The sequence below is a fragment of the Herbaspirillum sp. genome, assembly GCF_035644555.1.
Taxonomy (GTDB): Bacteria; Pseudomonadota; Gammaproteobacteria; order Burkholderiales; family Burkholderiaceae_D; genus Herbaspirillum.
This window is the reverse complement of record NZ_DASQOH010000045.1, coordinates 1-99,918: the sequence shown is the minus strand read 5'-3', so window position 1 is coordinate 99,918 and position 99,918 is coordinate 1. Positions and strand designations below refer to the sequence as shown.

The 99,918-nt window shown below is 62.7% G+C and carries 102 protein-coding genes and 1 pseudogene; 74 read left to right on the top strand and 29 right to left on the bottom strand.

The window, feature by feature from the left end; all coding sequences use genetic code 11:
* Positions 1-26: 26 nt before the first annotated feature.
* Positions 27-356 carry a helix-turn-helix domain-containing protein gene (locus VE092_RS12090; RefSeq protein WP_324877034.1) on the bottom strand — a complete coding sequence of 110 codons (330 nt, stop codon included), beginning with the start codon at positions 354-356 and terminating at the stop codon, positions 27-29.
* 125 nt (positions 357-481) lie between these two features.
* Between VE092_RS12090 and gstA the strand changes: the two genes are divergently transcribed.
* Complete coding sequence (gene gstA, locus VE092_RS12085; RefSeq protein WP_324877032.1) at positions 482-1,111, top strand: glutathione transferase GstA; 630 nt, start codon at positions 482-484, stop codon at positions 1,109-1,111.
* A 140-nt stretch (positions 1,112-1,251) separates the two neighbouring features.
* Here gstA and VE092_RS12080 read toward each other — a convergent pair whose 3' ends face one another.
* The 3 genes from VE092_RS12080 to VE092_RS12070 all read right to left on the bottom strand — a co-directional run bounded on the left by VE092_RS12080 (position 1,252) and on the right by VE092_RS12070 (position 2,833).
* On the bottom strand, positions 1,252-1,830 hold the full coding sequence (locus VE092_RS12080) for a class I SAM-dependent methyltransferase (protein ID WP_324877030.1): 579 nt from the start codon (positions 1,828-1,830) through the stop codon (positions 1,252-1,254).
* A 148-nt stretch (positions 1,831-1,978) separates the two neighbouring features.
* The gene (locus VE092_RS12075; RefSeq protein ID WP_324877028.1) at positions 1,979-2,227 is read right to left on the bottom strand and encodes a DUF1272 domain-containing protein; all 249 of its coding nucleotides are present in this window, start codon (positions 2,225-2,227) and stop codon (positions 1,979-1,981) included.
* A 135-nt stretch (positions 2,228-2,362) separates the two neighbouring features.
* Positions 2,363-2,833 carry an Lrp/AsnC family transcriptional regulator gene (locus VE092_RS12070; protein ID WP_324877026.1) on the bottom strand — a complete coding sequence of 157 codons (471 nt, stop codon included), beginning with the start codon at positions 2,831-2,833 and terminating at the stop codon, positions 2,363-2,365.
* 93 nt (positions 2,834-2,926) lie between these two features.
* Here VE092_RS12070 and VE092_RS12065 point away from each other — a divergent pair, with 93 nt between their 5' ends.
* Positions 2,927-3,502, top strand: coding sequence for an alpha/beta hydrolase (locus VE092_RS12065; protein WP_324877024.1), 576 nt, complete (start codon positions 2,927-2,929; stop codon positions 3,500-3,502).
* 51 nt (positions 3,503-3,553) lie between these two features.
* Here VE092_RS12065 and VE092_RS12060 read toward each other — a convergent pair whose 3' ends face one another.
* Positions 3,554-4,054: a cupin domain-containing protein gene (locus VE092_RS12060; protein ID WP_324877044.1), complete on the bottom strand. Its 501-nt coding sequence runs from the start codon at positions 4,052-4,054 to the stop codon at positions 3,554-3,556.
* 411 nt (positions 4,055-4,465) lie between these two features.
* Between VE092_RS12060 and VE092_RS12055 the strand changes: the two genes are divergently transcribed.
* The 7 genes from VE092_RS12055 to VE092_RS12025 all read left to right on the top strand — a co-directional run bounded on the left by VE092_RS12055 (position 4,466) and on the right by VE092_RS12025 (position 10,728).
* Positions 4,466-5,347, top strand: a complete 882-nt coding sequence (locus VE092_RS12055; RefSeq protein WP_180669953.1) for a MurR/RpiR family transcriptional regulator — start codon at positions 4,466-4,468, stop codon at positions 5,345-5,347.
* Between the two features lie 314 nt (positions 5,348-5,661).
* The gene (locus tag VE092_RS12050; RefSeq protein WP_324877020.1) at positions 5,662-6,984 is read left to right on the top strand and encodes an aspartate aminotransferase family protein; all 1,323 of its coding nucleotides are present in this window, start codon (positions 5,662-5,664) and stop codon (positions 6,982-6,984) included.
* A 39-nt stretch (positions 6,985-7,023) separates the two neighbouring features.
* Positions 7,024-7,941, top strand: a complete 918-nt coding sequence (locus VE092_RS12045; protein WP_414653474.1) for a transporter substrate-binding domain-containing protein — start codon at positions 7,024-7,026, stop codon at positions 7,939-7,941.
* A 44-nt stretch (positions 7,942-7,985) separates the two neighbouring features.
* The gene (locus tag VE092_RS12040) at positions 7,986-8,555 is read left to right on the top strand and encodes a carboxymuconolactone decarboxylase family protein (protein WP_414653477.1); all 570 of its coding nucleotides are present in this window, start codon (positions 7,986-7,988) and stop codon (positions 8,553-8,555) included.
* 21 nt (positions 8,556-8,576) lie between these two features.
* Positions 8,577-9,302 carry an amino acid ABC transporter permease gene (locus VE092_RS12035; RefSeq protein WP_324877016.1) on the top strand — a complete coding sequence of 242 codons (726 nt, stop codon included), beginning with the start codon at positions 8,577-8,579 and terminating at the stop codon, positions 9,300-9,302.
* A gap of 11 nt (positions 9,303-9,313) precedes the next feature.
* On the top strand, positions 9,314-9,997 hold the full coding sequence (gene gltK, locus VE092_RS12030; protein ID WP_324877014.1) for a glutamate/aspartate ABC transporter permease GltK: 684 nt from the start codon (positions 9,314-9,316) through the stop codon (positions 9,995-9,997).
* Positions 9,994-10,728: an amino acid ABC transporter ATP-binding protein gene (locus VE092_RS12025; RefSeq protein WP_324877011.1), complete on the top strand. Its 735-nt coding sequence runs from the start codon at positions 9,994-9,996 to the stop codon at positions 10,726-10,728. Before gltK ends, VE092_RS12025 begins: the two co-directional genes overlap by 4 nt.
* A gap of 577 nt (positions 10,729-11,305) precedes the next feature.
* Here VE092_RS12025 and VE092_RS12020 read toward each other — a convergent pair.
* On the bottom strand, positions 11,306-12,046 hold the full coding sequence (locus VE092_RS12020) for an SDR family oxidoreductase (RefSeq protein ID WP_324877009.1): 741 nt from the start codon (positions 12,044-12,046) through the stop codon (positions 11,306-11,308).
* Between the two features lie 343 nt (positions 12,047-12,389).
* Between VE092_RS12020 and VE092_RS12015 the strand changes: the two genes are divergently transcribed.
* Complete coding sequence (locus tag VE092_RS12015; protein WP_324877007.1) at positions 12,390-15,140, top strand: AAA domain-containing protein; 2,751 nt, start codon at positions 12,390-12,392, stop codon at positions 15,138-15,140.
* Here the strand turns inward: VE092_RS12015 and VE092_RS12010 are convergent.
* Positions 15,103-16,497: a PLP-dependent aminotransferase family protein gene (locus VE092_RS12010; RefSeq protein ID WP_324877004.1), complete on the bottom strand. Its 1,395-nt coding sequence runs from the start codon at positions 16,495-16,497 to the stop codon at positions 15,103-15,105. The genes VE092_RS12015 and VE092_RS12010 overlap by 38 nt on opposite strands.
* Positions 16,498-16,945: 448 nt before the next feature.
* Between VE092_RS12010 and VE092_RS12005 the strand changes: the two genes are divergently transcribed.
* From VE092_RS12005 to VE092_RS11960, 10 genes are all read left to right on the top strand, one after another.
* Positions 16,946-17,428, top strand: coding sequence for an MSMEG_0572/Sll0783 family nitrogen starvation response protein (locus tag VE092_RS12005; protein WP_006463016.1), 483 nt, complete (start codon positions 16,946-16,948; stop codon positions 17,426-17,428).
* 15 nt (positions 17,429-17,443) lie between these two features.
* The gene (locus tag VE092_RS12000; RefSeq protein WP_324877001.1) at positions 17,444-18,526 is read left to right on the top strand and encodes a Nit6803 family nitrilase; all 1,083 of its coding nucleotides are present in this window, start codon (positions 17,444-17,446) and stop codon (positions 18,524-18,526) included.
* Positions 18,483-19,565 (top strand): MSMEG_0568 family radical SAM protein, encoded by a 1,083-nt coding sequence (locus tag VE092_RS11995; protein ID WP_324877040.1) that lies wholly within the window; start codon positions 18,483-18,485, stop codon positions 19,563-19,565. Before VE092_RS12000 ends, VE092_RS11995 begins: the two co-directional genes overlap by 44 nt.
* A gap of 2 nt (positions 19,566-19,567) precedes the next feature.
* Positions 19,568-20,140: an MSMEG_0567/Sll0786 family nitrogen starvation N-acetyltransferase gene (locus tag VE092_RS11990; protein WP_324876999.1), complete on the top strand. Its 573-nt coding sequence runs from the start codon at positions 19,568-19,570 to the stop codon at positions 20,138-20,140.
* A complete protein-coding gene (locus VE092_RS11985; protein WP_324876997.1) occupies positions 20,137-21,150 on the top strand; it encodes a sll0787 family AIR synthase-like protein in 1,014 nt (337 codons plus the stop codon). Before VE092_RS11990 ends, VE092_RS11985 begins: the two co-directional genes overlap by 4 nt.
* A complete protein-coding gene (locus tag VE092_RS11980) occupies positions 21,150-22,370 on the top strand; it encodes an MSMEG_0565 family glycosyltransferase (RefSeq protein WP_324876995.1) in 1,221 nt (406 codons plus the stop codon). The genes VE092_RS11985 and VE092_RS11980 overlap by 1 nt, the downstream gene beginning before the upstream one ends.
* Positions 22,363-22,650, top strand: coding sequence for an MSMEG_0570 family nitrogen starvation response protein (locus VE092_RS11975; protein ID WP_006463022.1), 288 nt, complete (start codon positions 22,363-22,365; stop codon positions 22,648-22,650). Before VE092_RS11980 ends, VE092_RS11975 begins: the two co-directional genes overlap by 8 nt.
* Positions 22,651-22,689: 39 nt before the next feature.
* Positions 22,690-23,991 (top strand): MSMEG_0569 family flavin-dependent oxidoreductase, encoded by a 1,302-nt coding sequence (locus tag VE092_RS11970; protein ID WP_324876993.1) that lies wholly within the window; start codon positions 22,690-22,692, stop codon positions 23,989-23,991.
* A gap of 17 nt (positions 23,992-24,008) precedes the next feature.
* Positions 24,009-25,994 carry an AMP-binding protein gene (locus VE092_RS11965; protein ID WP_324876991.1) on the top strand — a complete coding sequence of 662 codons (1,986 nt, stop codon included), beginning with the start codon at positions 24,009-24,011 and terminating at the stop codon, positions 25,992-25,994.
* 70 nt (positions 25,995-26,064) lie between these two features.
* Positions 26,065-27,006, top strand: a complete 942-nt coding sequence (locus VE092_RS11960; protein ID WP_324876989.1) for a GlxA family transcriptional regulator — start codon at positions 26,065-26,067, stop codon at positions 27,004-27,006.
* Between the two features lie 22 nt (positions 27,007-27,028).
* On the opposite strand, the gene VE092_RS11955 is transcribed toward VE092_RS11960, so the two are convergent.
* Entirely contained in the window at positions 27,029-27,973 is a 945-nt protein-coding gene (locus VE092_RS11955) for a GlxA family transcriptional regulator (protein ID WP_324876987.1), read from the bottom strand.
* Positions 27,974-28,503: 530 nt separating this feature from the next.
* Here VE092_RS11955 and VE092_RS11950 point away from each other — a divergent pair.
* The 6 genes from VE092_RS11950 to VE092_RS11925 all read left to right on the top strand — a co-directional run bounded on the left by VE092_RS11950 (position 28,504) and on the right by VE092_RS11925 (position 35,107).
* Positions 28,504-30,687, top strand: coding sequence for a xanthine dehydrogenase family protein molybdopterin-binding subunit (locus VE092_RS11950; RefSeq protein WP_414653473.1), 2,184 nt, complete (start codon positions 28,504-28,506; stop codon positions 30,685-30,687).
* Between the two features lie 11 nt (positions 30,688-30,698).
* A complete protein-coding gene (locus tag VE092_RS11945; RefSeq protein ID WP_324876983.1) occupies positions 30,699-31,154 on the top strand; it encodes a (2Fe-2S)-binding protein in 456 nt (151 codons plus the stop codon).
* A complete protein-coding gene (locus VE092_RS11940) occupies positions 31,151-31,705 on the top strand; it encodes a hypothetical protein (RefSeq protein WP_324876981.1) in 555 nt (184 codons plus the stop codon). The genes VE092_RS11945 and VE092_RS11940 overlap by 4 nt, the downstream gene beginning before the upstream one ends.
* Positions 31,706-31,715: 10 nt before the next feature.
* Positions 31,716-32,681 (top strand): XdhC family protein, encoded by a 966-nt coding sequence (locus tag VE092_RS11935; protein ID WP_324876979.1) that lies wholly within the window; start codon positions 31,716-31,718, stop codon positions 32,679-32,681.
* Positions 32,682-32,785: 104 nt separating this feature from the next.
* Positions 32,786-33,973 carry an FAD binding domain-containing protein gene (locus VE092_RS11930; RefSeq protein ID WP_324876977.1) on the top strand — a complete coding sequence of 396 codons (1,188 nt, stop codon included), beginning with the start codon at positions 32,786-32,788 and terminating at the stop codon, positions 33,971-33,973.
* Positions 33,974-34,138: 165 nt separating this feature from the next.
* Complete coding sequence (locus VE092_RS11925; RefSeq protein ID WP_324876975.1) at positions 34,139-35,107, top strand: LysR family transcriptional regulator; 969 nt, start codon at positions 34,139-34,141, stop codon at positions 35,105-35,107.
* Positions 35,108-35,136: 29 nt separating this feature from the next.
* Here the strand turns inward: VE092_RS11925 and VE092_RS11920 are convergent, their stop codons facing one another.
* From VE092_RS11920 to VE092_RS11910, 3 genes are all read right to left on the bottom strand, one after another.
* Entirely contained in the window at positions 35,137-36,801 is a 1,665-nt protein-coding gene (locus VE092_RS11920) for a methyl-accepting chemotaxis protein (protein ID WP_324876973.1), read from the bottom strand.
* A 106-nt stretch (positions 36,802-36,907) separates the two neighbouring features.
* Positions 36,908-39,478 carry a putative bifunctional diguanylate cyclase/phosphodiesterase gene (locus tag VE092_RS11915; RefSeq protein WP_324876971.1) on the bottom strand — a complete coding sequence of 857 codons (2,571 nt, stop codon included), beginning with the start codon at positions 39,476-39,478 and terminating at the stop codon, positions 36,908-36,910.
* Positions 39,479-39,563: 85 nt separating this feature from the next.
* Positions 39,564-40,682 (bottom strand): alkene reductase, encoded by a 1,119-nt coding sequence (locus tag VE092_RS11910; protein WP_241811725.1) that lies wholly within the window; start codon positions 40,680-40,682, stop codon positions 39,564-39,566.
* A gap of 112 nt (positions 40,683-40,794) precedes the next feature.
* Between VE092_RS11910 and VE092_RS11905 the strand changes: the two genes are divergently transcribed.
* Positions 40,795-41,727 carry a LysR family transcriptional regulator gene (locus tag VE092_RS11905; protein ID WP_324876968.1) on the top strand — a complete coding sequence of 311 codons (933 nt, stop codon included), beginning with the start codon at positions 40,795-40,797 and terminating at the stop codon, positions 41,725-41,727.
* A 3-nt stretch (positions 41,728-41,730) separates the two neighbouring features.
* Here the strand turns inward: VE092_RS11905 and VE092_RS11900 are convergent, their stop codons facing one another.
* Entirely contained in the window at positions 41,731-42,135 is a 405-nt protein-coding gene (locus tag VE092_RS11900) for a response regulator (RefSeq protein WP_324876966.1), read from the bottom strand.
* Positions 42,136-42,536: 401 nt separating this feature from the next.
* Here VE092_RS11900 and VE092_RS11895 point away from each other — a divergent pair, with 401 nt between their 5' ends.
* Positions 42,537-43,070, top strand: a complete 534-nt coding sequence (locus tag VE092_RS11895; protein WP_324876965.1) for a hypothetical protein — start codon at positions 42,537-42,539, stop codon at positions 43,068-43,070.
* Between the two features lie 31 nt (positions 43,071-43,101).
* Here VE092_RS11895 and VE092_RS11890 read toward each other — a convergent pair whose 3' ends face one another.
* The 3 genes from VE092_RS11890 to VE092_RS11880 form a co-directional block, all read right to left on the bottom strand.
* A complete protein-coding gene (locus VE092_RS11890; protein WP_324876964.1) occupies positions 43,102-44,082 on the bottom strand; it encodes an NAD(P)H-quinone oxidoreductase in 981 nt (326 codons plus the stop codon).
* A 77-nt stretch (positions 44,083-44,159) separates the two neighbouring features.
* On the bottom strand, positions 44,160-44,498 hold the full coding sequence (locus tag VE092_RS11885) for a carboxymuconolactone decarboxylase family protein (RefSeq protein WP_324876962.1): 339 nt from the start codon (positions 44,496-44,498) through the stop codon (positions 44,160-44,162).
* Positions 44,499-44,564: 66 nt separating this feature from the next.
* Positions 44,565-46,004: an NAD-dependent succinate-semialdehyde dehydrogenase gene (locus VE092_RS11880; protein ID WP_324876960.1), complete on the bottom strand. Its 1,440-nt coding sequence runs from the start codon at positions 46,002-46,004 to the stop codon at positions 44,565-44,567.
* 120 nt (positions 46,005-46,124) lie between these two features.
* Between VE092_RS11880 and VE092_RS11875 the strand changes: the two genes are divergently transcribed.
* Positions 46,125-47,075 (top strand): LysR family transcriptional regulator, encoded by a 951-nt coding sequence (locus VE092_RS11875; RefSeq protein WP_324876958.1) that lies wholly within the window; start codon positions 46,125-46,127, stop codon positions 47,073-47,075.
* 263 nt (positions 47,076-47,338) lie between these two features.
* Here the strand turns inward: VE092_RS11875 and VE092_RS11870 are convergent, their stop codons facing one another.
* Both VE092_RS11870 and VE092_RS11865 read right to left on the bottom strand, forming a co-directional pair.
* Positions 47,339-47,971, bottom strand: a complete 633-nt coding sequence (locus VE092_RS11870; RefSeq protein ID WP_324876956.1) for a helix-turn-helix domain-containing protein — start codon at positions 47,969-47,971, stop codon at positions 47,339-47,341.
* Positions 47,964-48,596: a DJ-1/PfpI family protein gene (locus tag VE092_RS11865; protein ID WP_324876954.1), complete on the bottom strand. Its 633-nt coding sequence runs from the start codon at positions 48,594-48,596 to the stop codon at positions 47,964-47,966. Before VE092_RS11865 ends, VE092_RS11870 begins: the two co-directional genes overlap by 8 nt.
* A 263-nt stretch (positions 48,597-48,859) precedes the next feature.
* Here VE092_RS11865 and VE092_RS11860 point away from each other — a divergent pair, with 263 nt between their 5' ends.
* Genes VE092_RS11860 through VE092_RS11845 form a run of 4 tightly spaced genes read left to right on the top strand, consistent with a single transcriptional unit; the run spans position 48,860 to position 52,008 of the window.
* Positions 48,860-50,176, top strand: a complete 1,317-nt coding sequence (locus VE092_RS11860; RefSeq protein ID WP_324876952.1) for an MFS transporter — start codon at positions 48,860-48,862, stop codon at positions 50,174-50,176.
* Positions 50,177-50,189: 13 nt separating this feature from the next.
* Positions 50,190-50,651 (top strand): RidA family protein, encoded by a 462-nt coding sequence (locus tag VE092_RS11855; protein WP_324876950.1) that lies wholly within the window; start codon positions 50,190-50,192, stop codon positions 50,649-50,651.
* A 29-nt stretch (positions 50,652-50,680) separates the two neighbouring features.
* A complete protein-coding gene (locus VE092_RS11850; RefSeq protein ID WP_324876948.1) occupies positions 50,681-51,529 on the top strand; it encodes an MBL fold metallo-hydrolase in 849 nt (282 codons plus the stop codon).
* Positions 51,530-51,558: 29 nt separating this feature from the next.
* Positions 51,559-52,008 (top strand): cupin domain-containing protein, encoded by a 450-nt coding sequence (locus VE092_RS11845; RefSeq protein ID WP_324876946.1) that lies wholly within the window; start codon positions 51,559-51,561, stop codon positions 52,006-52,008.
* A gap of 53 nt (positions 52,009-52,061) precedes the next feature.
* Here the strand turns inward: VE092_RS11845 and VE092_RS11840 are convergent, their stop codons facing one another.
* Positions 52,062-52,775, bottom strand: coding sequence for a FadR/GntR family transcriptional regulator (locus VE092_RS11840; RefSeq protein ID WP_324876944.1), 714 nt, complete (start codon positions 52,773-52,775; stop codon positions 52,062-52,064).
* A 19-nt stretch (positions 52,776-52,794) separates the two neighbouring features.
* Entirely contained in the window at positions 52,795-53,538 is a 744-nt protein-coding gene (locus tag VE092_RS11835; RefSeq protein WP_324876941.1) for an SDR family NAD(P)-dependent oxidoreductase, read from the bottom strand.
* Positions 53,539-53,821: 283 nt separating this feature from the next.
* Here VE092_RS11835 and VE092_RS11830 point away from each other — a divergent pair, with 283 nt between their 5' ends.
* The 12 genes from VE092_RS11830 to gabD all read left to right on the top strand — a co-directional run bounded on the left by VE092_RS11830 (position 53,822) and on the right by gabD (position 67,743).
* Complete coding sequence (locus VE092_RS11830; RefSeq protein ID WP_324876940.1) at positions 53,822-54,670, top strand: shikimate dehydrogenase; 849 nt, start codon at positions 53,822-53,824, stop codon at positions 54,668-54,670.
* A 110-nt stretch (positions 54,671-54,780) separates the two neighbouring features.
* On the top strand, positions 54,781-56,025 hold the full coding sequence (locus VE092_RS11825; protein ID WP_324876938.1) for a branched-chain amino acid ABC transporter substrate-binding protein: 1,245 nt from the start codon (positions 54,781-54,783) through the stop codon (positions 56,023-56,025).
* Between the two features lie 105 nt (positions 56,026-56,130).
* Positions 56,131-57,072 (top strand): branched-chain amino acid ABC transporter permease, encoded by a 942-nt coding sequence (locus VE092_RS11820; protein WP_324876936.1) that lies wholly within the window; start codon positions 56,131-56,133, stop codon positions 57,070-57,072.
* 94 nt (positions 57,073-57,166) lie between these two features.
* Positions 57,167-58,393: a branched-chain amino acid ABC transporter permease gene (locus VE092_RS11815; protein ID WP_324877038.1), complete on the top strand. Its 1,227-nt coding sequence runs from the start codon at positions 57,167-57,169 to the stop codon at positions 58,391-58,393.
* Positions 58,390-59,166: an ABC transporter ATP-binding protein gene (locus VE092_RS11810; protein ID WP_324876934.1), complete on the top strand. Its 777-nt coding sequence runs from the start codon at positions 58,390-58,392 to the stop codon at positions 59,164-59,166. Before VE092_RS11815 ends, VE092_RS11810 begins: the two co-directional genes overlap by 4 nt.
* On the top strand, positions 59,163-59,897 hold the full coding sequence (locus tag VE092_RS11805) for an ABC transporter ATP-binding protein (RefSeq protein WP_324876932.1): 735 nt from the start codon (positions 59,163-59,165) through the stop codon (positions 59,895-59,897). Before VE092_RS11810 ends, VE092_RS11805 begins: the two co-directional genes overlap by 4 nt.
* 39 nt (positions 59,898-59,936) lie before the next feature.
* Positions 59,937-60,764, top strand: coding sequence for an SDR family oxidoreductase (locus VE092_RS11800; protein WP_324876930.1), 828 nt, complete (start codon positions 59,937-59,939; stop codon positions 60,762-60,764).
* Positions 60,765-60,834: 70 nt separating this feature from the next.
* The gene (locus tag VE092_RS11795; protein ID WP_324876929.1) at positions 60,835-63,033 is read left to right on the top strand and encodes an alpha-ketoacid dehydrogenase subunit alpha/beta; all 2,199 of its coding nucleotides are present in this window, start codon (positions 60,835-60,837) and stop codon (positions 63,031-63,033) included.
* Positions 63,034-63,062: 29 nt separating this feature from the next.
* Positions 63,063-63,548, top strand: a complete 486-nt coding sequence (locus tag VE092_RS11790) for a VOC family protein (RefSeq protein ID WP_324876926.1) — start codon at positions 63,063-63,065, stop codon at positions 63,546-63,548.
* Between the two features lies 1 nt (position 63,549).
* A complete protein-coding gene (locus VE092_RS11785) occupies positions 63,550-64,824 on the top strand; it encodes a pyruvate dehydrogenase complex dihydrolipoamide acetyltransferase (RefSeq protein ID WP_324876924.1) in 1,275 nt (424 codons plus the stop codon).
* 4 nt (positions 64,825-64,828) lie between these two features.
* Positions 64,829-66,244 (top strand): dihydrolipoyl dehydrogenase, encoded by a 1,416-nt coding sequence (gene lpdA / locus VE092_RS11780; protein ID WP_414653472.1) that lies wholly within the window; start codon positions 64,829-64,831, stop codon positions 66,242-66,244.
* Between the two features lie 44 nt (positions 66,245-66,288).
* The gene (gene gabD / locus VE092_RS11775) at positions 66,289-67,743 is read left to right on the top strand and encodes an NADP-dependent succinate-semialdehyde dehydrogenase (protein WP_324876920.1); all 1,455 of its coding nucleotides are present in this window, start codon (positions 66,289-66,291) and stop codon (positions 67,741-67,743) included.
* Positions 67,744-68,112: 369 nt separating this feature from the next.
* Here the strand turns inward: gabD and VE092_RS23170 are convergent, their stop codons facing one another.
* Both VE092_RS23170 and VE092_RS11770 read right to left on the bottom strand, forming a co-directional pair.
* Entirely contained in the window at positions 68,113-68,394 is a 282-nt protein-coding gene (locus tag VE092_RS23170) for a helix-turn-helix domain-containing protein (protein ID WP_414653471.1), read from the bottom strand.
* A 242-nt stretch (positions 68,395-68,636) separates the two neighbouring features.
* The gene (locus VE092_RS11770) at positions 68,637-68,882 is read right to left on the bottom strand and encodes a hypothetical protein (RefSeq protein ID WP_324877046.1); all 246 of its coding nucleotides are present in this window, start codon (positions 68,880-68,882) and stop codon (positions 68,637-68,639) included.
* On the opposite strand from VE092_RS11770, the gene VE092_RS11765 reads away from it, so the two are divergent.
* Together VE092_RS11765 and VE092_RS11760 are read left to right on the top strand one after the other, a co-directional pair.
* Positions 68,836-70,539, top strand: coding sequence for a methyl-accepting chemotaxis protein (locus VE092_RS11765; RefSeq protein ID WP_414653470.1), 1,704 nt, complete (start codon positions 68,836-68,838; stop codon positions 70,537-70,539). The two genes, VE092_RS11770 and VE092_RS11765, sit on opposite strands and share 47 nt — an antisense overlap.
* Before the next feature lie 179 nt (positions 70,540-70,718).
* Positions 70,719-72,263, top strand: coding sequence for an EAL domain-containing protein (locus VE092_RS11760; RefSeq protein WP_324876916.1), 1,545 nt, complete (start codon positions 70,719-70,721; stop codon positions 72,261-72,263).
* Between the two features lie 254 nt (positions 72,264-72,517).
* Here the strand turns inward: VE092_RS11760 and VE092_RS11755 are convergent, their stop codons facing one another.
* The 3 genes from VE092_RS11755 to VE092_RS11745 all read right to left on the bottom strand — a co-directional run bounded on the left by VE092_RS11755 (position 72,518) and on the right by VE092_RS11745 (position 75,374).
* Entirely contained in the window at positions 72,518-73,327 is an 810-nt protein-coding gene (locus VE092_RS11755) for a TOBE domain-containing protein (RefSeq protein WP_324876914.1), read from the bottom strand.
* Positions 73,324-74,325, bottom strand: coding sequence for an LLM class flavin-dependent oxidoreductase (locus tag VE092_RS11750; protein ID WP_324877036.1), 1,002 nt, complete (start codon positions 74,323-74,325; stop codon positions 73,324-73,326). Before VE092_RS11750 ends, VE092_RS11755 begins: the two co-directional genes overlap by 4 nt.
* Before the next feature lie 89 nt (positions 74,326-74,414).
* A complete protein-coding gene (locus tag VE092_RS11745) occupies positions 74,415-75,374 on the bottom strand; it encodes a hypothetical protein (protein ID WP_324876912.1) in 960 nt (319 codons plus the stop codon).
* Between the two features lie 154 nt (positions 75,375-75,528).
* Between VE092_RS11745 and nifA the strand changes: the two genes are divergently transcribed.
* The 14 genes from nifA (at position 75,529) to VE092_RS11675 (ending at position 85,577) form a co-directional block, all read left to right on the top strand.
* Entirely contained in the window at positions 75,529-77,157 is a 1,629-nt protein-coding gene (nifA, locus tag VE092_RS11740) for a nif-specific transcriptional activator NifA (protein ID WP_324876910.1), read from the top strand.
* 392 nt (positions 77,158-77,549) lie between these two features.
* A complete protein-coding gene (gene nifB / locus VE092_RS11735) occupies positions 77,550-79,127 on the top strand; it encodes a nitrogenase cofactor biosynthesis protein NifB (RefSeq protein ID WP_324876907.1) in 1,578 nt (525 codons plus the stop codon).
* 33 nt (positions 79,128-79,160) lie between these two features.
* Positions 79,161-79,379, top strand: coding sequence for a 4Fe-4S binding protein (locus VE092_RS11730; RefSeq protein ID WP_013234835.1), 219 nt, complete (start codon positions 79,161-79,163; stop codon positions 79,377-79,379).
* 8 nt (positions 79,380-79,387) lie between these two features.
* Positions 79,388-79,762 (top strand): HesB/IscA family protein, encoded by a 375-nt coding sequence (locus VE092_RS11725; protein WP_324876904.1) that lies wholly within the window; start codon positions 79,388-79,390, stop codon positions 79,760-79,762.
* 4 nt (positions 79,763-79,766) lie between these two features.
* Positions 79,767-80,525: a 4Fe4S-binding leucine-rich repeat protein gene (locus VE092_RS11720; protein WP_324876902.1), complete on the top strand. Its 759-nt coding sequence runs from the start codon at positions 79,767-79,769 to the stop codon at positions 80,523-80,525.
* A gap of 17 nt (positions 80,526-80,542) precedes the next feature.
* Positions 80,543-80,839, top strand: coding sequence for a nitrogen fixation protein NifZ (locus VE092_RS11715; RefSeq protein ID WP_324876900.1), 297 nt, complete (start codon positions 80,543-80,545; stop codon positions 80,837-80,839).
* A gap of 17 nt (positions 80,840-80,856) precedes the next feature.
* Positions 80,857-81,105, top strand: a complete 249-nt coding sequence (locus VE092_RS11710; protein ID WP_324876898.1) for a nitrogen fixation protein NifZ — start codon at positions 80,857-80,859, stop codon at positions 81,103-81,105.
* The gene (locus VE092_RS11705) at positions 81,102-81,476 is read left to right on the top strand and encodes a DUF3024 domain-containing protein (RefSeq protein ID WP_324876896.1); all 375 of its coding nucleotides are present in this window, start codon (positions 81,102-81,104) and stop codon (positions 81,474-81,476) included. The genes VE092_RS11710 and VE092_RS11705 overlap by 4 nt, the downstream gene beginning before the upstream one ends.
* Before the next feature lie 11 nt (positions 81,477-81,487).
* A complete protein-coding gene (locus tag VE092_RS11700) occupies positions 81,488-82,627 on the top strand; it encodes a cysteine desulfurase family protein (RefSeq protein ID WP_324876894.1) in 1,140 nt (379 codons plus the stop codon).
* A 44-nt stretch (positions 82,628-82,671) separates the two neighbouring features.
* The gene (gene nifT / locus VE092_RS11695; RefSeq protein WP_414653476.1) at positions 82,672-82,872 is read left to right on the top strand and encodes a putative nitrogen fixation protein NifT; all 201 of its coding nucleotides are present in this window, start codon (positions 82,672-82,674) and stop codon (positions 82,870-82,872) included.
* A 12-nt stretch (positions 82,873-82,884) separates the two neighbouring features.
* Positions 82,885-83,145 (top strand): HCV capsid domain containing protein, encoded by a 261-nt coding sequence (locus VE092_RS11690; RefSeq protein WP_324876890.1) that lies wholly within the window; start codon positions 82,885-82,887, stop codon positions 83,143-83,145.
* A gap of 30 nt (positions 83,146-83,175) precedes the next feature.
* Complete coding sequence (locus VE092_RS11685; protein ID WP_324876888.1) at positions 83,176-84,324, top strand: DegT/DnrJ/EryC1/StrS family aminotransferase; 1,149 nt, start codon at positions 83,176-83,178, stop codon at positions 84,322-84,324.
* A gap of 60 nt (positions 84,325-84,384) precedes the next feature.
* Positions 84,385-84,690: a 2Fe-2S iron-sulfur cluster-binding protein gene (locus VE092_RS11680; RefSeq protein ID WP_324876886.1), complete on the top strand. Its 306-nt coding sequence runs from the start codon at positions 84,385-84,387 to the stop codon at positions 84,688-84,690.
* Positions 84,691-84,725: 35 nt separating this feature from the next.
* Positions 84,726-85,577 (top strand): SIR2 family protein, encoded by an 852-nt coding sequence (locus VE092_RS11675; RefSeq protein ID WP_324876884.1) that lies wholly within the window; start codon positions 84,726-84,728, stop codon positions 85,575-85,577.
* A 4-nt stretch (positions 85,578-85,581) separates the two neighbouring features.
* Here the strand turns inward: VE092_RS11675 and VE092_RS11670 are convergent, their stop codons facing one another.
* The 4 genes from VE092_RS11670 to VE092_RS11655 all read right to left on the bottom strand — a co-directional run bounded on the left by VE092_RS11670 (position 85,582) and on the right by VE092_RS11655 (position 87,387).
* Positions 85,582-85,818 carry a zinc ribbon domain-containing protein gene (locus VE092_RS11670; protein ID WP_324876882.1) on the bottom strand — a complete coding sequence of 79 codons (237 nt, stop codon included), beginning with the start codon at positions 85,816-85,818 and terminating at the stop codon, positions 85,582-85,584.
* An 83-nt stretch (positions 85,819-85,901) separates the two neighbouring features.
* Positions 85,902-86,489, bottom strand: a complete 588-nt coding sequence (locus tag VE092_RS11665; RefSeq protein WP_324876880.1) for a hypothetical protein — start codon at positions 86,487-86,489, stop codon at positions 85,902-85,904.
* A gap of 9 nt (positions 86,490-86,498) precedes the next feature.
* A complete protein-coding gene (locus VE092_RS11660; RefSeq protein WP_324876878.1) occupies positions 86,499-86,903 on the bottom strand; it encodes a group II truncated hemoglobin in 405 nt (134 codons plus the stop codon).
* Between the two features lie 52 nt (positions 86,904-86,955).
* Positions 86,956-87,387 carry a response regulator gene (locus VE092_RS11655; RefSeq protein ID WP_324876876.1) on the bottom strand — a complete coding sequence of 144 codons (432 nt, stop codon included), beginning with the start codon at positions 87,385-87,387 and terminating at the stop codon, positions 86,956-86,958.
* 525 nt (positions 87,388-87,912) lie between these two features.
* On the opposite strand from VE092_RS11655, the gene nifH reads away from it, so the two are divergent.
* From nifH to modC, 13 genes are all read left to right on the top strand, one after another.
* A complete protein-coding gene (gene nifH, locus VE092_RS11650; RefSeq protein ID WP_013234820.1) occupies positions 87,913-88,791 on the top strand; it encodes a nitrogenase iron protein in 879 nt (292 codons plus the stop codon).
* Positions 88,792-88,959: 168 nt separating this feature from the next.
* Entirely contained in the window at positions 88,960-90,414 is a 1,455-nt protein-coding gene (gene nifD, locus VE092_RS11645; protein ID WP_171938389.1) for a nitrogenase molybdenum-iron protein alpha chain, read from the top strand.
* 105 nt (positions 90,415-90,519) lie between these two features.
* Complete coding sequence (nifK, locus tag VE092_RS11640; protein WP_324876872.1) at positions 90,520-92,079, top strand: nitrogenase molybdenum-iron protein subunit beta; 1,560 nt, start codon at positions 90,520-90,522, stop codon at positions 92,077-92,079.
* A gap of 101 nt (positions 92,080-92,180) precedes the next feature.
* Positions 92,181-93,560 carry a nitrogenase iron-molybdenum cofactor biosynthesis protein NifE gene (gene nifE, locus VE092_RS11635; RefSeq protein WP_324876870.1) on the top strand — a complete coding sequence of 460 codons (1,380 nt, stop codon included), beginning with the start codon at positions 92,181-92,183 and terminating at the stop codon, positions 93,558-93,560.
* Between the two features lie 4 nt (positions 93,561-93,564).
* The gene (gene nifN, locus VE092_RS11630) at positions 93,565-94,953 is read left to right on the top strand and encodes a nitrogenase iron-molybdenum cofactor biosynthesis protein NifN (protein WP_324876868.1); all 1,389 of its coding nucleotides are present in this window, start codon (positions 93,565-93,567) and stop codon (positions 94,951-94,953) included.
* Positions 94,950-95,351 carry a nitrogen fixation protein NifX gene (gene nifX / locus VE092_RS11625; protein WP_324876866.1) on the top strand — a complete coding sequence of 134 codons (402 nt, stop codon included), beginning with the start codon at positions 94,950-94,952 and terminating at the stop codon, positions 95,349-95,351. Before nifN ends, nifX begins: the two co-directional genes overlap by 4 nt.
* A gap of 3 nt (positions 95,352-95,354) precedes the next feature.
* Positions 95,355-95,825: a NifX-associated nitrogen fixation protein gene (locus tag VE092_RS11620; protein WP_324876863.1), complete on the top strand. Its 471-nt coding sequence runs from the start codon at positions 95,355-95,357 to the stop codon at positions 95,823-95,825.
* Positions 95,826-95,851: 26 nt separating this feature from the next.
* A complete protein-coding gene (locus tag VE092_RS11615) occupies positions 95,852-96,058 on the top strand; it encodes a CCE_0567 family metalloprotein (protein WP_013234814.1) in 207 nt (68 codons plus the stop codon).
* Positions 96,055-96,360, top strand: coding sequence for a ferredoxin III, nif-specific (fdxB, locus tag VE092_RS11610; RefSeq protein WP_324876859.1), 306 nt, complete (start codon positions 96,055-96,057; stop codon positions 96,358-96,360). The genes VE092_RS11615 and fdxB overlap by 4 nt, the downstream gene beginning before the upstream one ends.
* A 58-nt stretch (positions 96,361-96,418) precedes the next feature.
* Positions 96,419-97,018 (top strand): nitrogen fixation protein NifQ, encoded by a 600-nt coding sequence (locus VE092_RS11605; protein WP_324876857.1) that lies wholly within the window; start codon positions 96,419-96,421, stop codon positions 97,016-97,018.
* A 47-nt stretch (positions 97,019-97,065) separates the two neighbouring features.
* Positions 97,066-97,821: a molybdate ABC transporter substrate-binding protein gene (gene modA, locus VE092_RS11600; RefSeq protein WP_324876855.1), complete on the top strand. Its 756-nt coding sequence runs from the start codon at positions 97,066-97,068 to the stop codon at positions 97,819-97,821.
* A 7-nt stretch (positions 97,822-97,828) separates the two neighbouring features.
* Positions 97,829-98,581: a molybdate ABC transporter permease subunit gene (gene modB, locus VE092_RS11595; RefSeq protein ID WP_324876853.1), complete on the top strand. Its 753-nt coding sequence runs from the start codon at positions 97,829-97,831 to the stop codon at positions 98,579-98,581.
* A complete protein-coding gene (gene modC, locus VE092_RS11590; protein WP_324876851.1) occupies positions 98,578-99,696 on the top strand; it encodes a molybdenum ABC transporter ATP-binding protein in 1,119 nt (372 codons plus the stop codon). The genes modB and modC overlap by 4 nt, the downstream gene beginning before the upstream one ends.
* 81 nt (positions 99,697-99,777) lie before the next feature.
* Here the strand turns inward: modC and VE092_RS11585 are convergent.
* Positions 99,778-99,918: pseudogene (locus VE092_RS11585) on the bottom strand (ferredoxin family protein); the annotation flags it as partial.

Genomic DNA, 99,918 nt, shown 5'->3' with positions numbered 1-99,918 from the left:
TGGCCGATTGCGGACATCTGACGTCGCTATTGGCTTCCAGCCTTTTTTTCTTTGAGCCAGAGCCCGAATTCTTTCATCACATTCACAACAGGAATCAACCTCTGGCCTTCGGCCGTTAGCTCATATTCGACTTTCACCGGGACAGAGGGATAAACGGTCCGCGTTATAAGCTCCGCCTCTTCCAGTGCCCTGAGGTCCAGGGTAAGCATCCTTTGCGAGATATTCGGAATATCCCGGCGCAACTCATTGAAGCGCTTGGGGCCATCCAACAGATAAGACACCAGCAGAAGCCGCCATCTTCCTCCCAGGAGCTGCATCGCCTCTTCCACTGAACAACCCGTAACGGTTTTCTTCATGTTTGTGTTAGTAAGTATATTTAATGTACCTATATAACATTATAGTGCCTTCTATCATTTTTATACCTACTTCCTATAATAGATGCCGAAGCACGCTCAGTCTGGGCGGCATTAAAGGAGTGTTTATGAATCTGTACTACATCCCGGCGAGTTGCTCCTTGTGTCCACATATCGTCATCAATGAACTGGGGCTCGAAGTCGAGCTGATCAAGGTCGACTACACCACGCATAAAACGGAGAGCGACGCCAACTACTTTGACGTAAACAGCTTCGGTTACGTCCCGGCTCTTGAGATCGAGAAAGGAAAGGTATTACGCGAGGGACCGGCGATTGTCCAATATCTTGCGGACCTGAAACCCGAGCGCAAGCTGGTCCCCGCTAACGGAACATTCGAGCGGTATCAGTTGCAAGAGTGGCTAAGCTTTCTCACTTCAGAAATTCATAAGGGATACATCCCACTGTTGTACGCCCGCCTGGCTGGCAAGTATCTCGAGACAGCAAAACCAAAACTGGAAAGACGTTACGAATGGATAAACGAGCAGCTTGCCGATCGGCTCTATTTGATGGGTGATTCGTTCAGCGTGGCGGATGCTTATTTGTTTGCGCTCACCGGCTGGGGACAGGCATCGTGGCTGAAATCCTATTACCAGGCGGATATCCATTTCGACAATCTGGACAACTTACGCGCCTGGTATGAGCGAGTGCGTGAACGGCCCGCCGTTCAGAAAGCGTTAGAAGCAGAGAATTTAATTTAGCGGCTGCCCGGCCGGGGCGTCATGGTGAGGCAACTGCTTACCAGATCTTTGCGTTGTCCATTGATGATTTCCCTGGTTTGACATGCGCGCACATAACGGCGGTTGCTGGCCGAAAGCGGAAAATCTTGAGCAGCTCATTTTTAGCTACGCGTCAAGACGACGGCGTCAAAATAGTGGTTACCGCCCTTGTCGACATACACATTCCTAAGAAGCATACCTGCGGTATTCAGCATGTGCCTGTACTCCACTTCTCCTAGTGATAACGATAGCTGCCCTGTTTGAATGTCTCTCCACTCGCATTGGGTGCGTGGGGCGCTAAATAAGAAGCGCCCACCTGGTCGAAGAGCTTGTCCGACCTTGTCAATCATCCGTCGTTGATCACTCGCAGAAAGAAGGAAAAGAAGTCCGACGGCGACTACGGCGTCAAACTTTCGGTCAAAAAGTGTGCTGCTCTGAACCGTTTCACACCGGGCACGCGCTTGGGGAAATCGTTGGCAAAACATCGCTAAAAGTGTCGGGGAGGCATCGATCCCAAAGACAATAAAGCCGGCATTGATTAACGCTTGAGAAATTGGCACACCTGATCCGCAACCGATATCCACCACCTCACTGCCCGGCCTAAGGCCGCTTGCCCACTGCCGCACGATCTCACTCCCAACACAGGATCGAGCGGCGGCAAATTCTAAAGCAACTGCTTCCCAGGTCTTTGCATTGTCCATTTACGATTTCGCTGGATTGACATACACACATAACGGCGTCTTCTGGCCGAATTCGGCCGTTGGGCTCAGCAGAGCAGGCTGCCGCGCTGAAAAGTCAAGAACGATCACGACCGTCCAAAACCTTCCGACAGCAGCCTGACGCATACCTCTAAGCTGCCGCTTTGCAACCGCTTTGTCTGAATACTCTCTTGGTCGTTGCAGGACTGTTCGCGAGCTTTTCCAAGGGTCTTCGAGGGCATGCGACGAGTTCCCCGCCACAATTAGGGAATTTGCTTTTCAGTATGTCCGCCGCGCATTTGGCACAGAAGCTGCACTCGCAGGAATAAATCCTTGCCTCAGTTGATTCTGGAGGCAGGTCCTTATCGCAGCATTCACAGCTGGGGCGTAACTCAAGCATTTTTTCTCCGAGGTGGATCGACTGGCTTCGGTGGAAAACAGCTTCTATCCAAGGATTAGATATATTGAAAGCGTGGACGACGATCTACTGATGACCAGGATCGTAGTCACAACAGACCTTCATCGAAGAGGTGATTCAAGCCCTTGGAACGATCGCCTTCGACGGGTAACTCGCCAGAATTACTGAAGTGGTAACTGGCCCAAATCGTGCCAGCGCATCGATAGCAGCTTCCAGCTGCGCCATCTCCTCGACGACGACACGCACAATGAAGCAATCTTCCCCAGTTATGCGGTGTGCTTCAATAATCTCTGGCATCGCTTCGAAGGCCAACAAGCAGCGCTTGATCTCCGCGTGGGTGGTACGAATCCGCACCATTGCGGAGATATTGTGGCCCACCAGGCCGGGATTTATTCTTGCCGTGTAGCCTTCAATTACACCTCGGTCTTCCAATTTCCTGATGCGGGCGGTGATGGCTGGTTGAGATAGACCAATCTGCTTTCCCAGCTCCGTATTGCTCATGCGCGCATCGTGTTGAAGGGCCTCCAATATGCGCCAGTCCAGGCGGTCTAATGCCTCCGCTTTAATTTCATTTGTCGAGTCCATCATCTTCCGTCAATTCATCGGTTCAACGCCGTCAATTCATTCGAATGCCGATGTTGCCTTAGTTCCGGTCTCAATACAATGAGCACTGTTTCATCAATGGAGATTTCGCAAATGCATCATTCCGTCCTTGTGGTTCCCGGCATCGGCAACTCTGGCCCCTCTCACTGGCAGAGCTTATGGCAGTCTTCGTATCCGAATTGGCGGCGGCTCATCGTCGAGAATTGGGACGAAGTGGAATGCGACGACTGGGTATCTGCCCTGGAGCGACAACTTGTCGATGCCCCTGCAAACACCCTGCTGGTGGCACATAGCCTTGGATGCCTAGCGGTGGCACATTGGGCTGCACATTCGGAAAAGAAGATTGGTGGCGCCTTGCTGGTCGCAGTTCCCGATCCAGCGGCACCTTCATTTCCGCGTACCGCTGCGCATGGATTCGCACCTATACCTCTGGTGCCATTAAGGTTTCCGACGGTCGTCGTCTGTAGCACGGACGATCCCTACGGCAGCGTGGACCACGGCCGAGAATGCGCCAATGCCTGGGGCAGCGAGTTCGTCGAGGTTGGAGCGAAGGGGCACATCAATGCGGAAAGCAAGCTAGGTGCCTGGCCGGAAGGGCTAGATTTGCTCGCAAGAATGTCCATGTCCACCGATCGCGGCCGAGAGACCCTATAGTCAATATGCGCATCGTGGAAAGAAGATTCCCATCGCATTGCCAAGCGACCGTCACTTCCGTGCTAACCGTCTGATCAGTTCCTGGTGCAGCGGCCAATCTTCCAGCAGCAACTCTGCCCGGGCGATTTCAAACGCATCAAATTCGAAGCCTGGCGCCACCGTGCAGCCCACCAGACTGTGACCGTCTTGAACCGTACACTCCGCCGCAAACCAGGCGCCTGCCGGGACCAGCGCCTGGAAATCGGCACCGTCATGCTCCAGCGGATTACCCAGGCGGAAAGTCTGAAGCGCCCCGTGCGGCTGCAGGACGTGGACGTGCAGAGGGTCACCTCCATAGAAGTGCCACATCTCTTCTGAATCGATCCGGTGCCAGGTTGACCTATCCTCGCCACCGAGAAGGTAATAGATTGCGGTCGCCGCCGAGCGCGGCGAACCGCCCGCCGAGCGTTCCACACGCTCCTGGCTGCGATGGGTCTCGCGATAGAAACCTCCCTCCGGATGCGGTTGAAGGTTCAGATGGGAAATCAATTCTTCGAAGCGGTGTCGAGACATTTTCAGGGTGATAGAAAGGTTAAAGGGGATCCGCTCGATGGATGGCGTCGAAGTGTTTCGCCACGATCTGGAGTGTGCTCTCGCCAGACATCCTTCGGAATGATCCAAAGCAGACCTGCGCAGCCGTCGGCGGATATCACCAGCATATTACGATCATCGCCTCACAGGGCAAGCTTCCGTTTCCTGCGTGCACATACTTGTCTGCGGGTTCAGCGGTATTCTGGCGGTCCCCATCCTTCCGCCACCACTTGACGTTGGCTGCGAAAGCCGCAGACCACGTCACGCCTGCGGGCCGACCGGCCTGATGTCACCCGAAATGCAGCCCGAACCCGTGTTGATGCAACAGATGTTGCACGGGGACACGCGATCTTTGCTACCATCGACCGGATTCGAATGTACCAACGCACATCCATGAGCCAAGTCGCACATCCTCCCCGCAGTTTCAGTGAACTGGAAGCCTTGATCCGGGAACGCTTCAACGATTTGCGGCCACAGTTTCAAGCCGGCGCGGCCTTCCTGCTGGACAATCCCGGCGAAGTGGCGGTCTCGACCATGCGTGCCCTGTCGCACAAGGCCCAGGTGCAGCCGTCCACGTTTGTGCGCCTCGCGCAGCATCTGGGTTTTGCCGGCTGGGCGGAGTTGCGTGCGCTGTTTGTCGAGCGGCTGGCCGGTGAACCCAAGGCCTATGCGTTCAAGGCCAAGAACATAGTCCGTCGCAGCAACAGCGACAAGCTGGTGGCAGAACTGTTTACCGCGCAGCGCGCCAACCTCGATGCCTCGGAGCCCAAGAGCGCCGACCGCATGCTGGGCGCCGCTCGGGCACTGTTGAAGGCACATCACGTCCACATCGCCGGCTTTCGCGCCGCGTTTTCCATTTCCTTCCTGTTGCATTACCTGTATCGCCTGTTCCGGACGTCGGTATCGCTGGTGCGGGGCAGCGAAGGCTCGATCGAGTTGGAATTGCGCGCCATCGCGGCACATGATGCGGTAATAGTCGTCAGTTTCGCCCCATACTCGACCGAGGCGGTGCGCGTGGCCGAAGCCGCCAAACAGGCCGGCGCCAAGCTCATCGCATTGACTGACAGCGCGGTCGCACCGATCGCGCTCAAAGCCGACCATTGCATCTTGTTTTCTCACGAAAGCCCCTCCTTCTTCCCCTCCATGGCGGCTGCCACGGCCATTGCAGAAAGCCTGATAGAGCTGGTGATTTCGATTGACGATGAGCACGCCGTCACCCGGCTGGAACTGGCCGAAAGCGACTTGCACAGTACCGGCGCCTATATAGCCCGTTAAACATCCTTCCTCTTCTTGTCAGGCGCTTCGTGCGCCTGCACCTCTGCATTTCCCCTTCTTGCTTTTGACCGCATGTTGCGCGGCGGCATCGCTGCAAGTGCGCCATTGGTGTGCTTCGCGCCGATTTCACGCACCAACAGCATGCTGCTTGCGCACCAAAATAATCAAATAAAAATAGTTATGCAACATATGTTGCATAACTATTTTTGTTCATTTATATTGCGCCTCAGATCGTTTGTGCAACGAATGTTGAATTTCTGGTTTTCCTGTCACCGAATGTTGTTGCACATGAAGAGGATAAAAGGACTGTCACCATGACCCATGTTTTCCATCGCAATCCCCGTAGCAAACTTCCCGTGGCCGTCGCCGGCGAAGGGATGGCGCTGATCGACCAGGATGGCAGGCGCTATCTCGATGCTTCCGGTGGTGCTGCGGTGTCCTGTCTTGGACACGGTCACCCCCGCGTGATCGAGGCCATTCGCGCTCAGGTGGCTGAATTGGCATATGCCCACACCTCATTTTTCACGACGGCGCCGGCAGAAGAGCTGGCCGCGATGCTGGCCGATGCTGCGCCCGGCCCCCTCAATCATGTCTATTTCGTGTCGGGCGGGTCTGAAGCGGTCGAGGCCGCGTTGAAGCTGGCGCGCCAGTACTACGTCGAAATCGGGCAGCCACAACGCCGGCATATCATCGCGCGCCGGCAGAGCTATCACGGCAACACGTTGGGTGCGCTGGCCATCGGTGGTAACGCATGGCGTCGCGACATGTTCATGCCCTTGCTGATCGATGCACATCACATTTCCCCGTGCTACGCCTATCGCGACCGTGCCGACGGCGAAAGCGATGCGCAGTATGTGCAACGCCTGGCCGATGAGCTGGAACAGAAGATTCTCTCGCTCGGCGCCGACCAGGTGATCGCGTTCGTGGCCGAAACGGTGGTCGGCGCAACGGCCGGTGCGGTGCCGCCGGTGGGCGACTACTTCCGCAAGATGCGTGAGGTCTGCGACCGATATGGCGTCTTGCTGATTCTGGATGAAGTCATGTCCGGCATGGGGCGTACCGGCTATCTCTTCGCTTGCGAAGAGGATGGTGTCGAACCGGATATCGTCGTGATTGCCAAGGGTCTGGGTGCCGGCTACCAGCCGATCGGCGCCATGATCTGCAGCGATCGCATCTACGATGCGGTGTTGCGCGGCTCCGGATTCTTCCAGCACGGCCATACCTACATCGGTCATGCAACGGCATGCGCCGGGGCCCTGGCTGTACAGAAAACGATCCGGGAAGAGCGCCTGCTGGACAACGTCCGCCAGCGCGGAGAGCAGTTGCGTAGCGAATTGCGTCAGGTGTTTGATGACCAGCCGCATGTGGGCGATGTCCGTGGCCGTGGTCTGTTCGTTGGCGTGGAGCTGGTGGCCGATCGCCGCAGCAAGCTGCCGCTGGATCCGAGCTTGCGCACCCACGCCCGCGTCAAGGCCGAAGCCATGAAGCGCGGTCTGCTGGTGTACCCGATGGGCGGCACCATCGATGGCCGCAACGGCGACCACATCCTGCTGGCACCACCGTTCATCGCCACGCCAAACGATATCAGCGAGATCGTGCAACGGCTCTCCGAGTCGGTCACTGCGTCGCTCGGCTGAGTCCGGTCAGATCCACATTTTCCACGAGGAGGGGTAACGATGAAACACCTAGTCAGTCTGGCCGCACCGGCCGCAATGCTGTCCATGCTGTTGGTGGTACTGCCACAGCAAGCCCGTGCGGCAGATACCGCATTGGGTCCCACCCTGCAAAAGATCAAGGATGCCAACCTGATCGCCATCGGCCATCGCACCAGCTCCATTCCGTTTTCCTATTACGACGAAAATCAGCAGGTGATCGGCTATTCGCAAGACCTGTGCAACAAGGTCATCGATGCGGTCAAGGCCAGGATCGGCGCGACTAGGCTGGATGTGCGCATGGTGCCGGTAACCTCGCAGAATCGTACACCCCTGCTGCAGAACGGCACCATCGATCTCGAATGCGGCGTGACCAGCAATCTGAAGAATCGCTGGCAACAGGTTTCCTTCGCGACCAACTTCTTCGTGGCGAGCAGCCGCATCCTGACCAAGCGCGACAGCGGCATCAAGGACTTTCCCGACCTGGCCGGCAAGGCGGTGGTGACCAATGCCGGGACCACATCCGAGCAACTGCTGCGCAACCTCAATGAGCACCGCAAGATGGGCATGCAGATCCAGAGCGCCAAGGACTACGGCGAGGCCTTCCTGATCCTGCAGTCGGGGCGCGTGGCCGCCTATGTGATGGACGATGTACTGCTGGCCGGCGCCCGTACCACTGCTCAAAGGCCCAATGACTGGGTGTTGACCGGCAATCCCTTCGGTGCGGAACCGTATGCCTTCATGGTTCGCCGTGATGATCCGCAATTCAAGCAGCTGGTGGATGACACCTTGTCTGGCCTGATGAAGAGCGGCGAGATCAAGAAGATGTACGCCAAGTGGTTCACCTTCCCGATTCCACCAAAGAACGTCAGCTTCAACTTCCCGATGTCGGACACCGTCACGAAGTTGTATGCGACGCCCAGCGACAAGCCGATGGATTGAGGCAGGCCATTACCACATCCATGCTTCAGGAGAACCGTATGACCATGCCCAGCCGCCTGCCACCCATTGTCCATGAACAGATGACGCCGGAGCAGACCGCCATGCTCGAGGCCATTCTTGCCGGACCGCGCAAGAACCTCAACGGTCCTTTTGTGGCCTGGATCCATAGTCCGGCACTGGGCGAACTGGCACAGCGGCTGGGCGCGTTCTGTCGCTATCAGACTGGCCTGCCGCTGCGATTGTCGGAACTGGCCATTCTGGTGACGGCAGCCGCATGGCGATCGCAGGCGGAATGGCATATCCACCTGCCGATCGCCCTGGAAGCCGGTCTTGCACCGGAGATTGCAGAACAGATCCGTGAGGGTGCGACGCCGGATTTCCGCCAGGATGATGAACGGGCAATCTGGTCCTTCGCCAATGAGCTATACCGCGACAAGCGTGTTTCCGAGCCGACCTATGCCACCGCCGTTGCGATGTTCGGCTTGCCGGTCGTGGTCAATCTGGTGGGATTGCTGGGCTATTACGCCCTGGTGGCGATGACCTTGAACACGTTCGACATGCGTGCCGAAGGGCAGGGCGAGGCAGACTTGCCCTTCGCTGAAGCGGCGTCCTGAGCGCCGGAAAAGGAAGTAACGATGGCATATCAATGGCAATGGTCAGTATTCCTTCAGGCGCCCAGCGCCGGGCAGACCTATCTGGACTGGCTTCTTTCGGGCCTCGGGGTAACGGTCGCGCTTGGCCTGTCTGCCTGGGGTTTGGCGCTGGCCCTGGGCACCTTCCTCGGCATCCTGCGCACATTGCCCAACCGTGCCTTATCCTGCTTTGCCGCCTGCTATGTGGAGCTGTTTCGCAATGTGCCGTTGCTGGTGCAGATCTTCATCTGGTATTTCGCCATGCCGGAACTGCTGCCCTGGGGCGATGCAGTCAAGGCGCTGCCGCCGATGACGCAACAGTTCTTGATGGCGATGCTGTGCCTTGGCATGTTCACGGCAGCCCGGGTCTGCGAACAGGTGCGCTCGGGCATCGAATCCTTGCCGCGCGGCCAGAAAGGCGCTGGTCTGGCGCTCGGCCTGACACTGGGGCAAACCTACCGGTTCGTGCTGTTGCCGATGGCCATGCGCATCGTACTGCCACCGCTGACGTCAGAATTCCTCAACATCTTCAAGAATTCCGCCGTGGCGTCGACCATTGGCCTGCTGGAGCTTGCCGCGCAAGGGCGCCAACTGGTGGACTACACCGCCCAGCCTTATGAGGCATTCATCGCGGTCACGCTGGCCTATATGCTGATCAATATTAGTGTCATGTCGCTGATGCGGATACTGGAGCGCAAGACCAGCCTGCCGGGCATGGCCGGAAAGTAGAGGAGACAGGCATGGCATACGAATTCGATTTCAGCGCAGTGACACCGGCGGCACTCAAGGTGCTCGGCGATGGCATGCTGGTCTCGCTCAAGATCACCCTGGTCGCCATTGTGTTCGGCATGGTCTGGGGGACGCTGCTGGCGATGATGCGGCTGTCCAGGCATGGTCCCTTGCAATGGTTCGCCGTCGGCTACGTGAATCTGTTCCGCTCCATCCCGCTGGTGATGGTGTTGTTGTGGTTCTTCCTGATCGTGCCGCAGTTGCTGCAGAAGCTGTTCGGTCTGTCGCCGGCCAACGATCTGCGCATGACCTCGGCCCTGGTGGCGTTTGCGCTGTTCGAAGCGGCGTATTACGCCGAGATCATCCGGGCCGGCATCAATAGCGTGTCGCGGGGACAGATGGCGGCCGCCTATGCCTTGGGCCTGACCTATCCGCAGGCCATGGGCATGGTGATCCTGCCCCAGGCCTTCCGCAACATGGTGCCGCTTCTGCTGACGCAAGGTATCGTCCTGTTCCAGGATACGTCACTGGTGTATGTGAGTGCGCTGGCCGATTTCTTCGGCCGCGCCTACAGCATCGGCGAGCGCAATGGCCGCATCATCGAAATGCTGTTTGTCGCAGGTGCGGTGTATTTCATCATCTGCTTTTCCATGTCCTTGATGGTCAAGCGTTACAGGAAGAAAGTCGCAACATGATCACGCTGCAAGATGTATCGAAGTACTACGGTGACTTCAAGGTGCTCTCCGGCTGCAGCGCCACGATTGCCAAAGGAGAAGTGGTGGTGGTCTGCGGACCTTCGGGTTCTGGCAAGTCGACACTGATCAAGACCATCAATGCGCTGGAACCGATTCAGGAAGGCAGCGTTACGGTCGACGGCATCAAGGTCAACGACCGCAGCACGAACCTGCCCGGATTACGCTCGCGGGTAGGCATGGTGTTTCAGCATTTCGAGTTGTTTCCCCATCTGACGATCGCCGATAACCTGACCTTGGCGCAGGTGAAGGTACTGCGCCGAAAGAAGGACGAGGCCCATCAGCACGCCATGAGATATCTCGAGCGCGTTGGCCTGAAAGCACATGCGGGGAAATATCCGGGTCAGTTGTCCGGAGGGCAGCAGCAGCGCGTCGCGATCGCCCGCGCACTGGCGATGGATCCGATTTGCATGCTGTTCGACGAACCCACCTCGGCACTCGATCCCGAAATGGTCAACGAGGTCCTGGATGTCATGGTGGAGCTCGCGCAGGAAGGCATGACCATGGTCTGCGTTACCCATGAAATGGGATTTGCCCGCAAGGTGGCGCATCGTGTGATCTTCATGGACCAGGGAAGCATTGTCGAAGACCGCAGCAAGGATGATTTCTTTGGTGGCGACAACGGTCATTCAGTGCGTAGCAGACAGTTTCTTTCCAAGATTCTTTCACACTGATGCCTGGTATGGCGACTCATCTCCCTATCCCTGCCGACGCGTTTTCAAATGGGTCATCAACAGCCAGTCGATGATCGGTATGGTCACCTGGCCGCGGCATCTCTGCCAACGGGGGCCTTGCTTGCGCGTGAACGCTGCTGGTCGAGGGAGACCGGAAAAACGAACGTCAAACAGTGCAATCAAGAAGGGGGCCCCGTAACAGGCTGATGCATGAGAAAGAGGGCGGATGCCAGCCGGCAGAGCCATCGGTACACATCCGATGTTCCGTGCCAATGCTTTCAATTTTTCCAGCAAGGCTTCCTCCGGTTCAATTCCGACAGAGCACCCTGGGAGGCCTGAAAGGGCTACATCTGGATCGGTAAACATTTGCAGAGGATGAAATCCTCCAATGAAAGCGCCCAGTTCTTTTGCAGATAACAGCGCTGAGCGCTGCATGCGCTTCTACCGGGCATGTGACGATTGTTGTTTTTGCAGAGCGCATGCGCAGGATCAGAAATCTGAGCCTGGCCGATTGCTATCGTTGAATAAGCGGACAGTCAACTGAACTTGACGCCGCAGACCACTCTTGATGAGCACACTAGGTAAGATTCAATCCACCATCGGATAGCAGGATTTCTCCGGTGAGATAGTCCGATGCGACCAACATCGCAACGGCTTGGGCGATGTCCTCCGGACTGGCAGATCGGCGCATCGGCGAGCGCTCCTTCCAGATTTGCTGCGCCTGGGTCCAGTCTGCGGTCAGTGGCGTATCGACCAATCCAGGGGCGACAGCATTTACTCGGATGTCGGGCGCCAGTGAAACAGCGAGTAGCCGGGTCATATGATTCAAGGCTGCTTTCGTCGCTGAATAGGGAATCGATGCGCCCTTCGGGCGGACGCCAGCATGTGAGCTGATGTTGACTATGCAGCCGGGTCGACCGAAGCGTTTCGAATCACGCAATGCTGATTCAGCCTCAGCGATCAAACGAAAAGGAGCAACCACGTTCACTTCATAGAGCTCATGCCACACATCGGGCGTTGCGGCCGCCAAATCCTGGTGCGAAATAACACGGCTGATTCCTGCGTTATTAACCAGAACATCCAGCCGTCCCCATGACGCTATCGCTTCGCGGATCAGTCGCACCCTGTCGTCATCATTAGCCAGATCAGCTTGCACATAGATGGCCGATCCGAGTTCGAGTGCCAGTCGTTGTCCGGCCTCTACCGAATTACGCGAGTGCAATACGATTGAATATCCTTCTTTTGCGAGCCGGCGGGCAATTGCCACACCGATGCCAGAAGTTGAGCCTGTGATAAGTGCGACGGGAGCCTGTGACATCTTGGAAGCCTATTCGGTTGGGTGCATAACAAGTTGATAAACGTTCGTCTCACTTTGATGAAGGCAGCGATTGCGGTCCTCATGAATGGGCGCTTCAGCCCTCCGCTGCCCCTCTGCCGCCCGCTGCAACACCAGCGGTGACGGCAGCGGTGACGGCAGCGGCGCCTCCTTGGGCTTAGCGCCGATCATCCTGCAGCCGCAGGCCTGGCTGACAAGCCGGCACGCTGGTGGCATGATAACGCCTCTAATTTGCCGCAAGGCAAACATATCAATGACCTGCTGCCCGACATTGTCCTCCGATGGCGATGGCGTTGGTGGCAGCGGGCAAGCGCAGGGGGCGGCGATGTCAGCGGTAACCATCCATCTTCGGGGCGAAGACCGGACTGCACAAATCCATGACTGGAAGATCTACTGGAGCGACAAGCATCAGGCCTGGTTCCTGACCTGTTACTTCCACAGCACCAAATCCTTCAGCCTGCCGCTGGCCGAATGCCGCATCTCTCCGACCCGCGAGCTGGGCGGCGCCTTGCTCAACAAGGGCAAGGGAGGGGCGGCCAAGCGGGTGGAGCAGGCTACGCTCTATGGAAACAAGTATGTGATCGTCAGCTATGCCGGTAACCGCAAGGGCTATCTGCATCGCCTGGATGACGTCAGCGTGGTGGCCGAGACCAAGCTCAAGCAGTCGCCGGTCTTCCGCTATTTCCTGGCCGTTGCGCAGGCCCGGGGCGGGCAGGGCGGTGAGGCCTCGCCGGATCAGGACCGCATCGCCGATAACGTACTGCGCCAGCTCAACAAGCTGCCAGCCCATCCGGACAGCGCCCTGCAGGCCTATTGCAGTGGCGCGAATCGCAGCCGCGAACTCTCCCGTCCATTGATCTTCCCCTTCGGCGTCAATGCCAGCCAGATTGAGGCGGTGGAGCAAGCCTTCCGTGCGCAGATCAGCGTGATCGAAGGTCCTCCCGGTACCGGCAAGACCCAGACCATCCTCAATATCGTTGCCAACATCCTGTTGCGGGACGAAACGGTCGCCATCCTCTCCAACAACAATTCGGCCGTGGATAACGTGGTCGAGAAGCTGCAGAAATCTGACCTGGATTATCTGGTGGCCAAACTCGGCAGCAAGGCAAAGCGCTCCGCATTCTTTGAATCCCCGCCTGCGGTGCCGTCGGAACCCCCATTGCCCGCACCTGCGCTGGAAGAAATTGACGCCGCCGTCATCCGCCTCAAGCAGTACCTGCATGCCCACAACCGCGCAGCCCAGCTCAAGGCCGAGATCCAGGAGTTGCAGGTCGAGCAGCGCTATCTGCAGCAGTGGCATGATGAAAACGACGTGCCAGTGGGGCCGGCACTGGAACGATACCGATTGACGCCCGCCCGCGCGGCCGATCTCATGGCCTATCTGTCGCATCTGGGGCAGCGGCCGATCGGACTGCGCGAACGGTTCAGCCTGCTGTTGCGCTTCGGCGTCCTCCGCGCCGCTCCCTTCGCTGCCGGCGCCCAGCGAGTACGCAGCTTCCATGCCCTGCAGGCCCACTTCTACCAGCGCCAGCTGCAAGAGAAGGAGAACGAGCTGGCGGCCTGCCTGGCGACCTTGAAAGAGGGGAGCTTCGATGCCTCGCTGGAGCAGGTGCGGCAGGATTCCATGCTCTGCCTGAAACAACATCTGCACGGTCGCCAGCCCGATGCACGCGCCTTCGGGATCGATACCTATCAGACTGACTTCGGCGATTTTCTGGCACGCTATCCGATCATCGCCAGCAGTACCCATTCCATCATCAATTCGCTGGCCGAAGGTGCCATGCTGGACTACGTCATCATCGACGAGGCGTCCCAGCAGGACATCCTGCCCGGCATCCTGGGCCTGGGCTGTGCGCGCAACCTGATCGTCGTCGGTGACCGCCGCCAGTTGCCGCATATTCCGGTGGCGCTGGGCATGCCGGCGCCATCGCCGGCCTACGATTGCGAGCGCTTGAGTCTGCTCGATTCAGTGATGGCGGTGTTTGGCGATGCGCTGCCGCGGACCCTGCTCAAGGAACATTATCGCTGCCATCCGCGCATCATCCAGTTCTGCAACCAGCAGTTCTATGACAATGCCCTGATCCCGATGACGCCCGACGATGGCACCGCACCGCTGCGCCTGATCGTCACGGCCAAGGGCAATCACATGCGTACGACGACCAATCTGAGGGAAATCGAATCCCTGCTGGCGGTGCTGGATGAGGCCGGTGAGCGCAGCGGTGTGGATGCCCAGGGCCGTGGCTTCATCGCGCCTTTCCGGGCGCAGGTGAAGCTGGCCGGCGCGCAACTGCCGTCGGATTTCGTCAGCGATACCGTGCACAAATTCCAGGGCCGGGAATGCGAGGAAATGGTCTTTTCTACCGTGCTGGACAAGAAGCGCAGCAGCCAGTCGATGTCCGGCTTCGTCGATGCGGCGCAGATGGTCAATGTCGCCGTATCACGGGCCAAGCGGAGATTCACTCTGGTGACCGGCGATGAGGTCTTCGCCCAGCGCAATGGCCCGGTGGCCGCACTGATCCGCTATATCGAATACTACGCAGACCAGGCGCAAGTGCGGCGCGCGCCGGTGGTGTCGGCCTTCGACCTGCTGTACCAGGAATACGACCGCTCACTGGCCAGGCTGGCCGCCAGCCTGCGCAGCGGCGATTCGCACTTCCGGTCGGAGCAGATCGTGACGCAGCTGTTGCGAGAACTGCTGGCAAGCACGCGCTTTGCCGGCTTGCGCTTCCATTGCCAGGTCCGTCTGCAGCAGCTGGCGTCTGCCCGCAATCCGGCCATGACACCGCGTGAACTTGAATTCATGGCACAACAGGCCAGTTGTGACTTCGTGATCTATTTCAAGGTCGGCAAGCAGCCGCTGGGGGTGATCGAAGTGGACGGCGGCTTGCACCACGGCCAGCAACAGAGCGAACGCGATGCGCTCAAGAACAGCATCCTGCACAAGAGCGGTATTGATCTGCTGCGCCTGCAGACCATCGATAGTGATATCGAGGCCAGGCTGGGCAGGTTCCTCGCGCAATGGGTGGATGCCGGCGAAACTACACCACCGCCGGCCGTGCCAGCGGCGCTTCATTGAGCGCATCGCGGATGACTTCCAGCGCGTGCTGGATATCGTGGCGGCTGGCCACGCCGCCGATGCAGACCCTTACCGCCTGCTCCGGGGCGGCCCCTACGGCGAAGGCGTCGCTGGCCACCACGCCGATGCCGGAGGAGCGCATCTGGGCAGCGAAGCTGGCGGCCTGCCAGCCCCCACGCAACTTGATCCAGAGATGAAAGGCCTCGGCTTCGGAGGCGTAGCTGTGCGGGGGCAGGATGCGGGCGGCGATCTTCTGGCGGGCCATGGATTCCTTGCGGATGTTGGCCAGCGCCAGGTCGGCCACGCCATCGCGTATCCAGTGCGTGGCCAGGGTCGAGGTGATGGGCGAGGCCATCACCGTGGTGGCCCGTAGCGAGGCCGTCAGGCGCGCCGCCGAGTGGGTGTCCGGCGCCACCATGTAGGCGATGCGCAAGCCGGCGCCCACGCTCTTGGCCAGGCCGGTGACGTAGAAGGTCAGTTCACTGCCCAGGCTGGCAATGGCCGGCGGGGTCGAGCGTGGCAGGAAGCCATAGGCGTCGTCCTCGATGATGGCGACTTCGTAGTGGCGGGCGATGTCCACCAGCGCCTGGCGTCGTGACAGCGAGGTGGTGCAGGTGGTGGGGTTCAGCAGCGTCGGGTTGCAGTACAGGGCCTTGGGCGCGTATTGCGCGCAGGCGCCGGCAAAGGCGACGGCGTCGATGCCTTCGTTGTCCATCGGCAAGCCGACCAGCTTGATCCCCAGTTGCCCGGCCAGGGCGCGCAGGCCAGGGTAGGTCACGTCTTCACAGCACAGCACGCCACCGGGGCCGACCAGCATGGTCAGGATCGCCAGCAACGCGCATTGCGCGCCAGGGGTGACCAGCACCCGTTCCGGTTCCACCACCAGCCCGCGCCGACGCAGCCACAGGGCACCGGCCTCGCGGTCTTCGGGCGAGCCGCCGAAGTCCTGGTAACGCATCAGGTCGCGCAGCCTGCCGTTGACCTTGCTCCATCCTGCCTGCATCAGTTCCAACAGTTCCGGCGACTCCGGCTCGGGCGGCATGTTCATGGACATGTCCACGTTGGGCCGTCCCTCGGTCACGCGGGGGATGCGCGGGCGCCGCTTGCCGCAGACGAAGGTGCCGCGTCCCACCACCGAATCGACCAGCCCGCGCCGATGCGCTTCTGTATACGCCCGGGCCACGGTGGTGAAGTCCAGGTCCAGCGCTTCGGCCAGCTTGCGCTGCGGCGGCAGGCGCTGCTCAGCCTGCAGCTGCCCGGTGGCGACATCCTCGGCGATGGCATTGGCGATGGCCAGGTAGAGCGGGCCGCTGCCCTTCTTCAGTTTGGGGACCCACATGGTGCTGTTCTTCGGCATGACGATTCCTTGGTCGGCTTGACGGATCTTGCGCGGATTCAATATTGACTGCATCGGTCTTGTCAATTGAATGCAATTTATATTCCATCCAATACAGCCTGGAAGCGGTTCTCCCTGCACCGACTTGCATCATTGATGGCGGGGCGCATGCACCAAGGTAAAACACGCCGCTACTCCAGAGTGCATGCGGGTTTGCGCGATTGTATGGAGCGATTGAATGGATTGCTGCGCGGGTGCTGAAAAGCCCGTCGGGAAGGTCCGCTCGGGAAGCCGCAAGTGTGCTGGAAGCTGGATCGGTGATCAGCGATTGACGGGATTTTCTTGCAGTCAATTCACGCATTGACGGGGCATTGTTGGCACGCGTGATGCATTCAATGCCAGCGTCGCGGCAACATCGCCGGACCACTTCCACAAGTGACCACCCACAGCAATCAAGAGGAGTCTCACCATGCCCGCAGTCACCAAAGCAGCCCACGCCCCCGGCGATTTCCTGGTGGATTATGAAGAGAAGGTATTCGAAGACGTCAAAGCCCAGCCGGGTGAAAAAGCGCTGGTGACCTTCCATACCGTGGCCTTCGAAGGCTCGATCGGTTTCGTCAACCTGTTGCAGGCCACGCGTCTGAAGCGCAAGGGCTTCGAAACCTCCATCCTGCTGTACGGTCCGGGCGTGACGCTGGGCGTGCAGCGTGGCTTCCCCACCCTGGGCGATGAAGCCTTCCCCGGCCACCAGAACTTCAACAAGCAGATCGTCAAGTTCATGGAAGAGGGCGGCAAGGTCTATGCCTGCCGCTTCGCCCTGCAGGCGCTGTACGGTCATGGTGAGCCCTCGCTGATCCCGGGCATCCGTCCGATCAACCCGCTGGATGTGCTGGACCTGGTGTTGCTGCATCGTCGCGACAACGCCTTCATCCTCGACACCTGGACCCTGTAAGCGGAAGGGCGGCCCATGAGCATCAACAAGAGAACGGTACGGGCGGCGGCGGTGCAGATCGCGCCCGACCTCGATAGTGCCGACGGCACCGTGGCCAAGGTCTGCCAGGCCATTGCCGACGCCGCTGCGCAAGGCGCGCAGCTGGTGGTGTTTCCGGAGACCTTCGTTCCCTACTATCCGTACTTTTCGTTCGTGCGGCCGCCCTTTGCGTCCGGGCCCGAGCACCTGCTGCTCTACGAACGCGCCGTCGAGGTGCCGGGTCCGGTCACCCAGGCCGTGTCGGCGGCGGCACGCCAGCATGGCACGGTGGTCGTGCTGGGTGTCAATGAACGCGACCACGGCACGCTCTACAACACGCAACTGGTGTTCGATGCCGATGGCGAGCTGGTCCTGAAGCGCCGCAAGATCACGCCGACCTATCACGAGCGCATGATCTGGGGCCAGGGCGACGCCAGCGGTCTGAAGGTGGTGCACACTGCCGTGGGGCGCCTGGGTGCGCTGGCCTGTTGGGAACACTACAACCCGCTGGCACGCTACAGCCTGATGGCGCAGCACGAGGAAATCCACTGCGCGCAATTCCCCGGCTCGATGGTCGGCCAGATCTTTGCCGACCAGATGGAGGTCACCATCCGCCATCACGCCCTGGAAGCGGGCTGCTTCGTCATCAATGCCACCGGCTGGCTGACCGATGAGCAGATCGCCGCCATCGAACCCGATCCCAAGGCGCAGAAGGCGCTGCGCGGCGGCTGCTGTACCGCCATCGTCTCGCCGGAGGGCAAGCTGCTGGCCGAGCCCCTGCGCAGCGGCGAAGGCATTCTGGTGGCCGATCTCGACATGGAACTGGTCACCAAGCGCAAGCGCATGATGGATTCGGTGGGTCACTACGCACGCCCGGAACTATTGCATCTGGTGATCGATGATCGCCGTACTTCCCCCATGTCTTCCCTGTTCCCGGCGGAACAGTCTTCTCCTGTCATCCCATCTTCCGCGAGGCCCCATCATGCAGACAGCCGTCATCCAGTTGCATCCCCAGCGTTCGAGCCGCAAGGCACCCATGGAGCTGATCTCGGAGCTGCAATCCTTAGGGCTGCGTCTTGACGATCCCACCGCCGGCGCACAAAGCCGGCGCGGCGGGGCGGGGCCGTCCGACCACAAGGCGGTGACGGTCGACGGTCATACCGTGATGATCCCGGTGCATACGGCCGGCTCCTGGTCCTCGCCCTATGTGGCCACGCAACCGGGCGCGGATGGCGCCTCGCGCATCCTGCGCGACGGCGTCGAGGTGGGGGTGGTGTCCTTCCCGCGCCAGCCGCGCTTCTACAAGATGCAGACCTTCGATGGCATCCCCTACGGCAAGATCGCCACGCTGCACGGTGCCGACGTGCTGGCCACCACCATCCTGCAGAGCTGCATCCGCTACGAAAGCCGGCGCAAGTCCTGCCAGTTCTGCGCCATCGGCCAGTCGCTGGCGGCCGGCCGCACCATCCTGCGCAAGACCCCCGAGCAACTGGGCGAGGTGGCGCGGGCCGCGGTGCTGCTGGATGGCGTCAAGCACATGGTGATGACCACCGGTACGCCCAACGCCACCGACCGTGGCGCGCAGATCCTGTGCGAGAGCGCTTTCGGCGTGAAGTCGGCGGTGAACCTGCCGATCCAGGGGCAGTGCGAGCCGCCCGATGACGATGCCTGGTTCCGCCGCATGCACGACGCCGGCATCGATACCCTGGGCATGCATCTGGAAGCGGTCACCCCCGAGGTGCGCAAGCGCATCATGCCGGGCAAGGCCAGCGTGCCGGTGGAGCGCTATATGGATGCCTTCGCGGCTGCAGTCGATGTTTTCGGTCGCGGCCAGGTCAGCACCTACATCCTGGCCGGGCTGGGCGACAGCGACGAGGCCATCCTCGGCATGAGCGAGCGCCTGATTGCGCTGGGTGTCTATCCCTTCGTGGTGCCCTTCGTGCCGATCTCTGGCACGCCACTGGAAGACCATCCCTCGCCCGACGCGGCTGCCATGCGGCGCCTGTTGAGCCTGCTGGCCGGCATGCTGGAAGCGGCCGGCATGCGCTCCGGCGACGCCAGGGCCGGTTGCGGCAAGTGCGGCGCCTGCTCCTCCCTGTCTTCGTTCGAAAGGAAGTGATCATGAGCGATGTGGTCGAGAAAGCTGTTGCCGCCGTCACTGCGCTGGCGCCGTCGGCCCCGGTAGTGCGCATCAAGCTGGCGCTGGACAAATGGGAGCGCGAGCAGGCGCGACAGCTGCGACGCGACGTGTTCTGCGCCGAGCAGGGCGTGTTCCAGGACGACGATACCGACGCCATCGACGCCATCGCCATGCCCATCGTGGCCGTGATGGAGGCGCCCGATGGCAGTCGCAGCGTGGTCGGTACCGTGCGCATCCATGAATCCGTACCCGGCGTGTGGCACGGCTCGCGCCTGGCGGTGGCGCAGCATGCGCGGCGCATCGGCTCGGTCGGTAGTGGCCTGATCCGGCTGGCCGTCTGCACCGCTCATGCCCATGGCTGCCATACCTTCCTGGCCCAGGTGCAGAGCCAGAACGCGCCGCTGTTCCGACGCCTGCACTGGCAGACCCTGGCCGAGATCGAGGTACACGGCCTGCCGCATCACCAGATGCAGGCCGACCTGGCCTTCTATCCGCCCATCAGCGACGGCGAGCGGGGTTTCCTGGCCGGCCAGCGCGAGGAGCGTGCAGCATGAATGCGCGAGACAGCGCGCCCACGCTGGCGCAGATCGTGACGACCCTGCGCGCCGCCCGTGGCATCGCGCACAAGCGCGATATCGATGCGGTGGTCCAGGTGCTGGACCCGGCGCCAGCGGTGCGGCATCAGGGCCACACCCTGGCCGTGGGCGACGACTGTGCCGCCATTCCCGATGGCGATGGCTATCTGCTGTTTGCCATCGAGGGTTTCATCAATGAATTCGTCGAACAGCAACCGTGGTTTGCCGGCTATTGCGGCGTGATGGTCAACGTCAGCGACATCTATGCCATGGGCGGGCGCCCGGTGGCGGTGGTCGATGCCCTGTGGAGCCGCGATGGCGATGCCGCGCGGCCGGTGCTGGAAGGACTGGCCGAGGGAGCGCGCGTGTATGGCGTGCCACTGGTGGGCGGGCATAGCAACCGGCGCAATGACCGCGAGCAGTTGTCGGTATCCATCATCGGTCGCGCCCGGCGTCTGCTGACCAGCTTTGATGCCCGCAGCGGTGATCATCTGGTGGCCGTGATCGACCTGCGCGGCCGCTTCCAGGAACCCTATGCCTACTGGAACGCCAGTTCCGGTGCGCCTGCCGAACGCCTGCGCGCCGATCTGGAATTGCTGCCGATCATTGCCGAGGATGGACTGGCCAGTGCCGCCAAGGACATCAGCATGGCCGGTGTGATCGGTACCGCGCTGATGCTGCTGGAGTGCTCCGGCAAGGGCGCGCTGATCGACCTGGAGGCCATTCCCTGCCCACCGGGTGTGGATTTCCAGCGCTGGCTGACGGCCTTCCCCAGTTATGGATTTTTGCTCAGCGTGTCGGCGCCGGACCTGGAACAGGTACTGGACCGCTTCGCTGCCCGTGGCCTGTCGGCAGCGTCCATCGGCAGCATCGATGACAGCCGCACACTGCGCCTGTCCATGCAGGGCCAGACGGAGACCTTCTGGGACCTGGCCGAAGAAGCCCTGATCGGCTGCGGCCCGGTGCGTGCCGGGCAGGGTGGTGTGTGATGACGCGACCAGTCTCGGCCCTGATGCGGCCCCTGCGGATCGCCATGCTGACCCACTCGGTAAATCCCCGGGGCGGCGTGGTGCATGCCCTGCAACTGGCCGAGAGCCTGCAGGCCCTGGGACAGGAGACCACGCTGTTCGCGCCCGATGCCCGTGGCCGCGGTCTGTTCCGCGAGGCTGCCTGTGGTTTTCATCCCGTGCCGGGGTCGGTGCACTGCGCCGACGTGGTGGACATGGTGCGCCAGCGTATCGACGACTATCTGCGCTGCTTCGAACAGCCGGGCATGGACCGCTTCGATCTCTACCACGCCCAGGATTCGATCAGTGCCAATGCCCTGGCCACGCTGGTTGCCCGTGGCGTGATCCCGGGCTATGTGCGCACCGTGCATCACCTGGACCAGTTCGATGACCTGCGGCTGCATTCCTGGCAGGAACGCGGCTATCGCGCCGCCGACCGTCTGCTGTGCGTGAGCCGCACCTGGCAGGACATCCTGGCCCGCGAGCACGGCGTGCGGGCCGAGCTGGTCTCCAATGGCGTCGACCTGCAGCGCTACAACGCCACACCTGCGGCGCAGGCAGCCCGGCGCGACCCGCTGCTGCGCCAGGAACTGGGGCTGGATGGCGCACCGATGCTCCTGGCGGTGGGCGGGGTGGAGCCACGCAAGAACACCTTGGGCATCCTGCGTGCCTTCCTGCGGCTGCGGCGCGTCTATCCGCAGGCGCAACTGGTGATTGCCGGTGGCGCCAGCGTGCTGGACCACGCCGACTACCAGCGCAGCTTCCAGGATGAACTGCAGGCTGCCGATCTGCCGCCGGGCGCGCTGCGCATCCTCGGCCAGGTGCCGGACGCCGACATGCCGGCCCTGTTTCGCTGTGCCGACGCGCTGGTGTTTCCCTCGCTCAAGGAAGGCTTTGGCCTGGTGGTGCTGGAAGCCATGGCCAGCGGCGTGCCGGCAGTGGTCTCGCGCATCGCCCCCTTTACCGAATATCTGGACGGCGGCTGCTGCGCCTGGGTCGATCCCCATGACCCGGCCTCGATTGCCGCCGGCATTGCGCATGCGCTCGATCCGGCCGGCCGCGCCTCCATGGTGGCTGCCGGCCAGGCGATCTGTGCGCGATTTTCCTGGTCGCGCTCGGCGCGACGCCATCTTGAGCTTTATCACGATTACCTGGGCCAGCGCGCCCCATCTGCAACACCCCAAGAGGAACACCATGCCTGAAATGCACTTTCGCGTCCGCTGGCCGGACGACACCGTCAGCGACTGCTATTCGCCCTCGCTGGTGGTCAAGGAACACCTGCAAGCCGGTAGCCGTTATCGGCTGGCCGATTTCGTCGAACGCAGTGCCACTGCGCTCAACATCGGCAGCGAGCGCGTGCGCGAGAAATACGGCTTCGCCTGCTCATCGGCCATGGACCAGCTGCGCCGCATCGAAGAGACCGCCGCCCGTTTCGAGGGCCAGGCCGACGCCGAGGTGGTGGTCGAAGCCTTCCTGCCCTGATCTGTTCATCCAACCCGACAACATCCCATGAGGAACATCATGTCCATTGCAAGCCAAGGCGCAGTGCGCCATCACAGTGTCATCATCATCGGCGGCGGCCAGGCCGGGCTGTCCATCAGCTGGTACCTCAAGCAGGCCGGAGTCGATCATCTGGTGCTGGAAAAGCACCAGGTCGGCCACGCCTGGCGCAACGAGCGCTGGGATACCTTCTGCCTGGTCACGCCCAACTGGCAATGCAACCTGCCGGGCTACCCGTATCGCGGCAACGATCCCTTCGGCTTCATGAAGAAGGATGAGATCGTCGAGTACCTGGATGGCTTCGTCGCCAGCTTCCAGCCGCCGGTGCGTGAGGGCGTGAGCGTGAACAAGCTGTGGCGCGAGGACGGGCTGTGGCGCATCACCGCCAGCGATGGCGCCTATTCGGCCGACCAGGTGGTGGTGGCGGTAGGTGGCTATCACATCCCGGTGGTGCCGCGTGCGGCCGAGCGCCTGCCGGCCGATATCGTGCAGATCCACTCCAGCCAGTATCTCAATCCGCAATCACTGCCGGAGGGCGAGGTGCTGGTGGTGGGCACCGGCCAGTCCGGCTGCCAGATCGCCGAAGACCTGCACCTGGCCGGCCGTCGCGTACACCTGGGCGTGGGTGACGCGCCCCGTGTGGCGCGCACCTACCGGGGCAAGGATGTTGTTGAGTGGCTGGACAAGATGAAGTATTACGACCTGCCGGTGGACAAGCATCCGCTGGGCACGGGCGTACGCGAAAAAACCAACCACTACGTCACCGGCCGCGATGGCGGTCGCGATATCGACCTGCGCAAGTTCGCCCTGGAAGGCATGCAGCTCTATGGCAAGTTCGAAAGCCTGGAGGGCGAGGTGGCGCACTTCGGCGGCGGCGTGAAGGGTTACCTGGACGAGGCCGACGCCGTCTCCGAAAGCATCAAGGACAGCATCGACCGCTTCATCGACGCCAACGGCATCGAGGCGCCGACCGAGGCCCGCTATGTGCCGGTGTGGCAGCCGCCTTCGGATGCGGCGCGGGCGCTGGACCTGCGCGCCGCGGGCATTTCGGCGGTGGTCTGGTGCATCGGCTTCCGTACCGATTTCAGCTGGATCAACGAACCCATCTTCGACGGCCGTGGCTATCCCGGTCACGAGCGTGGTGTGACGGTGGCTCCCGGCCTGTACTTCCTGGGCCTGCCGTGGCAATACACCTGGGGCTCGGGCCGCTTCTCCGGCATCGACCGCGATGCGCGCTACCTGTTCGACCACATCAGCGCCTTGCGTGCCGGGGCGACGTCGTCCACTGAATCGACACCATCGGCGCTGTCACAGGCCGCCTGAGCCCGAGGGAGTTTCCCATGCCGCAGCAAGCCGTACTTTCGCCCGTGGACGCCGCCAGTTCCGCCTATGGCCGCCTGATGAAGCGCTCGCAGCAGGACCCCGAGGGTTTCTGGCGCGAGCAGGCCGGCCGCATCAGCTGGCAGCGCGATTTCGATCAGGTCCTCGACGACAGTCGGGCGCCGTTTGCACGCTGGTTCGTCGGCGGCCATACCAACCTCTGTCACAACGCCGTCGATCGCCACCTCTCGGCGCGGGCTGAGCAGGCGGCGCTGATCTGCATCTCGCAGGAAACCGGGCAGGAGCGGGTGCTGAGCTACGGCCGGCTGCATCGTGAAGTCAATGCGATGGCCGCCATCCTGCTGGAACGTGGGGTGCGCCGTGGCGACCGGGTACTGGTGTATCTGCCCATGATGGCCGAGGCTGCCATCACCATGCTGGCCTGTGCGCGCATTGGCGCGGTGCATGCGGTGGTGTTCGGCGGCTTCGCGCCGGCCAGCCTGGCAACCCGCATTGTCGATGCGCGGCCGGCGCTGGTGGTGTGCGCCGATGCCGGTTTCCAGAACGGCGTGGCGGCGGGTTACAAGGCCTGGGTTGATGAGGCGATGGAGATCGCCGGTCATGCCTGCCCGGTGCTGGTGGTGGATCGTGGCATCTTGCCGTGGACGCCGGTGGCCGGGCGCGACCACGACTACGCGGCCCTGCGCGAGCGCCATCTGCAGGCCGAAGTGCCCTGTGTCTGGCTGGAGTCGAACGAACCAAGCTACCTCCTCTACACCTCCGGTACCACCGGCCAGCCCAAGGGCGTGCAACGCGATACCGGTGGTCATGCGGTGGCGCTGGCCACCTCCATGGCATTGCTGTTCCAGGCGCAGCCGGGACAGACCATGTTCACCACTTCCGACTTGGGGTGGGTGGTCGGTCATAGCTATGGCCTGTATGGTCCGCTGATGCTGGGCATGCGCAGCGTGCTCTACGAAGGCTCGCCGCTGCGACCCGATGCCGGTGCCTGGTGGCATCTGGTGGAGCGGCATGGCGTGAACCTGATGCTGTCCTCGGCCACCGCGATGCGGCTGCTCAAACGCGGCGGGCGGCGCGCCTTCCGCGCGGCCGAGCTGTCGTCGCTGCGCTGCCTGTTCCTGGCCGGCGAACCGCTGGATGAACCTACTGCGCAATGGCTGGAAGAAGCGCTGGGCAAGCCGGTGATCGATCACTACTGGCAGACCGAGACCGGTTCGCCCATGATCGGCCTGCCGCTGACCGACCTTGATGGCTGCACTCCGTTACGACGCCAACGGGGTTCGCCGGGACTGCCGGCGGCCGGCTACCGGCTGGCGGTGCTGGACGAGCAAAGCGGCCAACCCTGCGCCATCGGCGAGAAGGGCTTGCTGGTGGCTGGCGGCGTCTTGCCGCCCGGTTGCCTGAGCACGCTCTGGCAACGTGACGAACAGTTCCTGAGTACCTACTGGCGGCGCGAGCAGGGCCAGTGGCGCTATGCCACCTTCGACGTGGCGGTGGCCGGCCCGAACGGTCATCTGCGCGTACTGGGCCGGGCCGACGACGTCATCAATGTGGCCGGCAAACGCCTGGGCACGCGCGAGGTGGAGGAAGTCCTGCTGGCCGACGATGCCGTGGCCGAGGTGGCCGTGATCGGCATGCCGCATCGCCTGCGCGGGCAGGTGCCGATGGCGGTGGTGGTGCCGCGTGCCGGTATCCAATACCTGCCCAGCCTGCTGGAACACCGGCTGGGGGAAGTCGTGGTGTCGGCCATCGGTGCCTGGGCGCGGCCGCGTCGCATCGTGCTGGTGGAGAGCTTGCCGCGCACACGCTCGGGCAAGGTCCTGCGCCGTCTGATGCGCGAGATGGTCAACGGCGAACTGCCGGACGCCGCCTGCCCGCCGGAGCTGGCGGCCTTGCACACGCTGCTGGCCGGCGCGCCGCAGAAGTTGCCCGAAGCCGGCCTGCACCTCTCTGCGGGGGCAGAGGCAATGCCGCTCCCAGCCTGAGCGCTTGCGCGAACGCAGGCGGGCGGCTATCGTGCTGGCTTGCACAACGGGGAAACGGGAAGGAATCAGCATGCATCACATCGGCTACTTGCTCACCGACGGCTTCCAGGTCATGGGGCTGGCGACGCAGACCGTCTTCGAGTACGCCAACAAGGTGGCCGGCGAGGACTTCTATGCCCTGCGCAACTTCTCGGTAGGTGGTGGCGATGTGCGCTCCTCGCTGGGCATGTCCATTGCGACGCTCCCGGTGGAGCAGGCCGAGCACATCGACAGCTGGATGGTCTGCGGCGTGGGCAATCCGCTGGAGTCGCCCTCCAGCCAGGAGGAACGCAGTTTCCTGCAGACCACCGGCCAGCGTGCCCGACGCATTGCGGCCATCTGCACCGGTGGTTTCGTGCTGGCCGAATCGGGCCTGTTGTCCAAGCGCCGTGCCACCACCCACTGGTTTTTCGCTCGCGACATGCAGGCGCGCTTCCCGGACATTCAGGTGGAGGACGACCGCATCTATATCGTCGACGGCGCCATCTGGACCTCGGCCGGCATGACCGCCGGGCTGGACATGGCGCTGGCCATGGTCGGCAAGGACCTGGGTGAGGACGTGGCACGGGGCGTGGCGCACAACCTGGTGATGCACCAGCATCGCACCGGTGGTCAGACCCAGCATTCTGAAATGCTCTCCCTGGCCCCCAAGACCGACCGCATCCAGAATGCCCTCAACTACGCCCGCAAGAACCTGATGCGACCGCTCACGGTGGAAGAACTGGCCGAGGAGGCCAATCTCAGCCCGCGCCAGTTCAGCCGCGTCTTCACCGCCGAGACCGGCTTGTCGCCCTCCAAGGCGATCGAAGGCCTGCGTCTGGAAGCGGCGCGCCTGATGATCGAGCAGAGCCGCCATCCGCTGGAAGTGATCGCCCGCGAAACGGGTTTCCGCGACCGTCGTCACATGCGCGAGGTCTTCATGCGTGGTTATGGCGTGCCGCCGCAATCGATGCGGCGCGAAGTGCGGGCCTGAGGCCGGTCCTATGCCGGCCGGCTCAGGCCTGCTTGCGGGTGCGGATGTCGCGCAGGATCTTTTGCGGCGATTCGCCCAGCACGCGGGCAAAGGCGCGCCGCATCCGCTCGTCATCGCCAAAGCCGGTCTGCACGGCAATGCGGGAGGGGGTGGAGTGACCGCTTTCCATCAGTGACTGCGCAGCCTGCACGCGCAGTTTTTCGATGGCCTTGGCGGGGGACAGGCCAGTCTCGGCCTGGAAGGTACGGCTGAAATGGCGCGCACTCCAGTTGACGTGGTCGGCCAGTTGCTGGATGGTCAGCGGTTCGCGCAGGTTTTCCCGGATGAAGCTGAGCACACGCTGGATGCGTTCCTGCTTGGGATCGATCTCGGCCAGTACCGAGAACTGGCTGGTGCCTCCGGGACGGCGATGACTGAGCACCATGGTCTTGCAGATGGCGCGCGTGACCTCGTGGCCGAGATCGGACTCCACCAGACCCAGCACCATATCGATGCCGGCCGTCATGCCGGCCGAACTCCAGAACTTGCCGTCGCGCACGTAGATCTGGTCCGGCTGCACCCGCAGCTGCGGGAACCGGGTCGCCAGCGTGTCAGCGAAACTCCAGTGGGTGGTCACGGCGCGGCCGTCGAGCAGGCCGGCTTCGGCCAGCAGGAAGGCGGCGGTACAGATGCCGGCGATGCGACGACTATCGCGGTCGGCCTGGCGCAGGCGATCCAGCAGGCCGGGGCAGGGCGTGGGTACGGCCGGTGTGCTGGCTACCAGCAGGGTGTCGTAGGGGGTGTCGTCAATGGCCTGGGTGCCGATAGGGACCCCGGAGCGGGTCTCGATGTTGCCGCCCCGCATGGAGACGATGTCCACGGCATAGCTGCCGGGCGCAAAGTGGTTGGCGATTCCCAGGATGGTGAGAACGGAGAGATCCAGGATATGGAATCCGGGATAGACAAGCAATGCGACACGGGCAACCACGGGACCTCACGAACGTAGAAAACAGGTCCCGCCAGCATACAAGCGCACTCTCTTCACAACAAGACCTCATCCATGCGGCGGCCGCCCCCGGTGGTGGGAGCAGCCATGGCAGCGAGGCCGGCCAGGTGATTCTTTCGCTACGGCAAGCAACAGTAACGCCGTCTGTCCAGACGCCGTGCGCGTGCAGGTACAGCCGAGCGGGACGGCCGACTATAGCAGCGCCGGCGCTGGCGGGGAGGACAGGAAATGCGGCAATTCCTGCCATCCGCAGGCGCCCTCCGGGCAGGGGTGCAAGCCGCTCGGCCAGCTGGTGGGACATCCATTCGGCATGGCTGTATTTGCACGATTTCATGGCCGCTGCCAGCCGCTCCTCCCCGTATAATCTGGCCGGGGGGAGCAGCATGCAGCAAGGTCGCGGCCTTGCCCGGCCATCCCACATCCGCCATCGCCGTCCGGCGCGGTCTCGACCGCGCGGAGGGGAGGCGGGATTCTTTTCCAACCTGCCTTGAGGTGGTCACTCCCGCAATGGGATGGGACGCCGCATGGACACGCCAGGATCATCCATGACCGACCGTCGACTTTTTCTCAAAACCCTGGCTGCCGGCGGCGGCGGCCTGATGCTCGGCGTATTGCTGCCGCCGGCCGGCGCACGTGGCATCGCCGGTACTGCCGCCGCTCCCGGCACCAGCTGGGAACCCAGCGCCGTGCTGCGCATCGGCAGCGACGGCAAGGTCACCATGACCATGCCCTACGTGGAAATGGGACAGGGCACCTACACTTCGGTGCCCATGCTGATTGCCGAAGAACTCGAAGTGGACCTGCACGATGTGGTGCTGGAACATGCCGGAGCCGATGACAAACGCTACATGAATCCGGCCCTGGGCTTCCAGGTCACGGGCGGTTCCACCACCATGCGCGCCGCCTGGATGCCGATGCGCCAGGCCGGGGCCGCAGCCCGCATGCTGTTGGTGCAGGCGGCTGCGCAACGCTGGCAGGTCGATCCCGCCAGCTGCCTGGCCCGGAGCGGCGCCGTGCTGCATCCCGCCAGTGGTCGCAAGCTGGGCTATGGCGCGCTGGTCGATGCCGCTGCGGCCTTGCCCTTGCCCGCGCCGGCCAGCATCGTGCTCAAACCACCCGCCGAGTTCCGCCTGATCGGCAAGCCCGCGCGGCGCCTGGATACCGCCGGCAAGCTGGACGGCTCGGCCCGTTACGGCATGGACGTACAGTTGCCCGGGATGAAGGTGGCGGCCCTGGCCATCACCCCCACCCTCGGCGGTCGCCTGGACAGCATCGATGAAGCGGCCGCGCTGCGTGTGCGCGGCGTACGCCAGGTGGTGCGCCTGGAGGACTGCGTAGCCGTGGTCGCCGACCATTACGGCGCCGCCCAGAAAGGTCTGCTGGCGGCCAAACCGACCTGGCACGAGGGGCCGCACGCCAGGCTGTCGACCGCCGACATCGTCGCCGACATGCAGCGCGCCAGCGCCAGCGCGGCCGCCCGCGTGCGCAGCGAGGGCGATCCCGAGACGCGCATCGCCAGCGCCGTCAGGGTGCTGGAAGCGACCTATGAACTGCCCTTCCTGGCGCATGCCGCCATGGAGCCGATGAACTGCACGGTGCACGTCACGCCCACCCATTGCGAGGTGTGGACCGGGACCCAGGTGATGACGCTGGCGCGCGCCGTGGCGGCCAAGGTCACCGGACTGCCCCAGGACCAGGTGACGGTACACAACTTCCTGCTGGGGGGCGGCTTCGGTCGTCGCCTGGAAATCGACGGCGTCGAACGTGCCGTGCGCATCGCCACCCAGGTCAGGCACCCGGTCAAGGTGATCTACAGCCGCCAGGACGATATCCGCCATGACATGTACCGCCCCTACTGGTTCGATCGCCTGCGCGCCGGCATCGATGCCCAGGGCATGCCGGTGGCCTGGTTCCATCACCTGACCGGTTCGTCGGTGCTGGGCCGTTTCCTGCCGCCGGCCTTCAAGAATGGCTACGACGAAGAAAGCCTGGACGGCGCCGAGCGCCCGCCGTATGCCTTCCCGGCCATCCGGGTCGACTACACCCGCCATGAACCGCAGTTGCCCACGGCCTTCTGGCGTGGGGTGGGTCCCACCCACAACGTCTTCGTGGTGGAGAGCTTCATCGACGAACTGGCCTTTGCCGCCAACATCGATCCGCTGCAATACCGGCTTTCCCTGCTGCAGCACAATCCGCGTGCCCGCCAGGTACTGGAAGTGGCGGCCCGCGAGGCCGGCTGGCATGGCCCGCGCGAGGGCAGGACCGGGCGCGGCCTGTCGGTGCAATTTGCCTTCGGCACCTATATGGCCATGGTGGCCGATGTGGAGGTGGAGCAGGGCGAGGTCAAGGTACGGCGCGTGGTCTGTGCGCTGGACTGCGGCATGGTGGTCAATCCCGATACCGTGCAGGCCCAGGTCGAAGGCGCCGTGATCTTCGGGATTTCCGGGGCGCTGTGGGGCAACATCACGCTGCGCAACGGTCGGGTGGAGCAGGGCAACTTCGACGATTACCGCGTCATGCGCATGTCCGAAACGCCGCGCATCGACACCCACATCGTGGCCAGCCACGAGGCGCCCGGCGGCATGGGCGAGCCCGGCACGTCCGGCATCATGCCGGCGCTGGCCAATGCGGTCCATGCGGCCACCGGAACACGAATCCGCAAGCTGCCCATCGTGGCCGCCTTGCAAGCAAGCTGACAGGAGCACACATGATTTCTCTGAACCTCAACGGCAAGATGGTCAAGGTCGAGGCCGAGCCGGATACGCCCCTGCTGTGGGTATTGCGCGACGAGCTGCAGATGAGCGGCACCAAGTACGGCTGCGGTGCCGCCCTGTGCGGTGCCTGCACCGTGCACGTCGACGGCCAGCCCACTCGTGCTTGCGTGCTGCCGGTGTCGGCGGCGGCAGGCAAGAAACTCACTACCATCGAAGCCATCGGCGCCACGCCGGTGGGACAGCGGGTGCAGGAGGCCTGGGCCGCAATCGACGTGCCGCAATGCGGCTACTGCCAGTCGGGCCAGATCATGGCAGCGGTGGCCTTGCTGCGCGCCATTCCCAGACCCAGCGATGAGGACATCGACCAGGCCATGTCGGGCAACATCTGCCGATGCGGCACTTATCCGCGCATCCGTGCGGCGATCCACAAAGCGGCGGAGCAGTCATGATGCGCGCGCTGATGGTGATGCTGCTGGCCTTGTGTTCGCTCACCCAGGCGCAGGCGCAAGGCAAGGGCAAGCCGGCGCGGGACGATGGGGCGCTCTTCGAACCGATCGCCAGCGTGGTGATGTCGCCGCGCTGCCTGAATTGTCACCAGGCCGAAGCACCGCACCAGAAGGACATGGGCGTACTGCATGCCCAGCAGGTGGTGCGCGGCAAGGATGGCCACGGCTCGGCCGTGCTGCAGTGCGCGGCCTGCCACCAGGCCACCAATACCGCGCAGGGCAAGGTACCCGGCGCGCCCAACTGGCACCTGGCGCCGCTGTCCATGCGCTGGCAGGGACTGGACAAGAAGGGGGTGTGCGAACAGATGCGTGACCCGGCCCGCAACGGCAACCGCAAGACCGGCGCGCAGGTCATCGAGCACATGAAGACCGATCCGCTGGTGCTATGGGCCTGGTCGCCCGGTGCCGACCGCACCATCCCGCCGATGTCGCACGAACAGTTCGTACAGATGCTGGAAATGTGGGCGGCCGCCGGCATGCCTTGCCCGGGTTGAGTTGGGTACCATGGACAGCCTCGATTTTCAGGTCTTGCAGGCCTGCGTGCAATGGATGCAGCAAGGCCATGCCTGCGAATATGTCACGGTGGTGCGCACCTGGGGCTCCAGCCCGCGACCACCCGGTTCCACCATGGTCATCCGTGATGACGGCGTGGTGGTCGGCTCGGTCTCGGGCGGCTGCATCGAGGATGATCTGATCGCCCACGCGCGCGCTGACGGACTGACGCGGCGCACACCACAGCGGCTCAGCTACGGCATCTCCGCCGACGAAGCGCATCGCTTCGGCCTGCCTTGCGGTGGCACGGTGGAACTGCTGGTCGAACCGCTGGCCGCGCATAGCAAGATGGCCGAACTGCTGGCGCGCCTGCAAGGCCGTCTGCTGACCCGGCGGCGGCTGGACCTGGGCAGCGGCGTGGTCACGCTGGAAGACGCCGGCCAGGACCAGTCCTTGCACCTGGACCAGCATACCCTGACGACATTCCACGGCCCGCGCCTGCGGCTGCTGATCATTGGTGCCGGCCAGCTCTCGCAGTTCCTGGCCCAGATCGCCACTGCCCTCGATTACCAGGTCACCGTCTGCGATCCGCGTGAAGAACACCGGCTGGCGTGGTCATTGCCGGGCGTGTCGGTGGTGCATGCCATGCCCGATGATCTGGTGCTGGAGATGCGGCTGGACCGCCGCAGCGCCGTGGTGGCCCTGACCCACGATCCACGCCTGGACGACATGGCCCTGATGGAAGCGCTCAAGACCGACGCCTTCTACATCGGCGCCATCGGCTCGCGGCTGAACCAGTCACGGCGCCGTGAACGCCTGCTGCAGCTGGACCTCGATGCCGATCAGATCGCCAAGCTGCATGGTCCGGTGGGGCTGGACATCGGCAGCCGCACGCCGCACGAGATTGCCATCTCCATCATGGCGCAGATGATTCAGGTACGTGGCGGAACCAGGGAAGCGGCCGCGCCGGCCTACTGATCCTGTCCATTGCGCCCAGCGCAAAAGGCCTTGCGGTCCGGGAAGCATTCCCACCCGTGGGCACTCAGGGCATAGTGGGGACAGTCCAATATCGGGGTCAGATCGTGTCCACTTCCTTGCCTTCTTCTTCCGCTGTTTCCTCCCCATCGCCATCCCGCCCGCGACACGCCATCATCATCGGTGGCTCGCTCGGCGGTCTGTTTGCCGGCACCATGCTGCGCCAGATCGGCTGGGACGTTGATATCTACGAGCGCTCGGCCAGCGATCTCGACAGCCGGGGCGGTGGCATTGTGTTGCAACCGGAGGTGCTGGAGGTGTTCCGCCGCATTGGCGTCGATATCCGCCGCCAGGCACTGGGCGTGCCCTCGATCAACCGCGTCGTTCTCGACAAGGATGGCAGCGTGCGGGTACGGCGACCGGCGCCGCAGACCCAGACTTCCTGGTCCCTGATCTATAGCACGCTGAAGTCGGTCTTCGGCAGCGAGCACTATCATCAGGGCCGGGTGCTGTCGCATGTGGAGCAGGAGCCGGACAGCGCCCGCGTGACGGCCTGCTTCGAGGATGGCAGCCGCGCCAGCGGCGACCTGCTGATCGGCGCCGACGGCGGGGATTCGCGCGTGCGCAGGCAGTTCTGGCCGGCGCAGCTGCCCGGCTATGCCGGCTACTTGGCCTGGCGTGGGCTGCTGCCCGAGGCCGATATGCCGGCCACCACCCGCGCTGTGCTGCATGGCGACTTCGGCTTTGCCAACCATACCGGCTCGCACATCCTGGGTTACCTGGTACCAGGGGAGGGCAACAGCATCTGGCCCGAGCAGCGTCTCTACAACTGGGTCTGGTACCGCGTGGCCAGTGAGGCCATGCTGGAAGAGGTGATGCTGGATCGCGATGGCCGCCAGCGCGCCTATTCGTTGCCGGAAGGCCTGCTGGCCCCACGCTGGCGCCAGCACCTGCGCGAGGAAGCGCCGCAGCTGTTGCCGCCGCCCTTCCGTGATGCAGTGCTGGCCACCGATGCCCCCTTCGTCCAGGCCATCCGCGACCTGGCGGTGGAACAGATGGTCAGCGGTCGGGTGCTGATTCTGGGCGATGCGGCCTCCATTCCACGCCCGCATACCGCAGCCAGTACCCTGAAGGCTGCCGCCAATGCGCTGAGCCTGGCCGATGCATTGCAGGCCAGCCCGGACGACATCGACGCTGCCCTGGCGCGCTGGGAACCACGCCAGGTGGCCCTGGGCCAGCAGTTGCTGCGCCAGGGTGTGGAAGCGGGCCAGTTGCTGCTGTTCCATCATCCCTGATGGGCCGAGTCCCGCGTGGCGGGACTTTCCCGGTCGCTATCGATCTCCCGCTGTTGCCGATCCTCCGGGTCGGTACAATGTGGCTCCACAACAGGCGCCATGCCAGCGGGGGGCGCGCCTGATCCGCATCGCAGCGGGTTTTTCAACGAACATGGCGCAACGATCATGGACCGGTTTTCAGAGCTCAAGGCATTCTCGGTAGTGGCCAGCACCGGCGGCTTTTCGGCCGCCGCACGCAACCTGGGCATTGCGCCTTCATCGGTGGTGCGTCTCATCGATGCGCTGGAGCGGCGCGTCGGCGCCAGGCTGCTCAATCGCTCCACCCGCACGGTGACGCTCACCGACAGCGGGCGCCTGTACTACGAGAGCGTGCTGGTCATCCTGGAACAGATCGAGGAAGCCGAGAACCTGGCTTCCCAGGAAGGCGTGCCGCAGGGGCGGCTGAAGATTTCGGCACCGGTCACCTTCAGCACGCTCTACCTGGCACCGGCCCTGTGCCAGTTGCAGCAGACCTATCCCAAGCTGGCCGTGCATCTCGATCTGAGTGACGGCATCAGCGATCTGGCCGAAGATTCGGTGGATGTCGCCATCCGCATCGGCAAGCCGGTGCCGCAAGCCGAGCTTCATACGCGCTGGCTGGCCGACCAGCGGCGCATCATCTGCGCCAGTCCCGAGTATTTCAAGGTGGTCGGCATGCCGCTGGTTCCGGCCGACCTGCGCCAGCACGATTGCCTCAGCTTTTCCTATGCCAGCCAGTCACGCCAGTGGCGCTTTCGTCCGCTGGCGGCACCCGCTGGGCCGGCCGCGCCAGTCGAGCCCATCCAGACGGTGGAGGTGAGCGGCTCGCTGTCGGTGAATAATTCCGAGATGCTGCGCCAGGCCTGCCTGGGCGGGTATGGCGTGGCCATGCTGCCGGTGTGGCTGGTGATGGATGACATCCAGGCCGGGCGGCTGGTGTGTGCGCTGCCCGCCTACGAAGCCAACCCCGGTGCCATGGACGTCGGTATCTATGCCGTCTATCCCTCCAACCGCGAGACCGCCCTGAAGGTAAAGGTCTTCATCGACGTGCTGGAACAGCACCTGGCCACAGCGCTGCCGGTATTGCCGCAGCCGGCGGCGCCGGTTCAGGACTAAGCCTCAGGACCAGACCTCAGGACTGGCCCTCAGGCCTGACCCAGTGCCAGGCGCCGGCCTCGGGTAGTGGCGTGGCGGGTTTCTGCGGTGGTGCTGATGGTGGTCGACGGCGCGGCAACGGCATCATCCTTGGCCAGCTTCATCTCACCCAACTGGAAGTGACTGACCATCTCGGCCAGTGCGGCGGCCTGGTCGCGCAGGCTGGCGGCCGAGGCGGCGGCTTCTTCCACCAGGGCAGCGTTCTGCTGGGTGACGCCGTCCATTTCCGTGATGGCCACGTTGACATGGCCAATACCGGTGCGCTGTTCGCTTGAGGAGGCGGTGATGGCCGAGATCATGGAGGCCACTTCATTGACGCTCTGTACCACCTCGCTGATGGTGCCGCCGGCTTCGCTGACAATGCCGGCGCCGGTAGCAATGCTGGTGGAGGACGCATCGATCAGGCTCTTGATTTCCTTGGCAGCGGCCGCGCTGCGCTGGGCCAGTACCCGTACCTCCGAGGCCACCACGGCGAAGCCGCGCCCCTGTTCGCCGGCGCGGGCCGCTTCCACGGCCGCATTGAGCGCCAGGATATTGGTCTGGAAGGCGATGCCGTCGATGGCGGAAATGATGGCCTCGATACGGCCTGCGCTGCTGCTGATGGCGTCCATGGTCTGGCTCACCTTCTGCATGGCGGCGCCCCCTCGTTGTGCCAGCTCGGAAGTGGCCAGCGCGAGGTGATTGGCCTGCAGCGCATGCTGGGCATTGGAGGCCACGGTCTGGGTCAGCTGTTCCATGGAGGCGGCCGTCTCTTCCAGCGAGCCGGCCTGGCTTTCGGTACGGGCCGACAGATCCAGGTTGCCGCTGGCGATCTGCGAGGAGGCTGCGGCAATGGTTTCGGCACTGCTGCGGATGGCGGCGATCATGGCTGCCAGCCTGGCCTGCATCAGCGCCATGGCGGCCAACAGGCTGCTGTTGTCGCCCGCGCGCAGTTGCACCGGCTGGCTCAGGTCCTGTTCGGCGATCTGCATGGCAACCGCCACCGCGTACTCGGGGCTGCCGCCCAGGGTGCGGTTGAGGCTGCGGTTGATCACGACCACGATGCCGGCCAATAGCAGGCTCACCAGCGCCAGGATGGCCCCGCTCTTCCTGAGCGATGCGTAGAAGGCATCTTCGATGTCATCCACATACACCCCGGCCACCAGAGCCCAGCCCCAGGGCTTGTAGCTGACGATGCGCGCCAGCTTGGTGGACGGCACCTGGGTGCCGGGACGCAGCCAGAGGTAGCGCATGAAGCCTTCGCCAGCCGGCGAGGCGGCCAGCCGTGCTACCTCCAGGAAGACCGGAAAGCCGGCCGGGTCCTTGAAGGCGCTCATGTCCTTGCCATCGTTTTCCGGTCGTCCCGGGTTCTGGATGGCGGTGGCGTCCATGCCCAGGATGGCGATGTAGCCGTCCTCGCCATAGCGGATGGTCTTGAGCACGGCCTTGGCCTGGCGCTTGGCTTCCTCGCTGTCGAGGGTGCCGGCGCGCACCTGGTCGGCGAAGCCCTCGACGATCTTCAGCGCCGCCTTGTCCAGGTTGGCCAGGTCAGTCTGGCGCTCCTCGTAGCGCTGGTGGCGTGCTTCCACGATGTGCAGCAGGGACACTGCGCACAGGCAGCCGAGACTGGCAATGAGGGGCAGCCAGAGTTTTTTCTGAAAGGACAGCAGGGCCATTATTTACTCCCATTGTGAGATGAAAGGGTGGATGCGGCAGGCCGTTCTGTCAGCCTGCAAGGGGCAGGGACGGACGGGGGGAAGCGACAAGCGGGTGCTGGTCCGGTCAGGCCACGCGCACGCTATGCAGCGGCAACTCTTGGCGCGACAGCAGGGCGGCGGCTTCCTCGTGTGCGATGCCTTTGCCGAAGAAGTAGCCCTGGGCCTGGTCGCAGCCGTGGTCGCGCAGGAAATCCAGCTGCACGCTGTCTTCCACGCCTTCGGCCACGATGTTGCGGTTCATGGCATGGGCCAGGGCGATGACGGCCTTGACGATCTCGGCATCGTTGCCGTCGATGGAGATATCGCGGATGAAGCTGCGGTCGATCTTCAGGGTATGGATGGGGAAGCGCTTCAGGTAGCTGAGGCTGGAATAGCCGGTACCGAAATCGTCGATCGCCAGCTGCACGCCGAAGGCGCTCAGGGCATTGAGGATCTGCACCGTCGATTCGGGCGAATCCATGATGACGCTCTCGGTGATTTCCAGCACCAGGCAGTGTGGCGGGCACTGGGTGGCGGCCAGGACGCGCTGTACCGTCGCGACCATGTCGTCCTGCCGGAACTGGGTGGCCGAGAGATTGACCGACATCTTGATGTCCTGCGGGCAAAGCCCGGCGCGTTGCCACGCGACCAGCTGGCGACAGGCGGTTTCCAGCACCCATTCACCGATCTGCACGATGAGTCCGGTCTCTTCGGCCAGACCGATGAACTGGTCCGGGGCAATCACCGCCTCGCCCGGCGGCTGCCAGCGCAGCAGGGCCTCGAAGCCGATGATGCGACCGCTGGCGATGCTCACCTGCGGCTGGTACACCAGATGGAATTCCCGGCGCTCCAGCGCGCGCCGCAGGGCGGCATCCATGCGCAGGAACTGCAGGGCGTCCTTGCTCATTTCGTTGGCGTAGAAGACATAGCGGCGCTTGCCGCCCTGCTTGGCCTGATACATCGCGGTGTCGGCATTCTTGAGCAGCGTGGCGCTATCGCTGCCATCGCGGTCATACAGGCTGATGCCGATGCTGCCGCCGAGGAACAGATCATGGCCGTTCAGCAGCATGGGCTGGCAGATGGCTTCGAGGATGCGGTCGGCGACGGCAGCGATGTGCCGCTGCTGGCCGGCGTTGGCCAGCACCACCACGAATTCGTCGCCGCCCAGGCGCGCCACCGTGTCGCCGGGGCGCACGCAGGCCAGCAGCCGGTGCGCCACTTCGACGATGACCTGGTCGCCGATGTCGTGGCCGAGGCTGTCGTTGATGGTCTTGAAGCGGTCCAGGTCGATGAACAGCACCGCCAGCGTGTGCCGGGGTGAGGAGGAGGGCGAGGACGAGAGCGGCGCAGAGGCCAGACGGGCCTGGGCGATGGCCAGGTCCAGGCGGTCCATCATCAGGCTGCGGTTGGGCAGGCCGGTGAGGTGGTCGTGGTTGGCCAGATGACGCATGCGGTACTCGGTGGCCTTGCGCTCGGTGATGTCTTCGATGGCGGCGATGAAGTGGACTTCGCCATTGCTCTCGCGCATGGACGATACCGTCACCTGGCCCCAGATCGACTGTCCATCCTTGCGCACGTAGCGCTTTTCGCTGACGTAATCCTGGATTTCACCGTTGAGGATGCGTTGCGTCATGTGGTCGTGGTCACACTCCTCATCCGGGTCGGCCAGGTCGCACAGGTTCAGGCGCTGCATCTCGTTGGCATCGTAGCCCAGCACCTGCTGCAGCTTGCGGTTGCTGCGCAGGATGCGGCCGGCGGCATCGAAGTGGACCAATCCCACGGCCGCCTGGTGGAAGGACAGGCGAAAGCGTTCTTCGCTGTCGGCCAGGGCGGCCTTGGCTTCCAGCACGCGGGCGATGTCATGGGCCACCAGCAGCAGGAGTGCTTCATCGCCATCGTCGAAGCGCGAGAGTCCGAACTGATAGTGGCCGCAGCGTTCATGGCCCTCGTCGTCGATCAGGTTGATACCCTGGTGTGGCACGCCGCTGGCAAGCACTTCGCCGGCTGCGGCGTACAGCGCCGGCACCTTGAACACGGCCGGCAAGGCCATGCCGTCGACCGGCACATCGGCCCCCAGGCCGAGAATGCGCCGCATCACCGGATTGGCGGTGCGGATGCGGCATTGTCCATCCATCACCAACAGGCCATTGGGCGTGTAGTTGAAGATATGCTCGGCATAGTTACGGTAACGGTCCAACAGGCGGCGGTCGGCCGCGATGCTGGCGTCGATGATGCTGGCCACGTCGTGCAGGGCCTGGGTCAGGATGGTGTTGAGGAATTCGATGGTCTTGCCCTGATGGCGCACCCTCAGCTGCTGCAGGGTCGGCATCAGCTCACGCAGGTAGCCCCGGCAATCTTCCACGTGCGCCAGCGCCAGATGCGGTTGCGCCGTGTCGGCCTGCTGCAGGGACAGTCGCAGCCGCGCCAGCGCGCCATGGTCGCCATCCTCAGTCACGCCCGAGCTCGTACCTGATGCAATCCCCAGCCTGGCGGCGCGCACATTGCGGCTGATCTTCTTGAGCCAGGGGCGCCCCCTGGGTTTGCGCAGCTTGCCGCCCGCACCGGCGGGGGCCGCTTGCTCGGCGTGGGTGGCGGTGGCGCCGATGGTGTGGGCAATCGGGGCGCTCTGCATGCGCCAGCGGGCGTTGCGGTTCATTGGGGCATCTCCGACGAGGATGGAAGGGGCGACGCTGGACGCAGGCGGCGGGAAGACCGGCGCCTGCCAGCTACAGCGGCGCGGATCAGCTCAGGGCGGGGTAATCGGTGTAGCCGATGTCGTCGCCACCATAGAAGGTGAAGGGGTCTGGCTCGTTGAACGGCCCGCCCTGCGCAATGCGTGCGGCCAGATCGGGATTGGCGATGTACTGGCGGCCGAAGGCCACCATGTCGGCCTGGCCGGCGACCACCAGCTGCTCGGCTTGCTCGAAGGACAGGCCACCGTTGGCGATCAGCACACCCTTGAAATGCGGACGCAGGATCTCCAGTATCCGCGGCATGTCCTTGTTGCCGCTCCAGGCGTTGGTATCGGCCGCATGCAGATAGCCGATGCCGTAGCCATTGAGCATTTGCGCGACGTAGGCATAGGTGGCGCGGGTATCGCTGTCGCCAGGGCCATCCGCGCCGGCATCGATGGCGTTGTTGTACAACGCGAAGGGCGAGAGCCTTACCCCGACCTGCGCGGCCGGCATTTCCTGCAGCACGGCTTCGATGATCAGGCGCAGGAAGCGCGCACGGTTTTCGATGCTGCCGCCGAACTGGTCTTGCCGTCGATTGACGTGGGAGGACAGGAACTGCTGCGGCAGGTAGCCATTGGCGGCATGGATTTCCACGCCGTCGATGCCGGCCAGTACCGCATGTCGCGCAGCGGTGCGGAATTCCTGCACGGTGGCGTGGATTTCCTCGACGCTCATGGCCCGCGAAGGAGAGGCTGCGATGCGGGTGTAGTAGCCGTTGCGCAGGGCGCCGTAGACCTGCAGCAGGCCAAGGTCGTCGTTCATCCCTGACGGCGAGAGTGGTGCGGCGCCATCGAGCAGGGCATAGGTGCTGATGCGGCCGCCATGCCACAACTGGACGAAGAGTTTGCCACCGGCTTCGTGCACCGCACTGGCCACGTCCTTCCAGCCGGCCACCTGGTCGGGATGATGGATGCCTGGCGCGTCTTCGAAGGCGGCCGACATCGGCGAGACATTGGTGGCTTCGGCGATGATCAGGCCGGCCGAGGCGCGCTGGCGGTAGTAGTGCGCATTGAGCGCGGTGGGCACGCCATTGGCACCAGCCCTGGCGCGCGTGACCGGGGCCATGGCGATACGGTTGGACAGGTGCAGCGGGCCGATGCTGAGTGGCTGGAGAAGTGCGTTCATGGTGAGCCCCGATGGGATTGCAATGTAAGGAGCGCCCACTGTAGCGTTGTGGCCCGGCGCTGATAATATGCCGTGATTAGCGAAGGCTCTTGCGCAAAACGCAAAGGTGCTCATGAACAAATTTTCCGAAATGCAAGCATTTGTGGCGGTGGCCGACACTTCCGGGTTTTCTGCGGCTGCACGGCAGTTGGACCTGGCGCCGTCGTCCGTGCTCAGGCTGGTCGATGCGTTGGAAGAGCGGCTGGGGGTCAAGCTGCTCCAGCGCAGCACCCGCAGTGTGACCCTGACCGAAGGCGGCCGCGACTTCTATGAACGGGTGGTGGATATCCTGCAGCGCCTGGAATCGGCCGACCTCGCCGCGGCCGCCCTGGAGCAGGAGCCGCAGGGCGTATTGAAGGTCACCGCGCCGGTCACCTTCAGCACGCTCTACCTGGCGCCGGTCTGCCGCGAGCTGCATCGCCGCTACCCGCTGCTGCAGCTGGAGCTGCAATTGAGCGATGGCGTGAGCAACATGATCGACGAGTCCATCGATGTGGCCGTGCGCATCGGTGCGGTGGGCGACCAGCCCAACGTGATCGCGCGCCGCCTGGCCACGCACGCGCGCGTGATCTGCGCCAGTCCGCAGTATCTGGGCCAGCATGGCCCGGTACTGCGCCCGGTCGACCTGCTGGCGCATACCTGTCTGCAGTTCAGTTACGACGGGCCACGCCGGGGCTGGCGCTTTCGTCGCCGTGGCGACGCCGACGGCAACATCGAGGAAATCAACGTGCAGGGCAATTTCTTCGCCAACAATGCCGAGATGCTGCGGCAGGCGGCCTTGAGCGGCCGTGGAGTGGTCATGCTGGCGCGTTGGCTGGTGGGCGAGGATATCCGGGCCGGTCGTCTGGTTCCCCTGCTGGAGGACTACGAAGCCAACCCCGGTGCCATGGAGGTCGGCATCCATGCCATGTATCCGGCCAACCGCCGCGGGTCGGTCAAGGTCAAGGCTTTCATCGACCTGCTGATGGAGCAGTTGTCGGCCCACCCGGGGGTGGTGGAAGCTTAGGGCTCAGGCCGCCATCTGTGCGCGCCGGGCCACGATCTTCTGGATTTTCTCATTGAGCGTGGCGGCATTGAAGGGCTTGATGATGTAGCCATCGGCACCGGCCTCTGCCGCGCTGACCACGCTCTCCTTCCTGGCTTCGGAAGTGATCATCAGCACCGGCAGCTTGGCCAGCTTGGGCTCTTCGCGGATCTTGCGCAGCAGGGCCAGGCCATCCATGGTCGGCATGTTCCAGTCGGTGATCACGAAGGAGACGGGCACCTGCCCGGCTTCCAGGATCTTCCACGCCGAACTGCCATCGTCGGCATCGCTCATCCTGGTGTATTCGAGTTCCTTCAGTATCCCCATGACCATGCGTCGTATCGTGGACAGATCATCGACGACCAGGAAATGCTGTTCCGTCTTTTCCATTGCCAGGCTCCTCCATCGGGAAAGGTCGACCGCGGCGGTACCGTCGTGCGATACCTGCGGCATGCAAGGACGCAGAAAACGAGACCATCCGCTCTCCGCACCGATGGCATCGCAGCGTAGCAATGAAGCGCACCGGCGTTAATCATACGAAGGTGTTAAGACCGGCATACCGCCAGGACGCCGTAGCCCTGTACGCAGGCACAATGGCCGCAGGGACGTGGGGTAGCACTTTCCCATACCATGGTGCTACATCGCGCAGCGGAGCGGGACGCCATAATGTGCGGGAACAAGCCGGTGTCCTGACACCGGGCCCGGATGGTACGACAGGTTGAACCACGGGTCGCAAGGCTTGGCAGGGAGTTCACGGAATGCTCGCCGGCGCAAGATCGCCAGGCGATGGCGTGAAACAGAAAAACAAGACGCATTCTTCCGAACGGAGCAATATGCACCTCCACACCATGGCAGGATGGGCGGCAGCCATTTTCACGATCGCACTGCTGCTCAAGCTGGCCGGCCATTGGCGCCGGCGCCACCCGGTAGAGGCCGCGCTGAGCGACTCTTCCACGTCCATGCTGGGCAACAGGATCTATCTGCGCAACCGCACCGGACGTCCGCTGCACATCCTCCGCTGGCGGCTCTATGTGGCTGATGGACTGCTGCAGACACAGGCGCTGCGGGAGATCAGCTGCTTCGACGGCAGCCGCAGCGGCATCCTCATCGCGCCGCATGCGTCCCATCTCCTGTTCTTCTCCGACGAGGGACTGTTCAACCGCAGCGCGGCTCCGGGCGAGGGCCAGCGGCTCTACATCGGCATCGAGACTGCGGGCGGCCAGATCGCCACGCGCTGTCTCTACCCGGGCAATCATCCCGTGCCGGCCTTGCGCGCCGCGCTGGCGGCGTGGCGGCTCCGGCAGAAGCGCCTGGCACGGGAGTAGGGCCACGTGGCTGGCGGCAGCGGTACGCAACCTACATGGTCAGCACGATCTTGCCTACGTTCAGGCCATCTTCCATGCGCTGCTGGGCGGCGCCCGCCTGAGCCAGCGGGTACACGCTGTCGATCACCGGATTGAGTCCATCCTTGCCGAACTGCGACAGCCAGCGCTCCTTGAAGCGGCGCGACATGGCGTGCTTGACCTCCTGCGAGCGCGACTTCATGACCGTGCCGATGATCTGCAGGTGACGATAGAGCAGGCGATCCAGCGGAATGCGGGCGTTCTCGATGCCGCCCATGATGCCGATCTGCACCAGGCGTCCGCCAAAGTCCAGGGAGTTCACGTTGCGCTCGAAATAGGGCGCGCCGATGAAATCGAGGATCAGGTTCACGCCGCGCTTGTCGGTCAGCCTGGCCACGGCCTGGGCGAAGTCTTCGGTCTGGTAATCGATGGCGTGGTCCGCGCCCATTCTGCGCACCAGTGCATGGGCGCTGGCCTGCGCGGTGGTGATGACGGTGGCGCCCACGGCCCGGGCCAGCTGTACTGCGGCGCCGCCCACGCCGCCTGCGCCGGCATGCACCAGTACGGTTTCGCCCGGCTCCAGCTTGCCCAGGTGGATGAGCGCTTCATGCGCCGTGACGAAGACTTCGGTGATGGCCGCCGCCTGGACATAGTCCAGGCCCTCGGGGATGGGCATGGCCATGCGGTAATCGATGCGCGCCATCTCGGCATAGGCACCACCGCCGACGATGCCCATGACGCGGTCGCCCATCTGGTAGCCCGTCACTTCACTCCCCACGGCGACGACTTCGCCGGCGATTTCCAGGCCCATGATGGTGGAGTCGCCGAAGTCGGGCCAGCCATAGCCACCGCGACGGTGGGTCAGGTCGGCGCGATTGACGCCGGCCGCATGGGTGCGCACCAGCAGGTCGGTTGGGCGCAGAACGGGGTCGGGGGCGTCGCCGATTTTCAGGACGTCGGCAGCGCCGAATTGTTCAAAGAGGATGGCTTTCATGGTGTTGGTTCTTTCTATGTTCAGGAGTGGAAAGGTGGCCAGTGGCGCCGTGAATCCGTCACGGCGCATCATCCGGTTCAGGTGCGTGCGTCGTCCTGCCCGGACAGGGCCGCATTGGCATAGGCCGATGCCGTGATGGCTGCCGGGAAGCCGGCGTAGAAGGCCAGATGCGTGATGGCGGCGCTCAGCTCGGTCCGGGTCAGGCCGTTCTGGATGCCCCGATGCAGGTGGGCGGGTAATTCGTTGGCGTGGTTCATCGCGATCAGGCAGGCGATGGTGATGAGACTGCGGTCGCGCGGGGCGAGGTCGCTGTCATTCCAGACCTCGGCGTAGAGTGGTGCCTCGACCAGATCCGACAGCTTCGGCGTGAAGGCCCGGGCTGCGGCGCGGGGGCTGGTGAAATCGATGGGGGTCATGATGCTTCCTTGGTCGTATTGATCCGCTGATCCGCTGATCCGCTGATCCGCGAATCCGTTGTGGTTTCAGGCCTGGCTGATGAACTTGTTGGTCAGGTAATGGTTGATGCCCTCGATGCCCCCTTCGGAGCCGTGGCCGCTTTCCTTCATGCCGCCGAAGGGCAGTTCGGTGGCGATGATGCGGTACTGGTTGATGCCGATCATGCCGGCCTCCAGGCCATCGCCGACGTCCAGCACGGTGCGGGCGTCGCGGGTAAAGGCATAGGCCGAGAGCGCATAGGGCAGACGGTTCGCTTCGGCCAGGGCGTCCTCCAGCTGCTCGAAGGGGCGCAGCACGGCGATCGGGCCGAAGGGCTCTTCGTGCATGACGCGGGCGCTCATCGGCACCTCGGCCAGGACCGTGGGTTCAAAGAAATAGCCAGGGCGGTCGATGCGCTTGCCGCCGGTCAAGACCTCGGCGCCCTGTGCCACGGCATCGGCGACCAGGGCTTCCATCTTTTCCAGCTGGCGCGGATTGGCCAGAGGGCCGACCTGGGTGGCCGGATCCATGCCGTCGCCCACCACCAGCTTGCGGGTGGCCGCCACGAATTGCTCGGCAAAGCGTGCGTAGACGCTGCGCTGGACCAGGAAGCGGGTCGAGGAGATGCAGATCTGGCCGGTCCCGCGGAAGCGGTTGGCGGCACCGCCTGCGGCGGCGGCATCGATGTCGGCGTCTTCGAACACCAGCACCGGACCATGACCACCCAGTTCCAGGGTGATGGGCTTGACGCCGGCGGCGGCTCGTTGCGAGAGCAGGCGCCCCACCGGGACCGAGCCGGTGAAGGCCACCTTGCGGATGACCGGGGAGGCAATCAGATGCGCCGACACCTGGTCCGGCACGCCGAACACGATCTGCAGCACGCCCTTGGGCAGACCGGCGTCGTCCAGGCAGCGCGCCAGGGCCAGTGCGGTGGCCGGGCTTTCCTCGCCGGGCTTGAGGATCACGCTGCAGCCGGCCGCCAGCGCGGCCGACAGCTTGCGGGCCGGAGTGATGGCGGGGAAATTCCAGGGAGTGAAGGCTGCCACCGGGCCGATGGCCTGGCGCTTGACCAGCTGCTGCACGCCCGGGCGATTGGCCGGTACTACCCGGCCATCGATGCGACGCGCCTCTTCGGCGAACCATTCGAAGTAGTCGGCCGCGCGCAGGACCTCGTCGCGGCTTTCGGTGAGGGCCTTGCCTTCTTCCAGTGTCATCAGGGTGGCGATGTGCTCGCTGCGTTCGCGCATCAGCGCTGCGGCATCCTTGAGTACCCGGGCGCGCTGCTCGGGAGCAGTGTGGCGCCAGACGTCGAAGGCCGGAGTGGCGGCGGCCAGTGCCAGGTCGAGGTCGGCGGCGCCGGCCATGGGCAGGCGGCCCAGCGCGGTCCCGGTGGCGGGATTGATGACGGGCACGGTATCGCGCTGGCCGGCTTCCAGCCAGTTGCCGTTGATGAAGAGGTAGAGCGGGTCGTAACTAAACTTTTGCATGATGTTCTTCCTGAAGGGGATTCGGTAGCATGTGGACTTGCTGCAGGAAGAAGATTAAAACCGGGGCCTGTGCTTGATAAGACCGAGCCGGCCCACAATGGCTATGCAAGGAACGCACAAATGCAGTCAGAAAAATTCGCCGAGTTTCTCGGCGTCTTCGCCGATGTGGCAAGGGAGGGCAGCTTCTCCGGCGCCGGTCGTCGTCGTGGCCGCACGCCATCTGCCATCGGACGCCAGATCGATACCCTGGAAGCCTATCTCGACACGCCCCTGTTCCTGCGCTCGACCCGCCTGCTCACGCTCACCGATGCCGGCGAGGCCCTGCTGGTGCGGGCCAGGCAGATCCTCGATTCGCTGGAGGATGCCCAGCAGGAGCTGGCCTCCATGAAGGGCGCGGTGACCGGAACCTTGCGCGTGGCCTGTTTCCCGACCTTCGGCAAGCGCTATGTATTGCCGGTCATGGGGGTGATGGCGCGCCAGTATCCCGATCTGCGCCTTGAGCTGGACTTGACCGAACGCCTGGCCGACCCGGTGGCGGAACGACTGGACCTGGTCATCCGCATCGGCGACATGGCCGACAGCACCCTGATCGGCACCCGCATCGCCACCCAGACCCGCATCCTCTGCGCCAGCCCGCACTACCTGGCTCGTGCCGGCACGCCGGCCTCCATCACCGATCTGGCCTGCCATCGGCTGGTCGACAAGATGCATGGCGCCGATCTGCTGGGCTGGGCCGATGTGCTCGGCCAGCCGGCCCGGGCGGCGAGCGCCCAGCCGGTGTTCGCCTGCGACGACTTCGAAGCAATGCGCCTGGCGGTGGGTGAGGGAATGGGAATCGGCTATTTGCCGGACTGGGTGGTGGGCTCCGACATCAAGGCCGGGCTGCTGGTGCAACTGTTCCCGGAGTGGTCGTCGCAAGCCTGCGCGCAGACCGGCATCCACGCCCTGCGCGCACTGCGGCAACCGCCGGCGCGGGTGACGGTGCTGCTCGATACGCTGCGCGCCCATATCGGATTGCCGCCAGCCTGGGCGCTGAACGCCGGCCTGGCCGACGAGCACGGGGCCGCTTGAGGTCAGCCGGTTGAGGTGGTATGAGGCGACCCATCCTTTGGTATAGCTAGACGCCTGGGGCGGAGATTTGCAACACTGATGCCTGTCCGAGATGAAGTCTCCGGTCTCCGACATTCCCTGTTGTTGTTGACTCCCGCCAGTACTCCCTCTGGCGTTCAGCCGCCCGTCGTGATTTCCGACGGGCGGTCTTTTTTTGTGCAGCGGGGGCAGATCTTCAGGTCAATGAACACTCGCTGATCGTCGGATGAGCGAGGTATTTTGTCCTAGGGGATGATCCTGCTTTGTGAGCGATAGATGACGACCAGAGCACGTGCCTCGCCGTTCAGGCTGCGCCCACGATGAGGAATGCGTGAGTCGAAGTAGATGCTGTCGCCAGGGGAGAGTAGCCAGGTTTTATTGCGGCTATCGATGGTGGCTTCGAATTCGACTTCTCCTTCCAGAATGAACATGAATTCTTCACCTTCGTGTTCAAAGCGGATATCGCGGTCCACCTTGGATGGAAACACCATGATGAAGGGTTCCATCTGCTTGTGGTGTCGCTTGTGGGCCAGGGCGGTGTAATCGTAGCCGAATGAGCTGCCACCTTTGATGACGGACTCCCGCTGCCAGGAGCGAACCACGCAAAGTGCGTCGCTTTGATCGTCAACTTCTTCTGGCTCCAGCAGATCAGCCACGTCCGTTTCCAGGACCTGGGCAATCTTGATCAGGGTGCCGATGGGAGGGATGACCTTGGAGTTCTCTATTTTCGAGAGATATCCCTTTGTGAAGCCGGTGGCCGCCGCCAGCTGATCCTGCGTGAACCCCCTGGCCGCACGCAGTTTTGAAATGCGCTTGCCGAGCTGCAGCTCGATGGCCGTGGGGCTTTCTTCTTTGACTGGATATTCTTCGCTATTCATTTGCCGCATTGTTGATAATGGGGGCCGCCGCCAGATTGGCCGCACGCGCATGGGTGTACTCCATGATGCGGGCGGTCTGGTCCGCTACGTCACTTCCCAAGTATTTTTCCAGCAAGTAGAGGGTGGCGTCGATGCATCTGGACACGCCACCGCCCGTAATGATACTGCCATTATCAGTTAGCAAGGCTGCCTTGGCGTCAATCCCCGGGTATTGCGATCTCATGATCTCCAATGGGACCTGTTCACCGGTTGCGACCTCCACCTTCGTTGTCGCGACCTGATCTTCCAGCAGGCCCGCAGCAGCCAGGATCATGGCACCGGTGCAAACGGATGCCACCGTGGCGCGTCCGGCCATCTTCTGCAAGAACGTCAGCGCAGCCTGGTCTGCGCAGCATTTCTGCCATCCCGGGCCGCCCGTGACGATCAGCGTATTGATGGGCGGCAATTCATCAAATCCGTAGTCGGCGATCACCGTCAAGCCATTGGCAAGCCGAACCGGCCCCGCCGCTGCCGCTACGGTCCAAAAGCTGATCTCAGGCGCGATGCGACGCGCCATGGACAGCACGCCGATGGTGGCCAGGTCAATTGGCTCGACCCCTTCATAGATAAACACGCCAAATTTCATGATTTCCTCTTCGTGATGAATGTGGGGGGGGGTATGGTCATTATATGAAACTTTTAAGATAAATGTTTCATGGCATGAAATGTGCAAGGCTTGACTTCAGCTGGCCTGAATCGCATATTTATGCATGATATTGAGGATTTAGTGGGTTTCATGCTTGTGCGGGACGTTCCAAAATGGTGAGCAATGTTTCCTGATGTGATCATTTTTGGCGGGCGGCGGTTTCCCGGAAGTTCAACGAACATCGTTTTCGAAAGGACATCAGCATGACAACCAGTTACGACCTGCACGCCCGTGTGCACGATGCAGGCAGTCAGCGCAGCCTGCGTTCCGTGGTTTTCGCCAGCACGATCGGCACCATCATCGAGTGGTACGACTTTCTGATCTACGGTATGGCCGCCGCACTCGTGTTCAACAAACTGTTCTTCCCAAGCATCGATCCTTTGCTGGGGACCTTGGCCGCGTTAGGAAGCTATGCGGTCGGTTTTCTGGCCAGGCCATTAGGTGGTGCGATTTTTGGATATTTCGGCGATCGGCTGGGAAGAAAATCCATCCTCATGCTCACGCTGGTCATGATGGGCTTGGGCACCTTCCTGATCGGTGTGCTGCCGACCTACGCCCAGATCGGTATCTGGGCGCCCATCTTGCTGATCTCCCTGCGCTTCATTCAAGGCATTGGCCTGGGAGGAGAATGGGGCGGGGCCTCGGTCATGGTGCTGGAGCACGCGCCAAAAGCGCATCGAGGGCTTTATGGCAGCCTGGTGCAAGTGGGCTTCCCCATCGGTCTGGTGGTGGCAACACTGGTCTTCGGCTTGATCGCAAAATTGCCGGAGGCTGACATCCTGGCCTGGGGATGGCGGGTTCCCTTCCTGATCAGCGCAGTATTGATCCTGTTGGGCATGTTCATCCGCAGTAACGTGAGTGAGTCGCCTGTGTTTGAGGAAATGAAGGCACGTCGGGAGATTGTGAGCAATCCCGTGAAAGAGGCCATCTTCAAGCATCCCAGGAGCTTTCTGGTCGCTGTCGGCTTGAAGATATCGGAAGTCTCCTGGGTCTACATGTTGACGGTCTTTGTCGTGGTCTACGCGACAGGCACGCTGAAGCTCCCCAAATCCATGATTCTGGACGCCATCCTCGTGGCGGCGGCGGTCGAGCTCATCACCATTCCTCTGTTTGGATTTCTGTCAGACCGGATTGGCCGTCGTCCACTGTATTTCATTGGCGCGATCTTTACCCTGGCCTTCGCATTTCCTCTGTTCTGGCTATTGGAAATGAAAACGCCTGAGATCGTCATGCTCACCATTGTTGTTGCAATGAGTCTGGGGCATGGCCTGATGTTTGCCCCCGAATCGACCTATTTCCCGGAGCTGTTCGGGGCCAATGTGCGCTACAGCGGCGCATCGTTCGGATTCCAGGTGGCGGCAGCCCTGGGCGGTGGGTTTGCACCGGTGCTGGCAACGGCCTTGGCCGGCTATATGGGAGGAACGGCCGGTGTGTCGGTGATGCTCATCGTGCTGGCGCTCATTACCTTGGTTGCAGCAATGTTTGCGCGTGAGACCAAGAACGAAGCACTTCTTAAATAACGAAAGGACGGACATGTTGGAAAGCAGGCTCGCGGAGATGAATTTGGCACTACCGGAATTGGGCGCGGCGGCAGGAAGTTTTGTCGGCTACAAGAAGAGCGGGAATCTCCTGTTCATCTCTGGTCAGTTGCCATTGAAGGATGGCCGGCCCACCTTGGTCGGCCGACTGGGTGAGGACGTGACCGTGGAGCAGGCTTACGAGGCTGCACAACAATGCGCACTCAATGTGCTGGCGCAGATCAAGGCCGCGCTCGATGGCCGCTGGGACCACGTTGCACAGGTAGTCCGCCTTGGTGGCTTCGTACGTTGTACCCCCGACTTCGCTGACGCACCCAAGGTCGTCAACGGTGCATCTGACCTGTTCGTGCGCTTGTTCGGCGCCACTGGCGCCCATGCCAGAGCTGCGGTTGGCGTCAGTTCGCTGCCCATGAATGTTGCGGTTGAGATCGAAGCGGTTGTCGAAATTATTGCCTGAAATTATTGCCTGAACCAAAGAGGAAAATCATGAATGTAGCAGCCAAGCTGAAGTATTACGGGTGGTCCAGTATTGCTCTGGAGACGTCGCACGGAGCGCTGTTCTTTGACCCTTTCTATCGTCCCTATTGCGGCGCCGAGTGGTTCCATCTGGACGATTTCATGCATGCCAAGTACATCTGCGTGACGCATGGCCACGAAGAGCATTTTCTGGATGTGCCGGAAGTGGCAAAGGCCACGGGTGCCTGCGTGATCGGCGCGCCGTCGCTGACCCGCTTCATGCAGCGGCGTCACAAATTTACGCCCGCGCAGCTACGTGCCATCGAGCCGGCTTGCTTCGATAGCGTCTCCGTGCCGGGATTCAAGATCACGGCCCTGCCCTGGCAGCATCGCGACATCAATTTGTACAAGGCGCTGACCAAGGCAGTCTTCAAGGGAAACACCACGCAACTGGCCTGGGCGTGGAGCAGTGCCACGAATGCCCCGTTCTATTCTCCCTACACCGGATTTCACGTCGAGCTGCCGGACGGCACCACGATCCTGAATTACAACGAAGGCTTCAACAGCAAGATGACGGATGCTGAAATTGAAGCACTGGGCCGTCGTTTCAAGACCGACATCCTGCTGGCCGGCATGCAGCTGGATTTCATTCAGGATGTCGTCCGTGGGGTGGCGGCGCTCAAGCCTCAGGTGGTGGTCTTGTATCCGCCTCATGAGAAGTTCCACGAAATGATGGAGGTAAGCTCCCGCCCCTGGAGTGAATTCGCTGACGCGGTCAGAAGTCGTTTCCCGCATATTCAGGTCCACGTGGCCGAGCCGGGCTTTGAACTGGAAGTGCCCCAGAACCTGGTGACCTCGGTTCTGGATCAGGCTGCCTAATGTCGAGAGGAGATAAAAAAATGGGTGCAATGGACAAGAGCTTCGAAGATCGCCTGAGTGGTGAGCTTGAGCCGACCCCGGGTGGTTCGGTATATATGAAACCCGAGGAAATGGACTGGAAGCCCTCGCAATTTGAGGGCGTAGAGATCAAGGTGCTCTACGAGAACAAGGAAATCGGCGAGATGACCTGCCTGCTGCGATGGCAGCCAGGTACCACCTTGCCGTTTCACAAGCATCCCGAGATCGAGCAAAGCTATGTCATCGAAGGCTCATTCTCGGACCACGATGGCATTTGCCGCGCAGGCGAATTCGTCTGGCGCAAGCCCGGGTCCTTGCATGAAACGCATAGCGCAGAAGGCTGCACGATTCTGGCGATCTACCGGAAACCGAATATCTTCCGCAATAGTGCCGGGTTTGATGCTGCCGCCAAACAACGTATTGCAACGGATCACGCACCACGTACGCATCAGGTGCGATGACGCAATGTCGGCGGTGAAGCGCGCCGGGCAATGCCTCAGACTGTCCAGCCGGTTCAGCTCAGGTACTTGTTCAGCCGCTTTGCCGCATTGCGCAGATGTGTTTCTGCAGCAATGGCCGCGGCGACCGGGTCCTTGTCTTCGATGGCCTGGAGGATGGCCTTGTGCTCGTCCTGGACCGCCTGGATCAGATTGTTGTAGTTCGTCGCGGTGTTGCTGCGGGCCTGGCGGATCAGTCTTCTGACGTGCTGTTCCAGATATTCGTTGAGCATGCAGAAGTGCGGATTCTTGGTCGAGTCGACGATGGCCTGGTGGAACGCAAAATCCTCCTCGTCCCCCAGCTTGTCATTGATGATGGCGTACTCCATCCCGACCAGGGCCTTCTTGATCTTCTTGAGGTCTTCCGGCGTGCGACGGATGGCCGCATAGCGGGCAGCCGCGGTTTCCAGCGTCACCAGCAGTTCGATGACGTGTTCCAGTCCCTCGGCATCGTTGAGGGCGGCCGCCTCGAAACGGAAGGCCTGGCGTGAGCCGCGCTCGTTGACGAAGGCGCCGCGTCCCTGCTGGGCATTGACGATGCCTTCCGATTTCAGCTGGGACAGGGCTTCGCGCACGACCGAGCGGCTCACCGAGAATTGCTCGCCCAGCTGTTTTTCGCTGGGCAGCTTGTCACCCGGTTTGAGCCGCTGCTCGCGGATTTCTTCATTAATCCATTCGACAATCTCTTCGGTGAGCGATTGTGCGGGCAGGCGCTGTGTTGCGGTTTTCATGGGTCGGATCGCAGCTGGATTAATTGATGTACAGGCCGCCGTTGACCTGCAGTGTTTCTCCGGTGATGAATGCGGCCAGGGGAGAGCACAGGAAGGCAATCGAGCCGGCGACTTCTTCCGCCGTCCCCAGGCGGCCCAGGGGCGTGCTCTGCAGCAGCGCGGGCCCCTTGCTGGCCAGTAGTTCCCGGGTCATCGGAGTGGCAATGATACCCGGAGATACCGCGTTGACCCGGGTTTTGGGAGCCAGTTCCAGCGCCAGGCTGCGCGAGAAGCTGATCACTGCGCCCTTGGCGGCGGCATAGTGCGCGTGCGCATAGCTGCCACGCTGGGCGGCCAGCGAGGCCAGGTTCACGATCGAGCTGCCCTCGCGCAGATGGGCAATGACCGCCTGGCAGATGTGGAAGGTGCCATCCAGATTGATGGCCATGAGCGTGCGCCATTGCGCTTCCGTCATGTCGGCCACGCGCTTCTCCGGATAGATGCCGGCCGAATGGACCAGATGGTCGATGCTGCCATGGAACTCGACACAGGCCGCCACCGATGCGCGGCAGGCCTGCGCATCGGAGACGTCCAGCCGGTGCAGGCTGACCTGCGCCGACGGTGTGTCTTGCAGGATTTCTTGCCTGAGGGTTTCCAGCGCTTCCAGGGCGATGTCGGCCAGCGCCAACCGGGCGCCATGGCGGGCTACCAGCAGGGCGGTGGCGCGGGCGATGCCACCGCCGGCGCCGGTGATGAAAAATGTCTTGTCGGCGAAATTGATCATGGGGTCTCCTTTTTTCTTCGATCTGTGACGCTCCCCTGCAAGCCTTTCCAGAGGCGGCTTTGCGGGGCGGGAGCAGGTCCGGTCAGCAGGTTGGCGTCTGGCAGGGCGGGTTGTTGACATCACAAAATCCGCTCTGTAGAATCGCTGCTCAACTTGTCTGACAGGATTAAAAGTTTATCAGACAAGTTAAGAAAAACCTATTGGATCACGGCAAAAAAATGCCGGATGACCGACAACAAGAGCGCTGCAGGCGCCACTGACGCCCAGCGGCGAAGGAGACAGCGTGAATCGCTCAGCAAGCGAGGAAGGCCAGGTGCCACCAATGGCCAGCCCCCTCATCGATGGTCACACCCGGGTGGTCGGCATCCTGGCCGACCCGATCGGCCATGTGCGTACGCCACGCGCGTTCAATGCATTGATGGCGGCCGAAGCCATCAATGCGGTGCTGGTCCCCCTGCATGTGGGGCCGCAGGATTTCGCCGTCGTCGTGACGGCACTCGCGAAGATCCATAGCATGGCGGGACTGATCGTCACCATCCCCTACAAGGAAAGCATGCTGGCCCTGTGCGATGAGCTGACCGATGCCGCAAGGCAGGTCGGCGCGGTCAATATCCTGCGCTTCGAGGCAGGCAGCGCCGGTACGCGCATGGTCGGCGGCAATCTGGATGGTGCCGGTTTCGTCGATGGTCTGCTCGCCCAGGGCCATGCGGTCCGTGACCGCCGTGCCTATCTGGCCGGCGCCGGTGGCGCCGGCAAGGCGATCGCCCACGCGCTGGCCGCGCATGGAGTGGCCGCCATCGGCATCCACAACCGCAACGCCGCGCGCGGCGAACAGCTGGTGGCGGAGTTGCGACGCTATTACCCGCAACTGGATGCGCATGTGGCCCCGGCCGCTCCCGTCAATTACGACATGGCCATCAATTCCACCTCGCTGGGACTGGACCCGCGCGATGTCCTGCCCTTCAGTGTGGCCGGCCTGCCGTCGCATGCCCTGGTGGCGGAGGCGGTCATGAAGGTGGAACTGACCCCGTTGCTGGCAGCCGCGCAGGCGCACGGGCTGCAGGTCCATTTCGGCCGTCACATGATGCAGGCCCAGATCGTGGGCATGAAACAGTTCCTCGGACTGCGCTGAGGCGCACACCCCCGCAGCAGCAAGGGAGCCGCACCGGCGCGGCTCTCGTTCGGAGCCCGGGCGCCGGAAGCGCAAGGCCTGGAATCCTACAAATATAACGGAGATGATGTATGACCAAGAAACACCTCGGTTTGTCCCTGACGGCGCTGGCCTTGGCCGCCGCCACCTGCACCGCCCAGGCCGCCGCGCCGCTGAAGATCGCGCTGGTGGAAACCCTCTCCGGGCCGCAGGCCTCGACCGGCCTGCTGTACCGCGCCGCCGTCAAGTACGAGATGGATCGCATCAATGCTGCAGGCGGCTGGAACGGGCAGCCGATCCAGCTGGCCGAATACGATAACCAGGGTGGTCCTGCCGGTGCCTCGGACAAGGTCAAGGCGGCCATTGCCGCAGGCGCACAGATCATCATCCAGGGTTCTTCCTCGGCGGTCTCGGGCCAGATCACCGAAGACGTGCGCAAGCACAACCTGCGCAACGCCGGCAAGGAAGTCCTGTTCATGAACATGGGAGGGGAGGCGCTGGAGCTGACCGGCGATAAATGCCACTTCTACCATTTCCGCTTCACCACCAATGCCGTCATCCGCGTCAAGACCCTGGTGCCGGCCATGAAGGAAGCCAAGGAACTGGGCACCAAGGTCTATGCCATGAACCAGAACTATTCCTGGGGCATCGACATGGACAAGGCCATCAAGGACTATGCCGCACCGGGCGGCTATACCGTGGTCGAGAGCACGCTGCACGACGTCAACAAGATTCAGGATTTCTCGCCCTACGTGGCCAAGATCAAGGCCAGCGGCGCCGATACCGTCCTCACCGGCAACTGGTCCAATGATCTGCTGTTGCTGATGAAGGCCACGCGTGCGGCCGGTCTGAAGCTGCGTTTCGGTACCGTGTTCCTGGACCAGCCGGGCAACATCGGCAACGCCGGAGATACCGCCCTGGGCCACTTCATCTCGCATGCCTTCAACATCGAGACCAACAAGGCCACCGAGGAATTCGGCAACGACTACAAGGCCCGGACCGGCCACTACCCCACTTTCATCGAACCGCAGACGGTGTTCGGCATGCAGATGCTGGGTGAGGCCCTCAAGCAGGTCAAGCCCAGCGGCGACAAGCTCAATGTCACCGAACTGGCCAAGGCGCTGGAAAAGGTGAAGATCGAGACGCCCATGGGCGAAACCTCGATCCGCGCGGCCGACCATCAGGTGGTGTTGCCCATCGTGGTCTCGCGGGTGGAAAAGAACGTCAAGTACAAGGTCGACGATACCGACATGGGTTTCAAGGTCATCAAGAAATTCAGCGGTGAAGAGGCCGTCAATCCGGTCCAGGCCAGCTGCAAGATGCAGCGCCCCTCCTGATCGACTAGCCATGCGGGTGCCGCGATCTCGCGCGGCACCACGACGACACCGGGCGGCAGTGCCGTCCGGTGGGGGGACGGTCGTCCCGCTTTCTTGGAAAACGCTATGGAATTCTTTACCGTATCGCTGATCAACGGCACCATCTACGGCCTGTTGCTGTTCATGGTCTCGGCCGGTCTGACGCTCATCTTCGGCATGATGGGGGTACTCAACTTCGCCCACACATCGTTCTACATGGTGGGCGCCTACCTGGCCTATACCCTGCAGAAGTTCCTCGGCTTCTGGCCGGCCGTGATCATTGCGCCGCTCATCGTCGGCCTGCTCGGCGTGGTGGTGGAGCGCTGGTTCCTGCGGCGCGTGCACAAGTACGGCCATGCCCATGAGTTGCTGCTGACCTTCGGCCTGTCCTTCATCATCGCCGAGATCATCAAGCTGTTCTTCGGCAACTACCCCGTCAACTATCAGGTGCCGGCCGCGCTGTCCTTCGCCGCGTTCCGCCTGTTCGGTACCGACTATCCCTTCTACCGGCTGATGATGGGACTGGTCTCGCTGTTCATGTTCGCACTGATCTACCTGTTGCTGGCACGTACCCGCATCGGCATCGTGGTGCGCTCGGCGATCTATCGTCCGGCCATGGCCGAGACGCTGGGCCACAACGTGCCGCTGGTCTTCATGGGGGTCTTCGGTGTCGGCGCCGCGCTGGCCGGTCTGGCCGGCGCCATCGCCGGTGCCTTCTACACCACCAATCCCAACATGGCCCTGGAGCTGGGCGTGCTGGTGTTCGTGGTGGTGGTCATCGGTGGCCTGGGTTCGCTGGAGGGCGCCATGCTGTCCTCGCTGCTGATCGGGCTGATCTCGTCGTTCGCCGTCGGGGTGGATATCAGTCTGGCCGATGCGCTGCAGTACGTGGGCGCCGGCGACTGGGCGCGTCAGGTGGGCGGGCTGTTGACGCTGAAGGTCTCGTCGCTGGCCGCCACCATCCCGTTTGCGCTGATGTTGCTGGTATTGCTGGTCCGCCCGTCGGGGCTGATGGGTGAAAAGGAGTGAGGAAGTGAGCCACATGAATGAGTCCACGAACAAGGTCTTGCCGGGCCTGAGCGGCGCCGTGCCGGCGGGCAGCGCGCGTAGCGGCGCCGGTGCCATGCTGCTGTCGCGCCTGTTGCTGGTGGCGGTCCTGCTGTTGCTGGTGCTGGCGCCGCTGGTGTTGCCGCAGGCGCTGGTCAATGCCGCCATCCAGATGCTGATCGCCGCGCTTTTTGCCACCGCCTTCAATGTGCTGGCCGGGCAGGGCGGCATGCTCTCCTTCGGTCATGCCGCCTATTTCGGCATCGGTGCCTTCTCGACCTTGCATGCCATGAATGCGCTGGGCGGCGCCGGCCTGTTGCCCACGCCGCTGCTGCCGCTCTTCGGTGCCCTGGGCGGCGCCGCGCTGGGGCTGGTGGCGGGGTGGTTTTCGACCCAGCGCAGTGGTGTCTATTTCTCCATGATCACGCTGGCACTGGCCGAACTGCTGCACGCGCTGGCGCCGCACCTGACCGGTGTGTTCGGCGGCGAGGCAGGGGTCTCGTCCATGCGCATGCCGGCCTGGGGGGTGTCCTTCGGCGAGCCGATCCATGTCTATTACCTGAGCCTGGCCTGGGTGCTGGCTTCGCTGGGTGCGCTGTTCTTCTTCACGCGCACTCCGCTGGGCCGGCTCACCCTGGGTCTGCGCGAAAACGCGATGCGCCTGAAGTTCCTCGGCTACAACGTGCATGCGGCGCGGGTGATGGTGTTCATGATCTCGGCAAGCTTTGCCGGGGTGGCCGGTGGCCTGCTGGCCATGAACAACGAAGCCGGAAACTACGTGCTGTTCGACATGCGCTTGTCCTCAGAAGTGGTACTCAATGCCTACATTGGCGGTACCGGGGTGTTCTTCGGACCGGCACTGGGCGCGGCGGTCATGACCTTCTTCGGCTATGCGGTCTCGGACCTGACCCGTTCCTGGCTGCTGTACCAGGGCCTGATCTTCGTGGTGGTGATGATGTTCATGCCCAACGGTCTGTCGGGCGTGGTGTTGTGGTGGCAGCGCAGCCAGCATGGCGGCGCGCTGCTGGCCCGCTATACGCTGGGCTGGGTGCTGGGCGGTCTGCTGTGCGCGGCGGCGGTGGTGTTTGCGGTGGAGCTGCTGCAGCGCGCCCTGGGCACCGATTACCAGTCGCTGCTGGTGGAGGGCCAGTCGTGGCCGGCGATCCCCCTGTTTGGCCACGCCTGGCTGCCCGGTGCCGTGATGACCTGGTTGCTGCCCCTGTTGCTGGCGGTGGCCGGCGGCCTGGTGCTGCGCGGCGTGTCGCGCGCCTGGCATGAACTCAACGACAAGGAGGGCGCATGACCGCCACCATCTCAACCTCGACGTTGCCGGCGCTGACCCTGCGCAACGTCAACAAGTCCTTCGGCGAGGCGCACATCATCCGCGGTGTCGATCTGGAGCTGGCCAGCGGCGAACGCCATGCCTTCATCGGCCCCAATGGCGCCGGCAAGTCGACGCTGTTCCATCTGGTCTCGGGCAATTTCAAGCCGAGTTCGGGCGAGATCCTGCTGGGCGACGTCCCCATCAGCGGGCTCAGTCCGGAACGCATCAACCGCATGGGGCTGGCGCGTTCCTTCCAGATCACCAATATCTTCCCCCGGCTGTCGGTCTTCGAAAACCTGCGGCTGGGTGTGATGCAGCGCTTCGGTATGCAATACACGCTGTGGTTCCCGATTTCCCGCTACCGCAAGGTGACCGCGCTGGCCGAACAGCTGATGGAGCAGGTACGGCTGGCGCGCCAGCGCGACACGCTGGGCGGGGAGCTGTCCTATTCCGAACAGCGGTCGCTGGAGATCGGTATGACATTGGCGTCCGATCCCAAGGTGTTGCTGCTGGATGAACCCATGGCCGGCATGTCGCGCGAAGAGACCGACTATACCGCCGAGTTGCTGCGCGAATTGTCGGTGGGACGCAGCCTGATGATCGTCGAGCACGACATGGACGTGGTGTTTTCGCTGTGCGACCGCATCAGCGTCCTGGTCTATGGCCAGGTGGTCGCCACCGGCACCCCGGAACAGATCCGCAACAATACCCAGGTCCAGGAAGCCTACCTGGGCAAGGAGGTCGCAGCATGAATACCGCTTCCACCACCGCGCAGGCGCCGCTGTTGCAGGTCAGGAACCTGCATGCGCACTACGGCAAGAGCCATATCCTGCAGGGCGTCGATTTCGAGGTCGGCCACAATGCCGTGATCAGCCTGCTGGGCCGCAACGGCTCGGGACGCTCGACCACCGCACGCGCCATCATGGGGCTGGTGCCGCCCACTGCCGGGCAGGTGCTGCTGGATGGGCGTGACCTGGCCGGCCAGCGCCCGTTCGCCGTCTCGCGTGCCGGCATCGCCTTCGTTCCCGAGGAACGCGAGGTCTTCGGCAATCTGACGGTGGACGAGAACCTGCAGATGGGCATGCAACGGGCACGCCACGACGCCCCGCAATGGAGCGTCGAGCAGATGTTCGATTTCTTCCCGCGTCTCAAGGAACGGCGCAATACCCGTGCCGGCAACCTGTCCGGCGGCGAACAGCAGATGCTCACCATCTGCCGCTCGCTGCTGGGAAATCCGCGCCTGATCCTGATCGACGAGCCCACCGAAGGTCTGGCGCCCAAGATCGTGACCGTGGTCGGCGAGGCGATCCAGGAGATCCATCGTCGCGGCGTGTCGGTGGTGCTCATCGAGCAGAAGCTGACCATCGCCCTGAAGATCTCCACCGGCGTCTGCCTGCTGGGGCATGGCCACATCGTCTTCAGCGGCAGCCCCGAGGAGCTGACCGGCAATCCCCAGCTGCTCAAGGACTGGCTGGCGGTGTGAGCCGGCCGCCCGTCCTTTGATCCAACCCTGAAAGAAACCATGAGCGAGCACATCATCGATGCGCATGCCCTGCATGCCACCGCCCAATACAAGCAGTTTTCCGATCTTGCCGACAAGGTCGTTTTCATCACCGGCGCCGGCAGCGGGATAGGGCGCGCCATGGCCGATGCCTTCGCCGCCAACGGCGCCCACCTGGCCCTGCTGGACATCAACGCCGAAGCGCTGGAGCGCGCCCGGGCCGAACTGCACCTGACTTTTCCGCAGATCGAGGTCGACTGCCATGTCGCTTCCATCGTCGACCAGGTCGCCGTGGAAGCGGCCACGGCCGCCGTGCACGCGCACTTCGGTCGTATCGACGTGCTGCTCAACAATGCCGGCATCTCGGCCAACCGGCCCACCCTGGAGCTGCCCGCCGAGCAATGGCGGCGCGCCATCGACGTCAATCTCAACGGCGTCTTCTATTGCGCGCAGGCCGTGGCCAGCCGCATGGTCGCGCAGGGCAGCGGCGTGATCCTCAACACGGCCTCGATGTATGGCACGGTAGCCGCGCCCGAGCGGGCGGCCTATTGCGCCAGCAAGGCGGCGGTGGTGATGCTGACCAAAGTGTTGGCCATCGAGTGGGCGCCGCAGGGCCTGCGCGTGAATGCGCTGGCGCCGGGCTATGTCCGTACCGCCCTGGTGGAAGAACTGGTGCGGGCCGGACGCATGGATCTGGAGGCCCTGCAGCGGCGGACCCCGGCGCGCCGCCTGGGCGAGCCGCACGAGATCGCCACCCTGGCCTTGTTCCTGGCCTCGGAGCATGCCGCCTTCATCAATGGTCAGGCCGTGGTCGCCGATGGCGGCTGGTCGGCCTACAGCTATATCTGATTCTTTCTCCGGCCGCTCTGCTGACGCGGCCGTGATCACCGAACCCGTTTCTTCTTTGGAGATTAAGCCCATGTCTGACCACCTTGCACTCGCCCCGGCCGCGCCCTGGGTCGAACTGCGCACCACCGATGCCGACTGGAGCGCCGCCGATCCGGCGCTGCTGGGGACCTTGCTTGCGCACATGCACATCATCCGCGCCTTCGAAGAAGCGGTGCTGGAGCTGGCCATGGACGGCCTGGTGCACGGTCCGGCGCACTCCAGTGTCGGCCAGGAGGGCGGCGCCGCCGGTTCCATCGTGCCGCTGCTGGCTGCCGACCAGGTCAATGGCTCGCACCGCGGCCACCATCATTTCCTGGCCAAGGCGCTGGCCTACCTGATGCCCGAGGGCATTTCGCCGGCGGCCGAATTGACGCCGCAGGTGGAGCAGCTGCTGCAGCGTACGCTAGCCGAGATCCTCGGATTGGCACAGGGTTTTTGCCAGGGACGCGGCGGCTCCATGCACCTGCGCTGGGCCGAGGCCGGTGTGCTGGGGACCAATGCCATCGTCGGTGGCGGTGTGCCGCTGGCGGCCGGCGCGGCCTGGGCGCACAAACACGCGGGTACGCAGAACGTCGCGGTGACCTACTTCGGTGACGGCGCCGTCAATATCGGCTCGGTGCTGGAAACCATGAACATCGCCGCGGCCTGGAAGCTGCCGCTGTGCTTCTTCATCGAGAACAACGGCTACGCCGTCTCCACCACGGTCGAGGAGGCCACGGCCGAGCCGCGCCTGTCGGCGCGCGGGGCGGCCTTCAATATTCCCAGCTGGAAGGTCAACGGCATGGACCCGCTGGCGGTACACCTGGCCATGAGCGAGGCCCTCGAACACATGCGTGCCGGCAAGGGGCCGACCATCATCGAGGCCGATGTCTATCGCTTCTTCCATCAGAACGGCGGCTTCCCCGGCAGCGCCTTCGGCTATCGCAGCAAGGAGGAGGAATCCAGCTGGCGCCAGCGCGATCCGCTGGATCTGCTGGGGCAGCGGATGCAGGCGCGTGGGCTGATCGACGAGCCCGCCATCGCAGCCTTGCGCAATCGCATCAAGGCCGCCATGACGCGGGCGGTGGCGGCGCTGACCGAAGACGATCCAGCGCGCGCCGGCAAGAAGCGCATCCGCCCTGAGCTGTGGCCCAGTCCGGACTTCCGCGATGTCGGCATCCGCGGCGATCTTTCCGAACTGGCCGGGGCGCGCACCGAGGAAGAGGCCTCGTTCGCAGGTCAGCTGGCCACCCGCAAGTTCATCGATGTGGTGGCTGACGTCATGGACCGCCGCATGGCAGTGGACCCGCGGGTGGTGGTCATGGGCGAGGACGTGCACCGGCTCAAGGGCGGCACCAATGGCGCCACCCGTGGCCTGAAGGACAAGTATCCCGAGCGCACCCTGGGCACGCCCATCAGCGAGAATGCCTTCTGCGGCCTGGGCGGCGGCATCGCGATGGATGGCCGCTTCCGTCCGGTGGTGGAGTTCATGTATCCCGACTTCATGTGGGTCGCAGCCGACCAGGTATTCAACCAGATCGGCAAGGCGCGCCACATGTTCGGCGGGGATATCGAAGTGCCTTTCGTATTGCGTACCAAGGTCGCGATGGGAACCGGCTATGGTTCGCAGCATTCGATGGACCCGGCCGGCATCTTCGCCACCAGTCCGGGCTGGCGCATCGTGGCACCGTCTACCCCGTTCGACTACGTCGGCCTGATGAACGCTGCGCTGGCATTGCAGGACCCGGTGCTGGTCATTGAGCACGTGGACCTGTACAACAGCAGCGGCCCGGCGCCGGTGGACGACTTCGACTACCAGATCCCATTCGGTCGCGCCGCCATACGTCGTGCTGGCCAGGAAATGACGGTGCTGACCTACCTGTCGATGGTGGCGCATGCGCTGGAGGCCGTGCAGCAGACCGGCATCGATGCCGAAGTGATCGACCTGCGCTGGCTGGACCGCGCCAGCCTCGACTGGGAAACCGTCGGCCAGAGCATCCGCAAAACCAACAATGTGCTGATCGTGGAGCAGGGCGCGCAGGGCACTTCCTACGGCGCCTGGCTGGCCGACGAAATCCAGCGCCGCTTCTTCGACTGGCTGGACCAGCCGGTGCAGCGGGTGGTCGGCGGCGAGGCCTCGCCCAGCATTTCGAAGGTGCTGGAGCGTGCCGCCGCGGCGCGGACAGAAGAGACCGTGGCCGGATTGCAGCAGGTCATGCGCGAGAAGGGCGTGCGCCCCGGCCTGGCCTGAAGAGAGCCTGATTACTGAAAGGATTTGCCATGAGCATCGACATGATCGTCCCCCTGGAAGTAGGTATTGCCTGCCGCGACCTGCCGGCGCAGCGCCGCTTCTATGAAGACACGATGGGTTTCCGCTTCATCAGCGAAATCGTCGTCCCCGCCGAGAAATCGGCGCCCTCCGGCCTGTGCGCCGACGGCTATACCGTGGTGCGTTTGCAGACACCCTACGGCGAACGCATCAAACTGCTGGCCCCCACCCATCCACCCGCAGCCGAAGTGGCCCCGGCCTACATCCTGGAGCGGCCTAATGCCTGCTATCTGACCTTCATCGTGGCCGATATCCAGGCGGCCATCGACGCACTGCGTGGTGCCGGCCTCCACTTCATGACCGGTGCGCAGCGCGTGGAAGCGCGGCCTGGCGTGTACCTGGCTTTCTGCCGCGATCCGGAAGGCAATGTGCTGGAACTGGTCGAGTACTCCGACATCACCGCTTATCGACCCGATCTCGGAAAGGCGGGGGACTGACATGGCAAAACTGATCAAGATGCCCGAGATCGCCGCCAATGCCACCTCGGCGGTGATCGTCCAGTGGTCCAAGAAGGAGGGCGACGTGATCCGCGCCGGCGAATGCCTGGCCGAGATCGAGACCGACAAGGCCGTCATCGAATACGATGCCGATAGCAGCGGCGTACTGGGCAAGATACTGGTCGCGACCGGCACCGACGTGGAGGTCGGCGCACCCATCGCAGTGCTGTTGGACGAGGGCGAAAAGGACGCCGACATCGCCGCGCTGCTGAGCGCCGCCGGTGTGGCACCGGCGCAGGCTGGGCGCGAGGAGCCGGCCGCACCGACCGCCTCATCCACGGCGGCCCCGGCCGTTGCCGCCACGATCCGGCACGCGGAGCATGATCGGGCAGAGGCCGGCGCGCGCATCTTTGCCAGTCCGCTGGCACGCCGCCTGGCGCGGGAACGCGGGCTGTCCCTGGACGGCTTGCGCGGCAGCGGTCCGCATGGCCGCATCGTCCGACGCGATGTGGATGCCGCCAACCAGCGGCCGGTCGCCGGAGTCGCTATTGGCCAAGCCCTTGCCCCGACCGCGCCCACCGGCGTGGCTGCGACGCCCACCTTTACCGAGGTCGCGCACAGTGGCATGCGACGCACCATCGCCCGTCGTCTCAGCGAGAGCAAGGCCAGCATCCCCCATTTCTATGTCAGTGCCGACTGCCGCATGGACCGGCTGCTGGCCTTGCGCGCCGAGATCAATGCCGCCGGTCACCGCAAGCTCTCGGTCAACGATTTCATCGTCAAGGCGGTGGCCGTGGCATTGCAGGCCGTGCCCGAGATGAACGTGAGCTGGACCGATACGGCCCTGCGCAGGTATGCGAAGGCCGATATCTCGGTGGCGGTCTCCACCGATGGCGGCCTGATCACCCCGGTTGTGCGCGATGCAGGAAGCAAGACACTATCGGCCATCAGCCGCGAGATCGCCGACCTGGCCACGCGGGCGCGCGCCGGATCGCTGGCTCCGGATGAATACCAGGGCGGCAGTTTCACCGTCAGCAACCTGGGCATGTTCGGTGTGCGCGAATTCGCCGCCATCATCAACCCGCCGCAGGCGGCCATCCTGGCCGTGGGTGCCACCCTGGAACAGCCGGTGGTGGTGGATGGCCAGCTGGCGGTGGCGCGCGTCATGAAGGTCACGCTCTCGGTGGATCACCGAGCCGTCGATGGTGCCCTGGCGGCGCAATGGCTGGCAGCGTTCCAGCGCTGCATCGAGAACCCGCTGAGTGCATTGATCTGAGGGGATGATGATGACGACAACGCAAGCGGATTACGATCTGGCCGTGGTGGGCGGAGGCCCGGGCGGCTATGTGGCAGCCATTCGCGCCGCCCAGCTCGGCATGAAGACGGTACTGGTGGAAAAGGCCCAGCTGGGTGGCGTCTGCCTCAACTGGGGCTGCATTCCCACCAAGGCACTGCTGCGGTCGGCCGACGTCTTGCGCCTGGTGCGCGAGGCCTCCCGCTTCGGTGTGCAGGTGGGCCAGCCCACCGCCGATCTTCAGGCGATGGTGGCCCGCTCGCGCGCGGTGGCGGCGCAACTGAACAAGGGTGTGGACTACCTGATGAAGAAAAACAAGATCACCGTCCTCCACGGCACCGCCCGCCTCGACGGCCCGGGCCACCTGGCGGTGCAGGGCGCACAGGGGGCAAGCCGGCTCGCGGCGCGTCACATCATCCTGGCCACCGGTGCGCGCGCGCGCCAGCTGCCGGGCCTGCAGCCCGATGGCGAGAGCGTGTGGTCATACCGCGAAGCGCTGGTACCCGTGCGCGTGCCGCGTCGGCTGCTGGTGATCGGCGCCGGCGCCATCGGGATCGAGTTCGCCAGCTTCTATCGCGCCCTCGGCGCCGAGGTCAGCGTAGTGGAGATGGCCGACCGCATCCTGCCGGTGGAGGATGAGGATGTCAGCGCCCACGTGGCCGAATCGCTGCGCAAGGAGGGCATGCGGCTCTATACCGGTGCACGTATCGCCGCCACCAGCCGGCGTGGTGCCGGCGCGCAGACCGAGTGGCAGGTAAGTCTCGAAGGCCGGCATCAGGACAGCCTGGTGGCCGATGTAGTACTGGTGGCAGCCGGTATCGTGGGCAATGTCGAAGACCTGGGTCTGGAAGGCAGCGCGGTGCGGGTCGAGCGCAGCCACATCGTGACCGATGCCTTCGGCGCCACCGGCGAACCTGGCGTGTATGCCATCGGTGACGTCGCCGGCCCGCCGTGGCTGGCGCACAAGGCTAGCCACGAGGGGGTGGCCTGCGTAGAAAAGATCGCCGGGCTGAACCCGCATGCGCTGGATCCCAACAACATCGCTGCCTGCACCTACAGCCACCCGCAGGTGGCCAGTGTCGGCATGACCGAGGCCGCAGCGCGTCAGGCCGGCCGGTCGATCCGGGTCGGCAAGTTCCCGTTTTCGGTCAATGGCAAGGCCATCGCGCTGGGCGCCACGGGCGGCTTTGCCAAGGTCGTGTTCGATGCCGCCAGCGGCGAGCTGCTGGGTGCGCACATGGTCGGCGAAGAGGTCACGGAAATGATCCAGGGCTATGCGGTTGCACGCGAACTGGAGAGTACCGAGGCCGAGTTGATGTCTACCATCTTCCCTCATCCGACCCAGTCCGAAGTCATGCACGAAGCCGTACTGGCCGCCTATCAACGCGCTCTGCATATCTGAGCGCGGCGGCAGGCCTCTTTCACTTTATTCATGGAAATCCGATCATGCTCGAACTAGCCCACGCTGAGCTGTTCCGTCAGCAATGTTTCATCGACGGCGAATGGACCGACGCCCTGGACGGCGCCACGGTCGCCGTCACCAATCCCGCCACTGGCGCAATCCTGGGCACGGTCCCCCGAATGGGTCAACGCGAGACCGCCCGTGCCATCGATGCGGCCAATGCCGCCTGGCCGGCCTGGCGCCGCAAGACCGCCAAGGAACGCGCTATCGTCCTGCGCCGCTGGTACGAGCTGATGATCGCTCATACCGACGACCTGGCCAGGATCATGACGGCCGAGCAGGGCAAGCCGCTGGCCGAAGCGCGCGGCGAGATTGCCTATGCCGCCGCCTACCTGGAGTGGTTCGGCGAAGAGGCCAAGCGCATCTATGGCGACACCATCCCCGGCCCGGCCCCGGATCGTCGCATCGTCGTCATCCGCGAACCGATCGGCGTGTGTGCCGCCATCACCCCATGGAACTTCCCGGCTGCCATGATCACCCGCAAGGTCGGCGCGGCGCTGGCAGCGGGTTGTCCCATCGTGGTCAAGCCGGCCACGCAGACGCCGTACTCGGCCCTGGCACTGGCCGAACTGGCGCAGCAGGCGGGCGTTCCCGCCGGGGTCTTTTCGGTGCTGACCGGCTCGGCCAGCGCCATCGGCGGCGAGATGACCGGCAATCCCCTGGTGCGCAAGCTCAGCTTTACCGGCTCCACCGAGGTCGGGCGCGTACTGATGCAGCAGTGCGCACCGACGGTCAAGAAGCTGTCCCTGGAACTGGGCGGTAACGCCCCCTTCATCATCTTTGACGACGCCGACCTGGACGCCGCGGTCGAAGGCGTGCTGGCCAGCAAGTTCCGCAATACCGGCCAGACCTGCGTCTGCGCCAACCGCATCTATGTGCAAGACCGGGTCCATGACGACTTCGCAGCCCGGCTGTCCATCGCCGTGGCCAAACTCAAGGTCGGCAACGGCATGGACCCGGGCGTGACCCAGGGGCCCTTGATCGACGAAGCGGCCGTTGCCAAGATGGAAGAGCACATCGCCGATGCCCGATCCAAGGGAGGAAAGGTCGTTGCCGGTGGTGGTCGTCATGCGCTGGGACATACCTTTTTTGAACCGACCATCCTGGTCGGCGCCCACCGTGACATGCTGGTCGCCCGCGAGGAGACCTTCGGTCCGCTGGCGCCGCTGTTCCGCTTCCAGAGCGATGACGAAGTCGTGGGCCTGGCCAACGATACCGAATTCGGGCTGGCCAGCTATTTCTTTGCCCGCGACATCGGCCGGGTGTGGCGCGTGGCCGAGGGCCTGGAATACGGGATCGTGGGCATCAACACCGGCATCGTCTCCAACGAGATGGCACCCTTTGGCGGCGTGAAACAGTCCGGCCTGGGGCGGGAAGGGTCCAAGTACGGCCTGGACGACTACCTCGTCACCAAGTATCTGTGCATGGGCGGGATCTGAGCTGGGTGGGGCAGGGGCAGGGAGATGCGGGGACGCGTTTGCCTGTCCGTGAAGGAGGACGGGGATCGTGGCTCCCCGTGCTCAAGGGGCATGACCCGTGCGATGCCCGCTCGCTCGCAGGAGATTTCTCCATCCTGTACCAAAAGCTGGACCACTCGACCACGAGGCGTGACGAACAAAGTGTGGTCCAGTCACGAAATCTGCGGGCGCACTACAAATGCCGGCGCAGAAAGTTTCGCAACGCCTGCGGCTGGCCTGTGAAAGCCTAACCCACAGTACGCCGATCTCATGGTGTATTGACAACTTCTTTTCCCACCGGAAGTTATCCGCAAGGATCTCTTTCAAGCATTTTCCGCTGATCGCCATGCTTCACGTCTTGGGCGAGGGTCGCCCGCGTCGCCGCGGAGGCTCATTGGTCGGAGAGCGGAGTTCTTCCTCGTAGATCTGAAACAGATCTGCCATCGAGGTATTCAGGGCGGTCGCGATCTTCTGAATCGTGCTGAAAGAGGGATCCTTGCTTGCCAGTTCAACGGAACTTACGTAACTGCGTTCCAATCCGGCCTCAAATCCCAGCCCTTCCTGCGTGATCCCGGCCTGGATCCGCAGACGTCTGATCGCTCTCCCTAGCGCTTTCCGATATTTCAGTTCCACTTCGCGCCTTTATGTCCATCGAGGGTTAAAGGTTTGCGGTTATAATCGAATTTGTATTCGTACTATAGAAGTCATAAAATTACTGTCCATAGCGCCTAGACGATGGTATGAGGCCATGGTCGTTGACGGCATCTGGTTTCTGGGGAGTTTCCGGCAGCTTCGATTGGCGACCAAGGCTAGGCTTGCATTTGATGACGGCAGGCCTGCAGTACGTTGGCTCATCCCTGTTTCTTTTACGTAATTCAGATGCGACCGCGCAGGTTCGCCCGCGCCAGTGTCGGTGCCGGATGCAAATCGTCGTCCGGCTTTCTTGAAAATAAGCAGAGTTCTAAAGAATCAATCGGCGTAGTTCCAAGGATCGCCAGTCCAAATGGCAGTGCACCGGACGCCGGGTGGCGCCGATGCCGTTTATTTACTTCGGGGATGAAAATGCTTAAGAATATGAAAGTAGGGGTACGGCTGCTGGCGGGTTTTCTGTTGATTTCCATCTTGGGGGCCTTGGTCGGTGGAATCGGCATCCGTAACATGAGCGTGATCAACGATAAGGCGTCCGATCTCTATCAGACTGAATTGCTGGGCATATCCTATGTGAAGGAGGCCAACCTCAACCTGATCTACATCGGACGCGCGATAAGTAACGCCTTGCTCGCTTCCACGGCAGAAGAAAAGAACCGGTTCCTCGACAGGGTGGACACATCCAGAAAGAACCTGAAGGCGAATCTTGAAAAAGCGCGTCCGCTCTTTTATTCGGAGGAGGGCAAGAAATTGCTGTCCGATTTCGATCGCCGCTACGCTGAATATGAGACCTTGCTGGTAGGACTGGTTGGTAAGGTGAAGGTGGAACCGTTGAACGAAGACAGTCCGGTGATCAAGGAATTCTTCGGTGAGTTCCGGAGCAAGGCCAATACGATCGACGACCTGATGACGGCGCTCAGCCAGGTCAAGGAGCGCAATGGTGCAGCGGCGGATCAGCTGACGACGGACCTGTACCAGTCCAGCCGCCTCTTCATGATCCTCCTGGTGGCCGGGGGCGCCTGCGCAGGGCTGCTCCTGGGCGTGTTCATCACCCGCTCGATAACGCGCCCGTTGAACCGGGCGGTGCAGGTGGCGCAGACCGTGGCTGCAGGCGACCTCACCAGTGAAATCAAGGTGGAGTCCCGGGATGAAACGGGCCTATTGTTGCAGGCGCTGAAGGACATGAACGCCAGCTTGACAAAGATTGTTGCCGAGGTCCGCAGCGGTACGGACACGATAGCGACCGCGTCGAGCGAGATCGCTACCGGCAATCTCGACCTTTCCGCGAGAACGGAGGAACAGGCAAGCTCTCTGGAAGAAACCGCCTCTTCCATGGAGGAGCTGACCTCGACGGTCAAGCAAAATGCCGATAACGCAAAACAGGCCAATCAATTTGCCGTCTCGGCGTCGGAAGTCGCGGAAAAAGGCGGCGCTGTAGTCTCTCAGGTGGTTGAGACCATGGCTTCGATCACTGAATCTTCCAAGAAGATCGTCGACATCATCGCGGTCATCGACGGCATCGCCTTCCAAACCAATATTCTGGCCCTGAATGCCGCCGTCGAAGCGGCACGCGCCGGCGAACAAGGGCGTGGCTTCGCCGTCGTGGCAAGCGAAGTGCGTAGCCTCGCCCAGCGCTCGGCGACGGCTGCCAAGGAGATCAAGGGATTGATCGACAATTCGGTGGAGAAGGTGGACGCCGGTAGTACGCTGGTGACCGAAGCGGGCGCTACGATGCAGGATATCGTCGAGAGTGTGCGGCGCGTTACCGATATCATCGGCGAGATCACCTCGGCGAGCCAGGAGCAGACCACCGGCATCGAGCAGATCAATGAAGCCATCACGCAAATGGATGACGTGACACAAAAAAATGCGGCCCTGGTGGAGGAAGCCGCCGCGGCATCCCAATCCTTGCAAGACCAGGCCAGCATCCTGATGCAGACAGTCAGCGTCTTCAAGCTCACCGTCGGTACAACTCTGCCAACCAGGGCCACAGCGCCCTCCGCGACCGCCGTATCGCCGGTGCCACGGCGCAGCCCTGTCCGCAGTGCATCCACGCTACAACAACCGATGCGGCCAGCGCTGATGGCCGCAGGCGCTGCCGGCAACGGGACGGATTGGGAAACCTTCTGATCCATTCCCGGATGCAGGAGAGGGGTGCGGGGCGCCTGCCTTCTTGGCAGGCATAGCCTACGCTCCGGGCTTCGCAGCGATGCACGAAGAGAGAATCGGCCAGCTGTAGTCTTTCATGCAGGCAGGCGCTGGCGAGGCCCTGCGATGGTGAACCATCCTGATATCTGAACGTACGCGACATGGCTATCAAAGTCAGGTTCAAGAAGCTGGTTCTATGGGGCTGCGCTTGCTCGGCAGTGCTCGGATTTCTGGGCCAGTGCGCGTTCATCTGGGCCGGGGTGTCGCATATTCGCGCAGCGTCGCTGCAGGCGCTGCAGCGCGCCGAAGATGCCGCCCGCGATACCAATCAAGCGCTCAGGCTTGCCGAGGCCGGGTCTTTCGAGATGTGCTCGGACGATGACCTCGTACTGCTCAAACAGATTACCTATGTCAACATCTATATCTCGGACATCGGACGTATCCATGACGGCCGTATCGTTTGTACGGGGTTATGGGGGCGTAACTTCGCAGGGCACCGACTGGACCCGCCGATGCGTACGCTGGGCGGCTACGGCATATGGACCAACCTGCAGATTCCTGCATCCAGGCGCCGTAGCAATCTCATCTCTTTTGGAAACAGCGTGGCCATCGCTTCGCCGGCCACCTTTGATCTCAGCGAAACCTATCGTGACGTCGACTTGCGCGTGACCGATGGGAGCGGACGCTATCTCTATGCGGCGGTGAGCGCCAGACGCGCCAGTCACGCGGAGACGCCGGCGCTGTCCGGCTTGGCCCTGAGGGAGTGCAGTCCATCGATGGATCTGTGCGTGCAGGCGTCTTCCGAACTGCACTGGTATCCATTGCTGCGGCCGGTCGAACTGCTCCCATTATTGGCCGCGGGTTTGCTGTGCGCCGCAGGCATTCTGGTCGTTCGTCAATGGGGACAGCGCAGGGATAACGTCGTGGATAAGCTGCGCGAAGGGATCCGCGACGGCGAAATCGCTACGCTATACCAGCCGATCGTCTGCGTACGCGATCTCCGGCTCAAGGGGTACGAAGTATTGGCGAGATGGCGTCCGGGCAGCGGCGCGGAAATTGCTCCGGACGTCTTCGTTCCGCTTGCGCTTCAGCACCAGCTCAGTACCGCGCTGGTGAAGGCCGTTGTGGGGCAGGCGCTGGAACAGATGCGTGAGATCCTGAGCGCGGACCCCGCTCTGGTGTTGGCCATCAATACCGAAGTTGTGGATATAGAAGAGGATGCTTTCATCCTCTTTATTCTGGAAAAGACCTCCGCCTCGCCGGAATTGCGCCAGCAGATGCATCTGGAAGTCACCGAGCGCGCCGATATCTGTACACCGAGATTCAGCCGGAACGTCGAGATCTTGAGACGGGCGGGATTCTCCATATGGATCGACGATTTCGGCACCGGCAGCGCCAATCTTTCCCATCTTTCCTACACCCAGTTCGATGGTTTGAAAATTGACAAACTATTCACCAGTACCTTGAACACCGCCTCGCCGTTGAAGTCGGTCACGCACAACTTGTTGCGCATGGCAAGGGAACTGGATTTGCAGGTCGTGATAGAGGGAATTGAAACGGAGGAGCAGCTTGAGGCCGTGAGGAAAATTGCCCCCGATATCTATGCGCAGGGCTGGCTATTTGGCCGGCCTGCGGAGATATCGGAAATCTGGAAGAGGCATCCCGAGCCGCTTGCCGGACCTGCTCTGGCCCGGGATTGGGTCTGAGGTAGTGGCGCAGATGGCCTCTGCGCCACTGCGGACCGCATACAACAAGCGTGTCCGTAACTGACAATACACCTCACGGGTTTATTGATTTCCTCAACGAGAAGCCCGGGGCAGGGAAGATAAGATAGCAAGCAGTAGTCAGCAAGGCGGCTGACATTGCGTAAATGGCAGCATTGTATGGTGATCGTGTCCAGGACTTGACCCTGGACCACAGGTGTCAGCAACCCGGAATGAAGGATGGTCGCAGTATGTAATCAATCCTGCTGCACGGCTACCATCACTGAATACGCTTTGAAGACGGCGGTAGCGGTCTGCCCCACCGTCAGCGACAGCGCATCGATGGCGTCATTGGTCAGGCTGGCGGTCATAGAGGCGCCGCCAGGCAAGGTCAACACCACAAGCGACGATACCGCGCCACGCTCCAGGCGTGAGACTGTGCCTTCGAACTGATTGCGTGCCGAGAGGGCAAAGCCGGCAAAATCGGTGACCAGCACCACTGCCGAGGACTTGATCAGGGCAATCGCATTGCCGCCGATCCTGAGCTTGAGCCGGTTGGCGGCGGTCGTAGTCATGGTGGCGACCATCTCTTGTGCGCCGGCGATGGTGACGGTGACTTGCGTAGTGACAGGGCCGGTATCGATCGCACTGATGACGCCGGCGAATTGATTACGTGCGCTGGTTTTCATTGACATTCTCCTGAGCAGGCCAGCCAAGGCTGGTAGTTGATTAAGCCATGTCTCCTGCCGATGCAGGAATTCGAGATTGCGCCGTTGCAGCTCGCGCCACACGGCCAGCAGTTCCACCGCTGCTGGGGTGAGCCGGGTGCCGCCGCCGCCTTTGCCGCCGGTGGCGGTTTCAATCAAAGCTCCATTGACCAGGTTGCTGGCTGACTCTAGCAGCATCCATGCGCCCTTGTAGCTGTAGCCCGCCGTACTGGCCGCGCGATTGATCGAGCCGGTTTGCGCGATCGCGTCGAGCAGGGCAAAGAAGCGCTGGTCCAGGCGATGCACCAGTTTCAGTTCGCTGCTCAACAAGGTGGTGTCGGTGGCAGGTAAGGTGCTCATGTGCTTGCCGATGGCTGCAGTCCCAGCGCGCCCGCCAGCAAGCTCAGGGCTGCGCGCGCTTGCTGGGGATCATGGCTGGCAGGTTTGAGCAGCAGGCGATGCGGCCCCAGTTTTTCTTGCAGTTGGCCAATGCGTGCCACACATTGCGCCGGGTCGCCGATGATGGCGTTGGCCAGGATGACCTGGTCGGAGGCATCGGCCTGGAACATGGGCGGGGTGCCGCCGGGTGCGAATTGCACCTGCATCATGCGCGGATACGCGCGCACGCCCGCGAGGCCGTGCGCCAGCGCCTTGTGTGCCTCTGGTTCGCAATGGAAAAAACGGGCGACGGCGAACGGGAAGAGGCCGCGCTGCGCGCGCTGTGCAGCCACGCGCGTGACCACCTGCCCGAGGTCGGCGGAGGGTGTGGCCATCAATCCATAACCACGGCGCGCGGCCAGATCAAGCGCATCCTCGCTCATGCTGGCCAGCCATACCGGGATGGGCCGTTGCAGCGGCTGCGGTTGCAACTGCACTCTATCGTAGTGAAAAAAACGTCCCTCAATACTGAATGGCACGCCTTGCCATGCACCCAGGATCACGTCCAACGCCTCAATCATGCGCGCGCGCGCCAGGTCGGCACTGCTCAAGCCGGCATGACGATATTGCTCGGGAAATGGCCCGCCGCGTGCCACGCCGAATTCCATCCGGCCGTTGCTGAGCAGGTCCAGCGTGGCCACATCCTCGGCGACCCGCAAGGGGTCATTGAGTGCCAGCAACGACGCGCCTGTGCCCAGGCGGATGCGCGAGGTACGTGCGGCAATCTGCGCCAGCAGCACCATCAGGGCGCTGCCGATGGCGAAGCTGCTGTAATGGTGCTCGGCGACCCAGACATCGTGATAGCCCAGGGCCTCTGCCACGATGGCATGATCGACGGTTTGCAACAAGGCATCGCGCGCATTGCCGTGGGGATTTTCGACGTTGAGGAAGACTCCGTAGCGTTGCTGACAGTCCGGCATGGCGGGTTCGCAGGAAAAAGAGTTGGGCATCGCTCAGGCCGGCCGTATTAAGAAGCCGCTGCAGGGTATGCCATGGCTGATGGAGCAGTTCATGGTTCGGACCTGCCCGAGGGCCAGATCGGCCCGTCTATCGGCGGCAGCATATCGGTGACCGGCGCGTGGAACCAGCTACGCACCACGTCATAAGGGTAGCGCCGTGGCGGTCCGATACGGGCATGACGTACCAGCAGATGAATCGACAAGGGTTCGGCCCAGGCCCAGAAGTCGGCACGCAGTGCGGGCGGAAAGCCGATATCGTCAAAGGTATGCCAAAGCTGTACCAGCCAGAGTTCGCGGCCCGCTTCATCCAATAGCAACGGCAGGCCGGCACCTGCTTGCAGATGGGCATGGCGTTGGCTGTAGTAGAGCGGACCGCCGCATGACTCCACCACGAAGTCGGCGATCCGCGAGGTGACGCAATCAAAGCAGTTGTGCGAGCGTGCGAACAAAGGAGAGTGGCGCAGGCGCCGCATGTGATGCAGCACCAGTTTGCGCAAGCCTGATTCATCGCACAGTGCCAGCAGTCGGTGCGCTGGTTGCGGCAACGCTGGCGGTTCGCAGATCGCCTGCTGCGGGCCACGCGGCATGGCCGCACCAGCGACCGGCCAGTTCAAGGTCAGATAGCATGCCTGAGAGCAGGGCGCCCAGCACGCGCTTGGTGCACCAGACTCGGAGAGCGGCGGCAGATTCATGTTCGGCGATGGTGAATGATTGAGGTTTGTATAGCTCGCTACATAACGCTGGCGGGATTGCCGGCTTGCTCTGCTCCGCCCTTCATGTCGACCGGCGATGCGCATGACCTGCATCGATAGCCAAAACCGTGCCATTCTCGAATTCCTTTTTAAATCAACGGGATAAGGGCGATACGCAGGCGCTGATCCGGTGCCGGTGCTTGTCGCAAAACCGACAAAGGCGACACGATTGTCGTCAAGCCGCCAAAACACCATGCCGCTGAAGAGGGCCGTGTGCGGCATGTCTGGCAAGCCCGATTCGGCTCTCCGCTTGGGCATGAAGTTTGCTTGCTGGGCAAGGTAACTATTAGGTAATTACACGGCGCTTTGTCTGTCGATTTTTCTGGATCTCAATTTCACGGCAGAGTCCGCAGTCGGTTTGAGCGCTCCCAGGCAGCGCATTGGGTTCCAGCATTCACCTATGGAGAGTCCGATGGCCACTATTCTTGACGACCGCAGTGTGAATTTGGAACTCGTCACGATCTACGAGATCAGCAAAATTTTGGGTTCGTCGCTGGATCTGTCAAAGACCTTGCGCGAAGTCCTCAACGTCCTGTCTGCCCACCTGGAAACCCGACGGGTCTTGCTGAGCCTGATGCAGGATACCGGCGAGCTGCAACTGGTCAGCGCCATCGGCTTGAGCTACGAAGAATTCCAGAGCGGGCGCTACCGCGTCGGCGAGGGCATCACCGGCAAGATCTTCCAGACGGAAACCCCCATTGTCGTGCGCGATCTCGCCCAGGAGCCCTTGTTCCTGGCCCGTACAAGCCCGCGCGAATCGCAAGACGGCGGCGTCGTTTCCTTCGTTGGCGTACCGATCAAGGCCGCCCGCGAAATACTGGGTGTGCTGTGTGTGTTCCGGGAGGGCTTGTCGCCCTCGCGCAGCGTCGATCACGAGGTACGGCTGCTGACCATGGTGGCCAACCTGATCGGACAAACCGTGCGGCTGTATCGCAATGTGGCCGCCGAGCGCCAGCAACTGCAGGAAGAAAAGCGCCAGCTGTCCCGGCAACTGCAGGGCAAGTACAAGCTTGATAACGTGATCGGCATTTCCAAGGCGATGCAGGAAGTGTTCGCCCAGGTACACCAGTCTGCACCCTCGCGCTCGACTATGCTGCTGCGCGGCGAGAGCGGCACCGGCAAGGAAGTCATTGCGCGTGCCATCCACTATCTCAGTCCGCGCAAGGACGGCCCCTTCATCAAGGTCAACTGTGCGGCCTTGTCGGAAACCTTGCTCGAATCCGAATTGTTCGGCCACGAGAAGGGCGCCTTCACCGGGGCCCAGGGTGAGCGTAAGGGGCGTTTCGAACTCGCCCATGGCGGCACCTTGTTCCTCGACGAGATCGGCGAGATATCGCCGGCCTTCCAGGCCAAGCTGCTGCGGGTATTGCAGGAGCGCGAATTTGAACGGGTCGGCGGGTCACGTTCGATCAAGGTGGACGTGCGTCTGGTCACCGCCACCAACCGCGATCTGGAGAAAGCCGTGGCCAAGGGCGAGTTCCGGGCCGACCTGTATTACCGCATCAATGTGGTCAGCATCTTCATTCCGCCGTTGCGCGAGCGGCGCGAGGATATCCCCTACCTGGTGGAACACTTCCTGGAAAAATTCCGGGTCGAGAACCAGCGTACCATGGTGGCCATGTCACCGCAGGCCATGAAGGTCATGATGAATTGCTACTGGCCGGGCAATGTACGGGAACTGGAAAATTGTGTCGAGCGCACTGCCACCATGATGCGTGGCGATCTGATCACCGAGGTGCATTTCTCCTGTCAGCAGAACAAATGCCTGACCAAGGTCTTGCATGAACCCGGCCAGCAGCAACCGGTCGTGGTCGTACCGCTGGAGCGTATATCGGCGCATACGGTGCCATCTTCGCCGAGCGGGATGTCCAAGGACAAGCCACTGGCGGCGGCGCCCCCGACTTCCGAGCGCGAACGTCTTATCTGGGCCATGGAGCAATGTGGCTGGGTGCAGGCCAAGGCAGCCCGCGCGCTCAACATTTCGCCGCGCCAGATGGGCTATGCGCTGCAGAAATTCAATATCGAGGTCAAGAAGTTCTGAAACTTATCTGCGAGCGTGACATAATACGCTGCCAGATCGAACGTCTTTTTCTCGTTGCGGTCCTCGCCCCGCGTGCGAGGTCTCCTCGGCGTCGCGCCAGCTGGTAGTGTTGATGGATTACCCGGCTGGCACGTCCTCTCATTGTCCTTCTCCCACCTCCACAGTGTCAGACTCATTGCGGCTCGGTCAATTGCAGGCGCCGGCCTGCGCTGCATTGTCGTGTTCATGACAAGCGCCGCCCACAATGTATCGCCGATTGTCGCTATCCTCACATCGCCGCGCGATGCGTTTTAATGCTATGTCGTTGAATTGATTGATTATTTTCTCTGGCACGATTTTGGCTATGTCCTCAGGAGAAGGCCCAGGCCTCACTTTCCTGAAAGGGACTATCCATGCAGCCCACACAGTACGTCGGTATCCAGGACATCAAATCGCTAGGCACCTTGCTGGACAAAGTGGCCGAACACAAAGGCTGTGGCACCAGCAGTGAAGGCGGCAAGGCCAGTTGCGGTTCATCCGATGGTCCCGCCGACATGGCCCCCGAGGTTTGGGAGAAGGTCAAGAACCATCCGTGCTACAGCGAAGAGGCCCATCACCACTATGCGCGTATGCACGTGGCCGTGGCGCCGGCGTGCAACATCCAGTGCAACTACTGCAATCGGAAATACGATTGCGCCAACGAGTCGCGTCCAGGCGTGGTCAGCGAAAAGCTCACGCCCGAGCAGGCGGCCAAGAAGGTCTTTGCGGTGGCATCGACCATTCCCCAGATGACGGTGCTGGGCATTGCCGGCCCTGGCGACCCGCTGGCCAATCCGGCCAAGACCTTCAAGACCTTCGAGCTGATCTCGCAGACCGCGCCCGATATCAAGCTGTGCCTGTCGACCAATGGCCTGGCCTTGCCTGAGCACATCGACACCATTGCAGCCTTCAACGTCGACCACGTCACCATCACCATCAACATGGTCGATCCAGAGATCGGGCAGCACATCTATCCCTGGATCTATTACCAGAACAAGCGCTGGACCGGTATCGATGCTGCCCGCATCCTGCACGAACGGCAGATGCTGGGACTGGAGATGCTCACTGCACGCGGCATCCTGTGCAAGGTCAACTCGGTGATGATCCCGGGCATCAATGACCAGCATCTGGTGGAAGTCAATCGTGCGGTCAAGTCACGCGGTGCCTTCCTGCATAACATCATGCCGCTCATTTCGGCACCCGAGCATGGCACCGTGTTTGGCCTGAATGGCCAGCGCGGCCCCAGCGCCCAGGAGCTCAAGGCCTTGCAGGATGCCTGTGAAGGCGAGATGAACATGATGCGCCACTGCCGTCAGTGCCGCGCCGATGCGGTCGGCCTGCTGGGTGAAGACCGCAGCGCCGAATTCACCACCGAGAAGATCGAAGCGATGGAAGTGGCCTATGACGGCGCTACCCGCAAGGCCTACCAGGAGCTGGTGGAACAGGAGCGTCAAGCGAAATCGGCCGCCAAGGCCGCCGAGCAGCAGGAGTTGGCGCAGATGGCAGACCAGAGCGGTCTGTCCTTGCTGGTGGCGGTGGCGACCAAGGGGCAGGGACGCGTCAACGAACACTTCGGACACGTCAGCGAATTCCAGATCTATGAAGTCAGCAGCGCCGGCAGCAAGTTCGTCGGACACCGGCGCGTGGACCAGTACTGCCAGGGCGGCTATGGCGAGGAGGATGCGCTGGAGACCGTCATCCGTGCCATCAACGACTGCCATGCGGTGCTGGTGGCCAAGATCGGCGGCTGTCCCAAGGATGATCTGCAAAAGGTGGGTATCGAGCCGGTGGACCGGTATGCCCATGAATTCATCGAGCAATCCGTCATCGCCTACTTCATGGATTACCTGGAGCGCGTACGCAGCGGACAGATCGAGCATCGGCCACGGGGCGACGCCGATATCCGTCAGGGGGCTTATACCTCCGTGCAGTCGGCGTCCGTCGCAGCGTAAGCAGCCAATCAGTTTCACGCAAGGAGAAAAAGCATGGCCTACAAGATCGTCGCCTCGCAATGCACAGGGTGTTCCGCCTGCGAGCCCGAATGCCCGAACGTGGCGATTCGCGAAAAGAACGGGATCTTCGTGATCGATCCCAAGAAATGTACCGAATGCATGGGACATTTCGATGAGCCGCAATGCGTGGCCGTGTGCCCGGTCGATGGCACCTGCGTCATCGACAATGCCCAGCCGCGTTATCAGGCGTAGGAGGAACGATGAACATCACCATCACGCCCGCTGCCGAGAAATTCATGCGCCGCATGGTGCGCTTCAATGGCGGTTCGGTCCAATCCGGGTTCCGTCTGAAGGTGAGTGCGGGCGGTTGTTCCGGGCTGAGTTCGGAGTTCTCGGTCCAGGCGCAGCCCACGCCAGGCGACGTCAGCCTCGACTGCAATGGCCTGGCGGTCTTCCTGCCTGCCGAAAGCCGGCTGCTGCTGGAGGGCGTGACCATCGATTTTGCCGACACTCTCAGCGAATCCGGGCTGACCTTTCGCAACCCGAATGCACCGGCTGCGAGTTGCGGGACGCATGGCTCTGCGCCGCCGGCCACGGCTGCAGTGTCGATTTCCAGCATCCGGCGCAAGGCTTGAGCAATTGGATACGGAGCCCTTTGCGGCGACCGATTGGCAGGGACAGGCCTTGGCGTGTGCCGATTGCGCGCAGATGGGCCGCTCCTCCACGCGGTGCGAACTGGCCAAGGCTTGTGTGCATGATCGTTATGCACGGCGCATCGACCGCTTCTTTGCATGGAATCCGGCCCTGGCCAAGGAGTTCCTTGCTCATCCCTATTTCGAGGTGAGAGCGGTAGCGGCCAAGCACGTGGAAGTGTTTTATCTGCCGCGCATGATCGATGACCCGGATGCCACGGTGCGCTGGAGTGTGGCGCAGCGCCTGCCGCAGCGCCAGCTGCTGATGTTGCGGCAGGATCCGGATCGCGAGGTCCGTATCCAGGTGGCGCGGCGGCTGCACGTGGAGCAACTGCACCAGATGATGGGCGATGGCGATTATGGCGTGCGTCTGATCGTGGCGCAGCGTATCGAACCGCAATGGCTGGTGCGCATGCTGCACGATGAAGACCGCGAGGTGCGTCGGGTAGTGGCGGCAAGGGTGGGGTCGGCGCTGTTGGGCGCGATGGCCAAGGATGAAGATGCCGCGGTGCGTATAGTGGTGGCGCAGCGTCTGGCACCGGCGCAGTTGGTGGCCTTGTGCCATGACCCGGACTGGCGCGTGCGCTATCACGTGGCCGAGCGCATCGACGCAGCGCATCTGGGTTTGCTGGCGGACGATGAAGACGATGCCGTGCGCACCATGGCACTCCAGCGCAGCGGCTTGGCCGGAACCACGATGACATAGCAACAGGAGCTGGGACCATGAAGATCAACCGTGATGATGGCCGGGTCGAACTGGACGGGCCGCCGCAATTCAGTTATGGCGAGAAGGTCCGGAGTACCAAGACCATCCGCAACGACGGTACCTTTGCAGGCCGGGAAATCGGCGACATCCTGGTCAAGAAAGGCGACATCGGCTATGTGACCAGTATCGGCACCTTCTTGCAGCAGTTCTACATCTACGGCATCGAATTCGTCGAATACGGTTACCGGGTCGGCATGAAAGGGCGCGAGCTGCAATCGCTCGACCAGCCCGTCACGTCCGGGCAGGCAGCCTGAATCCAAGGAGCGGAAACATGATCGAACCACGCGTGGCCAGATATGTCTGGGGACAGCGGGTGCAAGCCAGCATCGACCTGTTCAACGATGGCTCCTACCCGGATTGCGAGGACGAGGCCTTGCTGGTGGACCAGGGAACGCCGGGCGAAGTGGTGCAGGTGGGCATGCATGAAGAGTCCACCATCCCGGTGTATCTGGTGGAGTTTTCCGGCAACCGCGTGGTGGGTTGCCTGGAAGAAGAAATCGTCTTGCTGGAGCAGGCATGAACCAGATCATCGCCCAGGCCAATGGCATGCCCACCGCAGGTGGCATCCGCAGCTGGCAACCCAATGAACTGGATCTGCGGCGCATCGAACGCATGTTGCAGAAGCGTGCACGCTACCTGTACGTCGTGCCGCGCGTGGAGATGACCGCGAGCGGTTACCTTATCCAGAGTCCCTGTTGTTCGCGCAATATCGATGCCGATGGCGGTATGGTCGATATCGCGCTGCTGGAATATGACGCCGGACTTGGGGTGTGGAAACTTTTCCGCAAGGAGCACACCGAAGGCGGCTGGGAATTCTTCATGCTCGAACGCAGCCTGCAGGTCCTCATGGATTACATCAACCGGGACACCGCAAGGTTGTTCTGGCAATGAGGGTGGTGCCCATGGATACCACCATCTATCTCGACAACAACGCCACCACCCGGCCCACCCCGGAAGTGCTGGCGGCCATGCAGGCCTGCCAGGATGAAGCCTGGGGCAATCCCTCCAGCAAGCACCGGATCGGTGACGCTGCCCGCCAGCGCATGAACAGTGCCCGCGCGGAGGTGGCGGCCTTGCTCGCTGCCTCGGCGGCCGAACTGGTGTTCACCAGTGGCGCCACCGAAGCCAATCACATGGCCATTCTGGGCGCGCTGGCCCTGCAGCCGCAGCGGCGCCATATCGTCAGCAGCCTGGTCGAGCATCCTTCCACCTTGCTGCTGCTGCGGCATCTGCAGGCGCAGGGCGTACGCATCAGCTGGATCGCGGTGGATGAGCATGGCCAGCTGCAGCTCGATGAACTGGCGGCAGCCATCACACCAGATACCGCCCTGGTCAGTCTGATGTGGGCCAACAATGAAACCGGCGTGGTGTTTCCGATTGCCCAGGCGGCTGAACTGGCGCAACAGCGCGGTGTGCTCTTCCATACCGACGCGGTGCAGGCAGTAGGCCGTGTTCCATGCGACGTGGCGGGCATGGGCGTGGATCTGCTGTCCTTGTCGGCGCACAAGCTGCATGGGCCCAAAGGGATCGGCGCTCTGTACGTGCGCAAGAGGATCAAGTGGCCGCCCTTGCTGTTCGGCCACCAGGAACGCGGCCGGCGAGGTGGTACAGAGGACGTGGCGGGTATCGCCGGACTGGGCGTGGCTGCGACCCAGGCGCGTGCGGCATTGCCGCGAATGCTGGCGGTAAGCGCATTGCGTCAGCGCTTCGAGCGCGGCCTGGCATGCCTGCCACAGGTACAGATCAATGGCGCGGGCGCAGTGCGCCTGCCCAATACGGTGAGCGTGCGTTTCGGCCAGCTCCACGCGGAGCTGGTGCTGCAGCGCCTGGACCGACTCGGCATCTGCGCCTCCAGCGGGTCGGCCTGCGCGGCCAGCGGCGACATGCCTTCCCACGTGTTGATGGCCATGGGCATGTCCAGCGAGCAGGCCGCGGCGACGATACGCTTTTCGCTCTCCCGCGAAACCCGCGAGGACGAGATTGATGCCGTGCTGGCGGCCTTGTCGGAGATCGTGCAGTCCTTGCAGGCAAGAGCGGCCTAGGCACCCTTACCGGACCCAACCATCAGGAGCGCAACGTGAAAGTGATGATCCGCAAGAACTCGGCAGGTTTGCTATCTGCCTATGTCGCCAAGAAAGACCTGGAAGAGCCCATCGTTGCCATGGAAAAGCCCGACATGTGGGGCGGCCACGTCACCCTGGCCAATGGCTGGCAGCTGGTGTTGCCGTTGATGGATGCGGCTACCGTATTGCCGGTGACCATCGATGCACGCCGCCTGGGCGAATGAGGAGCTGATGCAATGAGCCTGTCGACCCAGCAATTGGCCACCGTTCAGGAGGTGCTGCAGGACGCCGCCCAGGTCAACGTCCTGGCGGCCCTGCGCAGCGCCTCGCCGGGCCTGGTGTGCAGCCGTTGCGACCAGGAAGACATGCGCGGGGAGACGCCTTACTGGCGCGGGCACAGCTATGCCTTGTTCCTGGTCGATACCGATGTCCATTGCTGGCGTGTGGTCGAGGGCCCGGATGAGGCCAGCGGCGTGGTGATTGCCCGTTTGTCCTGAGTTGAGCCAATACCCGGAGGAGTGCATCACATGGAACAGGAATGGATCAAATTGTCGGACCCCGACGTCAGCACCCGCGAGCTGGAAGCCGTCACGCGGGTGCTGGTGTCGTCAGGCCTGTCCGCCGGCCCCGTGGTCGAGTCCTTTGAAAACGAATTCGCCTCCTACCTCGGCCGCACCTATGGCGTAGCCGCCGCCAGCGGCACGGTGGCGCTGATGCTGACCTTGCGCGCCATGGGTATTCGCGCCGGCGATGAGGTGATTGCTTCCGCGTACTCCTGGTATCAGATCGCCCACGCAATCACGCTGGTCGGTGCCACCCCGGTGTTTGCCGATATCGACTACTGGAGCGGCAACCTGGCGCCGCACAAGGTAGCCGACAAGATCAGCCAGCGCACGCGCGCCATCGTGGTGGGCAATTGCAACGGCCATCCGGCCGCCTGGGCCGACTTCCGCCAGCTGGCACAGGTGCATGGCCTGCGCCTGATCGAGGATTCCACCGAAGCCATCGGTTCGCGTTACCAGGGCCGTGTGGTAGGCAACTTCGGTGATGTTGCCATCTTCGATTTTTCGCAGCCCTCGGCCCTGTGCTGTGGCGAGGGCGCCATGCTGGTGACCGATGATCCCGAGCTGGCCAGTGAATTGCATTACATGCGCAACCGCAACCTGGCCGATCGCCAGTCCATCGCCGTGGCCAGCCGCGTGCCGATGCAAGCCTCGATGAGCGATCTGAGCGCAGCCATCGGCATGGCCCAGCTGGAGCGGCTCGATGAAATCCTGATGCGGCGCAAGCAGGTCGAGGCCTACTACCTGGCGCACGTGCAATTCTTCGAGGGCATCAAGCCACCCTATATCGGACCCGACGTCGAGGAGGTGTACTGGATGCTGTACCTGGTTCACCTCGGCACACGCTTCACCCGCACCATGCGCAACCAGATCATCGAAGACCTGGCCAGCCAGGAAGTCGAAGCCGCCGCCTGGTGCCAGCCGCTGCACCAGCAGTTCTACTACAACCGTTTTGGCTGCAAGCGCGGAGATCTGTTGCTCACCGAGAAGATCGCCGACCGCTGCATTGCCTTGCCCTTGCACGGGCACCTCAATACCGACGAAGTGCACTTCATCGTGCAGGCGGCCAAGGATGCCTCCAGCAATGTCGGCGCGGGGGCGGCGATCTACTGAGCGGGGCGCATGCCTTTTCGCATTTTCATTGACCTCATCCACCATAAAGGAGTCCTGACCATGCCCGTCGTTACCATCCAACCCTCCGGCAAGACCATCGAGGTGAGCATCGGCACCACACTGCTGGCCGCCGTGATGAAGGCTGGCGAAGCCATTGCCAACAAGTGCCAGGGCAAGGCCGAGTGCGGCGCCTGCCACATCTTCGTGCTGGATGGCCGCAAGAGCGTCTCGCGTACCACCCCGGCTGAAAACGCCAAGCTCGACAGCATCGTAGGTGTCGGTTCCAAGTCGCGCCTGGCCTGCCAGGTGATCGTGGGCGAGGAAGACGTCACCCTCGAATTGCTCAGTTTCGCCTCTGGGCGCTGAACCTGCCTGCATACCTGCGCCGAGGAGCCATCGCCATGCCTACCATTGAGGACACCTTGCAAGACCTGTTCGATGCACTCGCCAAGGGGGAACTCATTCCTTACCTGGGTCCGGGCTTGCTGACACTGGTGCCGGATTGCCCGTTGCCCGGTTCGCAGGAAAAACTGGCGGCGCTGCTGGCCGCTCAGGTCACGGTGCCGCACAAGATTCGCAACCGCCTCACGGCGACCGCGCAATTCATCGAGAACTTCAAGCACCGCAAGAGCCTGGTGCAACTGATGCAGGGGGCATTCTCCGCCACTGTGCCGGCGTTGCCGCTACAGCAGGTGCTGGCTGGCATGCCGGAGATTCCAATGATCGTCGCGCTCTGGTATGACGATGCCATGCGCAGCGCCATGCTGGCCAGCGGGCGGGATGACTGGGGACAGGTGCAGGGGTTGTCGCAGTCCGAGCACTTCGGTACCTGGTTCCAGTACTACGATGGTAGCGGCCAGCCGGTTCAGGAGAGCATCGCGCCGAGCTGGAACACCTTGCTGTATCAACCCATCGGTGCGCATGCACCGGCGGCCAACTATCTCGTGTCGGATTCCGATTTCGTCGAAGTGCTCACCGAGATCGACATCCAGACACCGATTCCGGCGCACGTGCAGGCACTGCGGCAGGGCCGTCATTTCCTGTTCATCGGCTGCCGCTTCAACGATCAGCTGCAGCGCAGTTTTGCGCACCAGATCACCAAGCGCTCATCGGCGCGGCATTGGGCGGTGCTGACGGAGACGCCATCGCGCAATGAACAGCGCTTCCTGGAGGAACATGGCATCGAGGTGCTCCCCATGGCAACGGCGGATTTCTCAGCCCTGCTGTGCGGGCAACTGGGGCTGCCGGTGTGAGGGGTCACTTCAGTTTGTTGCGCAGTTCCGATGGACGGTAATTGCTGAAGTGGCCCTCACGGGCGGCTTGCGCCCGGGCTCGCTGCAGGATGCCTGCGCTCTTGCCCGGTGCGTGCGGCGCCGATACCTGCCGGAGCACTGCATGGCTGCCGCATCCCGGGCAGGCTGGCGTGTCGCCGGCGCGGACCAGCTTTTCAAAATGGGTGTCGCAGGCGGTACAGAGAAAGTCGAAAAGGGGCATGGTTGGCTCGCTGGTGTCGAGGGGGCGTTTGCGCAGGGTGGGGCAGCATTCTTGACGACTGGCTGCCGCCCGACCCTGCGACGTCAAACGGGGCGGTTTTCCTTGATCTTGATCGGCCCCATCACCTCCAGCCCGCGCTGGAAGCTGATCTCCTCGAACTTACCCTTGAAGCGTGCGGCGCCGTCGGCCACCGCCAGGATCTTTTCAGCGGTATCGAGTTTCTTGAGATCGCCACGCTCAATGCGGAACAATTCCAGCAACTCGTTATAGACCGTGGATTCGTCCAGTGGCATCACGTAGAAGGTGGCACCGCCATAAGGAATCTGGAACCGCAGCGAAATGTCCAGGTTGCAGGCGAAGAAGAAGTATTTGCCATCGGCGGTCAGCTTGTCCCCCAGGACTTCGCACAGCAGCTTGATGTGTTCCAGCGAAGGCGCCATGCCGGCCAGGAAAGGAATGGTGGCGGCGCCCACGTCGGCCACCGTCATCACCTGGTCGAGTTTGATTTCCGGGGGCCGCTTTTCGTCGGCCAGGCTGGCCTGATACTTGAGCGCGATTTCGCCACGGAAGGCGACGCGTCCATTATGTTTGGTCGGGCCCTTGAAGACCGGGCTCAGCAGACGGCCGTCATTGTCGAGATCGGCCAGGGGGGTATTTGCGAGAGTGCTCATGAAGTTTCCCTATTGGTTGCACAGAAAATCGGCAGTCTTGAAAAATGCGGCACCCAGTTGCTGCCGCAAGACCTCGTCGGGTACCAGTTCTTGTAGTGCCTGGTTCATGCAGGCCATCCAGGCATCACGTGCGGCAGGATCGATGGCCAAGCCCGCGTGCGCGTGGCGCAGGCGCGGATGGCCGAAGGCCTCGGCGTACAGCGGCGGGCCGCCTAGCCAACCGGAGAGGAACATGAACAGGCGTTGCCTGGCCGGCGCCAGGTCGGCCGGATGCATGGCGCGTACTACGGCCGCCTGCGGCAGCTGGTCCATCAGGGCGTAGAAACGGTCGACCAGTTGCCGCACGACCGGCTCTGCGCCGATCTGCTGATAATGCGGATTGGCCAGCGGCGCAGGCTTCGGTGCACCCGGCATCGGGGCTGTCCGATGCGGTAGCTTCAATGGGATACGGGTCGCGCACATGGTCTTACACCACCATCACCGCGATGCCCAGGCCCAGGGGCGTGCGTCGGCCCAACTGGGCATCGACCTTGCGGCGCACGGACTCCAGCGTGAGCGGCCGCAGCAGGGTGGAGTTGGCACCTTGCGCCAGCGCCTGGCGGACATGGCTGTCATCGGTGCTGTCGCACACCACCATGATCTTCAAGGTCGGATGTTGCTGGCGCAACTGGGCCAGCACCTTTATGCCCTCCTTGGCGAGATTGCCCTGGCCCAGCAAGAGCAGGTCGGGCGGCCAGTCCCGCCCCTTGTGCAAGGCACTCTCGACATCCGCCAGCAGATGCGCCTCGCATTCGTCGGCGAGCATGAACTGCAACGCCAATCCGCTGACTTCATCACAGTCGACGACGAAGACGCGCTTGTTGTCGACCGCGCGCTGGCTGTCTACACCGATTTGCATGGTTTGCTCCTTGCGTGAATGGATCGCTGACCGTGCCGCCTGGCACAGTCTTTTTGCCCTGCCATTTATCCCGATAGCAAACATCGTTCCCGTTATCAGCGAGCCACCTCTGCTTGCCTTCGCAGGGCGCGACAAGGCCCGTGGCTGCGGGCCAGCGGGCTCAGAGCGGATCAACAGGATGGTTTGGTACGCGGTAGTGTCGGGGCACGGGCTTGTATCGTTCCCTACAGACCAGGTGCCGTTTGTGCGGTTTGCAACATCAGAAAGAAGGGGGGCGAGAGGCCGTGAAAAATGCTGATTTCGTCAATTAAATCAATGACTTGAGATGATTTTCCGATGGTGGCACGGCATTTGCAAATAGGGGTGTGCACCGACGATGACTTGCCGAATGCGTGACTTGAGACGAAGACCAATAAAAGTTTCGAAGCGGCGCCCCAACGGCTGCAAGTGTGATGACAAAACTGCTTTGAACGACATCTTAATTTCTTACACCAGAGCTACACCGCTTATTTCTAGGAGAATCAAATGGCCTCACTCAGACAAATCGCCTTCTATGGCAAAGGCGGCATCGGCAAGTCCACCACGTCGCAAAATACGCTGGCTGCGCTGGCCCAGATGGGGCAGCGCATCCTCATCGTCGGCTGCGATCCCAAGGCTGACTCGACCCGACTGATCCTGCACGCCAAGGCCCAGGACACCATCCTGTCGCTGGCCGCCGACGCCGGTTCGGTGGAGGATCTGGAGCTGGAAGACGTCATGAAGATCGGCTACCAGAACATCCGTTGCGTCGAATCCGGCGGCCCGGAACCGGGCGTGGGCTGCGCTGGCCGCGGTGTGATCACCTCGATCAACTTCCTCGAAGAAGAGGGTGCCTATGATGACACCGATTACGTGTCCTACGACGTGCTGGGCGACGTGGTGTGCGGTGGCTTTGCCATGCCGATCCGCGAAAACAAGGCGCAGGAAATCTACATCGTGATGTCCGGCGAGATGATGGCCATGTACGCCGCCAACAACATCTCCAAGGGCATCCTGAAGTACGCCAACTCCGGCGGTGTGCGCCTGGGCGGCCTGATCTGCAACGAGCGCAAGACCGACAAGGAACTGGAACTGGCCACCGCCCTGGCTGCCAAGCTCAACAGCAAACTGATCCACTTCGTGCCGCGCGACAACATCGTGCAACACGCCGAGCTGCGCCGCATGACCGTGCTGGAATACGCACCCGATTCCAAGCAGGCTGGCGAATACCGCACCCTGGCCAACAAGATCCACGAAAACGCCGGTAACGGCACCATCCCCACTCCGATCACCATGGACGAGCTGGAAGACCTGCTGATGCAGCATGGCCTGATGCCTGTCGTTGATGAATCGATGGTGGGCAAGTCGGCCGAAGTGGCGGCCTGAGCATCGTCTTCTGCCTGCTGTTGATGCTGCAAGGTCCTGGCTGCTTTTAGCCTCTGCTTTCCGAAGCGAAGGCCGCCGGGACCGCAAGAAGAAGGGTAGCGCAGGTTTGTTTACCGGACTGGCATACGACCGGGTATGTCCCCCGCGACTAATTTTATCGGAGGGCCCATGAGCCTCACAGTTGAAGAAACCACGGCACGCAATACGGAATTGATCAATGAGGTCCTCAAGGCCTATCCGGACAAGACCGCCAAGCGTCGCGCCAAGCACCTGACTACCCAGGAAGAGGGTAAGTCGGATTGCAACGTCAAATCCAACATCAAGTCGATCCCCGGCGTGATGACCATTCGCGGTTGCGCCTATGCCGGTTCCAAGGGCGTGGTCTGGGGACCGATCAAGGACATGATCCACATCAGCCATGGTCCGGTCGGCTGTGGCCAGTACTCCTGGGGCTCGCGTCGCAACTATTACATCGGCAAGACCGGCATCGACAGTTTCGTGACCATGCAGTTCACTTCCGATTTCCAGGAAAAGGACATTGTCTTCGGCGGCGACAAGAAGCTGGAGAAGATCGTCGACGAGATCCAGGAACTGTTCCCGCTCAACAAGGGTATTTCGGTGCAATCCGAATGCCCGATCGGCCTCATCGGTGACGACATCGAAGCGGTCTCAAAGAAGAAGTCCAAGCAATACGACGGCCATACCATCGTGCCGGTGCGCTGCGAAGGCTTCCGCGGCGTGTCGCAGTCGCTGGGACACCACGTTGCCAACGACGCCATCAAGGAATGGGTGCTCGACAAGATGGACCCGGACAAGAACCAGTTCGTGGCGACCCCGTATGACGTGGCCATCATCGGCGACTACAACATCGGCGGCGATGCCTGGTCCTCACGCATCCTGCTGGAAGAGATCGGCCTGCGCGTGATCGCCCAGTGGTCGGGCGACGGCACCCTGGCCGAAATGGAAAACACCCCCAAGGCCAAGCTCAACGTGCTGCACTGCTATCGCTCGATGAACTACATCTCGCGCCATATGGAAGAGAAGTTCGGCATTCCCTGGGTCGAGTACAACTTCTTCGGCCCTAGCCAGATCGAGGCGTCACTGCGCCAGATTGCCAGCCACTTCGACGACAAGATCAAGGAAGGTGCCGAGCGCGTTATCGCCAAGTACAAGGCCCTCACCGATGCCGTGATCGCCAAGTACCGTCCGCGCCTGGAAGGCAAGACCGTGATGCTGTTCGTCGGTGGCCTGCGCCCGCGACACGTGATCGATGCCTATGGTGACCTGGGCATGAAGGTGGTTGGTACCGGATATGAATTCGGGCACAACGACGACTACCAGCGCACCACCCACTACGTGGAGGACGGCACGCTGATCTACGACGACGTGACCAGCTATGAATTCGAGAAGTTCGTCGAAAAGATCGAGCCCGATCTGGTCGGCTCCGGGATCAAGGAGAAATACGTCTTCCAGAAGATGGGTGTGCCGTTCCGCCAGATGCACTCCTGGGATTACTCGGGCCCGTATCACGGCTATGACGGCTTCGCCATCTTTGCCCGCGACATGGACATGGCCATCAACAGCCCGGTGTGGGGCATGGCCAAGGCACCGTGGAAGGCCTGAGCTGAATCGATTCGGGATGGATGGGCGCAGGACTGCATCCATCGCTCATCGTCCATCCGACCCGAGCCTGGATCATTTGATCAGTTGAATTGAAGGGGTATCATCATGCCGCAAAACGCCGATAGCGTTCTGGACCACGAGAATCTGTTCCGCCAGCCGGAATACCGCGAACTGCTCGCCCGCAAGAAAGAAGAGTTCGAGTTCGCCGTTCCGCTGGACAAGGTGCAGGACGTGGCCGAATGGACCAAGACCAAGGAATACCAGCAAAAGAATTTCGCCCGCGAGGCGCTGACCATCAATCCGGCGAAGGCCTGCCAGCCGCTGGGAGCGGTGTATGCCGCCGTCGGCTTCCAGAACACGCTGCCGTTCGTGCACGGATCGCAGGGCTGCGTGGCGTATTACCGCTCACACTTCTCGCGTCACTTCAAGGAGCCGACCTCCTGCGTATCGTCGTCGATGACCGAAGACGCCGCCGTCTTCGGTGGCCTCAACAACATGATCGACGGCCTGGCCAACGCCCTGAGCCTGTACAAGCCGGAGATGATCGCCGTCTCCACCACCTGCATGGCCGAGGTAATCGGTGATGACCTCGACTCCTTCATCAAAAATGCCAAGGACAAGGGCAGCGTGCCGGCAGAATATGACGTGCCGTTCGCTCACACCCCGGCCTTCGTCGGCAGCCACGTGACCGGCTACGACAATGCTTTGAAGGGCATCCTGACGCACTTCTGGGATGGCAAGGCCGGTACCGTGCCCGCGCTGGAAAGACAGCCCAACGAGCGTATCAATTTCATCGGCGGTTTTGATGGCTTCGTGGTCGGCAACCTGCCTGAGGTCAAGCGTATCTTCAAGCTGATGGGTGTGGACGGCACCATCGTGTGCGATCCCTCGGAGGTCTGGAACACCCCGACCGATGGCCAGTTCCGCATGTACAGCGGCGGCACCACCAAGCAGGAAGTGATCGAGGCCCTCCACGCCAAGGCCACCGTGGTGTTCCAGGAGTTCAGCACGCTCAAGACCGCCAAGTACATCGCCGAGAAGGGCCAGGAGGTGGTCACCCTCAACCACCCGATGGGCGTGGCTGGCACCGACCGCTTCCTGATGGAACTGTCGCGCCTGAGCGGCCAGCCCATCCCGGCTGAACTGGAGTTGGAACGTGGCCGCCTGGTGGACGCCATCGCCGATTCGCAGGCGCACTTGCATGGCAAGAAGTTTGCCTTGTACGGCGACCCCGACATGATGATCGGCATGACCCAATTCCTGCTGGAGCTGGGCTGCGAGCCGACCCACATCCTGTCCACCAACGGCGACGCCGAATGGGCGGCCAAGGTGCAGGCGCTGCTGGATGCCTCTCCCTTCGGCAAGGACTGCAAGGTCTATCCCAAGCGTGACTTGTGGCACCTGCGCTCACTGCTGTTCACGGAGCCGGTGGACTTCCTGATCGGCAATACCTACGGCAAGTACCTCGAGCGCGACTGCGGCGTGCCGCTGATCCGTCTGGTGTTCCCGGTCTTCGACCGCCATCACTACCATCGCTTCCCCATCTGGGGTTACGCCGGCGCGATGCGCGTGCTGGTGATGATCCTCGACGAATACTTCGAAGCTCTGGATGCCAATACGGCGGTGGCCGGCGAGACCGATTATTCCTACGACATCATCCGCTGAGCACGGCGCTCGTCCCGTCAGGCAGAAGGCTTGCCTGGCGGGATGCGTCACTGGATGCGTAGTATCCCCGGCAGCAACCCAGGTAAGCATGGAGAGCGATCATGACGGCCTTGAAGTTGAAGATCCAGGAAGTCTTCGAAGAACCGGCCTGTGACAAGAACCAGGCCAAGACGGAGAAGCAACGCAAGGCCGGCTGCAGCAAGCAGCTGGCGCCGGGCGCCGCAGCCGGCGGCTGCGCCTTCGACGGCGCCAAGATCGCCTTGCAGCCCATCGTGGACGTAGCCCACCTGGTGCATGGTCCGATCGCCTGCGAAGGCAATTCCTGGGATAACCGCCACGCGGCTTCGTCCGGTGTCCAGACTTATCGCACCGGTTTTACTACCGACATCAATGAGATCGACGTCATCTACGGTGGCGAAAAGCGGCTCTACAAGGCGGTCAAGGAAATCATCGAAAAATATGACCCGCCGGCGGTATTCGTCTACCAGACCTGCGTCACTGCGCTGACGGGCGACGACATCGAGGCCGTCTGCAAGGCCGCCAGCGCCAAGTTCGGCAAGCCGGTGATTCCGGTCAATTCGCCTGGCTTTGCCGGTGTCAAGAACCTGGGCAACAAGCTGGCCGGGGAAGCCTTGCTCGATTACGTGATCGGGACGGTGGAACCTGAATTCACCACGCCCTACGACATCAACATCATCGGCGAATACAACCTGTCAGGAGAGTTGTGGCAGATCACGCCCTTGCTCGATGCCATGGGCGTCCGGGTACTTTCCTGCATCAGCGGCGACGGGCGCTATCGCGAGATTGCCTCTGCGCACCGGGCCCGGGCATCGATGATGGTGTGTTCCAAGGCCATGATCAACGTGGCGCGCAAGATGGAGGAGCGTTACGGCATTCCTTTCTTTGAAGGATCTTTCTATGGCATCAGCGATGTCTCCGATTCGTTGCGCCAGATCGCGCGCCTGCTGGTGCAGCAGGGCGCACCGGCCGAGTTGGCCGACCGCACCGAAGCCTTGATAGTGGTGGAAGAGGCGCGCGCCTGGAGTCGTCTGGCGCATTACAAGAAGCGCCTGGCGGGCAAGCGTGTGCTGTTGATTACCGGCGGTGTCAAGTCTTGGTCAGTGGTGGCCGCCTTGCAGGAGGTCGGCATCGAAATCGTCGGCACCAGCGTGAAGAAATCGACCCGCGAGGACAAGGAGCGCATCAAGGAAATCATGGGGGATGAAGCCCACATGATCGACGACATGACACCGCGCGAGATGTATGCCATGTTGAAAGAGGCCCGCGCCGACATCATGCTCTCGGGCGGACGTTCGCAATTCATCGCGCTCAAGGCCAAGATGCCCTGGCTGGACATCAACCAGGAGCGCCGTCATGCCTATGCCGGCTATGAGGGCATGATCACGCTGGTCTCGGAAATCGACCGCGCCCTGTACAACCCGGTGTGGGAGCAGGTGCGCGCACCAGCACCCTGGGAGTAAGGACATGGCCACCGTCGAGACTTCCTCCAAGGCCGCAGCCGTCAACCCGCTCAAGATGAGCCAGCCGCTGGGTGCGGCCTATGCCTTCCTGGGCATGAACCGCTGTATGCCGGTCATGCATGGTTCCCAGGGCTGCACCTCGTTCGGGCTGGTGTTGCTGGTGCGACATTTCCGCGAAGCGATTCCCTTGCAGACGACCGCCATGAACGAGGTATCAAGCATCCTGGGCGGCATGGAGAACATCGAAAAGGCGGTCTTGAACATCCGCCTGCGCGCCAAGCCGGACCTGATCGCCATCTGTTCCACCGGGCTGACCGAAACCAAGGGCGATGACGTCAATGCCTATCTCAAACTGATCCGCCAGAAGCATCCCGACCTCGCTGATACCGCGCTGACCTATGTTTCCACGCCCGACTATACAGGCGCGTTCCAGGATGGCTGGGCCGGGGCCGTGGAAGCATTGATCCGGGCGCTCGGTGAACCGCAGCCGGGCATGCAGAGGCGCACCAACCAGGTCAATCTGCTGGCGGGGTGCCATCTGACACCGGCCGATATCGAGGAATTGCGCGACATCGTGCAATCCTTCGGACTCGAACCGATCGTATTGCCGGATGTGTCGGGCTCGCTGGATGGCCATCTCCCCGACAATTTCAGCCCGACCTCGATGGGCGGCACCACACTGGCCGACATGCGTGCGCTGGGTGCTTCCATCGTCAGCATCGCCATTGGCGAACAGATGCGCGCCAGTGCCCAGGCAGTAGAGGAGTTGAGCGGGGTGCCTTATGTGGTATTCGACCGGCTCACCGGCCTGCAGGCCAATGACCGTTTCCTGGCCTATCTGGAATACGTGTCAGGCCGGCCGATTCCGGAGCGCTATCGGCGTCAGCGCAGCCAGTTGCAGGATGCCATGCTGGATGGCCATTTCTTCTTCGGCGGGGTCAAGGTCGCCATCGGTGCCGAGCCGGATCTGTTGCTGGCACTCTCGGCATGGCTGACCGAAATGGGCTGCGAGATTGGCTGCGCCGTGACCACCACGACCTCGCCGATGCTTGAAGGCGTGCCGACAGCAAAGGTCGTGATCGGTGACCTGGAGGATCTGGAGCAGGGTGCGCGCCGCATCAGCGCCGGTCTGCTGGTGACGCATTCGCACGGACGCCAGGCGGCCGAGCGCCTGCATATTCCCTTCCATCGCGCCGGCTTGCCCATGTTCGACCGTCTGGGGGCCGGGCACTGTCTTTCGGTCGGCTATCGCGGCACACGTGGATTGATTTTCGAGATCGGCAACCTGTTGCTGGCCCAAGGCCATGCACATACCCCGGATGACTGGCAGCTGCCGCAGAGCACGCGCGATGCCCTGGCGCTGGCCACGTCCGTTCAAGGAGAAAGCTCATGAAAGTGGCATTTGCAACCCAGGATCTGCAGCGCGTGGATGCGCATTTCGGCTGGGCCAAGAACCTGGCGGTGTTCGAGGTCTGGCCCAATGGCTACAGTTTCGTACAGGCGCACAGCTTCGACGGCGATCTCAAGGAGGATGGCGACGAGGACAAGCTGGCCCCCAAGATCGAGGCCATCAAGGATTGCGCCATCCTGTATGTCGCCGCCATCGGCGGCTCGGGCGCGGCGCGGGTGGTGGCCAACCGTATCCACCCGGTCAAGGTGGCGCAGGCCGAACCTATCCTGGACATCCTCGACAAGCTGCAGGAAGTGCTCAAGGGCACACCGGCGCCGTGGCTGCGCAAGGCCATGCAAAAGGGCCAGGAACGCGACATCAACTTTGAAGAGGAAGTGTGAATCATGACTGCCATCGCCACTCAAGAGGCTCCGGCCGCCATCGACAGCCTGTTCGTGCAGGAGCTCATCAAGCAATGGCGCGCGCAGGATACCCATGGCGCCTGGGACGGCAAGAGCAACGCGGACCTGCTGGCGCCCTACATCATTACGCGCGAGCAGCGTCGCGAGATTCCCATCATCGGCGACCCCGATCCTGAAACCCTGTGGCGCCTTGAACTGTTCTACAACGCCGTGGGACTGGCGATCGAGCGCCAGACCGGCAGCATCGCCACGCCGATGATGAAGATGTCGCATGAGGGCTTCGGACGCATGGTGCTCATGGCCGGGCGCCTGGTGGTGGTCAACAAGCACTTGCGGGATGTGCATCGCTTCGGTTTCGAGAGCGTGGAAAAGCTGGCCGAGGAGGGCGACAAGATCGTGGCAGCCGGCGTCGGGATGGTGCGGCAGTTCCCTGAAGTGGTCAATTACGGCTGAGGGCATCGGCCACAAGGAGAACGGACATGCAGGACAGGGAAGCGCTCAAGGCGCAAGTCAAGAAGCTCAACCAGCAGGCCACGGCCTTGAAGATGGATCTGCATGATCTGTCCGAAGATCTGCCGACCGGCTGGGAAAAGATCCTTGAGGTCGCGCAAAAGGCCTATGACGCCCATGCCGCGCTGGCTCAGGCACGGCGCGCACTTGAGGATGAGAAGGAAAGGCAGCCATGACGACATTCACGGTCAAGCTTCCCGGCGGAGCCGACTGGACGCCCCAGTTCGTCGGCCAGATCAATGAAGACAAATGCATCGGCTGCGGCCGTTGCTTCAAGGTATGCGGACGCGACGTGCTGGCCCTGGTCGGGATCAATGACGAGGGACGGCGCGTCGCGGTCGATCCTGATGATGACGAGGATGAGGAGTACGAAAGAAAGATCATGACCATCGCCAACCGTGACAATTGCATCGGTTGCGAGGCTTGCTCACGGATCTGTCCCAAGAATTGCTACACCCATGGGAGCGCGCAGGTCTGATCGTCCACTCCCTTTGACGCTTTTTTCGTTCTCTGACACCGACCCAGGAGGCCCCAAAATGAGCTACTGCCAGGCAGGTTATGTGGAATTGATGGAGGCAGCGCGCGACCCGGACCATGTGGTGACACTGGCCTTTGCCGGTCTGATCGCACTGGCCGATCATCGTCCGGCCCCCTATGACGTACCCATCGCTGCACTCGACGCCGAGGCCCTGACGGCCTTGCGTGAGCGCTATTTCCCGGAGTTGACGGCGCCCCTGTATGACTCTCGCAGTGCGGGCGGCGGCCGGTCCTGTGCACCGCCGCCGATCGACGAATTCGATGACCTGCTGGCCATGCTGATGGATTGCCGCACCTACCACGACCAGGAAAGTACCTGGCTGGCCCACGCCATTGCGACCGCCTGCATGGGTTCCAACCATCTCTGGCAAGACATGGGCTTGCCCAACCGGATGGCCTTGTCGCGGCTGATCAGTCATTACTTTTCCGTCCTGGCCGAGCGCAACGTCAGCGACATGAAGTGGAAGAAGTTCTTCTATCGGCAATTGTGCGAACGCGAAGGGCTGGTGCTGTGCCAGGCGCCCAGCTGCGGCAATTGCTCCGATTACCTCAAGTGCTTCGGTCCGGAAGATGCCACTCCATTGCTTGGCTTGAACTGAGCTGACGTTGGTGTCTTCATTCGCCCTCTTTTTCAAGGAACAAGTCCATGTCGCGCAAGTTGATACTGGCCTGTACCTGGCTATGGCTGCTGATGCCAGGTGTTCGTGCCGAGGAAGTCCATGTGGCTGTGGCGGCCAATTTCACCCAGCCGTTCAAGCAGATTGCCGCCGCGTTCGAGCAGGCCACCGGTCACAAGGTGATAGCGGCGTTCGGCTCCACAGGCCAGTTCTATGCGCAGATCAACAATGGCGCTCCATTCGAGATCTTGCTGGCGGCCGATGCCAACACCCCGGCCTTGCTGGAAAAGCAGAATATCGCCGTGGCCGGCAGCCGCTTCACTTACGCACGCGGCAAGCTGGTGCTCTGGAGTGCCAAACCGGGCGTGGTGGACGCGCAGGGCGAGATCCTGAAGAAGGGCTTTTTCGAGCATCTGTCGCTGGCCAATCCCAGGCTGGCGCCATATGGCCTGGCGGGTGTGCAGACAATGCAGAAGCTGGGGCTTGAAGAGATCTTGCGGCCCAAGATTGTGCAGGCAGAAAACATCAACCAGGCCTACCAGTTCATCGCCAGCGGCAATGCCTTGCTCGGATTCGTAGCCTTGTCGCAAGTGACCAGGAACGGACAGATCACCGACGGCTCGGCCTGGATCGTGCCGGCCGAGCTGTATGCGCCGATCCTGCAGGATGCGGTCCTGCTGGAACCAGGCCGTGACCATCCGGCCGCGCTGGCGCTGATGACTTACCTCAAGAGCGAGCCGGTGCGGCAGGTCATTCGTGCCTACGGCTACGAGCTCGATCGCTAGGCAGGCCATGTGGTTGACCGCCGAAGACTGGAGCGCGGTGCGCCTGACGCTGAGCCTGGCCAGCACCGTCACGGTGCTGCTGCTGGTGGTGGGCACGCCACTGTCCTGGTGGCTGGCGCGCACGCGCTCGGGCTGGCGCCATGGGGTGGCCGCAGTGGTAGCCTTACCGTTGGTATTGCCGCCGGCCGTGCTGGGCTTCTACCTGTTGGTGCTCATGGGACCGCAAGGGCCGGGGGGCCAACTGACCCAGGCGTTGGGGCTGGGCTTGCTGCCCTTCAGTTTTGGCGGACTGGTGCTGGCCTCGCTGTTGTATTCGATGCCCTTCGTAGTCCAGCCCTTGCAGAACGCCTTCGAAGCCATTGGCGAACGGCCCATGGAAGTAGCCGCCACCTTGCGCGCCTCGCCACTGGATGCCTTTTTTACCGTGGCCGTGCCCTTGGCCGGGCCTGGCTTTCTGACGGCGGCGGTGCTCGGTTTTGCCCATACCGTGGGCGAATTCGGCGTGGTGCTGATGATCGGCGGCAATATCCCCGGCAAGACACGAGTCTTGTCGATGCAGATATATAACCACGTGGAAGCCCTCGAATACACCCAGGCGCACCGCCTGGCGGGCGCGATGCTGGTGTTTTCATTCCTTGTGCTATTGGTGATGATGCGTCTGGGGTGCGCCGGCAAGACCAGGCTCAACGCCGGCAGGAGTGGTCGCGCCCCGCAGGAAGCTAAGGCGCAATCCTGCGATGTCACCAGGAGGAGGACATGAAGCCAGCCACGGTTGAGCCCAGCATCGCGCCACCCGAGATCATCGCGAAGATGGCCTATGGCTATGGTGGCGCGGGCGAGTTCCAGCTTGACCTGGATCTCAAATTGCCGGGGCAGGGGGTAAGCGCCTTGAGCGGCCCGTCTGGCTGCGGCAAGACCACCTTCCTGCGCTGCATGGCCGGCCTGCTGCGTCCGAGCAGGGGCTATCTGGAGGTCAACGGCGAGGTCTGGCAAGACTCGCAGCGCCAGTATTTTTTGCCGACCCATCGGCGTGCACTGGGGTATGTGTTCCAGGAGGTCAGCCTGTTGCCGCATCTGTCGGTGAGCCGCAATCTGGATTATGGTGCGCGCCGCAGCAGAGCCGCCGTCGGCGCCACGTCGCGCGAGAATATCATCGACCTGCTCGGCATCGGTTCATTGCTGCAGGCCATGCCGTCGGCCCTGTCAGGTGGGGAGCGCCAGCGCGTAGCCATCGCGCGCGCCCTGTTTACGGCACCGCGGCTGTTGCTCATGGACGAACCGATGGCCGCGCTGGACAACGACCGCAAGCGCGACATCCTGCCTTACCTGGAACGCCTGAGGGGCGAGCTGGCCATTCCCATCCTCTACATCAGCCACCATCCCGAGGAGATCGCGCGTCTGGCCGATACGCTGGTATTGATGCGGCAAGGCCGCTGCCTGGCCAGTGGTCCTCTGACCACGCTGTTGTCGCGACTGGATCTGCCCCTGGCCCATGCCGAGGATGCCGGGGCGGTGATCGAGGCCAAGGTGGCTGCCCATGACGAGACCTATCACCTGACCCGGCTAGTGTTGACCGGTGGCGAGATCTTCGTGCCGCGCCGGGAATTGCAGATAGGTCAGTCGGTGCGGCTACAGATCCACGCACGCGACGTCAGCCTGGCCTTGAGTCCCAGCCAGGACAGCAGCATCCTCAATCGGCTGTCGGCCACGGTACTGAAACTAGCGCCAGCGCAGCATCCAGCCCATGTGCTGGCCGTGCTGGATGCGGGCGGCGAGCAACTGCTGGCGCGCATCACGCGGCGTTCCTGCGATCAACTCGCGCTGTTGCCGGGTCAGCCGGTATGGGCGCAGATCAAGTCGGTGGCCTTGTTATAGATGTGAGGCAGCCCCTTGATTCTTGAGCGCACGGGAAGGGCGCAGCTGTCCTGGCGATGCGGCCCTTCGCCATGGTGGCCATCAACCGAACTTGAACAGGATGCCATAGCCGCCACGTGGATATTCCCAGGCCACGTTGCGATGTTCGGTGCAGATCACGCGGCAGGTACCGCATTCCAGGCAGCCATCGGTGGTCAGCAGGATCTGGCCCCCGCCTTCGGC

Coding starts and splice junctions, on each gene's coding strand:
- nifE (WP_324876870.1), top strand. CDS start 92,181: ATGACGGCCTTGAAGTTGAAGATCCAGGAAGTCTTCGAAGAACCGGCC.
- VE092_RS11920 (WP_324876973.1), bottom strand. CDS start 36,801: ATGGCCCTGCTGTCCTTTCAGAAAAAACTCTGGCTGCCCCTCATTGCC.
- VE092_RS12075 (WP_324877028.1), bottom strand. CDS start 2,227: ATGCTTGAGTTACGCCCCAGCTGTGAATGCTGCGATAAGGACCTGCCT.
- VE092_RS11750 (WP_324877036.1), bottom strand. CDS start 74,325: ATGCCGGACTGTCAGCAACGCTACGGAGTCTTCCTCAACGTCGAAAAT.
- VE092_RS11925 (WP_324876975.1), top strand. CDS start 34,139: ATGGACCGGTTTTCAGAGCTCAAGGCATTCTCGGTAGTGGCCAGCACC.
- VE092_RS12080 (WP_324877030.1), bottom strand. CDS start 1,830: ATGGACAATGCAAAGACCTGGGAAGCAGTTGCTTTAGAATTTGCCGCC.
- VE092_RS11890 (WP_324876964.1), bottom strand. CDS start 44,082: ATGAAAGCCATCCTCTTTGAACAATTCGGCGCTGCCGACGTCCTGAAA.
- VE092_RS11795 (WP_324876929.1), top strand. CDS start 60,835: ATGTCTGACCACCTTGCACTCGCCCCGGCCGCGCCCTGGGTCGAACTG.
- VE092_RS11710 (WP_324876898.1), top strand. CDS start 80,857: ATGATCGAACCACGCGTGGCCAGATATGTCTGGGGACAGCGGGTGCAA.
- VE092_RS11860 (WP_324876952.1), top strand. CDS start 48,860: ATGACAACCAGTTACGACCTGCACGCCCGTGTGCACGATGCAGGCAGT.
- nifA (WP_324876910.1), top strand. CDS start 75,529: ATGGCCACTATTCTTGACGACCGCAGTGTGAATTTGGAACTCGTCACG.
- VE092_RS11880 (WP_324876960.1), bottom strand. CDS start 46,004: ATGCAAAAGTTTAGTTACGACCCGCTCTACCTCTTCATCAACGGCAAC.
- VE092_RS12070 (WP_324877026.1), bottom strand. CDS start 2,833: ATGATGGACTCGACAAATGAAATTAAAGCGGAGGCATTAGACCGCCTG.
- gltK (WP_324877014.1), top strand. CDS start 9,314: ATGGCATACGAATTCGATTTCAGCGCAGTGACACCGGCGGCACTCAAG.
- VE092_RS12010 (WP_324877004.1), bottom strand. CDS start 16,497: ATGCCGAAGAACAGCACCATGTGGGTCCCCAAACTGAAGAAGGGCAGC.
- VE092_RS11770 (WP_324877046.1), bottom strand. CDS start 68,882: ATGGAAATCAACAGAAAACCCGCCAGCAGCCGTACCCCTACTTTCATA.
- VE092_RS12045 (WP_414653474.1), top strand. CDS start 7,024: ATGAAACACCTAGTCAGTCTGGCCGCACCGGCCGCAATGCTGTCCATG.
- VE092_RS12020 (WP_324877009.1), bottom strand. CDS start 12,046: ATGTCACAGGCTCCCGTCGCACTTATCACAGGCTCAACTTCTGGCATC.
- VE092_RS11675 (WP_324876884.1), top strand. CDS start 84,726: ATGCCTACCATTGAGGACACCTTGCAAGACCTGTTCGATGCACTCGCC.
- VE092_RS11950 (WP_414653473.1), top strand. CDS start 28,504: ATGGGACGCCGCATGGACACGCCAGGATCATCCATGACCGACCGTCGA.
- VE092_RS12015 (WP_324877007.1), top strand. CDS start 12,390: ATGTCAGCGGTAACCATCCATCTTCGGGGCGAAGACCGGACTGCACAA.
- VE092_RS11845 (WP_324876946.1), top strand. CDS start 51,559: ATGGACAAGAGCTTCGAAGATCGCCTGAGTGGTGAGCTTGAGCCGACC.
- VE092_RS11820 (WP_324876936.1), top strand. CDS start 56,131: ATGGAATTCTTTACCGTATCGCTGATCAACGGCACCATCTACGGCCTG.
- VE092_RS12040 (WP_414653477.1), top strand. CDS start 7,986: ATGCCCAGCCGCCTGCCACCCATTGTCCATGAACAGATGACGCCGGAG.
- VE092_RS11705 (WP_324876896.1), top strand. CDS start 81,102: ATGAACCAGATCATCGCCCAGGCCAATGGCATGCCCACCGCAGGTGGC.
- VE092_RS11745 (WP_324876912.1), bottom strand. CDS start 75,374: ATGCCCAAGCGGAGAGCCGAATCGGGCTTGCCAGACATGCCGCACACG.
- VE092_RS11800 (WP_324876930.1), top strand. CDS start 59,937: ATGAGCGAGCACATCATCGATGCGCATGCCCTGCATGCCACCGCCCAA.
- VE092_RS11660 (WP_324876878.1), bottom strand. CDS start 86,903: ATGCCGGGTGCACCGAAGCCTGCGCCGCTGGCCAATCCGCATTATCAG.
- VE092_RS12035 (WP_324877016.1), top strand. CDS start 8,577: ATGGCATATCAATGGCAATGGTCAGTATTCCTTCAGGCGCCCAGCGCC.
- VE092_RS12055 (WP_180669953.1), top strand. CDS start 4,466: ATGAGCCAAGTCGCACATCCTCCCCGCAGTTTCAGTGAACTGGAAGCC.
- VE092_RS11850 (WP_324876948.1), top strand. CDS start 50,681: ATGAATGTAGCAGCCAAGCTGAAGTATTACGGGTGGTCCAGTATTGCT.
- VE092_RS11805 (WP_324876932.1), top strand. CDS start 59,163: ATGAATACCGCTTCCACCACCGCGCAGGCGCCGCTGTTGCAGGTCAGG.
- VE092_RS12065 (WP_324877024.1), top strand. CDS start 2,927: ATGGAGATTTCGCAAATGCATCATTCCGTCCTTGTGGTTCCCGGCATC.
- VE092_RS11990 (WP_324876999.1), top strand. CDS start 19,568: ATGAGCGATGTGGTCGAGAAAGCTGTTGCCGCCGTCACTGCGCTGGCG.
- VE092_RS11765 (WP_414653470.1), top strand. CDS start 68,836: ATGAAAGTAGGGGTACGGCTGCTGGCGGGTTTTCTGTTGATTTCCATC.
- VE092_RS11865 (WP_324876954.1), bottom strand. CDS start 48,596: ATGAAATTTGGCGTGTTTATCTATGAAGGGGTCGAGCCAATTGACCTG.
- gstA (WP_324877032.1), top strand. CDS start 482: ATGAATCTGTACTACATCCCGGCGAGTTGCTCCTTGTGTCCACATATC.
- nifT (WP_414653476.1), top strand. CDS start 82,672: ATGATCCGCAAGAACTCGGCAGGTTTGCTATCTGCCTATGTCGCCAAG.
- nifK (WP_324876872.1), top strand. CDS start 90,520: ATGCCGCAAAACGCCGATAGCGTTCTGGACCACGAGAATCTGTTCCGC.
- VE092_RS11935 (WP_324876979.1), top strand. CDS start 31,716: ATGGACAGCCTCGATTTTCAGGTCTTGCAGGCCTGCGTGCAATGGATG.
- VE092_RS11680 (WP_324876886.1), top strand. CDS start 84,385: ATGCCCGTCGTTACCATCCAACCCTCCGGCAAGACCATCGAGGTGAGC.
- VE092_RS11940 (WP_324876981.1), top strand. CDS start 31,151: ATGATGCGCGCGCTGATGGTGATGCTGCTGGCCTTGTGTTCGCTCACC.
- VE092_RS11700 (WP_324876894.1), top strand. CDS start 81,488: ATGGATACCACCATCTATCTCGACAACAACGCCACCACCCGGCCCACC.
- nifH (WP_013234820.1), top strand. CDS start 87,913: ATGGCCTCACTCAGACAAATCGCCTTCTATGGCAAAGGCGGCATCGGC.
- VE092_RS12090 (WP_324877034.1), bottom strand. CDS start 356: ATGAAGAAAACCGTTACGGGTTGTTCAGTGGAAGAGGCGATGCAGCTC.
- nifB (WP_324876907.1), top strand. CDS start 77,550: ATGCAGCCCACACAGTACGTCGGTATCCAGGACATCAAATCGCTAGGC.
- VE092_RS11615 (WP_013234814.1), top strand. CDS start 95,852: ATGCAGGACAGGGAAGCGCTCAAGGCGCAAGTCAAGAAGCTCAACCAG.
- VE092_RS11670 (WP_324876882.1), bottom strand. CDS start 85,818: ATGCCCCTTTTCGACTTTCTCTGTACCGCCTGCGACACCCATTTTGAA.
- VE092_RS11730 (WP_013234835.1), top strand. CDS start 79,161: ATGGCCTACAAGATCGTCGCCTCGCAATGCACAGGGTGTTCCGCCTGC.
- VE092_RS12060 (WP_324877044.1), bottom strand. CDS start 4,054: ATGTCTCGACACCGCTTCGAAGAATTGATTTCCCATCTGAACCTTCAA.
- VE092_RS11725 (WP_324876904.1), top strand. CDS start 79,388: ATGAACATCACCATCACGCCCGCTGCCGAGAAATTCATGCGCCGCATG.
- lpdA (WP_414653472.1), top strand. CDS start 64,829: ATGATGATGACGACAACGCAAGCGGATTACGATCTGGCCGTGGTGGGC.
- VE092_RS11975 (WP_006463022.1), top strand. CDS start 22,363: ATGCCTGAAATGCACTTTCGCGTCCGCTGGCCGGACGACACCGTCAGC.
- modA (WP_324876855.1), top strand. CDS start 97,066: ATGTCGCGCAAGTTGATACTGGCCTGTACCTGGCTATGGCTGCTGATG.
- modB (WP_324876853.1), top strand. CDS start 97,829: ATGTGGTTGACCGCCGAAGACTGGAGCGCGGTGCGCCTGACGCTGAGC.
- VE092_RS11870 (WP_324876956.1), bottom strand. CDS start 47,971: ATGAATAGCGAAGAATATCCAGTCAAAGAAGAAAGCCCCACGGCCATC.
- VE092_RS11690 (WP_324876890.1), top strand. CDS start 82,885: ATGAGCCTGTCGACCCAGCAATTGGCCACCGTTCAGGAGGTGCTGCAG.
- VE092_RS11685 (WP_324876888.1), top strand. CDS start 83,176: ATGGAACAGGAATGGATCAAATTGTCGGACCCCGACGTCAGCACCCGC.
- VE092_RS11605 (WP_324876857.1), top strand. CDS start 96,419: ATGAGCTACTGCCAGGCAGGTTATGTGGAATTGATGGAGGCAGCGCGC.
- VE092_RS11915 (WP_324876971.1), bottom strand. CDS start 39,478: ATGAACCGCAACGCCCGCTGGCGCATGCAGAGCGCCCCGATTGCCCAC.
- VE092_RS11620 (WP_324876863.1), top strand. CDS start 95,355: ATGACTGCCATCGCCACTCAAGAGGCTCCGGCCGCCATCGACAGCCTG.
- VE092_RS11785 (WP_324876924.1), top strand. CDS start 63,550: ATGGCAAAACTGATCAAGATGCCCGAGATCGCCGCCAATGCCACCTCG.
- VE092_RS11875 (WP_324876958.1), top strand. CDS start 46,125: ATGCAGTCAGAAAAATTCGCCGAGTTTCTCGGCGTCTTCGCCGATGTG.
- fdxB (WP_324876859.1), top strand. CDS start 96,055: ATGACGACATTCACGGTCAAGCTTCCCGGCGGAGCCGACTGGACGCCC.
- VE092_RS11905 (WP_324876968.1), top strand. CDS start 40,795: ATGAACAAATTTTCCGAAATGCAAGCATTTGTGGCGGTGGCCGACACT.
- VE092_RS11885 (WP_324876962.1), bottom strand. CDS start 44,498: ATGACCCCCATCGATTTCACCAGCCCCCGCGCCGCAGCCCGGGCCTTC.
- VE092_RS11840 (WP_324876944.1), bottom strand. CDS start 52,775: ATGAAAACCGCAACACAGCGCCTGCCCGCACAATCGCTCACCGAAGAG.
- VE092_RS11665 (WP_324876880.1), bottom strand. CDS start 86,489: ATGAGCACTCTCGCAAATACCCCCCTGGCCGATCTCGACAATGACGGC.
- VE092_RS11945 (WP_324876983.1), top strand. CDS start 30,699: ATGATTTCTCTGAACCTCAACGGCAAGATGGTCAAGGTCGAGGCCGAG.
- VE092_RS11715 (WP_324876900.1), top strand. CDS start 80,543: ATGAAGATCAACCGTGATGATGGCCGGGTCGAACTGGACGGGCCGCCG.
- VE092_RS11960 (WP_324876989.1), top strand. CDS start 26,065: ATGCATCACATCGGCTACTTGCTCACCGACGGCTTCCAGGTCATGGGG.
- nifX (WP_324876866.1), top strand. CDS start 94,950: ATGAAAGTGGCATTTGCAACCCAGGATCTGCAGCGCGTGGATGCGCAT.
- VE092_RS11825 (WP_324876938.1), top strand. CDS start 54,781: ATGACCAAGAAACACCTCGGTTTGTCCCTGACGGCGCTGGCCTTGGCC.
- modC (WP_324876851.1), top strand. CDS start 98,578: ATGAAGCCAGCCACGGTTGAGCCCAGCATCGCGCCACCCGAGATCATC.
- VE092_RS11810 (WP_324876934.1), top strand. CDS start 58,390: ATGACCGCCACCATCTCAACCTCGACGTTGCCGGCGCTGACCCTGCGC.
- VE092_RS11970 (WP_324876993.1), top strand. CDS start 22,690: ATGTCCATTGCAAGCCAAGGCGCAGTGCGCCATCACAGTGTCATCATC.
- VE092_RS11655 (WP_324876876.1), bottom strand. CDS start 87,387: ATGCAAATCGGTGTAGACAGCCAGCGCGCGGTCGACAACAAGCGCGTC.
- VE092_RS11900 (WP_324876966.1), bottom strand. CDS start 42,135: ATGGAAAAGACGGAACAGCATTTCCTGGTCGTCGATGATCTGTCCACG.
- nifN (WP_324876868.1), top strand. CDS start 93,565: ATGGCCACCGTCGAGACTTCCTCCAAGGCCGCAGCCGTCAACCCGCTC.
- VE092_RS11760 (WP_324876916.1), top strand. CDS start 70,719: ATGGCTATCAAAGTCAGGTTCAAGAAGCTGGTTCTATGGGGCTGCGCT.
- VE092_RS12050 (WP_324877020.1), top strand. CDS start 5,662: ATGACCCATGTTTTCCATCGCAATCCCCGTAGCAAACTTCCCGTGGCC.
- VE092_RS12025 (WP_324877011.1), top strand. CDS start 9,994: ATGATCACGCTGCAAGATGTATCGAAGTACTACGGTGACTTCAAGGTG.
- VE092_RS11755 (WP_324876914.1), bottom strand. CDS start 73,327: ATGAGCACCTTACCTGCCACCGACACCACCTTGTTGAGCAGCGAACTG.
- VE092_RS12005 (WP_006463016.1), top strand. CDS start 16,946: ATGCCCGCAGTCACCAAAGCAGCCCACGCCCCCGGCGATTTCCTGGTG.
- VE092_RS12000 (WP_324877001.1), top strand. CDS start 17,444: ATGAGCATCAACAAGAGAACGGTACGGGCGGCGGCGGTGCAGATCGCG.
- VE092_RS11910 (WP_241811725.1), bottom strand. CDS start 40,682: ATGAACGCACTTCTCCAGCCACTCAGCATCGGCCCGCTGCACCTGTCC.
- VE092_RS11995 (WP_324877040.1), top strand. CDS start 18,483: ATGGAGCTGATCTCGGAGCTGCAATCCTTAGGGCTGCGTCTTGACGAT.
- VE092_RS11855 (WP_324876950.1), top strand. CDS start 50,190: ATGTTGGAAAGCAGGCTCGCGGAGATGAATTTGGCACTACCGGAATTG.
- VE092_RS11985 (WP_324876997.1), top strand. CDS start 20,137: ATGAATGCGCGAGACAGCGCGCCCACGCTGGCGCAGATCGTGACGACC.
- nifD (WP_171938389.1), top strand. CDS start 88,960: ATGAGCCTCACAGTTGAAGAAACCACGGCACGCAATACGGAATTGATC.
- gabD (WP_324876920.1), top strand. CDS start 66,289: ATGCTCGAACTAGCCCACGCTGAGCTGTTCCGTCAGCAATGTTTCATC.
- VE092_RS11835 (WP_324876941.1), bottom strand. CDS start 53,538: ATGATCAATTTCGCCGACAAGACATTTTTCATCACCGGCGCCGGCGGT.
- VE092_RS11790 (WP_324876926.1), top strand. CDS start 63,063: ATGAGCATCGACATGATCGTCCCCCTGGAAGTAGGTATTGCCTGCCGC.
- VE092_RS11815 (WP_324877038.1), top strand. CDS start 57,167: ATGCTGCTGTCGCGCCTGTTGCTGGTGGCGGTCCTGCTGTTGCTGGTG.
- VE092_RS11980 (WP_324876995.1), top strand. CDS start 21,150: ATGACGCGACCAGTCTCGGCCCTGATGCGGCCCCTGCGGATCGCCATG.
- VE092_RS11965 (WP_324876991.1), top strand. CDS start 24,009: ATGCCGCAGCAAGCCGTACTTTCGCCCGTGGACGCCGCCAGTTCCGCC.